This is a genomic window from Vogesella sp. EB (genome assembly GCF_001037925.1).
Taxonomy (GTDB): Bacteria; Pseudomonadota; Gammaproteobacteria; order Burkholderiales; family Chromobacteriaceae; genus Vogesella; species Vogesella indigofera.
Map to the genome: position 1 here is coordinate 111,530 of NZ_LFDT01000001.1, position 113,419 is coordinate 224,948.

Here is a 113,419-nt window from a genome sequence, read left to right on the forward strand (position 1 = left end):
TACCGGGTGCAGGAAGGTGCGCCGGCCGACCAGCCCGTACGGATCCGGCAGTTGGCTGCGCAGCAGGATGGCCGGGGTGCCGATGGCGCCGGCGCTGAGCACTACATGGCGGGCACGAACGGTGATCTGCCGGCCGGTGTGGCGAATGCCGGGGCCATCCAGCGCCGCGCCGGTGATGCCCAGCGCGCGCTTGCCGTCACGGCTGGCCAGTACCCGTGTCACCGCGACCCGTGTCAGCAGGCGTGCACCGCGCTGCAGGGCGGCCGGCAAGGTGCTGACCAGCATCGACTGCTTGGCATTGGTCGGGCAGCCGGTGCCGCAATAGCCCAGATTCCAGCAGCCGCTGACATTGCGGTGGATGCGGCCAACCTTGATGCCGAGCTTGTCGCAGCCTTGTGCCAGCACCGCGTTGTTGGCGTTGGGGGCGACTTCCCAGTCGCGGATGCCGAGACGCTGTTCCGCGCGCTCGAACCACGGACGCAGTGCCTCGTCCTGCAGTGGCTGCAGTCCGTACTGCTCGCGCCACCAGCGCAGGGTGTCGGGCGGGGTGCGGAAGGAACTGGTCCAGTTGACGGTGGTGCTGCCACCGACCGTGCGCCCCTGCAGGATGGTGATGCCCTTGTCGGCGGTCTGGCGGTTGGCCGCCTCCTGGTACAGTTGCGGGTAGGCGTCGCTTTCGCGCAGGCGGAAGTCGCGGCTGCTTTTCAGCGCGCCCTCTTCCACGATTACCACGTCCAGGCCGGCCTGGCTCAGCACCTCCGCGCTGATGCCGCCACCGGCGCCACTACCGACGATGACCACGTCGCATTCCAGCGCCAGGTCGCGCTCGAGCGTGCTGGCATCGAGCACCTGCCAGCCGCTGGCCAGCCCTTCCTGCCACGGATCGGGCAAGGTGTTATTCATCGCAGGAATCCTTGAATGGCGGGCGGAAGCCGGTAGCCGATGGCGTGCTGCTGGCTGGCGGCACCGTAATGGGCGGCATACACCAGGTTGTGCAGCGCCTGGTAGGCACTGCGCTGCAAGGCGAAACGGCTGTGCCGCCAGCGCTGCAGGAAGGCGCGGATCTGTTGCGGGCTGGCGTCCGGCCACGCTGCGGGTATGCCGGCCAGCCAGCGCCGTACCAGGGGCTGTTGCAACAGGTCGAACAGTTCGCGCACCTCTTGCTGCAGCGGTAGCGGCAGGCTGGCAATGGCCAGCAGCACGTTGGCCGCAACGGTGGCCGGCTTGCAGGCAACGCGCTCGCCCAGCAGCGCCGGGGCCAGCTGCTGCAGCCATTGCCGGTCCTGCTCGCTGGCAACAAAGCCTGGCGCTGCGGCGGGTCGCAGCCAGTAGCCGCCGGCGCTTAACAGCACGCTGCCGGCGATGCCGCAGCCGAGTAATTGGCGTCGACTGAGCTTCATCGGCCGATCATCCAGCGCAACAGCAGCTTGACGGTGTTGCCATACGGCGGCGCGGTCAGCCAGGTGCCGCTCAGGCGTGACTGGTACAGCACCGGCTTCAGTTTGGAGAAGGTCAGGAAGCCTTCGTGACCATGGTAGTGGCCCATGCCGGAGGCGCCGACGCCGCCAAAGGGCAGCGCCTCCTGGGCCACGTGCAGCAAGGTGTCGTTGACGGTGACGCCGCCGGCAATGGTGTCGCGCAACAGCCGCTCGATGCGCGCCTTGTCGTGGTCGAACAAATACATCGCCAGAGGCCGTGGCTGCTGCCGCAGCAGTTCGGCGGCCTGTTCCAGCGAGTCGTAGCCGATGACGGGCAGCAGCGGGCCGAAGATTTCCTCCTGTCGCACCCTGCAGTCCGGCGGCGCCTGCTCGATCAGCGTCAGCGGCAGCTTGCGGGCGGCGGCGAGTGCGGCCGGCGTTTCGTTGGCGGGATTGATGGTGGTGAGCACCGCCCCGGCGGCCTGCGCCTGTGCCGCGAGCGCTTGCAGGCGCTCGTAGTGCGGCACGCTGATGATGGCGCTGTAGTCGGCATTGCTGGCCAGGGTCGGGTAGGCACGTGTCGCCGCGTCGCGCAATGCCGCAACCAGCGCGGCCTGTTGCGGGCGCGGCACCAGCACATAGTCCGGCGCGACGCAGGTCTGCCCCGCATTCAGTAGCTTGCCGGCCACGATGCGGCGCGCAGCGTGCTGCAGGTCGGCGCCGGGTGCCACCAGCACCGGCGACTTGCCGCCCAGTTCCAGCGTCACCGGTACCAGGTTGGCCGCCGCGGCCTGCATGACCTCGCGGCCAACCCTGGTCGAGCCGGTGAACAGCAGGTGGTCGAACGGCAGGCTGGCAAAGGCGCGCGCCACGCCAGCGTCGCCAGTCACGACGCGGACCACGTCGTCGCCGAGATAACGGTTCAGCAGCGTGGCCAGCAGCGTGCCGGTGCGTGGCGTCAGCTCCGACATCTTCAGCAGTGCCCGGTTGCCGGCCGCCAGCGCCGCCACCAGCGGCCCCAGCGCCAGGAACAGCGGGTAATTCCACGGCACGATGATGCCGACCACGCCCAGCGGCTGCGGCAGCAGCCGGGCCCGCGCCGGCTGGAACCACAGCGATACCGGCCGCCGCTGCGGGCGCAACCATGTTGCCAGCTGTCGCCGCGCGTGGCGGATGCCGGCCAGCGTCGGGAATACCTCCGCCAGCCGGGTTTCCACCACGCTGCGATGGCCGAAATCCGCGCTGATGGCAGCGGCCAGCTCGTGCTGGTGCTGCTGCAACAGGCGGGCCAAACCATCCAGCCACTGCCGACGTTGTGCCAGCGACGGGTACGGCACAAGGTTGGCCGCATCGCGCAACTGGCTCAGGTGATTGGTGAGGGTGACGGCGGTGTGTGCGGCAAGCTGCATGTGATAAGCTCCATTCTGGTTGCCGTCAAACGATTGTTTAGAGTCCGTACTCTATGCGGTTGTGTTCCATTTGTCACGAGCGAATTGTCATGTTGCTTCCGTTCTTCAATGCCCTGCGTGCCGCCGGACTGCCGGTGTCGCTAAAAGAGCACCTCACCCTGCTGGAGGCGCTATCGCGACAGCTGGCGTTTGGCAGTGTCGACGAGTTTTACTATCTGGCGCGCACCATCCTGATCAAGGACGAAAAGTATTACGACCGCTTCGACCAGGTGTTCGGCCACTGCTTCAACGGCCTGGCGCTGGAGCTGGAAGACCTGCAGACCGCGATCCCGGAAGACTGGCTGCGCAAGCAGGTGGAGAAATTCCTCTCCGATGAGGAAAAGCGGCAGCTAGAGGCGCTGGGCTGGGACAAGCTGATGCAGACGCTGCGCGAGCGCCTTGCCGAGCAGAAGGAGCGTCACCAGGGCGGCAACAAGTGGATCGGCACAGGTGGCACCAGTCCGTTCGGTGCCTATGGCTATCACCCGGAGGGTGTCCGCATCGGGCAGCAGGCGTCGCGCCACCGGCGCGCGGTCAAGGTGTGGGATCAGCGCGAGTTCCGCAATTTTGACGACCAGGTCGAGCTGGGTACGCGCAACATCAAGGTGGCCTTGCGCCGCCTGCGCCAGTTCGCGCGCGAAGGCGCCGCCGAGGTGCTGGATCTGGATGCCACCATCGCCGCGACCGCGCGCAACGCCGGCTTCCTCGATCTGCAGATGGTGCCGGAGCTGCACAATACGGTGAAGCTGCTGGTGCTGTTCGATGTCGGCGGCTCGATGGACGACCACATCCGTGCCTGTGAGGAGCTGTTTTCGGCGGTGCGCAGCGAGTTCAAGCATCTGGAGTATTACTACTTCCACAACTGCGTCTATGAAGGGGTGTGGAAAGACAATGCACGTCGCCACGGCCAGAAACTGTCGACCTGGGACCTGATCCACACCTTTGGCAGCGACTACAAGCTGATCTTCGTCGGCGATGCCAGCATGAGCCCGTACGAGATCGTCTACCCCGGCGGCAGTGTCGAGCACATGAACGAGGAGTCCGGCGAGGTGTGGCTGCGCCGCCTGCTGGCGCAGTTCAGGCACGCGGTGTGGCTGAATCCGATGCCGCAGGAACACTGGGGCTATACCCAGTCCATCGGCCTGATCCGGCAGCTGCTGCAGGAGCGCATGTATCCGCTGACGGTGGAGGGCATCGACAGCGCGATGCGCCAGCTACGCCACAGCGTCAGCTAGCACCGTCGCTTGCGGCCAACGTTTTCTCGATGCGCCGCGCAAACACCGTCATTTCCTTCGCGGCCTGCTTGTCGCCGCGCTGCTCGGCCACCGCGATGCCGTCACGGTAGGCCTGCAGCGCCTGTTGCGGCTCGCCGCCGGCCTGCAAGGCCTTGCCCAGCAGTTTCCACGCCGCGGAATAATCGTGCTGGAAGGCCAGCGCCGCCCTCGCCTCGCGTATCGCCTGCGGCCACTGTTCCAGGCGGGCGTATTCATTGGCCAGGCCGAAGCGCAGCAGTGCGCCGTCGCGCGGGCCGTCGACCAGTTTTTGCAGGCGTTGCAGGGCTTCGTCGTTCATATCGGGGACTCCGGGTGCGGGTTGCGGGCGGCGCGGCTTCGCGACGACCATGGTTTCATGTTATAAGCTGGCGCCGCTATTGGCTGCCGGCATTTACAATGACAGCCTATTGCCAGTCGTCGGCGCCTGCCTCTAGACTGCGGAAACGTCATATTCCTGAAAGGAAAGCTACCCATGTTGCACAGTTTCCTTTCCTCATGCCAGTCGCGACGCTGGCCGGCCCTGCTGCTGGGCGTGCTGCTGGGCTTGCCGCCACTTGCCAATGCGGCGTGCACGCGGCTGGTGGCCTCCGGCAATCCCGAGTATCCGCCCTTTCTGTGGCAAGACCCGAAAAACGACAGCAAGCTGATCGGCGCCAATGCCGAGCTGATGCAACTGGTGGCCCGCGAGATCGGCATCCCGATCGAGGTGCGCTATGTCGGGCCGTGGGGCCGGGTGCAGGAGAGTGCGCGCAACGGCCGCATCGACCTGATCGCCGGCGCCTTCCTGACGCAGCCGCGGCTGACCTACCTGCGCTACCTGCAGCCGGTGATCCGCGATACGCAGACCCTGATCTGGACGCGGCAGCAGCACCCGCTGCAATACCAGCGCTGGGAAGACCTGCAGGGGCAGGAAGGCATCACCGTGGTCAACAACAGTTTTGGCCAGGCTTTCGACCAGTTTGCCGCGATCAACCTCAAGTTGCAGCAGGTCGGCAGCGTCAAGAACGCGCTGCAGATGCTGAGCCTGGGGCGTGCCGACTACCTGATTTACGAGGATGCACCGGGTCTTGCCTATGCCGCCAGCCTCAATATCAGGGGCTTGCGTGCATCCTCAGTGCCGGTCAGCCGCGAAAAGCTGTACCTGACCGTGGCGCTGGCTTCCGTCTGCAATAACGAGCAACTGGCGGAGCGCCTGTCGCGGGCTATGAAAAAACTCAGTGACGACCGGGTAATGGACGCGTTGGTGGAGAAGTACCTGCGCGTGTGGCAGGCGCAGAGCAGTGCCGCGCGCCGGCCCGGCTGAAGCGTGCCGGTGAGCGGTAACCGGCGCTAGCGCCGAGCCGGTGCTGTTGCGGCCAACCTTGGCCTGCTGTCGCAAGTCTCCGCTCACAAATCGCCGACCACAAAAAAAGCCCCGCAACCGCGGGGCTTTTTGCTGCAGGCAAAGCGGTACTGGCCGCTGTGACTTAGGCTTTTACAGTGTCAGCCACATCCTGGTAGTCCTGGATCTGGTTGAAGTTGAGGTACTGGTATACCTCGGCGCCGCTCTCGTTGATGATGCCGATGTTGGCCTTGTACTCCTCGACGGTCGGGATCTTGCCCAGCTTGGAGCAGATCGCGGCCAGTTCGGCCGAGCCGAGATACACGTTGGTGTTCTTGCCCAGACGGTTCGGGAAGTTACGGGTCGAGGTCGACATCACGGTCGCGCCTTCGCGCACCTGCGCCTGGTTACCCATGCACAGCGAGCAGCCCGGCATTTCGGTGCGGGCACCGGCCATGCCGAACACGCCGTAGTGACCTTCCTTGGTCAGCTGTTGCGCATCCATCTTGGTCGGCGGGGCAACCCACAGCTTGACCGGCAGGTCGCGCTTGCCTTCCAGCAGCTTGGACGCGGCACGGAAGTGACCGATGTTGGTCATGCAGGAGCCGATGAACACTTCGTCGATCTGGGTGCCGGCGACTTCGGACATGAACTTCACGTCGTCCGGGTCGTTCGGGCAGGCCACGATCGGCTCTTTCACGTCGGCCAGATCGATTTCGATCACGGCGGCGTATTCGGCGTCGGCATCGGCATTCAGCAGTTCACCGTTGGCGATCCACTCTTCCATCTTCTTGATGCGACGCTCCAGGGTGTGGGCGTCCTGATAGCCTTCGGCGATCATGTACTTCATCAGGGTGATGTTGGACTGCATGTACTCGACGATCGGCGCCTTGTTCAGGTGCACGGTGCAGCCGGCGGCGGAGCGCTCGGCGGAAGCGTCGGACAGCTCGAAAGCCTGTTCTACTTTCAGATCCGGCAGGCCTTCGATTTCCAGTACCTTGCCGGAGAAGATGTTCTTCTTGCCGGCCTTGGCCACGGTCAGCAGGCCCTGCTTGATCGCGTACAGCGGAATGGCGTTCACCAGGTCACGCAGGGTCACGCCCGGCTGCAGCTCGCCCTTGAAACGCACCAGCACCGATTCCGGCATGTCTAGCGGCATCACGCCGGTAGCAGCGGCAAAGGCCACCAGGCCGGAGCCGGCCGGGAAGGAAATGCCGATCGGGAAGCGGGTGTGCGAGTCGCCACCGGTGCCGACGGTATCCGGCAGCAGCAGACGGTTCAGCCAGCTGTGGATCACGCCATCGCCCGGACGCAGCGCCACGCCGCCACGGGTGGAGATGAAGGCTGGCAGCTCCTTGTGCATCTTCACGTCGACCGGCTTCGGATAGGCGGCGGTGTGGCAGAACGACTGCATGACCAGATCGGCGGAGAAGCCCAGGCAAGCCAGGTCTTTCAGTTCGTCGCGGGTCATCGGGCCGGTGGTGTCCTGCGAGCCGACGGTCGTCATCTTCGGTTCGCAGTAGGTGCCCGGACGCACGCCTTGGCCTTCCGGCAGGCCACAGGCGCGGCCAACCATTTTCTGTGCCAGCGAGAAGCCCTTGCCGGAATTGGCCGGGTCTTTCGGCAGGCGGAATTCGGTGGAGGCTGGCAGGCCCAGCGCTTCACGCGCCTTGGAAGTCAGGCCGCGACCGATGATCAGGTTGATACGGCCGCCGGCGCGCACTTCGTCGAGCAGTACGTCGGATTTCAGGCTGAATTTTTCGACCAGCTGGCCGTCTTTCTCGATCTTGCCTTCGTACGGGTAGATGTCGATCACGTCGCCCATTTCCAGCTTGGACACGTCCACTTCGATCGGCAGCGAGCCGGAGTCTTCCTGGGTGTTGAAGAAGATCGGTGCGATCTTGCCGCCGAGGGTCACTCCGCCGAAACGCTTGTTCGGTACGAATGGGATGTCCTGGCCGGTGGCCCACACCACCGAGTTGGTGGCGGATTTGCGCGAGGAACCGGTGCCGACCACGTCGCCGACGTAAGCGACCAGGTTGCCTTTTTTCTTCAGGTCTTCGATGAACTGCATCGGGCCGCGCTTGCCGTCTTCTTCCGGCGTGAACGCCGCATCCGGACGGGTGTTCTTCAGCATCGCCAGGTAGTGCATCGGGATGTCGGGGCGGGACCAGGCATCCGGCGCCGGAGACAGGTCGTCGGTGTTGGTTTCGCCCGGCACCTTGAACACGGTCACGGTGATCTTTTGTGCCACTTCCGGACGGCTGGTGAACCACTCGGCATCGGCCCAGCTTTGCAGCACGGCCTTGGCATTGGCGTTGCCGCCTTCGGCCAGCACTTGCACGTCGTGGAAGAAGTCGAATACCAGCAGGGTTTTCTTCAGGCCTTCGGCGGCGATGGCGCCAACCTGGGCGTCGCCCAGCAGGTCGATCATCGGCTTGACGTTGTAACCGCCCAGCATGGTGCCCAGCAGTTTGGTCGCGGTTTCGCGCGAAACCAGCGGCGACTTCACGCTGCCTTCGGCGACGGCGGCCAGGAACGAAGCTTTGACCTTGGCGGCGTCGTCGACACCAGGCGGCACGCGGTGAGTGATCAACTCGACCAGTGTCTCTTCTTCGCCGGCTGGCGGGTTCTTCAGCAGTTCAACCAGTTCTTCGACTTGTTTGGCGGTCAGCGGCAGTGGTGGAATGCCCAGTGCGGCGCGTTCTGCGACATGTTGGCGGTAAGCTTCTAGCATGGCTTGGGACCTTTTTGCTGGGGTTATGTGCAAGTTAGTCTGTCGACAGCGGGTGAATGTCTGCCGGCAACCACCCGGCCGCATCGGGACAATGACAGCCGGTCGGGATGGTGAAAGATTACGCCGTTCCTAGGGTGAGCACAAACGAGTAATCGCAACATTGCCTGTGAGATATAATCACACCATGAATGCCTACCCTCCCCTTAACGGATTGCGTATTTTCGAGACGGCAGCAAGGCTGGAAAGCTTTTCTGCTGCGGCCAACGAGCTACATGTTACTCATGGTGCTGTGAGCAAGCAGATCAAGCAGCTGGAGGACTGGCTGGGGGTGCAGCTGTTCGAACGCACTGGCGGCCGCGTCAAGCTGACCGACACCGGTTGGCGCTATCTGGTGCAGGTGCAGGACGGCCTGGACCTGATCGCCAACGCCACCTCGCAGCTGCTGCAGCCGGATCGCCAGCGCCGCCTGTCGATCAACTCGACACCGACCTTTGCCATGTACTGGCTGCTGCCGCGACTGGCTGATTTTCGTGCTCGCCATCCGGACATCGATCTGCACATCGTCACCTCCGATCGCGACATCAGTCGGCTGGACACGCCGTTCGACATCGCCATTCGTCGTGGTCCCGGCGACTGGCCCGGCCACCTCGCCAAGCCGTTCCTGGAGGAATGGGAGCTGCCACTGTGTCATCCCGCATTGCTGAAAAAGATACCGCTCACCAGTCCGGCTGACCTCGCGCAGCACACCCTGCTGTATGCCGATACGCGGCCAACGGCGTGGCAGCGCTGGCTGACCCTGGCGGCGGTGCCGGAGCTGAAGCCGGCCAGCCGGCTGCATTTCGACCGCTTTTCGCTGGCGCTGCAGGCGGCGCTGGACGGGCTGGGCGTGGTACTGGGGCCGCTGCCGATGGCGCAGCGCGAGATCGATGCCGGCCGGCTGGTGGCGCCGCTGTCGCTGCCGATTGTGCCGGTGCGGGATTACTGCTGGATTGCACCGCGCGCCGCGATCGACGATACCGCCATCAACGCCTTCTGCCAGTGGCTGGAGCAGCAGGCTGTCATGCATCAATAATGTGCGGATTACCAATTGACAGCCACCGGCGGCGGTCGTCTATGCTGGGGCACACTGTGTAACGGGTAATGACTATGCTTTTCGACATGTGTCACCTGACGGTCTGTCTGGTGGAGCCTTCGCGGGCGCAAGGACAGATCATCCAGCACCATCTGCAGGAACTGGGCATCGAGCGGGTCGATCGCGTCGAGAGCGGCGCCGAGGCGCTGGCGCGCATCCATCTGCCGCCGTTGCCGGACATTGTGATTAGCGCGATGTACTTGCCGGACATGACCGGCGCCGAGCTGGTGATGGCGATGCGCGGCGATGAGCGGGTGCGCGAGATGCCGTTCGTGCTGGTTTCCAGCGAAACGCGACCGCAGCAGCTGGATGCGATCCGCCAGGCCGGCGCGATGGCGATTTTGCCCAAGCCGTTTACCCCGGCGCAGCTGGACAAGGCGATCAGCAGTTCGCTCGATTACCTCAATGTCGAAGACACCCGCAGCGAGCTGGAATCGCTGGATCTGTACGCGAAGAAGATCCTGCTGGTCGACGACAGCACCGTATCGCGCAGCTTCATGCGCAGCGTGCTGGAACGCTTCGGTTTTTGCGAGATCACCGAGGCCGACAACGGCCGCAGCGCGGTCGGGCTGCTGGCGGCCGGCAATTATTTCGACCTGATCATCACCGACTACAACATGCCGGAGATGGATGGTTGTGAGCTGATCGAGCATATCCGCACCAGCAGCCAGCTGGTTTCGGTGCCGATCCTGATGGTGTCCGGCGAGCAGGACGAGCAAAGGTTGGCCGCAGTCGAAGAAGCCGGCGTGTCCGCCATCTGCGACAAGCCGTTTGACATCGGCACCCTGAAGAGCCTGATCAGCCAGTTCCTGTAGCGCTGATGGCCGCACCCTTCGCCGCCGGCATGCCGGCAGCGGGTGCCGGGCTTAGCGTGGCGGCACCCACACCAGGCGTTCTGCTGCACCGCTCGCCTGTCGCCGCCAGTAACCTTCCTTGCCGAATGCGGCGGGCGATGCCAGACCACCCTCCCACGACAGCCGGCGCACCGGCAGCTCGCCGCGGCGCAAGGCCTCGGCCTGCTCTGCCGGACTGCTGGCGGCGGCCAGCAGGCAGCGCGGCTGCGTCAGTAGCACCAGGTGGTTGAACAGGCTCAGCAGTGCCGCGCGCCATGGTTGCACCGCCGGGGTGTCCGGCAACTGCAGGCTGTCACCGCCACGCAAGGTCAGCGCCAGCACCTCGGCGTTCTGCTGCCACCAGCCGCTGTTTCCCTGCGCAAAACCGGCGGCCAGCATCAGCACCTGCCAGGCGCCCTCCTCGTCACTGTGCACGTAGGCACCGCTGCCATCGGGCAGTGCGATGAAGCACGCCGCCAGCGCTAGGGTTGGCGCCGCCGGCAGTGCCTTGGGCGGATGTGTCGCCGCCAGCGCGGCGCCCAGTGCCGCATCGCACCGCAGCAACTGGCGGCCGTGACGCACGAAGTGGCCATACGCCTGAGCCAGCAACCCCTCGGCCTCCTGTCGTGTCGCATCCAGCCCTACGCCGCCGGGAGCCGCCTGCAATGTGCGGCGCAGCAAGGCGTCGCAGTCGGCGACGGCGCTCTTGCCGCCATGTTCAAACAGGTGCGCCACCCGCTTGGCCCATGGCCGGCTGGCAGCATAACGAACAGGATGAAACGAAACAGTCACGGGATGGCTCCGGAAAAAAGGCGCGATTGTAGCGGAAAGCCTGTCACTACGACGCCGCATTGTGATGTCATCTGAAAGCGGGTAAGCTCGTCGTTGCGCTGAAAGTTGCTTGCAATGCTAGGCGCGGACGCCTGCGCACTGGTTGTGCAAGCATCCTTCCCTTGTTTTACAAAGTGCTTTGTGGCCGGCCTCGTGCCGGCTTTTTTTCGCGTGGCGGATGCCGGATTCAGGGAGCAAGCGATGACAACTCTGGGCTTTGTCGGATTGGGGTTGATGGGGGTGCCGATGTGCCGGCGCCTGCTGGCGGCCGGGCATCCACTGACAGTATGGAACCGCTCTACCGCCAAGGCCGACAGCCTGCGTGCCGCGGGTGCCGTGGTCGCGGCCAACCTTGGCGAACTGGTGCGCGGCAGCGACATCATCATGCTCTGCCTGGCCAATGACGAGGCGGTGCGGGCGGTGTGGCAGGCGGAGGGTGGCATCCGTGCGCAGCTGCGCCCCGGCCAATTGCTGGTCGACTTCTCCAGTACGTCGCCGGCGCTGACCCGGCAACTGGCGCAGCAGGCGGCCGAGCACGGTGCCGCCTGGGTCGATGCGCCGGTGTCCGGTGGTGTGCGCGGCGCGGAAAACGGCACGCTGGTGATCATGGCTGGCGGCCTGGCGCCGGACATCGCCCGCCTGCAGCCCTTTGCCGCCTGCCTGTCGCAACGGCTGAGCCACATCGGCGGCCATGGTGCCGGACAGGTTGCCAAGGTCTGCAACCAGCTGATCGTGGCCAGCAATGCGATGCTGATCGCCGAAACGGTGCAACTGGCGGAGGCGGCCGGTATCGACGCCAGCCTGTTGCCGGCGGCGCTGGCCGGCGGCTTTGCCGATTCGCTGCCGTTCCAGATACTGGCGCCGCGCATGGCGCAGCGCCAGTATCAGCCGCTGCAGTGGAAGGTGGCCACCCTGCTCAAGGATCTCGGTAATGCGCGCCAGCTGGCGTCCGAACACGACGCAACGCTGCCGCTGGCCAGCCTCGCGGCCGACTTGATGGCCCGCCATGCCGCGGCCGGCTACGCCGAGCAGGACCTGAGCACGGTGATAGCCTGTTATCTGCCCGATAGCGAGGTGCGCTGAGATGCCGCGTTTTGCCGCCAACCTGTCGCTGCTGTTTACCGAGCTGCCGTTGCCGGCGCGCTTCGCCGCTGCCGCGGCCGCCGGTTTTGACGCGGTCGAAATCCAGTTTCCCTACGACTATCCGGCGCCGCTGCTGCGTGATGCCGCGGCCGCGGCCGCGGTCGACATCATCCTGATCAACCTGCCTGCCGGCGACCTGATGGCCGGCGGTTATGGTCTGGCCAGCCACCCGGCGCGCACCACGCAATTCATGGCGGCGCTGGCCGAGGGCGAACACTACGCGCAGGTGCTGGGCGTGCAGATGGTCAATGTGCTGGCCGGCCGCTTCGATGCGCAGCAGGACGCGGCGCTGGCGCGGCAGACCCTTGCGGCCAACCTGGCGCTGGCGGGTGCGCGCCTCGCGGCACACGGTGTTCGCGTCACTTGCGAAGCGATCAACAATCTCGACATGCCCGGTTTTGTGGTGAGTACGCCGGCCGAGTTGGCCGCAGTGCTGGCCGAGGTGGCGCACCCCAATGTCAGCATGCAGCTGGACCTCTACCATCTGGCGCGGATGCAGCTGGATCTGGCCGGCACCTTGGCGCAGTACCTGCCGCAGACCGGCCACATCCAGTTTGCCGATTGCCCTGGCCGCCACGAGCCCGGCACCGGCGAGCTGCCGCTGGCGCAAATCTTTGCCTTGCTGGACGAGCTTGGCTATACCGGATGGTGCGCCGCCGAATACAAACCGGCCACCAGCACGGCGGATAGCCTGTCCTGGCTGGCTTCTTGGCACTGATTTTTTCGGTTGTTGCGGTGCAGCACAATTAAAAATCAGCTACTTGCCGCTGTTGTTCGCAGAAAACGCTTGCCAAGCGTAATTAATTTCCATAGAATGCGCCCTTTCCTGATTTGCTGAGCGGAAACACCCGCGCCGCCAGCTTCCACGATTTCATCGTATCTGACCGTTTTTGGCTTCGTTTCTCGCCTCGTCCTTTCCGTTCGGACTGCAGTTCGCCGCTTTGTCAGGTTGGTTCGATGACCTGTAACCCTTAGCGGGCTAACGCACCGGCCATAAGCCGGACTGAAAGGATCACCATGCATTTCTCCGATCTCGGACTCCCAGAACCTATCGTTCAAGCACTGACCAAATCCGGCTACGAAAGCCCGACCGACGTTCAGGCTGAAGCCATTCCTGCCGCCCTGCTGGGCAAGGACCTGCTGGTATCGGCACAGACCGGTAGCGGCAAGACCGCCGCCTTCCTGCTGCCAGCCCTGACCAAAATGGGCGAGCGCTCCAAAGGTTCCGGCAATGGCCCGCGTGTTCTGGTACTGACCCCGACCCGCGAACTGGCCTCCCAGGTAGAAAAGAACGCCCAGGTTTACGGCGAACACCTGCGCTGGTTGCGTACCGTGACACTGGTCGGCGGCGCTTCGTTCGGCTTCCAGACCCGCGCCCTGTCGCGTCCGGTCGACATCATCGTCGCCACTCCAGGTCGCCTGATGGATCACATGCGCTCCGGCCGTGTTGACTTCTCCCGCCTGGAAATGCTGATTCTGGACGAAGCCGACCGCATGCTGGACATGGGCTTCATCGAAGACATCGAAACCATCGTTGCCGCCACCCCGGCCGATCGCCAGACCCTGCTGTTCTCCGCCACGCTGGACGGTACCGTTGGCCGCATGGCAGAGAAGATGACCCGCTCGCCACAGCGTATCGAGATTGCCCGCAAGGAAGACGGCGGCAGCATCGAAGAACACCTGCTCTACGCCGACGACAATGCCCACAAGGCCCGTCTGCTGGACGCCATCCTGAAAGAGTCCGATTTTGAACAGGCGGTCGTGTTCAGCGCCACCAAGATCGGTTCCGAAGAAATCGCCGACAAATTGTCGGACATGGGCTACTCCGCCGCCTGCCTGCACGGCGACATGCCGCAGAACTGGCGTAACCGTACCCTGAACGACCTGCGTCGCGGTCGCATCAAGATCCTGGTTGCCACCGACGTGGCCGCTCGCGGTATCGATGTGCCGGCCATCGGCCTGGTAGTGAACTACGACCTGCCAAAACAGGCGGAAGACTACGTGCACCGTATCGGTCGTACCGGTCGTGCCGGCCGTAGCGGCGTGGCGATCACCATCGCCGAATCGCGCGAATTCCACCGCGTGCGCCGTATCGAGCAGTACATCAAGCGCTCGCTGACCGAAGCCGTGATCCCAGGCCTGGAGCCGACCCGTCGTCCGCCAAAAGGCCGTCCGGCCGGTGCCCGCAACAACGGCCCGCGTCGCGGTAATGGCGGTGGTTACGGTGATCGCAAGCCGGGTAGCGGTGGCGGTTACGCCGGTCGCAGCAGCAGCGGTCCACGCCGCAGCGGCAGTGGCGGCGGCAGCAGCTACAGCGGTAGCCGTGCCCCACGCGCTGAATAAGCCGACATGAAAAATCCCCGATGCCTGCATCGGGGATTTTTTTCGTTTGCGGCCAACCTTGGTTGCCCTGGACTGACGGTGTCGTCTTAGTGGCGCGCGGCGTGCGATTTGTCGGAGTACATCTTGCGGTCGGCGGCGCGTAGCAGTAGTTCCGGCTCGTCACCATCCTCCGGATACAGCGCCACGCCGATGCTGGCGGAGACACGATACAGCGCGCCCTCATCGCGCACCGGCCGGTCGATGGCCATCTCGACCTTGCGCGCCAGCGTCGCCAGGGTCAGCTCGTCGCTGACCTGCGGAATCAGCAGCACGAATTCGTCGCCACCGACCCGCGCCACGGTGTCGGAGCGGCGCAGCAGGGCCATCAGGCGGTCGGCCACGGTCTGCAGCACCTTGTCACCGGCGGCATGACCGTAGCGGTCATTGACCTGCTTGAAGCGATCCAGATCGACAAACATCACCGCAAACTGCTGGTGCAGGCGTTCCGCGCGGCGGATCTCCTGCCCCAGACGGTCGAACAGCAGGGTGCGGTTGATGCAGCCGGTCAGCGCATCGTGCGAGGCCTGATACTGGATCAGCTGTTGCGATTCCTTGGCGTCGGTGACATCCATTAGCACACCAAACAGCAGCGGCTCGCCCTCGCGCTCCACCACCTGCGCGCGTAGCGCCAGCCAGCCGTAGCCGCTGTCGCCGTGGCGTAGGCGTACTTCCACTGCTAGCGGCGTGCGCTGCTGCAGGCTGTGCTGCAGCGCATCGCGCCAGCGCTGGCGATCCTGCACCAGCATCCGGCGCTCCACTTCCACCAGCGGCAACAGCGGGCGCGGCTCGACGGCCAGCAGGCGGCAGGCCTCTTGCGACAGCGACACCTGCCCGTCCTGCGGCGCGTAACTCCAGTGCCCCAGGCGGGCCACCTGCCCTGCAAGCCGCAGCCAGCCCAGCTGCTCCTCCATTGCCTGTTGGGTCTGCATCGCCTCGTCGGCGGCCAGCTTGCGCTCCACCACGACCGCCGTCCAGCGCGCCAGGTGCTGCACAAACTCGGTGTCGGCACTGGAAAACGGTGCACGCGGTGCGCTGGCGCAGAACGCCAGCGTGCCAAATATGCGGCCCTGCACCAGCAGCGGTATGCCGATGTAGGCGCGGAAGCGGAATTCGCGGTAACAGGCGCTGTCGGCCAGCGCCGTTTCCAGCACATCGGGCAGGCACAGCAGCTGGCCGTTCTGCAGCGTGCGTTCGCAATAGGTGAGATCCAGCGGCAGGGACTTGCCGCGGCTCAGATCATTGCCGGCGTGGCAGGCAATGATTTCCAGTTGCGTGGCCTTGCGCTGGGCGACAAAGGCGATTTCCATGCCCAGTGCCGCCGCGCCGGCAGCCAGTGCACTGTCCAGTCGGTGCAGGCGGTCTTTCTCGCTGGAGGCAGCCAGATCGGAGAGGATTTGCAGATAGTGTTCGCGCTGGCGGCGCTTTTGCTCCTGCTCGTGCCAGTCCTGTAGTGGCACCAGCCGGTAGGCGGTCAGCGCGTTCGCCTGCAGGCCGGGCAGCAGGCCGAACAGGTGCGAGTCCAGCTGGCAGGGCAGCATGTCTGCCGGTAGTGGCGCGCCCTGCCACTCGCCGGCCCGGGCAAGCGGTAGCACCATGCCTATGCTGGCCGCTTCGCCCAGCAATTGCCTGGCTGCGGAATTGCAGGCGCGTAGCCGCTGTTGCGCATCGAGTAGCAGCCAGGGCGCGGCCGCAGTGTGCAGTAGCGTCAGCAGGCCATCATCAAGCACGTTCTGCATATCCGTAACCCGAGAAAAAGTTTTGGCATATTACGGATATGTCATAGTGATAACAAGATTTCTATAGTAGCGGCTGTACCAGTCGTAACAATAGTGTTGCAAACAGCGCGGCGACGGCGTCGTCCAGCATTACGCCGAAGCCGCCGTGCACGTGGCGGTCCAGCCAGCGGATCGGCCACGGCTTGACGATGTCGAACAGGCGGAAGGCGGCAAAAGCCAGCAGCCACCACAGCGGCGTGGCCGGCACCAGCGCCAGCACCAGCAGCATCGCCACGATCTCGTCCCACACGATATGGCCGGAATCGGCGACGCCCAGCGCGCGGCCGGTGACGTCACACAACCAGATGCCAAGCAGGAACAGCGGCAGCGTCAGTAGCGCCAGCGCCCCACCACTGACGCCCAGCCACAGCAATAGCGCGGCCAGCGGCAACGCCGCCAGTGTGCCCCAGGTGCCGGGCGCCGGCGTGATCAGGCCACTGCCAAAGCCCAGCGCCAAGAAGTGTGCCGGCCGTGCCAGCAAAAAGGCGCGATCCGGTTTACGCGAAGTGGTCATAGCCCAGTCTTTCCAGTGTCACGGCGGTACCGTGCTGGTCCAGTAGTCGCAATCCCGGCGCGGTCACGATGCGGCCAACCTTGGTCACCGTTACGCCGGCCTGGCGTGCCGCGGCCTCGACCTCGGCGGCCCGTGCCGGGCTGGCGGTGAAGCACAACTCGTAGTCGTCACCACCGGCGGCAATGCAGGACAGCAGCTGTGCGCGGGCGCCGTGCAGGGCCGGATGGGTCGGCAAGGCGTCCAGCCAGACCTCGGCACCGCAGGCGGAACGATCGAGAATATGGTGCAGGTCGGCGGCAAAGCCGTCGGAGACATCCAGCGCCGCATGGGCGATGCCGAGCAAGGCCCGGCCCAGCGCCACCCGTGGCTGCGGCCATTCCAGCTGCCGGCGGCATTCGGGTGGCAGATCCAGACTCAGGCGGCCGAGGCGCTGTTGCAGTGCGGCGGCAGCCAAACCCAGCTCACCGGATACCCAGATGTCGTCGCCAGCCTGTGCTGCGTCACGGCGCAGCGCTTGGCCGTGCGGCGTTTCACCGAAGATGGTCACCGACAGCGTCAGCGGGCCGCGGGTGGTATCGCCGCCGATGATGCTGACGCCGTGCTCTGCCGCCAGCCCGAAAAAGCCGCGCGCGAAGGCTTCCACCCAGGCGCCGTCCAGCTGCGGCAGTGCCAGCGCCAGCACCGCCCAGCGCGGTGTGGCGCCCATCGCCGCCATGTCGGACAGGTTGGCCGCCAGCGTCTTGTGGCCCAGCGCCTCGGGATCGACATCGGGGAAGAAGTGGCGCCCGGCCACAAGCATGTCCACCGACACGTGCAGGTCGTGGCCGGGGCTGGGGCGCACGATGGCGGCATCGTCGCCGACGCCGAGCACGGCATCCGGCGCGGCCTGGGTGAAGTGACGGCGGATCAGTTCGAATTCATTCATGGCGTGACAAATAAAAACACCCGCCGTGGCGGGTGTGACATGGAAGCAAGCAGCGCTCAGGCACCCTGACGACGGCTGCGGATGGTCTGCACTTCGTCGGCGCGCACGTCGGCGGCAAACTTGTCCAGCACGCCGTTGACGAACTTGTGGCCGTCGGTGCCGCCGAAGGTCTTGGCGATCTCGATGGCTTCGTTGATGATCACCGGGTACGGCGTTTGCGGGTGCGAGCACAGCTCGAAGGCGGCCATCAGCAGTATGGCACGCTCGACCGGGCTGACTTCCTGTTCGTCGCGGTCGTAGTACGGCTGCAGACGTTTGGACAGCTCGGTCACGTCGCGCAGTACGCCGAACAGGATTTCGCGGAACAGCGCTTCGTCGGCCTTGACGAAGTAATCATTCTCGCGCAGGTGTTTTTCGATCAGCGACGCGGGACGGTCAGCATTCAGCTGCCACTCGTAAATGCCCTGGACAGCGTATTCGCGGGCACGGCGGCGTGCGGTTTTCATGTACGGCTTCCTTTATTTAAAGAACAGGCGCGGCTCAGCCACGCAGGGTCTTGTGCAGATTGACCATTTCGACCGCCACTTGCGCGGCTTCACGCCCCTTCACCGACATGCGCACTTCGGCTTGCTCGTCGGTTTCGGTGGTCAGAATGGCATTGGCGATCGGGATGTCGAAATCGAGACCGACACGGGTGACGCCCGCGCCGGATTCGTTGGATACCAGCTCGAAGTGATAGGTCTCGCCGCGGATCACCGCGCCCAGTGCGATCAGCGCATCAAAGCGGCCGGACTTGGCCATGGTTTGCAGCACCAGCGGCGCCTCCAGTGCACCCGGCACCGTGGCCAGGGTGATGTCGGCCGGGTTCACGCCCAGTGCCACCAGTTCGGACAAGCACGCATCGCGCAGACCATGGCATACCACGTCGTTGAAACGGCCCATGACGACGCCGATTTTCAGGCCGTTGGCAGACAGGTCGGGGGCAATACGGTTTACTTGGTCCAGCATCCGGTTCTCCTTGCGGCGAAAGCCAATCACGAAAAGGGGCGTATTTTAATCCAAATCGACGTGCACGTGTTCAGGTTGGACAAAGCCGGTGACCTCCAGCCCGAAACCGGTCATCGACGGCAGGTTGATCGGCGAGGCCATCAGCTTCATCTTGCCCACGCCCAGCGCGCGCAGCATCTGTGCGCCGATACCGAAGGTCTTGCTGTCCCAGCGCTGGCGGACGGCGCTCTCCGCCTGTTCCGGCAGTGCACGCGCCAGAATGTCGGCGCCGGATTCCGGCCGGTGCAGCAGGATCACCACGCCGCAGCCCTTTTCCGCGATTTCTTCCAGTGCGTTGGGGATGGTCCAGCTGTGCTGGCCGCCCATCGGGTCGAGCAAGTCCATCACCGACAGCGGTTCGTGCACGCGCACCAGCGTTTCACGGTCGGCGTGCGGTTGGCCGCAAACCAGCGCCAGGTGCGTTGCCTTGGTCAGCACGTCCTGGAACACGTGCAGCTGGAAGGCGCCGAACGGTGTTTCCGCCAGCCGCTGGCCGACTTCCTCGACAAAGCACTCGGTACGGCTGCGGTAGTGGATCAGGTCGGCGATGGTGCCGACCTTGAGGCCGTGTTCCTTGGCGAACTCCAGCAGTTCGGGCAAGCGCGCCATGGTGCCGTCGTCGTTCATGATCTCGCAGATCACCGACGCCGGTTCCAGCCCGGCCAGTCGCGACAGGTCACAGCCGGCTTCGGTATGGCCGGCACGCACCAGCACGCCGCCCTTTTGCGCCTTCAGCGGGAATACGTGGCCGGGCTGCACGATGTCGGTCGGCCGCGCATCGCGCGCCACCGCTACCAGTGTGGTGTGGGCGCGGTCGGCGGCGGAAATGCCGGTGGTGACGCCCTCGGCGGCCTCGATCGACACGGTGAAGTTGGTGCCGAAGCTGGTGCCGTTGTTGGTTGCCATCATCGGCAGGTTCAGCTGCTTGCAACGCTCTTCGGTCAGCGTCAGGCAGATCAGGCCACGGCCGAACTTGGCCATGAAGTTTATCGCCTCCGGCGTCACGTGCTCCGCGGCCATCACCAGGTCGCCTTCGTTCTCGCGGTCTTCGGCGTCCATCAGGACCACCATCTTGCCGGCCTTGATGTCGGCGATAATTTCTTGAACCGGGGAAATGCTCATGCTGTGTTCTCCCGCACGCCGTGCGTGCCAGACTTGCTGCGTAACTGCATTCATGCGCGGGCGGTGTGCGTCCGCGCGCCTGTAATCTGTTTATTGCGGCCAACGTTGGCCGCAGCGCGTCATGCCCGCGCCGCCAGCACCCGTTCCACGGTGTCGACGATGGCCTGTGTCTGCGGGTCGATCTCGATGTTGACGATGTCACCGGCCTGGCGCACGCCCATCAGCGTGCGCTGCAGCGTTTCCGGGATCAGGTGCACGCAGAAGGTGTCACCCGACACGTCGCCGATGGTCAGGCTGCAGCCGTCAATACCGATATAGCCCTTTTTCAGTACGTATTTGCTCAGCGCAGCCGGCAGGCGGAACCACACGGTGCGGTTGTCCGGGCTGCTGATCACCTCGGTCACGGTGGCGGTGGCCATGATGTGGCCGGACATCGCGTGGCCGCCGATGTCGTCGCCAAAGCGCGCGGCGCGCTCGACGTTGACCAGGTCGCCGACCTGCAGCGTGCCGAGGTTGGTCAGGCGCAGGGTCTCCGCCATCAGGTCGAAGCTGACTTCCTCGCCGTCGATGCGGGTCACCGTCAGGCAGCAGCCGTTGTGCGCCACCGAGGCGCCGATCTGCAGGCCGGGCAGCAACGCGGCCGGCAGTGCCAGCCGATGGCTGCGGAATGCGGTTTTTTCTTCGATGGCGACGATGCGCGCCATGCCTTGCACAATGCCAGTGAACATGGTTTTGCCTTCATTTCAGGACAAACGATCATCGATTGTACCGCGTTGCAGCGCAAAATCCGACCTCGCTGCCAGCAAGGTTGGCCGCAGCGGCGTATGCCGGCGCGCAAAAGCCGGCCAAAATCCAGTACAATCGCCTGTTTTTTCGAATCTTTGCCCTACTGGAAGCCATGTCCGCCGAACTGATCCGCATTGCCGATGAAGTTGCCCGTCGCCGCACCTTCGCCATCATCTCCCACCCCGACGCCGGTAAAACCACGCTGACCGAAAAACTGCTGCTGTTCTCTGGCGCGATCCAGATGGCCGGTACGGTGAAGGGCAAGAAAGGCGGCAAGTTCGCCACCTCCGACTGGATGGAAATCGAGAAGCAGCGCGGCATCTCGGTGGCGTCGTCGGTAATGCAGTTCGACTATCGCGACCACACCGTCAACCTGCTGGACACCCCGGGTCACCAGGACTTCTCCGAGGACACCTACCGCGTACTGACCGCGGTGGACAGCGCACTGATGGTGATCGACGCCGCCAAGGGCGTGGAAGAGCAGACCATCAAGCTGCTCAATGTCTGCCGCCTGCGCAACACGCCTATCGTCACCTTCATGAACAAGTACGACCGTGAAGTGCGCGATTCGCTGGAGCTGCTGGACGAAGTCGAGAGCGTGCTGAAGATCCGCTGCGCGCCGATCACCTGGCCGATCGGCATGGGCAAGGCCTTCCGCGGCGTGTACAGCCTGCTGTCCGACGAGGTGATCCTGTTCGAGGCCGGCAGCGAAAAGCTGATCAGCGACATCGAGATCATCAAGGGTATCGACAACCCGCGTCTGGACGAGCTGTTCCCGCTGGAAATGGAACAGCTGCGCATGGAGATCGAACTGGTCAAGGGCGCCTCCAACGAGTGGAATCTGGACGAATTCCTCGCCGGTGAGCTGACGCCGGTATTCTTCGGCTCGGCGATCAACAACTTCGGCGTGCGCGAGATTCTGGACGCGCTGATCAACTGGGCGCCGGCACCGCAGCACCGCGACGCCACCGTGCGCGACGTGGCGCCGACCGAAGGCAAGTTCTCCGGCTTCGTGTTCAAGATCCAGGCCAATATGGACCCGAAACACCGCGACCGCATCGCCTTCCTGCGCGTGTGCTCCGGCCGTTTCGAGCGCGGCATGAAGATGAAGCACCTGCGCCTGAACCGTGACATTGCCGCCAGCTCGGTGGTGACCTTCATGTCGCACGACCGCGAGATCGTGGAAGAGGCATTTGCCGGCGACATCATCGGCATCCCCAACCACGGCAACATCCAGATTGGCGACAGCTTCTCCTCCGGCGAAGAACTGACCTTTACCGGCATCCCGTTCTTTGCCCCGGAAATGTTCCGCAGCGTGCGCATCAAGAACCCGCTGAAGCTGAAGCAGCTGCAAAAAGGCTTGCAACAGCTGGGTGAAGAAGGTGCGGTGCAGGTATTCAAGCCGCACAGCGGCGGCGACCTGATCCTCGGCGCGGTCGGCGTGCTGCAGTTTGAAGTGGTGGCTTCCCGCCTGGCCGCAGAGTACGGCGTCGATGCCGTGTTTGAGTCGTCCAACATCTGGTCGGCACGCTGGTTCAGCTGCGACAACCGCAAGAAGCTGGACGAATTCAGCGACGCGCTGGTGATGAACATCGCCACCGACGCCGGCGGCAACCTCGCCTATCTGGCGCCGAACCGCGTCAACCTGGCGCTGACGCAGGAACGCTGGCCGGACATCGTGTTCCACGAAACGCGTGAACACGCGGTGAAACTGAACGATTGATGACAGGGGATGCACTGATGCCCGCCTGGCTCGTCTCGCTGTTCCACAGCTACGGTTCGGACTTCTTCCGCTCCGCGGTGCTGGTCGTGGTGCTGCTGCTGGTTTACGGCAGCATCGTGCGCACCATTGCGGCCAACCCGCGGGTGCCGGTGGATACCCGCCGCCGCTGGATGATCAACATCCGCAACGCGCTGATCATCATCGGGCTGGCCGGCTTCGTCACCATCTGGGCGCGCGAGCTGCAGACCATCGCACTGTCGATGGTGGCGTTCACCGCGGCGCTGGTAGTGGCCACCAAGGAGTTGTTGATGTGCCTCGGCGGCGGGCTGGTGCGTTCGATGTCGGGCAGCTACGAGCTGGGCGACATCATCGAGATCGGCACCATCCGCGGCCGGGTGATGGATATCACCATGCTCAGCACCACCATCATCGAGATCGGCCCGCGCCATGATGCACACCAGGCGACCGGCCGCTCGCTGAACTTCCCCAACAGCCTGCTGCTGACGCAGGCGGTGGCGCGCGAGAACTTCACCGGCGACTACGTGATGCACATCATCACCATCCCGCTGCCGTACAGCGTGCGTCCGGCCAGGGCGGAACGCCTGCTGCAGGAGATCGCCAACGAGGCCTGCGCGCCGCATCTGGAAGGAGCCCGCCGCCACATGGCAATGCTGGAAAGCAAGCTGCTGATGGATACGCCGTCGGTGGAACCCCGCATTTCGCTGCAGCCGGCCAGCGAGAAGGAATATCGCCTGATCGCCCGCATCGCGCTGCCGCCGCGTGAACGACAGCGCATCGAGCAGGCGATCCTGCACCGCTTCATGTTCGAGTGCTTCCCGGAAACAGAACCGCACCCGGCGGCGCCCGCCGCGGACTGATCATGCAAAAGACCCGCATCAAGACCTACGACCGCATCGTGCAGCAGAGCCTGACCCTGTTCAACGAGCACGGCGAGCGCAGCATCACCACCAACCACATCGCCGCCCATCTCGGCATCAGTCCCGGCAACCTGTACTACCACTTCCGCAACAAGGAAGAGATCGTCTACCAGATCTTCCTGCTCTATCGCGGTTTCATCACCGAGCGGCTGGCGGTGCCGCAGGACCGGGCGATGGACGTTACCGACCTGGTCAACTACCTGGACACCGCGTTCGAGGCGATGTGGCGCTTCCGCTTCATGTTCTACGACCTGCCCGGGCTGATGGCGCGCAATCCGCAGCTGCAGCGCGACTATCACCAGTTCGTCAACACCGAGCTGAAGGCGATCCTGGAGGGCCACTTCCGCGAATTCATCCGCCTTGGCCTGCTGCAGATGGCGCTGGAAGACATCGAGGCGGTGTCGGTCAATATCTGGCTGGTGGTGAAGTTCTGGTTCGCCTTCGAGCAGACCGCGCGCCCCAACGAGCCGATCAACGAGGCCTCCGGCCATCGCGGAGTGCGCCAGGTGCTGGCGCTGCTGAAGCCCTACGTCAGCCCGGAGTTCCTGCCCGCCTTCCAGCAACTGCTGGCACGCCACCTGCGCGACTGAACGGCAAACCGGCTCCGGCAAAACAATGCGGCCAACCTTGCACAAGGTTGGCCGCATTGTTTTTTGATGTGACGAAGCGTGTTACTGCGTCAGGCTACTGCCGCGCACCACCAGTTTGCCCTGCAGCACCACGATGCGCTGGCTGCGTTCCGGCTCGTCCAACCGCTCCAGCAGCATCGCCATCGCGGTGCGGCCGATTTCATTCACCGGCTGCTCCACCACGGTCAGGCCGTCGCCGAGCAGGTCGGTCCACACCTCGTTGTCGAAACCGACCAGCGCCACGTCCTGCGGCCAGTGCAGGCCGGCGGACTTGATTGCACGCACCGCGCCCAGCAGCAGCACGCCGTTGCTGACCAGTAGCGCCTGCGGTCGCGCCGGCTCGGCCAGCCACTGCAGCACCGCCTGCTCCGCCGCCTCCACGCTCGGCGCCACGAAACGCGCCGGCGCAGCCAGGCCGGCCTGCTGCAACGCCTCGCTGAAACCGGCGTGACGCTCCATGCCGGTGTTGCTGGTATTGCCGAACAGGCCGCCGATGTCGCGATAGCCCTGCTGCAACAGGTGGCCGACCAGCTGCGCCGCGGCACGCCGGTTGTCCAGCACCACTGCATCGGTGGCGGCATCGGCGCTGACGCGGTCGATCATCACCACCGGGAAGCCGAGCGCCTGCGGGTCGATGCTGGCCACCATCTGGCGCGTCGGCGCAAAGATCACGCCGGTGACGCGCTCTTCCTGCATCAGGCGCAGGTACATCGCTTCCTTGTCCGGGTTTTCGTCGGTGTTGCACAGGATCACGCGCATGCCGTTGCGGTAGGCCTCGTCCTCCACCGCGCGGCTGACCGCGGTAAAGAACGGGTTGCGGATATCCGACACGATCAATCCTATAGTGTCGGTGTGCTGGGAGCGCAGCCGCCGCGCCGCCAGATTGGGGCGGTAGTCCAGTCTGGCCATCGCCGCCTCGACACGCTTGCGCACCTTGTCGCTGACCGGGCCGTTGCACAACACCCTGGAGACGGTTGACGGGGAAACGCCCGCCGCTGCTGCCACATCCTTGATCTTTGCCACTCGCCTGCTCCGGAATCGATTTCATCAGACCGTGGTTGGCCTGCCTGACAATTTTGTCGAAATGTTAACACCAATCGTGCAACAAATATTGACACAAAAAGTGGTATCGATTTCAATTGTAGTCAGCGATACAGAAAAACACACCGGAGACAGGATGCCATGACCACCCAGATTATCCGCAACGAGCTGATCCAGCTTGGCGCCACCGTTAGCGAAAAAACCATTGCAATCAAGGCGGCAGGCGAATTGCTGGCCAAGGCCGGCCGTATCGCCCCCGCCTACATCGACAGCCTGCTGCGCCGCGAAACCGTTGCCAATACTTTTCTGGGTCATGGCGTCGCCATTCCTCACGGCATGATCGAAGACCGCCACCTGATCAACGAAACCGGCATCGCCATCCTGCAGGTGCCGGAGGGCGTGGAGTGGAATCCGGGCCAGCGCGTGCACCTGGTGATCGCCATCGCCGCACAATCCGACGAGCACATCGCGCTGCTGCGCCGCCTGACCCGTCTGCTGCAGGACGAGGCGCGTCTTGCCGAGCTGTTCACCACCGCCGACCCCTACGCGCTGATCAGCGCGCTGGACGACAGCGCGGTGGCACCGGCCGCACCGCAAACCGCCGCCAGCGACCTGAGCCTCAGCCTCAGCTGGCAGATGAACTACCCCAACGGCCTGCACGCGCGGCCGGCACGGCTGTGGACCGAACAGGCGCGCCGCTTTGCCGCCACGTTGCAGATCCGTAACGGCAACGAAGTGGCCGACGCCAAGAACCTGATCGGCCTGCTGCAGATCGGCGCCGAATTCGGTCACCAGCTGCACTTCTCCGCCGACGGCCCCGACGCCGCCGCGGCACTGGACGCACTGCTGGCGGTCGCCAACCAGCTCACCGCGCAGGAAGTGGCCGACGCCGACGCCGCGCGCAAGGCCGCCGCCAATGCCAAGCGCCAGCACTGGCAGGCGCCGGGCAAGATCCTGGCGCTGCGCGGCATCAGCGCCAGCCCCGGGCTGGTGATCGGCCAGGCGCGGGTGATGAAGTCGCAGGCGATCCAGGTGCCGGACATCCCGGCCACGCTGGGCTACGACGGCGACCTGCTGGAAAACGCGCTGCAGGCCACCCGCGAACAGCTGCAAACGTTGGCCGCAGACACCACCCGCCGCCTCGGCAAGACCGAGGGCAGCATTTTCCTGGCGCAGGCCGAGCTGCTGTCCGACACCGACCTGATCACCCTCACCTGCCAGCTGATGGTGGAAGGCCACGGCGTGGCGTGGGCGTGGCACGAGGCGGTGCAACGCCTCGCCGACCGTCTGGCGGCGCTGGGCAACCCGCTGCTGGCCGCGCGTGCCACCGATTTGCGTGACGTTGGCCGCCGCGTGCTGGCCCGGCTGGCACCGGACCTCCAGCTGCAGGATGGCGCCAAGACCCAGGGCCACAACGAAATCCTGATCGCCAACGATCTGGCCCCGTCCGACACCGCTACGCTGAATCCGCAGCAGACGCTGGCGCTGGTCACCGCCCAGGGCGGCCCGACTTCGCACACCGCCATCCTGGCGCGCACGCTGGATCTGCCGGCGGTGGTCGCCGCCGGTGCCGCGGTGCTCGACATCCAGGACGGCGCCACGCTGATCGTCGATGGCGACAGCGGCACCATCTATCTCAACGCCAGCGACGAGGACCTCGCCAGCGCGCAGCAGTGGCAACAGGCACAGCGCGACAAGCAGCAGCAGGCCGCCAGCGCCGCGCAGCAGCCGGCCGTCACCGCCGACGGCGCGCGCCAGATCGAGGTGGCGGCCAACGTCAACCGTCCGGAACAGGTCGCCGCCGCACTGCAGGCCGGTGCCGAGGGCGTTGGCCTGATGCGTACCGAGTTCCTGTTCCTGGAACGCGACGACGCGCCGGACGAGGAAGAGCAGTACCAGACCTACCGCGGCATGCTCACCGCGCTGGATGGCAAGCCGCTGGTGATCCGCACGCTGGACATCGGCGGCGACAAGCAGGTGCCCTACCTCAACCTGCCGCACGAGGAAAACCCGTTCCTCGGCGTGCGCGGTGTGCGCCTGCTGTTGCGTCGCCCCGATCTGCTGCTGCCGCAACTGCGCGCACTGTACCGCGCCGCCAGCCACGGCCCGCTGTCCATCATGTTCCCGATGGTCAGCACCCTGGCCGAGGTCAAGGCGCTGCGTGCACAGTGTGAACAGGTGCGCGTGGCCCTGAATGCACCGGTGGTGCCGCTGGGCATCATGGTGGAAGTACCGGCCGCCGCCACCATGGCCGACCGCCTCGCCGAGCACGTCGATTTCTTCTCGGTCGGCACCAACGACCTGACGCAGTACGTATTGGCCATCGACCGCCAGCATCCGGAACTGGCGGCGGAAGCCGACAGCCTGCATCCGGCGGTGTTGCGCCTGATCGCGCAGACCGTGGCCGGCGCCGATGCCCACGGCCGCTGGGTCGGCGTCTGCGGCGGCATGGCTGGCGATCCGCTGGGCGCGGCGATCCTCACCGGCCTCGGCGTGGCCGAGCTGTCGATGAGCCCGCGCGACATTCCCGGCGCCAAGGCCAGCATCCGTGCGGCCAACCTTGCCGAGCTGCAGCAGCTGGCGCAGCGTGCCCTCAATTGCGACAGCGCCGCCGAAGTGCGCGCGCTGACCGGAGCCACAGCATGAGCGCAACGGTCATCACCGTGACACTGAACCCGGCCATCGACCAGACCGTGACGCTGGACGCGCTGCATCCCGGCGCGGTCAATCTCGCCACCGCGGTGCACGTCAACGCCGGCGGCAAGGGCGTCAATGTCGCCAGCTGTCTCGCCGACTGGGGCGTGCCGGTGATCGCCAGCGGCCTGCTCGGCCGCGACAATGCCGCGCCGTTCGAGAACCTGTTTGCCGACAAGGGCATCCGCGACGCCTTCATCCGCGTCGCTGGCAGCACCCGCACCAATATCAAGCTGGTCGACCGCAGCACGCTGGACACCACCGACATCAACCTGCCGGGCATGAGCGCCAATGAAGAAGCGCTCGACCGCCTGCAGCTGTTGCTGGACGAGCAGGCCGACGCCGACCGTTATGTGGTGCTGGCCGGCAGCCTGCCCGCCGGCATCGGCGACGACAGCTGGGCACAATTCTGCCGCCAGCTACGCAGCCTCGGCGCCCGCGTGCTGCTCGACAGCAGCGGCACCGCCTTGCAACAGGCGCTGGCACTGCCGGCCGCCGAGCTGCCGTGGTTGATCAAGCCCAACCAGCACGAACTGGAACAGTACCTTGGCCGCACGCTGGCCAGCCGCGACGAGCTGCTCACCGCCGCCCGCGAGCTGCAGCAGCGCGGCATCGCCGTGGTGGTGGTGTCGCTGGGCAGCGACGGCGCCCTGCTCTGCTGTAACGACGGCTGCTGGTTTGCCGAGCCGCTGACGCTCAGCGACATCCACAGCAGCGTTGGCGCCGGCGACGCGCTGGTCGCCGGGCTGGTGGCGGCGCTGAGCTCGCAGCTGGCGTGGCCGGAGGTGCTGCGCCTGGGCATGGCCTTTGCCGCCGCCAAGCTGGGGCAGTTCGGCCCCAATCTGCCGCCACGGCAAGAAGTCTGCCAGCTGGCGGAACGTATCCAGATCGAGCGCATTACCGAGTAAGCACCGCGTACCACACATAAGCCGATCCGGCACACACAAAGAGGAGATTCACCATGTCCACCATTCTGGCCATCATCGCCTGCCCGCAGCGGGTAGCGCAGGGCCAACTCGCCGCCGAAGCGCTACGCAAGGCCGCCACCCAGGCCGGTCACCAGATCAGCATCGAAATCCGCAATGCGCAGGGGGTGCAGGGTCTGCTGGACTCCGGCCGCATCGCCAGCGCCGACGCGGTGGTCGTGATCGCCGAAGGCGACGCCGACCTGGCCCGGCTGGGCGGCAAGCCGGCCCATCACGCCACGCTGGAAGCGGTGCTGGCCGACGCCGGCGCGGTAATCGGCAAAGCGCTGGGTGCGCACGAGCCGGTCACCACGCTGCGCATCGTTGCCATTACCTCGTGCCCGACCGGCATCGCGCACACCTTCATGGCCGCCGAAGGCCTGACCCAGGGCGCGCAGCAACTGGGTCACCAGATCAAGGTCGAGACCCAGGGCTCGGTCGGTTCGCAAAACGCGCTCACCGCCAGCGACATCGCCGATGCCGACCTGGTGATCATCGCCGCCGACACCCAGGTCGATCTGTCGCGTTTCGACGGCAAGCGCGTGTTCAGCAGCGGCACCAAGGCCGCCATCAATGACGGCCAGGCGCTGATCAAGCGCGCCCAGATTGAGGCCCGCGCACACGCCACCAACGGCAAGGCTGCCGCCAGTGCTGCGGCCAACGTTGCCGCCACACCGGAGCGCAGCAGTGCCTACAAGCACCTGATGACCGGCGTGTCGTTCATGCTGCCATTCGTGGTGACTGGCGGCCTGCTGATCGCGCTCGGCTTTGCGCTGGGCGGCATCTACGTTTACGAAGACGCGTTCAAGGGCACCCTCGGCTGGACACTGTTCAATATCGGCGCCAAGGCCTCCTTCGCGCTGATGGTGCCGATCCTGGCCGGCTACATCGCCTACTCCATCGCCGACCGTCCCGGCATCGCACCGGGCATGGCCGGCGGCATGATCGCCAGCTCGATCGGCTCCGGCTTCCTCGGCGGCATCGTCGCCGGTTTCATCGCCGGTTACGCGGTGAAATACCTGAACGAGAAGATCCAGCTCGGCCGCAACTTCGACGGCCTGAAGCCGGTGCTGATCCTGCCGCTGCTGGGTACCACCATCGTCGGCCTGCTGATGTACTACGTGTTGGGGCAGCCGGTAGCCGTAGCGCTAGGCGTGGTCACCGAATGGCTGAAGGGCCTGCAGGGCTCCAGCGCGCTGGCACTGGGCATGATCCTGGGCGGCATGATGGCGTTCGACATGGGCGGCCCGATCAACAAGGCGGCCTACACCTTCTCCACCGGCCTGCTCGCCAGCCAGGTGTACGCGCCGATGGCGGCGGTGATGGCCGCCGGCATGACGCCGCCGCTGGGCATTGCGCTGGCCGCACTGCTGTTCAAGAACCGCTTCTCCGCCGACGAGCGTGAAGGCGCCAAGGCGGCCGGCGTGCTGGGCATCTCCTTCATCACCGAAGGCGCGATCCCGTTTGCCGCCAAGGACCCGTTGCGCGTGATCCCGGCGCTGGTGGCCGGTTCGGCACTGGCCGGCGCCATCTCGATGGCTGCCGGTTGCGAATTGCGCGTGCCGCACGGTGGCGTGTTCGTGCTGCCGATCCCGAATGCGGTGACCAACCTCGGCATGTATCTGGTGGCACTGGCGGCCGGTACCGCGCTGACCGCCGTGCTGCTGGGCGTACTGAAGAAGGCGCGCGCCGACTGAGCACCTAGCTAACGATTACTCTCCCTTGCTTGCGTTTTGCAGCCGGGCTGACCGCCAAACGCGGTCAGCCCGTTATTTTATTGGCTATGCTCCAGTCAGAGACGACGGCAACGGCACGGCCGATGCGACAGAAAACTATGACCCGCCTGTTTAAGAACGCATAATTGGCACCATATGGCATGGATTACCATCCCAGATCCGGCTGCAGGCCGCCATGTCCCAGCTTGCAGCGGCCACCCACCACTGGTGCGCACTATCCCGCGTGCCGCAGCCACGCCACAGGAGATCCTGCGTGAGTAACGACAGCCAAAAAAATGATGCCGTAACCCAGTACAAAGCGCCGGCATCGACCCGCATCCGCGAACGCATCCGCCAGTCGCGGCAGCGTTTTCACGCCAATGACAATATCGCCGCCTTCATCGAACCGGGCGAGATGGAAGAACTGCTGGACGAAGTGCAGGAAAAGATGAAAGCGGTGCTGGAAAGCCTGGTCATCGACACCGACAGCGATCACAACACCCAGGACACCGCGCGCCGCGTCGCCAAGATGTACCTCAACGAAGTGTTCAAGGGCCGCTACATCACCGAGCCGCCGGTCACCGAGTTTCCCAATGCCGAGCATCTCAACGAGCTGATGATCGTCGGCCCGATCACCGTGCGCAGCGCCTGCTCGCACCACTTCTGCCCGATTCTCGGCAAGCTGTGGATCGGCGTGATGCCCAACGAACACTCCAACCTGATCGGCCTGTCCAAGTATGCGCGGCTGGCGGAATGGATCATGAGCCGCCCGCAGATCCAGGAGGAAGCCGTTATCCAGCTGGCCGATCTGCTACAAAACAAAATGAATCCGGATGGTCTCGCCATCGTGATGGAAGCCGACCACTTCTGCATGAACTGGCGCGGCGTGAAGGACATGGAATCGAAGATGATCAACAGCGTGATGCGCGGCTCGTTCCTGAAGAACCCGGACCTGCGCCGCGAATTCCTGGCGCTGCTGCCCAACAAGAAAGCCTGAGGAAACTGTCATGCTCGTTCGTCTGCTCTACGCCAGCCGCGCCGCCCAGCCCTACAGCGCGGAAGTGCTCGACAACATCCTGGCCCAGTCCCACAAGCACAATCCGGAGCGCGGCCTGACCGGCATCCTGTGCTATAGCGGTGACATTTTCATCCAGGTGCTGGAAGGCGGTCGCGCCGAGGTGTCCTCGCTGTACAACAGCATCGTACGCGATCCGCGCCACCAGAATGTCGAGCTGCTGCACTTCGAGGAAATCCGCGAGCGCCGCTTCGCCAACTGGACCATGGGCCAGGTCAACCTGGCCAAGGTCAACCCGTCGCTGCTGCTGCGCTTTTCCGAGAAGCCGCTGCTGGATCCGTTCAGCGTGCGCGGCTCGGCGTCGATGGCGCTGCTGGAGGAGCTGATCGCCACCGCCGCCATTGTCGGACGCTGCCACTGAACGAGCAGGCCTGCCCATAGCGGCAGGCCTTTTTTATGCACACTGGCAACAGTGCAGTGCAGCACCAATTGCCAAAATTCTGTCAAACGTGTAATACAGTAGCAATGTGCAGCCGTTTAAATCGGTGGCACCGTCCAGTAGACAATTCGGAGAAATGCCATGGCACGCTTTCATCCCAGATCCGATTTCGTACAGGTCCGCGCCGAAATGCGCAGCAATGAACTGACTGGCAAGCCGATGCCGCGTACCAGCCCCAGCGACATCCGCAATGCCAATGCCCGGCGCGAGATCGAACGGCGCCGCCTGGAACGCGAGTCGCGCGAACAATAGCCGGCAAAAAGGCGCCTGAATCGATCAGGCGCCTTGTTTTTTTGGATGTCGCCGAGGCGAAGCCGATCGTGAGCGGTTCTTAGCGGGTCTGGCGCCAGCCGTTGTACAGCGCCAGCAGCAAGGTCAGCAGCAGGAAGGCGCCGACCCAGAACGGCATCGACTGGCCGAGGAAAGTCCAGTCGATCTGCGCGCACTCGCCACTACCCTTGAATACCTTTTCCAGCACCTGGGTCATCGGCAGCGTTTCCAGCATGAAATCCAGCCCCGGCCCGCACGCCGGCACCTGCTCCGGCGGCAGATGCTGCAGGTACACCTGCCACGCCGACACGCTACCCCCCGCCACCGCCGCCACGGCGATCAGCAGCGACCACAGCTTTGCGGCCAACCTTTGCGGATTGAAGATGGCGGCCAGCAGTGCCAGGCTGCCAACGGCGATCACGCCGATGCGCTGAAAAATGCACAACGGGCACGGTTCCAGCTCCAGCACATACTGCGCATACAGGGCATAGCCCATCGCGGCGGCACACATGACCGCAATCACGCCATACAGCTGGCGTCGCGTCAGAAAACTCATTGATGACCCCTTGGTAGTAACCATGCCGCCACGGCGGCGGCACGGGAGTGAATCGGACTAGCGTCCGGACAAAAAATTCATGATCTCGTTTTTTTTGGCAAACGCATCCTTGTAGCCCAGCTCGACCAGCTCCTTGCCGTACGCCGGGTGGAACAGCAAATAGCTGGCCAGCGCCGAGCCGCGCTGGCGCATGGCACCGGCACCGCGCAACAGGAAGCGCATCGTCGCCGGGAAGCCGTCGAAATGACGGTGGGCAATGCTATCCAGCGACACGCTTGGCGAAATATTGAACACCTCGACCCGTTTCAGCGCGGTGTTGTGATTGCGGGTGTACTCGTCCAGCAGCGACACGGTGTGGTTGACGCGCGCCAGCCGTTCCATGTCCGCCGAGAGGCTGTCCATGAAGATGCTATCCAGCAGATGGCCGAAGATCTGCGCCAGGCTGGGCGCGGCCGCTTGCTGCTCATGCCGCCGTTCGGCGTGCCGCTCCTGGTGATTGACCAGATTGATCACGAACAGTCGTTCCGCACCGAGGTGCAGCGCCGGCGACAGCGGCGCCATCTGGCGGATGGCACCATCGCAATAGTGGCGGCCGTCCACACGCGCGGAGGGGAAGAGCAGCGGAATCGCCGAGGTCGCCATCAGGTGCTCGATGCTGAGGCGCTCACGTTGGCCGCAACGCTGGTGGCGATGCCACGGTTCGAACTGCTCGCTGCCCTCGAAAAAGCTCACCGACTGGCCGGTGGTGTAGCAGGACGCGGTCAGCGATAGTGCGCGCAGCGCGCCACTCTGGATGGCGGTTTCGACGCCTTCCAGCTGCACCGTGCGCGTCAGGTAGTGGTACAGCGGACGGTTGTCGAGAAAGCTGGGCGGCGTGTGCACCAGCTTGCCGCCGGTCAGCAGCGAGCCGCCCCACTGCAGGAAGGCCTTGATGAAGTATGGCGCATCAACGCGATAGACATCCTCCACCCGCACCGATTGCCACATCTTCACCAGATGCGCGGTGGTGCGACGGAAATGCTGTGCGCCGGCGGCGAGGCCGACGGCATTGATGGCACCGGCAGAGGTGCCGCTGATCACCTGGAACGGACTGGCAGCATGGCGCGGCAGCATGCGTGCCACCGCCATCAGCACCCCGACCTGATAGGCTGCCCGCGCGCCACCGCCGGCCAGCACCAGACCCACGACAGGTTTTGTCATGTCCTGCCCCCTTGTCGAAACACGCCCGCAACCGGGCGCCGGAACGGGTGCCGCGCCGGGCGCGGCACCATTGGATTGCGCTTGTTAGCTCGCGCTTAGGCCTCACCGGCCACCATCATCGAAGACAGCAACACCGAACCCATATGACGGCTGCCGCGGCGATCAATGTCGTCACCGATGGCGTCGATCTGCTTCAGCATGTCGCGCAGGTTGCCGGCGATGGTCAGCTCCTCCACCGGGTAGGCGATGACGCCGTTTTCGACCCAGAAGCCGCTGGCGCCGCGCGAATAGTCGCCGGTCACCATATTGATGCCCTGCCCCATCAGCTCGGTAACCAGCAGGCCGCTACCCATGCGCTGCAGCACTGCGTCCAGGCCGCCGGCCAGCGTCGGCTGCACCGTCAGGTTGTGCGGGCCGCCGGCATGGCCGGTGCTTTGCATGCCCAGCTTGCGCGCCGAGTAGCTGCCGAGGAAGTAGCCCTGCAGCACGCCGTTGTCCACCAGCCGGCGCTGGCGGGTGGCGACGCCCTCGTCGTCGCAGCAGCCACTGGCCAGGCCACGCAGCACGAACGGGTCTTCGTCGATGGTGATGATGTCGGCGCAGACTTTGGTGCCGAGCGAATCCAGCAAAAAGCTGGACTTGCGGTACAGGCTGCCGCCACTGACCGCCTGCACCAGGTGGCCGAGCAGCGAGCCGGCAATCGGCGCCTCGAATACCACCGGGTATTGCCCGGTCTTGATGCGGCGGCCGTCGAGACGGCGCACGGTGCGCTCGCCGGCGATGCGGCCAACGTTGGCCGCAGACAGCAGGTCGTCGGCGCAGCGCGCGGCGCTGTACCAGTAGTCGCGCTGCATCGCGTTGGCGCTCTCGGCGATCACCGCCGCCGACAGGCTGTGACGCGAGGTGGTCTGACTGCCGATGAAGCCGTGACTGTTGGCGTAGCAGTGGCGGGTGGCGTGGGTGGATACGGTGCCGCCTTCGGAATTGCGGATGCGGGCGTCCACCGCGCGCGCGGCAGCCTCGCATTCGCGCGCCAGCTCGATCGCGGTTTCCACCGGCAGGTCCCACGGGTGGTACAGGTCGAGATCGCGATCCTGCTCCGCCTTCAGCAGCAGCGCCGGATCGGCCAGCCCGGCGCAATCGTCGGCGGCGGTATAGCGGGCAATGTTCAGCGCGGCATTGACGGTATCCTGCAAGGCGACGTCGGAAAAGTCGGAGGTGCTGGCGTGGCCTTTCTTCTGGCCCAGATACAGCGTGATCGAGACGCCCTTGTCGCGGTTGTACTCGATGGTCTCCACTTCCGCCAGCCGCACCGACACGCTGTGGCCGCAGCCTTCGGAAATGTCGGCTTCCGCGGCGGTGGCACCGCCGGCGCGCGCCAGCTCCAGTATCCGGCTGGCGATGGACTCCAGCTCGGGCGAGCTGTAGGAAAAAATCTGTTCTGACATAGCAGCCTTCTTCATCTGTCAACGATAGCGCCACGGAAAGGCACGGTGATCGGCCGTGGCTTGTGCTTTTCCGGTATCATACCAGCTTGAAACCGTAACCAAGCCTTACCATGCCTGAATACCATAATGATGGCGCTGATGCGCTACCTGCCAGCAAATCGCAACGCAAACGCGACATGGATGCGCTGCAGGACATCGGCCGCGCACTGACCGAACTGCCGGCCGCCAAACTGAAGAAAATGAATCTGGACGACGGCCTGCTGGTCGCGCTGCTCGATTTCCAGAAAATTACCGCCAACGGTGCCAAGCGGCGCCAGCTGCAGTACATCGGCAAGCTGATGCGCGATATCGATCCGGAGCCGATCGAACAGCAACTGGCTGCGCTGCGTGGCGACTCCAGCGCCCACACCCGCTGGCTGCACCTGCTGGAGCGCTGGCGCGAACGGCTGGTGGAAGACGACAGCCACGTGCAGCAGCTGATCAACGACTTCCCGCAGCTGGACGTGCAGCAGCTGCGCACCATGGTGCGCAATGCCCGCAAGGAGCGCGAGGAAAGCAAGCCGCCGAAGGCCAACCGCCAGTTGTTCCAGCTGCTGAAAGAGCTGATTCCGGAACAGGGCAAGCCGGCCAATAGCGGCGACGAGCAAGACGACACGCAGGACGAGTGAACATGAGCATCAAGATCGGTCTGGTTTCCATCTCTGATCGTGCCAGCCAGGGCATTTATGAAGACAAGGGCATTCCGGCGCTGCTGGACTGGCTGAGTCTGGCCATCGCCACGCCGTTCAGCACCGAAACCCGGCTGATCGCCGACGAGCAGGCGCTGATCGAAGCCACGCTGCGCGAGCTGGTCGACGACGTGGGCTGCCACCTGGTGCTCACCACCGGCGGCACCGGCCCGGCACCGCGCGATGTCACCCCGGAAGCCACGCTGGCAGTCGCCGATCGGGTGATGCCTGGCTTTGGCGAGCAGATGCGCCAGATCAGCCTCAAGTTCGTGCCGACCGCGATTCTGTCGCGACAGGTGGGCGTGATCCGCAAGCAGAGCCTGATCCTGAACCTGCCCGGCCAGCCGAAGGCAATCCGCGAGACGCTGGAAGGCCTGCGCGACGGCGAACAGGTGGTGGTGCTCGGCATCTTTGCCGCGGTGCCCTATTGCCTGGACCTGATCGGTGCGCCATGGCTGGAAACCCGCGACGCGGTGGTCAAGGCCTTTCGTCCGAAATCCGCCGTCAAACCCGGCGCATGAGTTATTGCCCGCCACGCTGGCTGCTCGGCAGTCACCTGCAAACCATCTGGCCGGCCCTGTTTCTCAAATCGCAACCCCCTGCCTATCGCCGCGAGGTATGGCCGACCCCGGATGGTGGCGAGATCGCTGTCGACTATGTCGATGGTGATGCCGGCGCCCCGCTGGTGGTGCTGTTCCATGGCCTGGAAGGCAGCAGTTACAGCCACTACGCCAGCGCGCTGATGCACGCGGTCAAGGCACGCGGCTGGCGTGGCGTGGTGCCGCACTTCCGCGGCTGCGGCGGCCAGCCCAATCTGTTGCGCCGCGCCTACCATGCCGGCGATGCCGCCGAGATCGACTGGATCCTGCAGCGGCTGGCGGCCGGCAATCCGGTGCTGTTTGTCGCCGGCGTGTCGCTGGGTGGCAACATGCTGCTGCGTTACCTTGGAGAGTACGGCGCCCGCGCGCTGCCACAGGCGGCGGCGGCGATCTCGGCGCCGGTGGATCTGGCGGCAGCCAGCACCTGCCTCGATCGCGGCTTCGGGCGACATGTCTACACCCGCATGTTCCTCAATACGCTGAAGCCGAAATCGCTGGCCCAGCTGGCGCAGCACCCGGACCTGTTCGATGGCGTGGCGGTGCGCAACAGCAAGACCTTTGTCGAGTTCGACAATCTGGTCACCGCCCCGCTGCACGGTTATCGCGACGTACAGGACTACTGGCGCCGCGCCAGCAGCAAGCCGCTGCTGAAGGACATCGTGCGGCCAACCCTGGTACTGAATGCGCGCAACGATCCGTTTCTGCCGGTGTCGGCGCTGCCCGGCAACGGTGAGGTCAGCCCAGCGGTGACGCTGGAGCAGCCGGAGCATGGCGGCCACGTCGGCTTTGTCAGTGGTCGCTTCCCTGGCCACCTGCAATGGCTGCCGCAACGGTTACTGACTTTTTTCGATCTTCACCTGCCGGGCAGTACCGGCACCGACTGAAAGACAATCCGCATGTCCGACATTCTCAACAAAATCTGCACCACCAAATTCGAGGAAGTGGCCGCCCGCTCGGCGCAACAGTCGTTGGCCAGCGTGCGCACCGCCGCCGAGGCCAAGCGCGGCGATCACCGCGATTTCGTGGCCGCCATCCGCAGCAAGCATCAGCAGCAGCTGGCAGCGGTGATTGCTGAAGTGAAAAAAGCCAGTCCCAGCAAGGGCGTCATTCGTGCCGATTTCGATCCGGCCGCGATCGCCCGCAGCTACGAGGCCGCCGGTGCCGCCTGCCTGTCGGTGCTGACCGACGCGCCCTACTTCCAGGGGCACGAGGACTACCTGATCGCCGCCCGCGCCGCCTGCAGCCTGCCGGTGCTGCGCAAGGATTTCATGGTTGATCCGTACCAGATCTACGAAGCGCGCGCCATCGGCGCCGACTGCATCCTGCTGATCGCGGCGGCGCTGAGCCTGTCGCAGATGCAGGATTTCGAGGCGCTAGCCCACGAGCTGGGTATGGCGGTGCTGGTGGAAGTGCACGACGCGACCGAGCTGGAAGCCGCGCTGCAACTGCACACACCGCTGGTCGGCGTCAATAACCGCAACCTGCGCACCTTCGAGGTCAATCTCGACACCACGCTGCAATTGCTGCCGATGATCGGTAATGACCGCATCGCCGTCACCGAAAGTGGCATCGTCACCCGTGACGACGTGCAGCGCATGCGCGACCACGACGTGCACACCTTCCTGGTCGGCGAAGCTTTCATGCGAGAAAGCGACCCCGGTGTCGCACTGCAGCAGCTGTTCGCCTGAAAGCACGGCACGACACCAAAAACCGGCTCCACGAGAGTCGGTTTTTTTATGGTGCGCTGTTCGGGGTCGGTGGTGGTGTCGATGGATGCCGTTCCCGAGACATGGTGATAATTGCCAGCCACACCAGCCCTGGCGAGAATCGGGCGCGCTGCCTGTCGGTTTTTTCGGGCGCTACCGACATCACTTTCAACGCATACCGTGACTTGCGGCCAACATTGGCCGCAGGCTCATGTGCGGCCTGGCGGCGCAGCGGCTTCGTCTGCGTCGGCCGTCGCCTCGCTGTCGGCCGCCATATCCGGCGCCGGCTCATTGTTCACGGTGGCCACTGGCGCCGCACTGGCTTGCTGCAATAGCTGCCACACCTCCTCGCGGCTGCTGATGGCCTGCTCCAGGCGTTCATTCAGCACCGCCAGCAAACGTTCTTGCTCCACGATCCTTGCCTGCAACCCTGCCATGGTCTGTGCCTGCCGTGCCTGTTCTTGCTCCTGCTGCCGCAAGGCGCGACTGGCGGCCAGCAACTCGGCGCCGGTGCGGGCGCCGTCCTGATAGAGCCGCGTCAGCTCGTCCTGCTTGACGATCAGCGTCTGGCCAAGGGTGCGCAGCTCGGCTTGCAATTGTTGCACCTGCTGTTCGTGACGGCGCTGCTCCTGATCGCGCTGCTCCTTCACCGACTGTCGATAGTGCTCCAGTGCCTCGCGTGCATGCTGATGCTTTTCCTCCAGCGACGCGCGGTGTGCCTGGTTTTCTGCCAGCCGTTCCTGCAGGCCGATGATTTGCTGTTGCTGCTGGCCGTCTCGCAGTTGCGCCGCCTGCAGTGCCTGGCGGGCGGCGGCGTGCGCCTGCTGTTCGGCCGCCAATGCCTGATTCACCTGCTGCAGCTGTTGCTGGCCGCCCTGCGCTTCGGCGGCGATCTGCGCCAGCTGCTCGCGACACTGCGCCAGCTGCGTGGCCGATTCCGCCGCCATTGCGGCAATGCGCTCGTCGGCCTCTTCGTGCAGGCGGGCCGCCAGCCGGCCGACCAGCTCCTGGATCGCCTCGCTGACGGCGATCTTGGCGCCGCTGCCGGCGCCCTCTTCCTCTTCCAGTTCTTTCAGATAGCGGTGAATGGTGGTCTTGGAGCCGGTGTTGCCGAGCTCGGCGCGGATGGCGTCAATCGACGGATTGCGTCCCTGCGCCAGCAGATTGTCCCGTGCACGCAGGACTTCCGATTTGTAGATGCCGCTTCTGGCCATGCTGTGCTCCGCTGAAATTTGATACGTATTACGTGCCATGATAATACATACCATTATGTAAATTTAAAATTTTTATATCGCAAAAATAAAAAGCGTGATAATCACTAATTATCAGGCCTTGATATGCTCTGTCCTCAGAAATCAGCCAAAACACGTACGTTTCACCGCATGGCTGCTTGCCACCATCAAAATGGCCTCGAAAAATGCGTGACGCCCACGGCGACCATCCGTTCTGCCCGGTTACCACCGTGGCGGCCAACCTTGGCGTGCAACCGTCGCCGGCAACGGCGGGCCACGCTGCTATAATTCGCCGCCGGCCCTGCCGGCTGCGGCAGCAAGGCCGCAACACAGACCTCCGTCCGTCATCTCCCTAAGCCGTCGCCACCATGGAAAAAATCGCCCACTATCTCGCCGCCGCCACCCGCGACAACACGCGGCGCAGCTATGCGGCCGCCATTCGTCATTTCGAGGTGGAATGGGGTGGTTTTCTGCCAGCCACCGCCGACAGCATGGCGCGCTATCTGGCGGACCATGCCGAGGCACTATCGGTGAACACGCTGAAGCAAAGGTTGGCCGCACTGGCGCAGTGGCACCAGCAGCAGGGCTTTCCCGACCCGACCAAGGCGCCGGTGGTACGCCAGGTGCTGAAGGGCATCCGCGCGCTGCATCCGGCGCAGCAAAAACAGGCACTACCGTTGCAAATCCGGCAGCTGGAACAGCTGATTGCCTGGCTGGATGCCGGTATCGAACAGGCGGCACAGCAGCAGGATCACGCCACCCGCATGCGCTACCGCCGCGACAAGGCTCTGCTGCTGCTCGGTTTCTGGCGTGGGTTTCGTGGAGACGAATTGCTGCGGCTGCAGATTGAAAACATCGAACTTGTCGCCGGCGAAGGGATGAACTGCTTCCTCGCGCAATCGAAGAGCGACCGCCAGCTACAGGGGCGCGTGTTCCGGGTGCCGCAGTTGTCGCGGCTATGCCCGGTCAGCGCCTACGGTGAGTGGCTGGCCGACAGCGGGCTACGCGAGGGCGCGGTGTTCCGCGGCATCAGCCGCTGGGGCGTGGTGGGCGAGCACGCCCTGCACATCAACAGCCTGATCCCGCTGCTGCGCCGGCTGTTTAGCGCCGCCGGGCTGCCGGAGGCGGCGCGCTTCAGCGGCCACTCCTTCCGCCGCGGCTTTGCCAACTGGGCCAGTGCCAACGGCTGGGATCTCAAGACACTGATGGCCTACGTCGGCTGGAAGGACATCCAGTCGGCGATGCGCTATATCGATGCCGCCGATCCGTTTGCGCGGCAGCGCATCGAAAACAGCCTGCCGCCGGCGCCGGCCTTGCCGCCAGTGGCGGACTGAGCCGGCGCGCAGGCAAGAAAAAAGCGGACACCTTGGGCGTCCGCTTTTTGCTGTCGTGGCGCGTTGCTCAGCGCGATTTCACGAACGGCACGCCGATTGCCTTCGGCGCCACCGCCTTGCCCATGAAGCCGGCCAGCAGTACCACCGTCAACACGTACGGAATCGCCTGGATGAAGGCGTCCGGGATGCTGCCGATCAGCGGCAGCGCCGAGCCTTGCAGCCGGATCTGGATCGCGTCGGTAAAGGCGAACAGCAGGCAGCCGGAGACCGCCGCCCATGGCCGCCACTTGCCGAAGATCAGCGCCGCCAGCGCGAGATAGCCCTTGCCGGCGGTCATGTCCTGGATGAAGGCACCGGTCTGCGCCAGCACCAGATAGGCACCGGCCACGCCGCACAGGGCGCCGCTGATGCTCTGCGCCAGATAGCGCACCAGCTTGACGTTGATGCCGGCGGCGTCGGCGGCGTGCGGGTTTTCACCCACCGCGCGCAGGCGCAGGCCGAAGCGGCTCTTGTACACCACCCAGCTCACCACCACGATCACCAGCAAGGCCAGATAGACCAGGATGTTGTGACCGAACAGCGCCTTCAATGGCGCCGAGGCGGCAATGGCGTCGGCAAACGGCAGCTCGATGCTGCGAAAGCGTGCTGCATCGTCCAGCGTCGGGGTGCGGCCGCCCTGCTGGAACCAGGCCAGCGCCAGCACCGGCGTCAGTCCGGACACCATCATGTTGAGCGCGACACCGGAAATCAGCTGGTTGCCGTTGTAGCCGATCGACACGATGCCGTGCAGCAAGGCCACCATCACACCGGCGGCCATGCCGGCGGCGAGGCCGGCCCACGGCGACTGCATCATGTAGGCGACGCAGGCGGCGGCAAACGCGGCGGCCAGCATCTTGCCTTCCAGCGCCAGATCGACGATGCCGGAGCGCTCGGAAAACAGGCCGGCCAGCGCCGCCAGCACCAGCGGGGTGGCGACGCGGATGGTGGCGTCCAGCACACTGAAAAAGCTATCCATGTCAGTGTCTCCTTATCGTTTCGTCATCTGTTTGAACGCCAGCGCCAGCGGGGTCTGGAACAGGTTTTCCAGCGCGCCGCAGAACAGGATGATCAGACCCTGAGTCAGGATGATCATCTCGTGGGTGATCGCCGGCTTCTCGAAGGACAGGTCCAGACCACCCTGGGTCAGCGCGCCGAACAGCAGCGCCGACAGCAGGATACCGAACGGGTGGTTGCGTCCCATCAGCGCCACCGCGATGCCGACAAAACCGATGCCGTTGGTGAACGCCAGGTTCATGCGGTGGGTGGAGCCGAGCAGCTCGTTGACCGCGGCGAGGCCGGCCAGCGCGCCGGAGAAGCACATCGCCACGATGATCACCTTGGACACCGGCATGCCGGCATAGCGCGCCGCCTTCTCGTTGAGGCCGACGGTGCGCAGCGCATAGCCCCAGCGGCTGCGCCACACCATCAGGTAGAACACCACCAGCGAAATCAGCGCCAGGAAGAAGGTCGCGTTCAGCGGCGTCTGCGGCAGCTCGATGCCAAGGTTGGCCGCAAGCTCGTGCAGCATCGGGATCCACGCCGATTCGGCGAACAGCCGCGTCGCCGGTGTCTGCGAGCCGGGCATGATCAGCTTGTCGACCAACAGCCAGGTCATCAGCGCACTGGCGATGAAGTTGAACATGATGGTGGTGACCACGATGTGGCTGCCACGCTTAGCCTGCAGGTAGCCGGGGATGAACGCCCACGCCGCGCCAAACACCATCGACGCCAGCAGCGCCAGCGGGATCACCACCCAGCCGGGCAGGAAATCCAGCCCCAGGCAGACCAGCGTCACGCCGAGGCCGGCGAGATACATCTGCCCCTCGCCGCCGATGTTGAACAGGCCGGCGTGGAACGCCGCCGCCACCGCCAGACCGGTAAAGATGAAGCTGGTGGTGTAGAACAGCGTGTAGCCGATGCCTTCCGGATAGCCGAAGGCGCCGTTGATCATCAGTTGCAGGCACTCGACCGGATCTTCGCCGATCAGCGTGATCACCAGCCCGGACACCAACAGTGCCGCGAACAGGTTGAGTACCGGCATCAGCCACAAGGTGGCCCAGCGCGGCAGGTTACTTGGCTGGCTCATTTATGCCCCCCCATCAACAGGCCCAGTTCGGTGGCCGTGGCTTGCGCCGCCGGCAGCTCGCCACTGACGCGACCGGCGTTCATCACGATGATGCGGTCGCTGAGCGCCAGGATCTCGTCGAGTTCCACCGAAACCAGCAGCAGCGCCTTGCCGGCATTGCGCAGGGCCATGAGTCGTTTGTGTATGAATTCGATGGCGCCGATGTCGACGCCCCGTGTCGGCTGGCCGATCAGCATCAGCTGCGGATCGCTGTCGATCTCGCGTGCCAGGATCACCTTCTGCTGGTTGCCACCGGAGAACAGGCCACTGCGGCGGAAGGCGTTGGCCGGGCGCACGTCGAACTCGCTGATGAAACGGCGGCAGCGCTCGATGATGGCCTTGCGGTTGAACAGCAGGCCGCGCTGGATCGCCGGCTGGTCGTGATAGCCGAGAATCGCGTTCTCAAAGGTGGAAAAATCCTTGACCAGCCCTTCGCGCGAACGGTCTTCCGGCACATGGGCGATGCCGAGGCGACGATAGGCGGCCGCCTTCGGCTCGCGCGTTGGCAGCGTGGTCAGCTCGGTGCCGTTGTAGCGTACCGAGCCGGCGCTGGCCTCGCGCATGCCGGACAGGATTTCCAGCAGCTCGGACTGGCCGTTGCCGGAGACGCCGGCAATACCGACAATCTCGCCCTCGCGCAGCTCGAAGCTGACATCGTCCAGCAGCTTCACGCCGCGCGCGTCGGTCAGCGACAGGTTGCTCACCTGCAGCACCGTCTTGCCCGGCGTGGCCGGCGTCTTGTCCAGCTGCAGGTTCACCTTGCGGCCAACCATCAGGTCGGCGAGGTCTTCCTTGCCCACTTCGGCGGTGATGACATTGCCGACGATCTCGCCGGCGCGCATAACGGTGACGGCGTCGGTGATGTCCAGCACTTCGCGCAGCTTGTGGGTGATCAGTAGCACCGTCTTGCCCTGTGCCTTGAGCAGGCGCAGGATGCGGAACAGGTCGTCCGCCTCCTGCGGCGTCAGCACCGCGGTCGGTTCGTCGAGGATCAGCACGTCGGCGCCACGGTACAGCGCCTTGAGGATTTCCACGCGCTGCTGCTCGCCCACGCCCAGCTCGCCGACGATGGCGTCCGGATCGACCTGCAGACCGTAGTCGCGGTTCAGCGTGGCCAGGTGCGCGCGGGCGGCCAGCAGGCTTTGCTTCAGCGCCAGCCCCTGCTCGGCGCCGAGCACGATGTTTTCCAGCACAGTAAAGGTGTCCACCAGCATGAAGTGCTGATGCACCATGCCGATGCCGCGGGCGATGGCGTCGTGGCTGTTACGGATACGCACTTCCTGTCCGTTCAGGCGGATGCTGCCAGAGTCGGCCTGGTAGTAGCCGTACAGGATGCTCATCAGCGTCGACTTGCCGGCCCCGTTTTCGCCGATGATGCCGTGGATGCTGCCCTTGGCGACGGCGAAGGAGATGTTCTTGTTGGCGTGGACTTCGCCAAAATACTTGTTGACGCCAGTCAGCTCGATAGCGAGTTCGGCCATATTGATTCAGCTCTCGATCAACACTCATCCCGGCATGGCCTGCAAAACGGCAGCACACGAAAGAGCGCGGCAAGCAGGAAACCTGCTTGCCGCGCGGGTCGTCCGGGATTCAGACGATTAATAACGAATGGTTATTGTACCGGGCAGCTGTTGCCAGCACGGTAGTCGACCACCTTGATCTTGCCGGCCACGATGTCTTTCTTGGCCTGGGTGATCTTGGCTTCCATGTCCTTGGAGATCAGCTTGCGGTTGTTGGCATCCACCGCCCAATCCACGCCGCCTTCCTTCAGGCCCATGGTCACCAGACCCGGTTTCCAGCTGTTGTTCTTGCCGGACATCATGATGTCGTAAACGGCATTGTCAACGCGCTTCAGCATCGAGGTCAGCACGAAGCCCGGGAACAGGTGGTTCTGGTTGGAATCCACACCGATACCCAGCTTGTTCTTGTCCTTGGCCGCCTGCAGCACGCCCATGCCGGTGCCGCCGGCTGCGTGGAAGACCACGTCGACGCCACGGTCAAACTGGCTGCGTGCCAGCTCGCCGCCGCGGGCCGGATCGTTGAACGCCTGTGGCGTGGTGCCGGTCATGTTGGAGACCACTTCCACCTTCTTGTTGGCCGCCTTGGCGCCCTGGGTGTAGCCGCAACCGAAGGCACGGATCAGCGGTACGTCCATGCCGCCGATGAAGCCGACCTTCTTCGACTTGGAGGCCATGCTGGCTGCCATGCCGACAAGGTAGGAGCCTTCCTGTTCCTTGAACACGATCGACTGCACGTTGGCGCCCTTGGCCACGTCGTCCACGATGGTGAACTTCACTTTCGGGAACTCGGCAGCAACGGTCTGCACCGCCTGGGTAAAGGAGAAACCCACGGCCACGATCAGGTCGACATTGCGACGCGCCAGGTTGCGCAGCACCTGTTCTTTTTGCGCTTCGTTGGCGATCTGGGCTTCGCGATAGGCGATGCCGGTGGCCTTCTTGAAGCGTTCGGCGCCGGTGTAGGCCGCTTCGTTGAAGCTCTTGTCAAACTTGCCGGCCTGGTCGTAAACCACGGCCGGTACAAATGCCCAGCTTGCGGATGCCGTCATCAGCATGACAGCAGCGGCAATACCCCGTTTTTTGGAAATTTGCATGAGATGTTTCCCTCAATGTGCGTGTAGTTACAACGAACGGGTCATGGTAACCATAATTGGTTCGGCATGTGCGCGCCATTCGTTGTGCATGTCGGCGAGCGGAGGCGCCGGTGTCAGCCGGCCGCTGCCCGATTTGCGACAGGGGCGTGATTATAAGCACAGTCACAAAAAGTTATTAGCAAAAAAACGGCCACCACGGACAGATTACGCGCAATGCGTAAAACGGCGCGGCCGGCACGCCACATTCACAACGCCAATTGCGCACAAAGTGTAGACAGCGCGCTGCACACCGACTGCTGCCGGATGGCGGCGCGATCGCCGGCAAAGTGTTGCGTGTATGTCAGTGGCTGCGGCAGCGCCAGCCCGGCCAGCGCAAAGCAGACGGTGCCGACCGGCTTGTCGGCGCTGCCGCCGTTGGGGCCGGCAATGCCGCTGACCGCCAGCGCCCAGTGGCAATCGGCCAGCCGTAGTGCACCGCTGGCCATCGCCGCCGCTACCGGCTCGCTGACCGCGCCGTGCTGCAGCAGCAGCTGCGGCGGCACTCCCAGCAGGCGCTGCTTGGCGTCATTGCTGTAGCTGACGATGGCCATGTCGAACCAGCCGGAACTGCCGGCGATGGCGGTAATCGCCTGCGCGATGCCGCCGCCGGTGCAGGACTCGGCGGTGGTCACCTTTTCGTCGCGCGCCAGCAACAGCTCGCCAAGACGGGCCGCCAGCTGTAATTCATCCATGAAAGCGCTCCTGGAAATGTCGCATCAGGCCGCTGGTGGAGGCGTCGTGGGGAGCGGAGGCCTTGCCGTCCATCTCCGCCAGCAGCTGTGCGGCCAACTGTTTGCCGTATTCCACGCCCCACTGGTCGAAGGAGTTGACCCCCCAAATCACGCCCTGCACGAACACCTTGTGCTCGTACAGCGCCAGCAGCATGCCTAGTGTATAGGGGGTGAGCTGGTCCAGCGCCAGGGTGTTGGACGGCTGGTTGCCGGGAAACAGCTTCTGCGGCAGCAGCATGTCCAGCTCGTCGCCCGGCAGGTGGGCCAGCTCGCGCAGCACCTCGGCCTCGCTCTTGCCGCGCATCAGCGCCTCGGTCTGCGCCAGACAGTTGGCGACCAGCACCCGATGCTGGTCGCCCTGCGGGTAGTGCGAATTTAGCGGCAGAATAAAATCGCAGGGCACCAGGCGCGTGCCCTGGTGCAACAGCTGGAAGAAGGCATGCTGGCTGTTGACGCCCTCCTCGCCCCAGATTACCGGGCCGGTATCGAAATCCAGCCGCTCGCCGCAACGACCGACGCGCTTGCCGTTGGATTCCATGTCCAGCTGCTGCAGATGCGCCGGCAGGCGGCGCAGGCCGTGGTCGTAGGGCATGATGGCGTGGGTATGCGCACCATAGAAGGTGTTGTACCAGATGCCGAGCAGCGCCAGCAGCACCGGCATGTTGTGCGCGAAAGGCGCGCTGAAGAAGTGTTCGTCCATCGCCGCGCCGCCGGCCAGAAACTGGCGGAACTGCTCCGGCCCGATCGCCAGCATCACCGGTAGCCCGATCGCCGACCACACCGAGTAGCGACCGCCGACCCAGTCCCAGAAGCCGAACATGTTGGCCGCATCAATGCCGAAGGCCTGCACCGCCGGACGGTTGGTCGAGATCGCCACGAAATGCCGCGCCACCGCCGCGTCGCCGGCGGCGGCCACCAGCCAGCGGCGGGCGGCGTGGGCATTGAGCAGCGTTTCCGGGGTGGTGAACGATTTGGAGGCGACGATGAACAGCGTGGTCGCCGGCTGGCACTGTTCCAGCGTTTGCGCCAGGTGCTGGCCGTCGACATTGGAGACGAAGTGGACGTTCAGCCCCGGCTGGCAGTACGGGCGCAGCGCCTCGTGCACCATCAGCGGGCCAAGGTCGGAGCCGCCGATACCGATGTTTACCACGTCGCGGATAGCCTGGCCGTCGTAGCCGCGCCAGACGCCTCCGCGCACCTGCTCGGCAAAGCGGCTGCACGCCGCCAGCACCTGCTGCACCTCATCCACCACGTTGACGCCGTCCAGCACCACGCTGCTGCCGGCAGGCTGGCGCAGCGCGGTGTGCAGCACCGCACGACCCTCGCTGACATTGATGCGCTCGCCGTCGCGCATCCACTGCAGCCACTGCCCAAGGTTGGCCGCATCGGCCAGCTCCAGCAGCAATTCCAGGGTGCGGTCGGTGATGCGGTTCTTGGAATAGTCCAGCAGCAGGCCGTCCAGCTCCAGCGAATAGCGGTGAAAACGCTGCGCGTCCTGCTCGAACAGCTCGCGCATGTGCACGTGGCGGGTGGCGCGCTGGTGCTGGTGCAGACGCGCCCACACCGGCGTGCTGTTGATCGCGGCATGGCGCTGGCGCGCCATCTGTTCGAAGAAACTGCTCATTCCGGGCATCGCCTTACACTTTGAGGAAGTGTTCGCGGTAATAGCGCAGTTCCTCGATCGATTCGAGGATGTCCGCCAGCGCTTCGTGCTTGCCCTTCTTCACCACGCCCTTGGCGATGTCCGGGCGCCAGCGCTTGCACAGCTCTTTCAGCGTCGACACGTCGAGGTTGCGATAGTGGAAGTAGCGCTCCAGCTCCGGCATCCAGCGTGCCATGAAGCGGCGATCCTGGCCGATGGAGTTGCCGCACATCGGCGAGACACCCTTGGCGATGTGTTCCTGCAGGAAGGCCAGCAGCTGCTGCTCGGCTTCGGCCTCGCTCAGCGTCGACGCCTTGACTCGGGCGGTGAGCCCGGTCTTGCCGTGGGTATTGGTGTTCCACTCGTCCATTGCGGCCAACGTTTCGTCGCTCTGGTGCACGACCAGCACCGGCGATTCGGCGACCACGTTCAGCTGGCTGTCGGTAACCACCATCGCGATTTCGATGATGCGGTCGGTGTCTGGTTCCAGCCCGGTCATTTCCATGTCCAGCCAGATGAGATGCTTGGGATCTTGCGGCATAATGCTCGTCTCTAACGAAATGCAGGCATTTTCCTTTAATAACCGCCCTTGGGCAAACTCGGTTCACCATGAATTTATTCACCTGGTCTTTCCTGTTCGCCGTCTTGCTGTCGCTGGCGCTGCGGCTCTACCTGTCGCAACGGCAGATCCGCCATGTGCAGCAGCATGCAGCCAAGGTGCCGACCGCCTTCCGTGACCGCATCACGCTGCAGCAGCACCAGCTGGCCGCCGACTATTGCGTGGCACGGCAGCGCCCTGGGCAGTGGCAGGCAGTCGCCGACAGCGCGCTGCTGCTGGCACTGACGCTGGGCGGCGGCCTGCAATGGTTGTGGCAGCTGCTGGCCGAGCGCGGTCTGGGTGGCTTGTGGCAGGGCGTGGCACTGATCGGCGTGCTGGCGCTGCTCAGCAGCGTGCTCAGCCTGCCGTTCAGCCTGTATCGCACCTTTGTTACCGAGAAGCGCTTCGGCTTCAACCGTACCAGCTGGCCACTCTATTTTGCCGACATGGCCAAGGGCGGTGCGCTGGCCGCCATCGTCGGTGCGCCGCTGGTTATGCTGATCCTGTGGCTGCTGCACGCCGCCGGCGACTGGGCGTGGCTGTGGGTGTGGTGCAGCTGGACGCTGTTCAGCCTGGCGATGCTGTGGGCGTACCCGACACTGATCGCGCCGCGTTTCAACCGTTTTACGCCGCTGGCCGATCCGGCGCTGCGCCAGCGCATCGACGACCTGCTGGCGCGCACCGGCTTTCACAGTGACGGCGTGTTCGTGATGGACGGCTCGCGCCGCTCCAGCCACGGCAATGCCTACTTCACCGGCTTTGGCAAAACCAAGCGCATCGTGTTCTTCGACACCCTGCTCACCCAGCTGGACGAGGGTGAGGTGGAGGCGGTGCTGGCGCACGAGCTGGGCCACTTCAAGCACGGCCACATCCGCCAGCGCATCGCCACCACCTTCTTGCTGTCCTTCCTCAGCCTCTACCTGCTCGGCTGGCTGCTGACGCTGCCGGCGTTCTACAACGGCCTGGGGGTTGTCGATACCGCGCCGGCGCTGGGGATGGTGCTGTTCATGCTGGCGGCGCCGGCGTACACCTTCCCGCTGACGCCGCTGTTCAGCCAGCTGTCGCGGCGTCACGAATACCAGGCCGACGACTTCGCCGCCCGCCACAGTAGCGCCAGCGAACTGATCAGCGCGCTGGTCAAGCTGTACCGTGACAATGCCAGCACACTGACGCCAGACCCGCTACACTCGCGCTTTTACGATTCCCATCCACCGGCGAGCCTGCGCATCGCCCACCTGGAAAGGCAAGCACAATGAATCTGCAACACATGCACTGCGAGGCCCAGCACGGCCTGCACTCCCTCAGCGAACAGACCCGCGCCGAGCTGCTGGCCCACCTCGACGGTTGGGCGGTAGAGGGTATCGAACTGGTCAAGACCTTCCGTTTCGACGACTACTACCGCACCATGGCCTTCGTCAACGCGCTGGCCTTCATCGCCCACCAGCAGGATCACCACCCCGACCTGTCGGTACACTACAACCGCACCGTGGTCCGCTTCAGCACCCACGACGCCGGCGGCCTAACCCTCAACGATTTCATCTGCGCCGCCAAGACCGAAGCACTGGCGGCCGGCAAATGAAGCAGCAAGGTCAGATCATCCGCAGTTACGGCCGCCGCTTCATCGTCGAGTGCGACGGCCAGCAATACGATTGCACCACCCGTGGCAAGCGCGTCGATTACGCCTGTGGCGATCACGTCGAACTGTCGATCATCAACGGCGAACAGGCGGTGATCGAAAAAGCCTGCGAACGCAAGAGCCTGCTCTACCGCCAGGACGACTGGCGCACCAAGCTGATTGCGGCCAACGTCACGCGCATCGTGTTCGTCACCGCCGCGGTGCCCTCGCCCAACGAAGAGCTGCTCAACCGCTGCCTGCTGGCCGCCGAGGCCGCCGACATCGAGCCGATCATTCTCGTCAACAAGGGCGACCTGCCGGAAACCGCCGACTGGCTGGCCAAGCTGCAGCCGTACCGCGAACTGGGCTACACCCTGGTCACCGTCAGCGCCCTGAACGACATCAACGAGCTGCTGCCGCTGGTCAAGGGCCAGACCTCGGTTTTTGTCGGACAGTCCGGCATGGGCAAGTCGACGCTGACCAATGCACTGCTGCCTGCCGCCGAGGCACGCGTCGGCGATATTTCCATCGCGCTGGATGCCGGCCGCCACACCACCACCCATGCCGCGCTCTACCATCTGGACGAAGACAGCCACCTCATCGATTCGCCCGGCCTGCAGGAATTCGGCCTCAGCCACCTAGCAGCCACCGAGCTTGCCGGCCTGTTTCCGGAAATGCGCCCCTATATCGGCCACTGCCGTTTCCACAACTGCACCCACCGCGCCGAGCCTAACTGCGCGATCAAGGGCGCCTGTGATGAAGGCCGCATACGCCCGGCCCGACTGGCTTTGCTGCAGAAACTGACGAATCAGCTAGTTAATGCCTAACGAATAAAATTTTCGCGTAACAAGCCGTTTACATTTTCTGATGATGACCCTAATCTGTCATGAAATGACAACAAGGGGGCGCTAGCATCCCCCTCATTCCGACAAAAAGACAAGGAGTCAGCATCATGAGCAAGCGAATCGCGTTGGTTACCGGGGGCATGGGCGGTATTGGCACCGCCATCTGCAAGGCACTGGCCGACAGCGGCCACATCGTGGCCACCACCTACAGCAAGCCGGGCAAGGATCAGGCCTGGCTGGCGGACATGAAGGGCCAGGGTTACGACTTCCACGCCTTCCAGTGTGATGTCAGCGATTTTGATTCGTGCCAGCAGGCGGTTGCCGCCATCACCGAGCAGCTTGGCCCGGTGGACGTGCTGGTCAACAACGCTGGCATCACCCGCGATGCCAGCTTCCGCAAGCTGGGCAAGGCCGATTGGGACGCGGTGATCAGCACCAACCTCGACTCCGTGTTCAACGTGTGCAAGCCGGTAGTGGAATCGATGCTGGAGCGCGGTTTCGGTCGCGTGATCAACATCTCGTCGATCAACGGCCAGAAAGGCCAGTTCGGCCAGACCAACTACTCTGCCGCCAAGGCCGGCATGCACGGCTTCACCATGGCGCTGGCACAGGAAGTGGCACGCAAGGGCGTGACCGTCAACACCATCAGCCCGGGCTACATCGGCACCGACATGGTGATGGCGGTACCGGAAGACGTGCGCAACAAGATCATCGCGCAGATCCCGGTCGGTCGTCTGGGCCAGCCGGAAGAAATCGCCGGTCTGGTCAACTACCTGGCCTCCGATCTGGCCGGTTTCATGACCGGTGCCGACTTCGCCATCAACGGCGGTCAGCACATGATGTAAGCGCGTCCGCCGCAAGGTTGGCCGCACGCAAAAAGCCGGGATGCATTCCCGGCTTTTTTGCTATGCTGCGTTCCCCTTTTTACACTGATGGAGTCCTGCCATGGCAGAACAGCTGCTGATCGCCGAAGGCTCGCGCGAGGCGCAATACCAGGCCCTGTTACCGCAGGTGCTGGCACTGATCGAATCCGAGAGCGACATCGTCGCCGCCATGGCCAACTGCAGCGCCGCGATCCAGCAGACCTTCAACTGGCTGTGGACCGGCTTTTATCTGGTCAAGGGCGAACAGCTGGTGCTGGGGCCGTTCCAGGGTCCGATCGCCTGCACCCGCATTCCGAAGGGCCGTGGCGTGTGCGGCAGCGCCTGGGCACAGGCACGGACGCTGATCGTGCCGGACGTGGACGCCTTCCCCGGCCACATCGCCTGCTCGTCGGCGGCGCGCTCCGAGATCGTGCTGCCGGTGTGCGATGCCGCCGGTACGGTGGTGGCGGTGCTGGACATCGACGCCAGCGAGCTGGCGCAGTTCAGCGAACTTGACCAGCGCTACCTGGCGCCGGTATGCGCGGCGCTGGGCAAACTGTTCAGCCAGCCAGCAAACGCCTGACCTGCTCCGCCAGCTGCGCCGCCGGCATCGCGGCCAGCTGCGCCTGCTCGGCCTGCAGCCACAGCAGCAGGTGCGGCAGGCGGTGCTGTTGCAGTAGCGCCTGCTCCTGCTGTAGTTGCTGCAGGGCGCTGCTGCGCTGCTGCTCGGTGGCGGCCAGCTCGGCGTGACGTTGCTGCCACTGCTGCCGCAGCGTGTCGCTGTCTGCCAGCTGCCCCTGCAGCGCCTCCAGTTCTGCGGCCAACCTGCCATTCTCCTGTGCCCGTTGCGCCAGCTGCTGCTGGCTGCTGTCGCGTAGTGCCGCCAGTTGCTGGGCCAGTTGTTGCCGTTCTGCCTGCCACTGCTGCTCGCGCTGGCGCAGCAGCGTGCGCTCGTCCTCTACCTGCTGGTACAGCTGGATGCGCATGCCTTCCAGCCGCTCATAGGCCAGCGCCTCGCGCCGCTCGCCATCCTGCTGCAATTGCTGCAATTGCACCGCATGGCGCGCTTCCAGCGCCTCGACGCGCTGGTCGGCGGCCTGCTGCGTGGCGATGATCTGGCTGCGCGCCTGCTGCAATGCCGCCTCGCTGCCGAGGGCGCGCGCCTCCTGCGCCGCCAGCGCCTGCTGCAACTGTGTGAGGTTGGCCGCCAGCTGCTGCTGCGCCTGCTCGGCGCTGTCGCAGCGCTGGCTCAGCGCCAGTTGCTGCGCGCTGGCGGCGGCCAGTTCGCGCTGCGCCTGCGCCAGCTCGGCGACCAATCGTGCCACTTCCTGTTGCGCTTCTTCGCGCAAGCCGGCCAGGTTCTGCTCCGCCTCGCCGCAGGCCTGCTGCCAGACCTGGGCAAAGGCCTGCGCCAGCGCCGGCGACCACTCCGGGTGGCGGGCACTGGTCGCCATCTTGCCGAGGAATTCCTGCCGCCACTGGCGCAGGGTGTTGTTGATGGTGGTGTTGGAGCCGGTGCCCAGCCGTGCGCGCACCTCCTGCACCGTCGGCCACACGCCGGCGATGACCAGTTCCAGCGCCACGTCGCGCACTCGTGTATGAATATCCATGCTTGTTTACCTGCTGGCTGTCTGCCTTGTTCTGCGTCGGCACAACACGCCGATTTCTGCAGCGGTGCTTATAACACTGCCAGCCCCACCGCGGCCAGTGCCGGTTCGCACGGCAGCCACACGCTGAACACCGCGCCGCCCTGCGGCTGGTTGGCGGCCTCGATCATGCCGCCACTGCGCTCCGCCAGCCCCTGGCACACCCACAGCCCGAGACCGGTGCCGTCGTGCTTGCTGGTGAAAAACGGATCGAACAGCCGCGCCATGTCGGCCTCGGCGATGCCGCTGCCGTTGTCGGCCACGCTCAGGCGCAGTCCGGGGCGGCCGTCGCTGCCGGGCGCGTCGTGTGCCGACAGCGTCAGCACCCCGCCCTGCGGCATCGCCTGGATCGCGTTCAGGATCAGGTTGATCAGGATCTGCTGCAGCTCGAAACGGTTGGCCAGCAGCGTGGCACGGCTGTGCCACTGTTTCACCACCGCGATATTGCCGCGGTTCATCTGGTAGCCGACCAGCAACAGGCTGTCCTGGAACACCTCCTGCGGCTGCACCTGCTGCAAGTCGCCGGCGTATTCGCTCGGCCGCGCGTACTGCAGCAGCTTGGCCACGATCAGCTGGATGCGCTGCACCTGCTCGCGCATCAGGCGGATCTCCGGCAACACCGGTGCCGCCGCCTCGCCGAGCAGCTCTTGCATCAGCTCCAGATTGCCCTGGATCACCGCAACCGGATTGTTGATCTCATGCGCGGTGCCGGCCGCCAGCTGGCCGATGGCGGCCAGTTTTTCCGACTTGAACAGCTGCTGCTGCGCGCTGAGCAGGGTATGGTTGGCCGCCGCCAGTTCGCGTGTGCGCTCCGCCACCTTGTCGTCCAGCTCGCCGGCCCAGCGCAGCATGGCCTGGTTCTGCGCCTCCAGCCGCGCCAGCAGCGCGTCGAAATGCGCGGCCAGCAGGGCCAGCTCGTCCTGCTGCGGCAAGGCGCCGACGCGGGCATCCAGCCGGCCGGCGGCCACCGCGCTCATGGTCTGGCGCAGGCGCTCCACCGGGTCTATCACCGAGCGCGCAAAGCGCCAGCTCACCCACGTTGCCGCCGCCATGGTGATGGCGAACAGCACGAACAGCACCGCCAGCGCCATCCACTTGGCCAGCACGAACGGCTGCTCCAAGAAGCCGACGTACAGCATGCCGATACGTTGGCCACGGCTGTCCAGCAGCGGCTGGTAACCGGACACATACCAGTCGCCGATCACCCGCGCCCGGTTCAGCCACGCCTGACCGCGGCCCAGCACCTGTTCCGACACCTCCTGCGACACGCGGCTACCGATGGCTCGCCCGCCGCGGGGGTAGGTCACCGTGGTGGCGATTCGGGTGTCGTCGAGAAACAATGTGGCCGAGCCGCGGCTGCGGATCGGCAACGAACCCTGCGGATACACCAGATGGCGGATACGGTCGATGAACTCGATGTTACGGTTCAGCAGCACGCCGCCGACCAGCACCAGCGGCTGCCCCGGCACCTTGGCCGCGGCGTGCAGCAGCAGGCCGTTGTCACTGACGTTGCGCTGGCTCGGCCGCGCGCCGGTCGTCGCCAGCAATTCGATGTGCGAGCGCGCCTGCAGCAGCGGCGACAGCGCGGCCAGCTGCGCCGGGCTGAACACGTCCAGCGTGGCGCGCTGCGTGCCGCTGCTGGCGGCCAGCACCACCGCCGGCTGCGGGTAGCGCAGGCCGTGGCTGGCCGGCAGCGAAGCGGCCACCACCTGCTGGCGCGTGTCCAGCAACAGCAGATAGTCCAGCCCCAGGCTGCGCGCGCGTTCGCGCAACAGCGCGTCGGGCGAAGTTGCGCGCGGCTGGCGGCGGGTATCGGCCAAGGCCTCGGAACTGGCCAGCGCCTCGATGCTGCGGCCAACGTCGCTCTGCACCCGCTCGAAATAGGTGGCCGCCACCGCCAGATCGCTGCGCACCTTGAAAACCAGCAGCTCCTCGAACGCCGCCCCACCCCAGCCGGCCAGCAACAGCAGCAGCACCGGGAAACCGACCACCAGCGGCAGCAGCGCGAGGGTGACGAAGCGGGTGCGTACCGAACGGTTCAGCGGTTGCAGCAGGCGTCGCCACAGCCCGGCTACTCGCCCCAGGACAGGCATTTGCGCTCCAGGGTCTTGCGGGAAATGCCGAGCCGGCGCGCCGCTTCCGACTTGTTGCCGGCGCAGGCGGCCAGCACCGCGCGGATATGGCGGGTTTCGACCTGGCTCAGGCTTTCTTCCGCCGGCGCCGCCCCGGTCGCCAGCTCACCGACGGCCGGCGGCAGTCGCGTCGCCGGCAGATCTTGCGGCAGGTAGCCGAGAATCAGCGAGCGTTCGATCAGGTTTTTCAGCTCGCGCACATTGCCCGGCCAGTCGTAGGCGGCCATCGCCACCAGCAGCGCCGGCTCCACCTCCACCGGCGCCACCCCCAGCGCCGGGCTGAGCAGGTCCATGAAGTGCGCCGCCAGCTCCGGCAGGTCCTCGGTGCGCTCGCGCAGCGGCGGCAGCGCCAGCTCCAGCACCTGCAAGCGGTAGTACAGGTCGGCACGGAAACGGCCGGCGGCGACCTCGTCCGCCAGCGGCTTGTTGCTGGCGGCGATCACCCGTACGTCGACCTTGATTTCCTGCTCCGAGCCGACCGGGCGGATGCTGCGTTCCTCCAGCACCCGCAGCAGCTTGGCCTGGATCGCCAGCGGCAGCTCGGCCACCTCGTCCAGGAACAGCGTGCCGCCGCGCGCGTAGTAGAACAGCCCGTCGCGGCTGGCGGCGGCGCCGGTATAGGCGCCCTTGAGGTGGCCGAACAGTTCGCTCTCAATCAGCTCCTGCGTGATCGCCGCGCAGTTGACCGGCACGAAGCTGGCGTTGGCGCGCGGGCTGAGCTGGTGCAGCGCGCGCGCCACCACTTCCTTGCCGGTGCCGGATTCGCCCTGGATCAGCACCGTCGACGGCATCGGCGCAAAGCGCTGCAACAGGCCGCGCAGCTCGGTGATCGCCGCCGAGTGCCCGATCAGGCCGTCGCGGCTGACCTTGCTGCGGCTGGCGTGCGACGCCACCTCGCGGCGCAGCACCCAGTTTTCCGCCTCCAGCCGCGCACGCTCGAAGGCACGCCTGGCGGCGTTGATCAGCTGCGCCAGCGAGAACGGCTTAAGCAGGAAATCCGACGCGCCGGCACGCAGCGCATCGATGGCGGTTTCCACGTCGGCAAACGCGGTCATCAGGATCACTTCGCTGTTGACGCCGCGCTCGCGCAGCTGCTTCAGCCAGTTGACGCCAGACATACCCGGCAGCGAGATGTCGAGCACGATCAGGTCGAAGCGCTGCTGCGCCACCAGCGGCTCGGCCGCTTCCACGCTGCCGGCGGTGTGCACGCTGCCACAGCGCGATTCCAGCGCCCGCTTGATGAAATTGACCATGCCCGGCTCGTCATCGACCACCAGCACGCTGTAGCTGTCCCATTGCCTGGCTGCCGCGTTTCCGCTTGCGGCCAACGTTTCGTCTTGCTGCAAAAGCTTGTTCCCCTTATGGACAAATTGACCCAGCCCGCGCAGTGGCATTGCGACTATTTGTCCGTTCAAGCCGGGCCTGATTGCCGGCATTCATGATGCAAGTGCTTGTTTGTGCTGGGTATTGGCAAAAACCCTACCACGGGCACGGCAAATGCTATGCCAAGGCTATTGCGCGGGCTCGCCCGCGTCAAACGCGACAACCCAAAAACAAGAGGAGAGCCATGATGGAAGTGAACCGGCGGCAGTTCTTCAAACTGAGCGCGGCGCAGATCGGCACCGCCAGCCTGGTGGGCATGGGCTTCAGCCCGAGCCAGGCGCTGGCCGAGGTGCGCCAGTACAAGCTGATGGGCGCCAGGGAGACACGCAACACCTGTACCTATTGCTCGGTCGGCTGCGGCGTGATCCTGTACAGCCTCGGCGATGGCGCGAGGAACGCCAAGTCGGAGATCTTCCACATCGAGGGCGATCCGGATCACCCGGTCAGCCGTGGCTCGCTGTGCCCGAAAGGCGCCGGCCTGCTCGACTTCATCCACAGCCCGAAGCGGCTGCAATACCCGGAAGTGCGCGAGGCCGGCAGCAGCGAGTGGAAACGCATCGACTGGCATGACGCCATCCACCGTATCGCCAAGCACATGAAGGCCGACCGCGACGCCAATATCGTCGAGAACAACGCCGACGGCGTGCCGGTCAACCGCTGGCTGACGACCGCGATGCTGACCGCCTCCGCCGGCTCCAACGAGACCGGCATCATCACCCAGAAATTCCTGCGCAGCCTGGGCATCATCGCCACCGACGCGCAGGCACGCGTCTGTCACGGGCCGACGGTATCGGCGCTGGCCTCCACCTTTGGCCGCGGCGCGATGACCAATAGCTGGGTCGACATCAAGAACGCCGACTTCATCCTGGTGATGGGCGGCAACGCCGCCGAGGCGCACCCGGTCGGCTTCAAGTGGGCGATCGAGGCCAAGAAGACGCGCGGCACCAAGCTGATCGTGGTCGATCCGCGCTACAACCGCACCGCCGCGGTGTCCGATCTGTACCTGCCGATCCGCGCCGGCGCCGACATCCCCTTCCTGGGCGGCGTGATCAACTGGCTGATCGCCAACGACAAGATCCACTGGGACTACGTGAAGGCCTACACCAACGCCAGCTTCATCGTCGGCGACGGCTTTGCCTTCGAGGACGGCCTGTTCAGCGGCTACGACGAGGCCAAGGGCAAGTACGACCGCAGCAGCTGGAGCTACGCGCTGGACGAGGCCGGCAACGCCAAAACCGACCCCACGCTGCAACACCCGAGCTGCGTGTGGCAGCTGATGAAGGCGCACTTCGCCCGCTACACGCCGGAAGTGGTCACCAACCTGTGTGGCACGCCGGTGGATGGTTTCCTCGAGGTGTGCAAGCAGCTGGGCGAGACCGCGCGACCGGACAAGGTCGGCACCATCCTGTACGCGCTGGGCTGGACGCAGCACACCGTCGGCGCGCAGAACATCCGCACCATGGCGATGATCCAGCTGTTGCTGGGCAATATGGGCATGCCCGGCGGTGGCGTGAACGCGCTGCGCGGCCACTCCAACATCCAGGGGCTGTCCGACCTCGGCCTGCTGTCGACCAGCCTGCCCGGCTACCTGACGCTGCCCAACGAAAAAGACCATCCCGACTTTGCCAGCTATCTGGCCAAGACCACGCCCAAGCCGCTGCAGCCGGGGCAGATGAACTACTGGGGCAACACGCCAAAGTTCTTCGTCAGCCTGATGAAGTGGCTGTGGGGCGACAACGCGCGCCAGGACAACGACTGGGGTTACCACTGGCTGCCGAAGTGGGACAAGCTGTACGACGTGCTGCACATCGTCGAGCTGATGCACCAGGGCAAGATGAACGGCTTCATCGTGCAGGGCTTCAACCCGCTGGCGTCGTTCCCCGACGCCAACAAGGTCACCGAATCGTTCTCCAAGCTGAAATACATGGTGATCATCGACCCGATCGCCACCGAGACCTCCACCTTCTGGCAGAACCACGGCGACAGTCACGACGTCGATCCGGCCAAGATCCAGACCGAGGTGTTCCGCCTGCCGTCCACCTGCTTTGCCGAGGAAGACGGCGCCATCGTCAACTCCAGCCGCTGGCTGCAGTGGCACTGGAAAGGCGCCGACGCACCGGGCGAGGCCAAGGGCGACAACGAGATCATCGGCGAGCTGTTCACCGCACTGCGCGAGCTGTACCGCAAGGACGGCGGCAAGGTGGCGGAACCGATCCTCAACGTGGCGTGGCACTACCGCGACCCGGCGGCACCGTCGCCGGAGGAGCTGGCAAAGGAAATGAACGGCAAGGCACTGGCCGACCTGATGGACCCAGCCGACCCAAGCAAGGTGCTGGTGAAAAAAGGCGAGCAGATCCCGGGCTTTGCCGTCCTGCAGGACGACGGCAGCACCAGCAGCGCCTGCTGGATCTTTGCCGGCTGCTGGACGCAGGCCGGCAACCAGATGGCGCGCCGCGACAACAGCGACAGCGGCCTGGGCAACACCCCCGGCTGGGCATGGGCGTGGCCGGCCAACCGCCGCATCCTGTACAACCGCGCCAGCTGCGACCCGGCCGGCCAGCCGTGGGACGCCAAACGCAAGCTGATCGGCTGGAACGGCGAAAAATGGAGCGGCGCCGACATCCCCGACTTCAAGGCCGATGCCGGCCCGGATTCCGGCATGAATCCGTTCATCATGAACCCGGAGGGCGTGGCGCGGCTGTTCTGCACCGACAAGCTGGCCGACGGCCCTTTCCCCGAGCACTACGAGCCGATGGAAAGCCCGATCGGCACCAACCCGCTGCACCCGAAAGTGGTCAGCAGCCCGGCGGTACGCATTTTCAAAACCGACCGCGAGCGCCTGGGTACCCATCACGACTACCCGTACGTCGGCACCACCTATCGCCTGACCGAGCACTTCCAGTTCTGGACCAAGTCGGTGCTGCTCAATGCCATCGCGCAGCCGGAGCAGTTTGTCGAGATCGGCACGGCGCTGGCGCAGGAAAAAGGCATCGCCCAGGGCGATCTGGTCAAGGTCAGCTCCAAGCGCGGCTTCATCAAGGCCAAGGCGGTGGTCACCAAGCGGCTGATGGCGCTGCAGGTCAACGGCCAGACCGTGCACCAGATCGGCATCCCGCTGCACTGGGGCTGGGAGGGCGTGGCGCAGAAGGGTTATCTCACCAATGCGCTGCCGCCGGCGGTGGGCGACTGCAACACGCAGACCCCGGAATACAAGTCTTTCCTCGTCAACCTGGAAAAAGCATAAGGAGCGCCGGACATGGCATTGCAATCCCTGGACATTACCCGCCGCTCCGCCAGCCCCACGGCCAGCCCGCAAGCGCGCAAGACCATCGAGATCGCCAAGCTGATCGACGTGTCCACCTGTATCGGCTGCAAGGCCTGTCAGGTGGCGTGCTCGGAGTGGAACGACATCCGCGAGGAAGTCGGCCACAACATCGGCGTCTACGACAACCCGACCGACCTCTCCGCCGACGCGTGGACGGTGATGCGCTTCGCCGAGGAGGAGAGCAACGGCAAGCTGGAATGGCTGATCCGCAAGGACGGCTGCATGCACTGCGCCGACCCCGGCTGCCTGAAGGCCTGTCCGTCGCCGGGCGCCATCATCCAGTACAGCAACGGCATCGTCGATTTTCATCAGGAAAACTGCATCGGCTGCGGCTACTGCGTGTCCGGCTGCCCGTTCAACGTGCCGCGCATCAGCCAGAAGGACAACAAGGCCTACAAGTGCACGCTGTGCTCGGACCGTGTTGCCGTCGGACAGGAGCCGGCCTGCGTCAAGACCTGTCCTACCGGCGCCATTCAGTTCGGTTCCAAGGAGGACATGAAGCAGGTCGCCGCCACGCGGGTCACCGATCTCAAGCAGCGCGGCTATGACAACGCCGGCCTGTACGACCCGCAGGGCGTCGGCGGCACCCACGTGATGTACGTGCTGCACCACGCCGACAAGCCGGAACAGTACTCCGGACTGCCGAAAGACCCGCAGATCAGCACCACGGTGCAGCTGTGGAAAGGCTGGCTCAAGCCGCTGGCCACCATCGGCATCGCCGCCGCCGGCCTGTTCGGTTTCTTCCACTACATCACCGTCGGCCCCAACCGCGCCGACGACGAGGACGACAGCGCGGCCAACGTTGGCCGCAACGAGGAGGACAAGGCATGAAACCGCAACTGATCCAGCGCTACTCGGCGCCGGAACGCATCAACCACTGGATAGTCGCCGTCTGCTTCATCCTGCTGGCGCTGTCCGGACTGGCGTTTTTCTACCCGGCGTTTTTCTGGCTCACCGGCGTGTTCGGCACGCCGCAGCTGGCGCGCATCATCCACCCCTTTGTCGGCGTGCTGATGTTCGTCGCCTTTGCGCGGCAGTTCTTCCGCTACTGGCACCACAACCTGCTGACGCGTGACGACATCCAGTGGATGAAGTCGGTGAAAACGGTGATGCAGGGCCAAGAGGTCGGCGACACCGGCAAGTACAACGGCGGCCAGAAAGGCATGTTCTGGATGATGTGCGCCTGCATGCTGGTGCTGCTGGTTTCCGGCATCATCGCCTGGCGCCCCTACTTCGCCATCCACCTGCCGATTCCGCTGATCCGCGTCGCGCTGCTGGCGCACGCCTGCGCCGCCATCGCGCTGATCGCCAGCATCATCGTGCACGTGTACGCCGCGTTCTGGGTGAAGGGCACCATCCGCGCGATGGTGGAAGGCGTGGTTACCCACGGCTGGGCGAAGAAGCACCACCCGCGCTGGTATCGCGAAGTAACGGGCAAGCAGAAATGAGCGGCCACTGCCCGTTGCCGCTGGCGGTCGACGCGCTGCCGGCCAGCCGCCGCCTGCCGGTGCTGCGGCTGGCCGGCGCGGCGGCCAGGCTTGCCGAGGACCAGCTGATCGAGGAAGTGCCGGTGGCGATGGTGTACAACGGCGTATCGCACGCGGTGCTGCTGGCCACGCCCTGTGATCTGGCCGACTTCGCGCTCGGCTTTTCGCTGAGCGAGCACATCCTGCACACCCCCGGCGAGCTGTACGACTGCGAGATTGTCGCCGGCGAGCACGGCGTCGAGCTGCGGCTGGAGATCGCCAGCGCCCGCTTTGCCGCGCTGAAGCAGCGCCGGCGCAGCATGACCGGTCGCACCGGCTGCGGCCTGTGCGGCGTCGACAGCCTGGATGCGGTAGCGCAGACCATCGCGCCGCTGCCGTTGCGGCCAACCTTGCATGCCGCCGCGGTCGCCCGCGCGGTGGCGGAGCTGCCGCACTGGCAACCGTGGCACCACGCCACCGGCGCCGCCCACGGTGCCGCCTTCTGCAATGCCGACGGCGACATCCTGCTGGCGCGCGAGGACGTTGGCCGCCACAACGCGCTGGACAAGCTGATCGGCGCGCTGCGCCGCCAGCGGATCGATACCGGCGACGGCTTTGTACTGGTTTCCAGCCGCGCCAGCTACGAGATGGTGCAAAAGACCGCCAGCGCCGGCATCGCCGCGCTGGTGGCGGTATCGGCGCCGACCGCCTACGCCGTGACGCTGGCCGAATCCTGCGGCCTGCTGCTGGCCGGTTTTGCCCGCCCCGGGCGGCTGGTGGCCTACAGCCAGCTGCCGCGCCTGATCTGCCCCGAATTGACGAGACCTCACCATGACCCAGTTTGTTGATGCCGCGGCCCCCGCCGCCACTCCCGCGCTGCGCCTGGCCGGCATGACCGTGTTCAGCCGCCGTGCCGAGCGCCTGCTCGCCCTCGCCGATGGCCACCCGATGCGCGATTTCCTGCTGTTCTGTGCTGCGCTGGCACGTGCCCAGCACGCCTGCCTGGCCACCCGGGTGGAACACGCGGTGGCCGACAGTGCCAGCCTGCGCCAGCTGCTGACGCTGCTGCAGCGCCATCTGGATGTCGAGCTGCCGCCCGACAGCCACAGCGCGCTGCTGTGCCTGCAGGCGCTGGACGATGCCGCGCTGCAGGCGCTGGCCGACGCATTGCGCCACGGCCAGTACGACGCGCGCAGCCCGCTGGCCGCCGCCTGGCCTTTGCTCGGCGCCGCCTTGCAGGTACAGGCCACCATCGTTGTGCGGCAGCAGGACATTGCCGCGCTGACGGCCGGCGAGACGGCGTGCTGCCCGGCTTGCGGCGGCCTGCCGGTGGCGTCCGTGCTGCGCCGTGGCGACAGCGGCCACGCCGTGCGCCACGTCTGCTGTTCGCTGTGTGCCAGCGAATGGCACGTCAGCCGCGTCAAGTGCGTCGCCTGTGGCAATACCCGCCAGCTGCAGTACCGCAGCCTCGCCGACCGTGACGCCGCCGCGCCGCAGCCGGACCGCAAGCAGCCGCACGCCCATCGCGGCACGCAGGAGCTGGAGTGCTGCGACAGCTGCCACGGCGCGCTGAAGGTGGTGTCGCGCCTGCAGGATGCCCAGGCCGATGCCTTTGCCGACGATGTCGCATCGCTGGCGCTGGACCTGCTCGCCGGTGACGCCGGCTATGGCCGCATCGGTTTCAATCCCTACTTCCTGCCGGCCCAGGACTGAGCGGCGCCACCGCCGGCAAACACGCCGGTTCGCCACGCGCTGTAAGCTGCGGCGCCCTGCCACGACCAAGTGTCAGGGCGCCGCCCTAGTTCTTACGATCTAGCCGCGATAATGCTTTGTGTGACTGGCAGGCTGTTTGCTAGTGAGTAGAATGAGTCATACCCCCCACTTAACGGAAGGACGCCGCATGTTGTCAGACCGTTTCGGCCGCACCATCGACTACCTGCGTATTTCAGTCACCGATCGCTGCGACCTGCGCTGTACCTATTGCATCCCCAAAGGCTTCAAGGGCTTTGAGGAACCGAGCAACTGGCTGACCTTCGACGAGATCACCCGCGTGGTCGCCGCGTTCAGTCGCCTGGGCACCCGCCGCTTCCGCCTCACCGGCGGCGAGCCGCTGCTGCGCCGCAATCTGCCCGCGCTGGCTGCCAGCCTGTCGGCGCTGGAAGGCGTCGATGACCTGTCGCTGACCACCAACGCCACCCAGCTCAGCCTGCAGGCGCAGGCGCTGCGCGACGCCGGCGTCAACCGCATCAATGTCAGCCTCGATTCGCTGCGCGACGACTGCGTCAGCCGCATCACCGGCAGCGACTGCCTGGACAAGGTGCTCGGCGGACTCGCCAGCGCCAGCCAGGCCGGTTTCGACAGCATCAAGATCAACATGGTACCGATGCAGGGCGTCAACGACGGCGACATCGAAGCCATGGTGGCGTTCTGCATCGAGCACGGCTTCATTCTGCGCCTGATCGAGGCGATGCCGATGGGCAGCACCGGCCAGCACACCGCCGGCCTCGACCTGCAAAAGCTGCTGGCACAACTGCAGCCGCGCTTTGGCCTGCTGCCATCGGACCAGCCGCTGGGCGGCGGCCCGGCCCGCTACTGGCGTACACCGGACGGCCGCTTCACCCTCGGCCTGATCACCCCGATCTCGCAGCACTTCTGTGCCAGCTGCAACCGCGTGCGACTGTCGGTGGATGGCACGCTGTACATGTGTCTGGGGCAGGAAGAACGCTTCGAACTGCGCCCGCTGCTGCGTGCCGGCTGTAGCGATGCCGAGCTGGAGGCCGCCATTCGCGATGCCATCGAGCTGAAGCCGGAAAAGCACGAATTCCTCGAGCAACCGACGCGCATCGTGCGTTTCATGTCAATGACCGGAGGCTGACATGCCACTGGCCGACCCGCTGCTGGAAGGTTTTCGCCGTTTCCAGCAGCAGTATTTCTCCCCCGACAACGACCTGTTTGCCGCGCTGCGCCACGGCCAACACCCGGTCACGCTGGTGATCGCCTGTTGCGATTCGCGCGTGCATCCGCCGGCGCTGATGGGCAGCCAGCCAGGCGAGATGTTCGTGATCCGCAACGTCGCCAATCTGGTGCCGCCCTGTTCGCCGGACAACCAGCACGCCAGCGTCGCCGCGGCGCTGGAATTCGCGGTGCTCAACCTGCAGGTGGCACGCATCATCGTGATGGGCCATGCCGGTTGCGGGGGCATTCGTGCACTAATGCAGCGCAGCACGCCCCAGGACAGTGCATTGACGCGCTGGCTGGACATCGCCGCCCCGGCGCGCGAACTGGTCTACCGCCACCACGCGGCAGAGGACGAAGCCACCCGCCTGCGTCGTTGCGAGCAGGCCGGCATTCTGGTGTCGCTCAACAACCTGCTGACTTATCCGTGGCTGGCCGACAAGGTGAAAGCCGGTGAAGTCGCCCTCGACGGCTGGTATTTCGATCTCAACGACGGCACGCTGTGGGGGCTGGACACACCGTCCAACCAGTTCGTGCCGCTGGTCTGCCCGCTCGGCCAGCAATAAACCTCGTCCGCTGCATGCAATATGGCGCCCTGGTGGCGCCATATTTGCGTCTGCCGCAAGCCAGTCCGGCTTGAAAAAGGACACCCCGCTCGCCTCAGTCCCTGCCTCGATTGTCGCGCAATGACGGTCGGCTCGGCCCCCGAGGCGCATCTGGCGCAACCGCGGCAGTGCGTCACCGCCAGCAGCCGACGTCGGGACAAACGGCAAGCCGACGCCTGTAAAACATTGCGGCCAACCTTCTACAAGGTTGGCCGCAATGCGTGCCGGAACGGCTCGCGGGAGCCGCGTCAGGCTACTGGCCGAGCTGGGCCAGCGATTGTGGGTCGTTGAGATTGCTGAAGGCGCGGGTGTCGTCGAAATTGACGATGCGGCAATCCAGCAGCGCAAGAAAACCGCGCAGGCTGCGTCCGCCGCTGGCCAGATAGTCCGGCAGTCGTGCCAGCGCGCTGCGGCGCAGCAGTGCACACACCGGCTGCGGCCCGTTGATGGTGTAGGGACAGCAGGCGTCGGCGCGACGTTCTGCCTGCAGGATGGCCAGCTGTCGCGCCACCAGGTCGGCCGGCAGCAAGGGCGCGTCGCACGGCACCAGCTGCACGTAGTCGATGCCCTCCGGCAGCTTGTCCGCCAGGGTGGCGACCCCGGCCAGCGGCCCCATGCCCTGCCATGCCGCCTCGTCGGCAAACACGGCGTGGCCACTGGCGGCGTAGTCGTCCAGATGACGGTTGGCGCTGATCGCCAGCCAGCCGGCCTGTGGCGCCAGCCGTGCCAGCACGTGGCGATATAAAGGTTGGCCGCACCACGGCAGTAAACCCTTGTCCTGACCGCCCATGCGCCGGCCTTCACCGCCGGCCAGCAGCAGCACTGCCACCTGTTCAGTCATGCCAGCGCCCGCATGCCGCGTCGTCGCTGGCCTTGGCTTCGACCCAGCGGCTGCTGCCATCGACAAAATCCTCGCGCTTCCAGAACGGTGCCTGTGTCTTCAGGTAGTCCATCAGGTATTCGGCGGCGGCAAAGGCACCGGCGCGGTGGCCGGCGGCGATGAGCACCAGCACGATGGGCTCGCCCGGCGCCAGCGCGCCGACGCGATGGATAACGCGACAGGCGCTCACTGGCCAGCGCGCGGCGGCCTGCTCGGCGATACGGCGGATTTCGGCCTCGGTCACGCCGGGATAGTGTTCGAGAAACAGCGCCGCCAGCGGCGTGGCTTCGTCGTGGGCGCGCACCATGCCCTGGAAGGCCACCAGCGCCCCGGCGTCGCCGGCGTGCGCGCGCAGCGCCAGCTCTTCGGCACCAAGGTCGAAGGCGGCGGTTTGTACGGTGATGTCGCAATACATGTCAGCCCCCGGTCACGGGCGGCAGGATGCCGACTTCGGCACCGTCCGGGATCGCCGCGTCGCCGCGCACGATCTGCCGGTTGACCACCAGGCGGAACACCTTGCCCGGCGCCAGCGCCAGCGCCCAGTCCTCGCCGCGGCCGCGCAGCAAGTCCAGCAAGGTGGCGGTGGTGCCGCCGTCCCAGGCCAGCGTTTCCGTGCTGCAGCCCAGCGTGTCCTTGAGGACACCAAAATACAGTAGCGTGATGCTCATGCAGAATCCTTCAGCCAGTTGGCAATAAAATCGGCAATCGCGGCGTGGTCGTCCAGCGGCAATTGCGGCAAATCGGTTGCGGCGGCGCAGTCGCTGGCCAGCGCGATCACGAACGGGTCGTCCGGGTACAGCCACGGCTTGGCGCAGGCGCTGCGGTGTACTTCGATGCGCGGCACCGGCAGCGTTTTCTGGCCTTCCAGCAGCACCAGGTCGACTGCGGCCAACCTTGACAGCTGCTGCTCCAGCGTCAGCGCTTGCGGCGTCTCGACAAACAGGCCGAAGCGGTAGGGCGACACCACCATCACCTCGTGCGCGCCACTGGCGCGGTGGCGCTGGCTGTCCTTGCCGGCCACGTCCAGTTCGATGTCGTGATGGCTGTGCTTGATCACCGACACCGTCAGTCCGCGCGCGGCCAGTAGCGGCAACAGCGCGCCGATCAGCGTGGTTTTGCCACTGCCGGACCAGCCGGCAATGCCCAGCACTTTTTGCATACCCTCTCCCTTTGGTGGATTGTGGTCTACGCCATACGGCGCTATCGTTCAACCAGACTCCACACTCGATGATCCAGATGAATCCGCTTACCCATTTCAATGCCGCCGGCCAGGCCCATATGGTCGATGTCGGCGACAAGCCGGAAACCCGCCGCGTGGCGGTGGCCACCGGCCATCTCACCATGCTGCCGGCCACCTTTGCGCTGCTGCAGGGTGGCAGCGCCAAGAAGGGCGACGTCATCGGCATCGCCCGCCTGGCCGCCATCCAGGGCACCAAGCAAACCGCGAACCTGATCCCGCTGTGCCACCCGCTGGCGCTGACCCGCGTCAACGTCGATTTTAGCGTGGATGAGGCGCTGTCGCGGGTACACATTTTCGTCACCAGCGAGACCGTGGGCCGTACCGGCGTGGAAATGGAAGCGCTCAGCGGCGTGATGGCCGGCCTGCTCACCGTCTACGACATGCTGAAGGCGGTGGACCGCGGCATGCAGATCGACGGCGTGCGCCTGCTGGAAAAACAGGGCGGCAAGAGCGGCCACTGGCAAGCCGACAGCAACGATTCTGCGCTGCGCGACCAGTGCTGACCATACGCCGGACGACCTAAGCCATGCCCCTGCCCCGCCCCCCCCTCCGTGCGCAGCCTGTCCAGCAAGCTGCTGATCCTGACCATTGTCTGGCTGGTGCTGGCGATGACCTCCATCGGCTACACCCTGGTGCTGTCGTGGAAACTGGAAGGCGGCGCCGCCGCCATCAACGACGCCGGCAGCCTGCGCATGCGCAGCTACCGCGTCGCGCTGCTGGTCAGCGAAGGCGCCGATCCGGCCCAGGTCCAGCAGGAAGCCGCCCAGTTCAGCGACACCATGGCGCGACTGCGCAAGGGCGACCCGGCGCGGCCGCTGTTCCTGCCCGACAATGTCGAAGTGCGCTCGCAGGCGGCAGAAATCGCCCGCTACTGGCAGCACGAGATGTTGCCGAAGCTGGAACAGGTACAGCTCGACCCGCGCCGCAATACCACCCGCGTCGACCTGGGCGCCTTCGTCAACCGCATCGACAAGCTGGTACGGCTGGTGGAAGAAGACAACGCGCGCAATACCACGCTGCTGCGCTTCTTCCAGATGACGCTGATGGCGATGGCCATCATCGGCGCCATCACCATGATGTACCTGATGTTCCTGCTGATCATCCGCCCGCTGAACGAGCTGGGCGACGCCATCGTGCAGGTGCGCGACGGCGAGCTGGCGACCCGGGTACCGGTGGTCGGCAACGACGAGTTCGCCATCCTGTCCGCCGGCTTCAACCAGATGGCCGGCCGCCTGCAGGAGCTGTACGCGACGCTGGAAGACAAGGTGCGTGACAAGACGCGCTCGCTGGACGAGAAAAACCGTCAGCTGACCACGCTGTACGGCGTCACCGCCTACCTGCACGAATCGCACGACCTCAACACCATGTGCAAGGGCTTCATCGAACGTCTGATCCAGCTGACCAATGCCGACGCCGCCAGCGTGCGCATCGTCGACAGCAAACGCGGCAAGCTGGAGCCGGTGGCGCAGATCGGCCTGCCGGACGGCATGATCCACACCCACGACTGCGCCCACATCGACAGCTGCTACTGCGGCGCCGCCGTCGAGCAGCCCAGCTCGGTGATCCGCCTGTTCCGCGAGCTGCCGCAAAAGGAACAGAAACATTGCGAGCGCGCCGGCTTTCGCAGCGTGTCGATCTTCCACATTCGCGTCAACCAGCAGAACGTCGGCATCTTCACCCTCTACTTCCGCGACGACACCCGCCTCAGCGCGCAGGAACAGTTCCTGATCGAGACGCTGGGCAGCCACCTCGGCGTCGCCATCGAGAACCTGCGTCTGGCCGCCCGCGACCGCCAGTTTGCCGTTTCGGAAGAGCGCAACCTGATGGCACAAGGCCTGCACGACAGCATCGCGCAGTCGCTGTCCTTCCTCAATCTGCAGGTGCAGATGCTGGAAAGCGCGCTTGGCGACACCCAGGACGAGCAGGCGCGCGAAAACCTGGCCTTCATCAAGACCGGGGTTCAGGAGTGCTACGAGGATGTGCGCGAGCTGCTGCTCAACTTCCGCACCCGCATCAGCAAGGAAGACTTCCCCGACGCGGTCAACACCCTGCTCAAGCGCTTCGAGCAGCAGGCGGGGGTGCTGACCCAGTACCAGCTGCGCGGCAACGGCCTGCCACTGAACCCGGAACAGCAACTGCAGGTGATCTTCATCCTGCAGGAGGCACTGTCCAACGTGCGCAAGCACGCGCAGGCACACCGCGTCGACATCGACATCGACAACCACGACGACTTCGTGATGCGCATCAGCGACGACGGCTGCGGCTTTGACGCCGCGGTGCTGGCCGCGCGCCAGGCACGCCACGTCGGCATGTCCATCATGCAAGAGCGGGCATCGCGCATCAACGCCCGCATCCAGATCGAAAACCGGGACGGCGGCGGCACCACCGTCACCCTCACCCTGCCGCACACAGAAAGACAAGCCGCATGAGCACTGCCATCCGTATCTTACTGGTCGACGACCACACCCTGTTCCGCAGCGGCCTCAAGGCGCTGCTGCAACGCCAGCCGGACTTCGAGGTCATCGGCGAGGCCGCCGACGGGCTGGAAGGCGTCAAGCAGGCCGAACTGCTCAAGCCCGACGTGGTGCTGCTGGACCTGGACATGCCGGTGATGCACGGCCGCGACGCGCTGTCGCAGATCCTGGTCACCCAGCCGCAGTTGGCGGTGCTGATGCTGACCGTGTCCGAGGACGGCGAAGACCTCGCCGAGTGCATGAAGAACGGCGCGCGCGGCTACCTGCTGAAGAACATCAATGCCGACTTCCTGCTCAGCAGCATCCGCCGCGCGGTGGACGGTGACAGCGTGCTGTCGCCGGAGATGACCGCCAAGTTGGTGGCGCGCCTGCGCGCCCCGGTCGCCGAGCCGCGCAACCAGGAGCTGGACAGCCTGACGCCGCGCGAACGCGAAACGCTCAGCTACCTCGCCTCCGGCGCCAGCAACAAGGAAATCGCCCGCGCGCTGGATCTGGCGGAAAGTACCATCAAGGTGCACGTGCAGAACATCCTGCGCAAGCTGAGCCTGAGCAGCCGGGTGCAGGCGGCGGTGTATGCGGTGGAGCACGGCCTGGACAAAGCCTGAGACGGCGCGTCATGACATGGGGCTTGCACGGCCCCTTGTTTCGCGCTAACGTTATCCCGTTTTTGAATAGCGAAAGAATAGCGATGAGCGAATTGCTGCATCCGTTCGCCGGCAAGGGCACCGGCCAGCGCATCGCGCTGTTGCGCGCCATCCGCGAGCACGGCTCGATCAGCGCCGCCGCGCGGCAGTGCCAGCTCAGCTACAAGGCGGCGTGGCAGCACATCGACAACATCAACAACCTCAGCCCGCAACCGCTGGTGGCGCGACTGACCGGCGGCAAGGGCGGCGGGGGCACGCGGCTGACGGCGCTGGGCGAACAGCTGCTGGACGCGTGGGAGAAAACCGGTGTCGCGCTGCAGGCCGGATCCATGCAGGAACGGCAGACGCTGGCGCTGCTGGGCCGGCTGGCGGTGCGCACCTCGGCGCGCAACCAGCTGGCCGGCGAAATCAGCCACATCCAGCGCGGCGCGGTCAACGACACCATCACCCTGCGCCTGCCCGGCGGCAGCCAGCTGCAGGCCCAGATCACCCGCGAAAGCTGCGACGAGCTGGCGCTGCACGAAGGCGGCCACGCCATCGCGCTGATCAAGGCATCGTGGATCACCCTGGCGCTGCCGCAGGCGGCGGCGCAGATCGCCATCGCCAACCGCCTGCCGGGCAAGGTTGGCCGCATCACCGCCGGCCTGGTCAACAGTGAGGTGATCGTCACCCTGCCTGGCGGCTACAGCCTGTGCGCGATGGTCGACAACGACAGCCTGACCAGTCTCGCCATCGCGGTGGACGACGCGGTGTGCGCGCTGTTTTCGTCCCAGAGCGTGATCCTGGGCATTCTCGACTGAACGGAAACCTGATGAAACCTACCCTGCTGTGCAGTCTGCTGGCGCTGTGCGTCGCCTCTTTCGCCAACGCCGCACCGGTACAGGTGGCGGTTGCGGCCAACGTGCAGTATGCGTTTGCCGACATCGCCGCCAGCTTCAGCCGCGATACCGGCATCGCGGTGCAGCCGTCGTTCGCCTCCTCCGGCAAGTTCGCTACCCAGGTGATGAACGGCGCGCCGTTCGAGCTATTCCTGTCCGCCGACAACGAGTTTCCGCAAAAGCTGGCGCAGGCCGGCTTTACGCTGCAGGCGCCGAAAAGCTACGCGCTGGGCGCGCTGGTGCTGTGGTCGAAAAACCCGCAATTCAAGCCACAACAGTGGCAGCAGTGGCTGGCGGCCAGCCGCGGCAAGATCGCCATCGCCAATCCGCGCACCGCCCCCTACGGCAGCGAGGCACTGCGGGTGCTGGACTACTACCGGCTGAGCGACAGCGTCACGCCGCGACTGGTCAGCGGCGACAACATCGCGCAGGCGGCGCAGTTCGTCGACAGCGGCGCGGCCCAGGCCGGCTTTGTCGCCAAGGCATTGGTGCTGGCGCCGCAGATGAAGGACGTCGGCCGCTGGGTCGACATCCCCGCCGCCAGCCACCAGCCCATCGTGCAGGACATGGTGTTGCTGAAGCCGGCAGCGGCCAATCCGGACGCGCGCAAGCTGTTCGACTACCTGTCCGGCCCAGCCGCGCGGCAGATCCTGCAGCGCTACGGCTACCGTCTGCCATGAACCGCCTGCCGGCCACCATCCGCGCGCGGCACAGCGCCGACGGCCTGCACCTGCTGGAGCTGACGCTGTGCGGCCAACCTTGCACCGCGTTTGCCAGCGCCGCGCTACCGCCGTGGCAGGCCGGGCAAACGGTGGAGGTGCTGTTCCGCGAGCTGGACGTGGCGCTGTCCACCGCGCCCTGCCCGACGCTGAGCATCCGCAACAGCCTGCCGTGCCGCATCGTGGCCATCCGCCACGGCGAGCTGTTCAGCGATGTCACGCTGCACAGTGCCGGTGCCACGCTGCACGCGGTGATTACCCGCCGCTCCTGCGACTCGCTGGCGCTGCATGAGGGCATGCCGGTCTACGCGCTGATCAAGTCCAATGCGCTGCAACTGCTGGAGCCGGCACCATGAGTGGACTCGACCTCGCCCCGCTGTGGCTGACCTTCCGCCTGGCGGCGACCACCACGCTGCTCCTGCTGCTGCTCGGCCTGCCGCTGGCGGCGTGGCTGGCGCACAGCCGCTCGCGGCTGCGGCCGCTGGTGGACACGTTGGTGGCGATGCCGCTGGTGCTGCCGCCGTCGGTGCTCGGCTTCTACCTGTTGCTGGCGCTGTCACCGGCCAATGCGCCCGGCGCCTGGCTGCGCGAGCTGTTCGGCGTCAACCTGGTGTTTTCCTTTGCCGGGCTGGTGATCGGCTCGGTGCTGTTCAGCCTGCCGTTCATGGTGCAGCCGGTGGCGGCGGCACTGAGCGGCTTGCCACCCAGCCTGCGCGAGGCGGCCTGGACCATGGGCAAATCGCGGCTCTCCACCCTGCTGCGCGTCGAGCTGCCGTGCGTGCGGCCGGCGCTGGTGGCCGGCGTGGTGATGAGCTTTGCCCACACCGTCGGCGAATTCGGCCTGGTGCTGATGATAGGCGGCAACATCCCCGGCGTGACGCGGGTGGCGTCGATCGCGGTCTACAACGAGGTGGAGGCGCTGAACTACCCGGCCGCCCACGCCTACGCCGCCATCCTGTGCGCGTTCGCCTTTGCCGTGGTGTTGCTGGTCAACCTGTTGCGCCGCCGCGCGGAGCGTATCGCATGATCGAATTTTCGCTGCAGAAAACCCGCCACGGCGCCAACGGCCAGCTGCATCTGGATGTCGCCGCCACGCTGGCCGCCGGCAGTTTCACCGTGCTCAGCGGCGCGTCCGGCGCCGGCAAGACCACGCTGCTGCGGCTGCTGGCCGGGCTGGAGGCCCCCGACGGCGGCTGGCTGCGGGTGAACGGTGCCGACTGGCTGCGCGGCGGCCACAGCCTGCCGGTGCAGCAGCGCCGCATCGGCATGGTGTTCCAGGATTACGCGCTGTTCCCGCATCTCAGCGTGGCCGACAACATCGCCTTTGGCGCCGCGCGCGGCGAGCGCGCCCTGGTGCAGGAGCTGCTGGAACTGTGCGGGCTGGCGGCGCTGGCGCGGCAGTACCCGGCGCAGCTGTCCGGCGGCCAGAAGCAGCGCGTGGCACTGGCGCGGGCGCTGGCGATGCGGCCAACCTTGCTGTTGCTGGACGAGCCGCTATCGGCACTGGATCACGGCCTGCGCCGCGAGCTGCAGCGGATGTTGCGTGACATGCACCAGCGCTTTGCGCTGACCACGGTGATGGTCAGCCATGATCTGGGCGAGATCTTCGCGGTGGCCGACCAGGTGCTGCAGCTGGAGCACGGCCGCATCAGCGCGCAGGGCACGCCGGCGCAGGTGTTTCTGCAGACGCCGCGTGACAGCAGCCGCATCGCGCTGCACGGCGAGGTGCTGGCCTGCCAGCCGGCCGACGTGATGTGGCGGGTGACGGTGCTGGTCGCCGGCGAGCTGGTGGAAGTGCTGCTCAGCGCGCAGGACGCCGCCACGCTGAGCGCAGGGCAACGCATCCGGCTGTCGGCCGGCGCGCTGCAACCGGGCTAGCACGGGGCCGTTAATATCGCCAAACGCGATTAGCAATACAGTTTTTCTTGGTTTGTTTGCATAAGGGCGCCCGCTACAGTGGTGCCATCACTGCACGCACACAAGGAAACCATCATGTCGTTCTCGTCCCGCCAGATCATCGCCGCCCTGCTGCTGGGCAGCACCAGCTTCGCCTACGCCGACGTCAGCCTGCTGAATGTGTCCTACGACCCGACGCGCGAGCTGTACCAGGATTTCAACACCGCCTTTGCCAAGCACTGGAAGGCCAAGACCGGCGAAACCGTCACCATCAAGCAGTCGCACGGCGGCTCCGGCAAGCAGGCGCGCGGCGTGATCGACGGTCTGGAAGCCGACGTGGTGACACTGGCGCTGGCCTACGACGTCGACGCGCTGCACACCGAGGCCAAGCTGATCCCGGCCAACTGGCAGAAACGCCTGCCGAACAACGCCGCGCCGTACACCTCCACCATCGTGTTCCTGGTGCGCAAGGGCAATCCGAAAGCGATCAAGGACTGGAACGACCTGACCCGCCCTGGCGTGGAAGTGGTGACGCCGAACCCGAAAACCTCCGGCGGCGCGCGCTGGAACTACCTGGCGGCCTGGGGCTACGCGCTGAAACAGCCGGGCGGCAACAACGCCAAGGCGCAGGACTTCGTGAAGAAGGTGTTCCAGAACGTGAAGGTGCTGGATTCCGGCGCCCGCGGCTCGCTGGTCAGCTTCACCCAGCGCGGCATCGGTGACGTGCTGCTGTCGTGGGAAAACGAAGCCTACCTCGCCACCAAGGAGCTGGGCCCGGACAAGTTCGACATCGTGACCCCGTCGCTGTCCATCCTGGCCGAACCGCCGGTCAGCGTGGTGGACAAGGTGGTCGACAAGCGTGGCACGCGCAAGGTGGCCGAAGCCTACCTGCAATACCTGTACAGCCCGCAAGGCCAGGAACTGGCTGCGGCCAACTACTACCGTCCGCGTGACGCCAAGGTGGCCGCCAAGTACGCCGACAAGTTCAGCAAGGTGAAGCTGTTCACCATCGACCAGGTGTTCGGTGGCTGGACCCGCGCGCAGAAGACCCACTTCGCCGATGGAGCGATCTTTGACCAGATCATTACCCGTTGAGCCTGCTGTCACGCTGAGCACGCTGCTGGTGCTGGCCGATGCCCATGAGGCGGATGGCCACACCCTGCTGCGGCTCGGGCACCAGCAGAACGCGCTGTTGCTGGCGCGCGCAGCCGAGCTGGACGAGTGGCTGCACAGTCACGGCAAAAGCGTGCTGCTGCTGGCCGCCGGCGAGCTGTGCCTGCCGGCACTGGCGGTGCTGGCGCGCCATCCGCAGCGCGCCCTCGCCGCGCTGCTGCTGTCCCCCAGCGGCGATCTGGCCGCCGCCGCGCCGCTGCCCTTCCCCAGCCTTACCGTCTGCCACCCGCCGCAGGCGCACTGGCCGCGGCTGACCAGCACCGTCGCCTTTGCCAGCCGCTGGGGCAGCCGGCTGCACACCCTGCGTGGCGAAGGCGATGCCGCGCTCGGCGAATTGCGTCTGCTGCTGCAACAGCTGCGCCAGCAGGTGGAAGGTTGGCCGCAAGGCAACCTGTAGTCCGCGCGCGGCCTGGCACCCGGCCGCTGGCGCGACCGTTTCGACTCTCCCCGATCTGCTTTCCCTGACGGCACGCGTACTGCGACCGTTGTCCGGCTGGCCGCGGCCGCCGCTCGCCGGCTGAAGATTTGCCCGCTCGCGCCCACCCCGTTCCCGCTGCCGGCTTTTTCGCTTATTGAATAAGCAACGAAGAATTCCTTATTTTCGGAATAAGGTCGCCGGCAATATCCTGTTTGCAGTTATATAAAAACAGGATGCCGCGATGCCTACTACCCATGACGGAGGTGCTCCATGACCAAAGCGCCGACCCTGCCCCGCGTGTTACCCGGCTTCGGCCTGTCGCTGGGCTTCACCCTGACCTATCTGTCGCTGATCGTGCTGATTCCGCTGGCGGCGGTGTTCATCCGCGCCAGCAGCCTGAGTCTGGAAGCGTTATGGGACGCGGTGACCGCGCCGCGTGTGCTGGCCTCCTACCAGCTCAGTTTCGGCATGGCGCTGCTGGCCGCCGCCATCAATACCGTGTTTGGCCTGCTGCTGGCGTGGTCGCTGGTGCGCTACCGCTTTCCCGGCAAGAAGCTGGTCGACGCGCTGGTGGACCTGCCGTTCGCGCTGCCCACTGCGGTGGCCGGTATCGCGCTGACCGCCCTGTACGCCGGCAACGGCTGGCTGGGGCAGTACCTGGAGCCGCTGGGCATCAAGGTGGCGTTCGGCCCGCTGGGGGTGCTGGTGGCACTGGTGTTCATCGGCCTGCCCTTCGTGGTACGCACGGTGCAGCCGGTGCTGGAAGACCTGGAAACCGAGCTGGAGGAAGCCGCCACCAGCCTTGGCGCGCACCGCTGGCAGACCTTCCGCCACGTGATCCTGCCGGTGCTGCAGCCGGCGCTGATGACCGGCTTCGCGCTGGCGTTTGCCCGCGCCGTCGGCGAGTACGGCTCGGTGATCTTCATCGCCGGCAATATCCCGATGGTGTCGGAAATCACCCCGCTGATGATCATCAGCAAGCTGGAGCAGTACGACTACGCCGGCGCCACCGCCATCGCCAGCGTGATGCTGGTGGCGTCGTTCCTGCTGCTACTGGCCATCAACGGTTTGCAGGCGTGGCAGGCACGCCGCAACGGGAGAAGCGAATAATGGCCGCCATTACTGCCAATCTGTATGCCCAGCACGACCGCGCCGCGCTGCTGGAAAGCCGTCAGGCCACGCGCGAGGCGCGCTGGGTGAAGTACACCATCCTCGGCGTGGCGCTGACTTTCTTCGCCATCTTCCTGCTGCTACCGCTGGCGGTGGTGTTTGCCGAGGCGCTGGCCAAGGGCTGGCACACCTATCTCGACGCGCTGGTGGAGCCGGACGCATTGTCGGCAGTGAAACTGACGCTGCTGGCGGCCGTGATCTCGGTACCGCTGAACCTGGTATTCGGCGTGGCGGCGGCGTGGGCGATCACCCGCTTTGACTTCCGCGGCAAGCAGCTGTTGATCACGCTGATCGACCTGCCGTTTTCGGTGTCGCCGGTGGTGGCCGGCCTGATCTACGTGCTGGTCTTCAGCAGCCACGGCTGGATCGGCCCCTGGCTGCTGGAACACGACATCAAGGTGATCTTCGCGGTGCCGGGCATTGTGCTGGCCACCGTGTTCGTCACCGTGCCCTTCGTGGCGCGCGAGCTGATTCCGCTGCTGCAGGCGCAGGGCCGCGAGGAAGAAGAAGCCGCGGTGGTGCTGGGCGCACGCGGCTGGCAGGTGTTCTGGCATGTGACGCTGCCGAATGTGCGCTGGGCACTGCTGTACGGCGTGATCCTCAGCAATGCGCGGGCGATGGGTGAATTCGGCGCGGTGTCGGTGGTGTCCGGCCATATCCGCGGCGAAACCAACACCCTGCCGCTGCACGTGGAGATTCTCTACAACGAATACCAGTTCGCCGCCGCCTTCGCCGTGGCCTCCCTGCTGGCGCTGCTGGCGCTGGTGACGCTGGCGGTGAAGAGCTGGATCGAATGGCGCGCCGCGCAGGCGCATGACTGATCGCGACCGCTGGCCGTTGCGGCCAACCTTGCCCCAATTTGAACGGGCTGCGCATGACGCGGCCACGGAGAAAAAGATGAGCATCCAGGTACAGAACATCCACAAGGCTTTCGGCGACTTTATCGCCCTCGACAACCTGACACTAGACTTCCCCAGCGGCGAGCTGGTGGCGATGCTCGGCCCGTCCGGCTGCGGCAAGACCACACTGCTGCGCGTGATCGCCGGGCTGGAGCAGGCCGACAGCGGCCGCGTGCTGCTGGACGGTGACGACTCCTCCGACACCCACGTGCGCGAGCGCCAGGTCGGCTTCGTGTTCCAGCACTACGCGCTGTTCCGCCACATGACGGTGTTCGACAACGTCGCCTTCGGCCTGCGCATGAAGCCGCGCAACATCCGCCCGTCCGAGGCCGAGATCAAGCGCAAGGTGCACGAGCTGCTGCAACTGGTGCAGCTGGACTGGCTGGCCGACCGCTTCCCGGCGCAGCTGTCCGGCGGCCAGCGCCAGCGTATCGCGCTGGCGCGGGCGCTGGCGGTGGAGCCGCGCGTGCTGCTGCTGGACGAGCCGTTCGGCGCGCTGGACGCCAAGGTGCGCAAGGAGCTGCGCCGCTGGCTACGCCGCCTGCACGACGAGCTGCACATCACCTCCATCTTCGTCACCCACGACCAGGAAGAAGCGCTGGAAGTGGCCGACCGCGTGGTGCTGATGAATCATGGCCGCGTCGAGCAGATCGGCAGCCCGTCCGAGGTCTACCAGCAGCCTGCGACGCCGTTCGTGTACGGCTTCCTCGGCGCCGCCAACCGCTTCGAAGGCCACAGCAGCGCCGGCGGCATCGCCATCGGCAACGCCACCCTCACCGCCGAGCAGAACGGCCAGCATGGCGAGGTGATCGCCTTTGTGCGGCCGCACGAGCTGGACATCGTGCGCCACGAGTTCGGCCACGGCATTCCGGCGCGCATCAGCCGCGTGCTGACGCTGGGCGCGCTGACCCGGGTGGAGCTGGAGGGCCGCGACGACGTGGCTGGCCAGCATTTCGATGTCGAACTGCCAGCCAGCCACCCGCTGGCCGGCAGCCTGATCGCCGGCGAGCCGGTACGCCTGCAACCGCGCAGCGTGCGCGTGTTTGCCAACCCCGAAACGGCAGGTGCCGCATGAACTTCCAGCAACTACGCATCATCCGCGAAACCGTGCGGCAGAACTTCAACCTGACCGAGGTCGCCAACGCGCTGTTCACCTCGCAGTCCGGCGTCTCCAAGCACATCAAGGACCTGGAGGACGAGCTGGGCGTGGAGCTGTTCGTGCGCAAGGGCAAGCGCTTTCTGGGCCTGACCGACCCGGGCAAGGAGCTGCTGACCATCGTCGAGCGCATGCTGCTGGACGCCGGCAACATCAAGCGGCTGGCCGAGCAGTTCAGCCAGCGCGACGAAGGCCAGCTCACCATCGCCACCACCCATACCCAAGCGCGCTACGCGCTGCCCAAGGTGGTGACCGCGTTCAAGAAATCCTTCCCCAAAGTGCACCTGGTGCTGCACCAGGCCAGCCCGGACGAGCTGGTACGGCTGCTGCTGGCCGGCGAAGCCGACATCGGCATCGCCACCGAGGCGGTGGCCGAGGTGCCGGAACTGGTGTCCTTCCCCTACTACAGCTGGCACCACGCGGTGATCGCGCCGCTGGCGCACCCGCTGCACCAGCAGCCGCTGACGCTGGAAACACTGGCCGATTACCCGATCGTTACCTACCACCACGGTTTTACCGGCCGCGCGCAGATCGACCGCGCCTTTGCCGATGCCGCGCTAGCGCCGGACATCGTGATGGCGGCACTGGACGCCGACGTGATCAAGACCTACGTCGAGCTGGAGCTGGGCGTCGGCATCATCGCCTCGATGGCGGTGGACCCGCAGCGCGATACGCAGGTGCGGGTGGTGGAAGGCGCACCGCTGTTCGGCCACCAGACCACCCGCGTCGCCATCCGCCGCGGCCACTACCTGCGCAGCTACGCCTACCGCTTCATCGAGCTGTGCTCGGCGGCGCTGGACGAGGACACCGTGCGCCGGGCACTGTCACCGGTGGCACAGGACTAGGAACCTGTTCAACGTCTGCTGCGACGGATATCAACGGGGCGATACGGCGTTGAAAACGCCTTCGGCATGCTGGCTTGTATCAAGATAAACGCCGCTTCCTCAGTCGTTTTCGCCTTGTCTCGCGTGAGCGCGCGAGACTTTGAACAGGTTCCAAGGGCCGCCGGTTACCCGCGCCCAAAACAATGCGGCCAACCTTTTTCAAGGTTGGCCGCATTGTCATTGCCTGGCGAAAAGTGCGACTCAGGCTTGCGAGGTGTGCTTGAAGCGGTCGACCTGCGCCACCAGTTCGGTCGCGGTCTGGTTCAGCTGCGCGGACAGCGCCGCCGCCTCGTCGACGATCAGCGCATTGTCTTCCGCCAGCGAGGCGATGCGGCTGATGTTGACAGCGACTTCGTTGCTGGCCGCAGCCTGCTGCTGCATCGCGGCGGCGGTGTCCTGGCTCTTGGCCGCGGTCTGGTTGGCCTCGTCGTGAATGCCGTTGAGATCCTGCAGGGTGGCCTGCACCAGGTCGAGGCCGCTCTCCATGCGCGTGCGCGCGGTGCGCATCTGGCCGGCGGCGTTGGCGGTCTCGTTGGTGATCACCTCGATCAGCTGGGTGATTTCCACGGTTTCCTTACCGGTACGTTCCGCCAGCTTGCGTACTTCATCGGCGACCACGGCAAAGCCGCGGCCCATTTCCCCGGCGCGGGCGGCCTCGATCGCCGCGTTCAGCGCCAGCAGGTTGGTCTGGTCGGCGATGTCGCGGATCGCGGTGATGATCTGGCGGATGCTCTGCGACTTGTCGGCCAGGCTGACAATCACCTCGCCGGCACTGTCCAGCGAGCCGGCGGTGTGCTGCATCGCCTGGGTGGTTTCCTGCATCCGCTCGCGGCCGGCGTTGACGCCCTGCTGCATCTGTTGCGCCACGGTCAGGTTGTCGTGGGTGTTGTCGCGTACCGAGGCGATGCCGACGGTCATTTCCTCGACTGCCGCCGCGATCTGGGTCGACGATTCACTTTGCGCTTCCGCGGCGGAGGCAGCGCGGGCCGACACCGTCTGCAGCGCTTCGGCAGCGCTCATCAGGCTGTGGGCATTGCTCTTCACCACCTTCAGGGTGCCGGCAAAGGCATCGACCAGCTCGTCGAAGGCACGGCCCATGCGCGCGATCTCGTCGTCGCCTTCCAGCTTCGCGCGTGGCGCCAGATCCAGGTTGTGGCTCATGCTGGTCATCAGCTGCTCCAGACGCATCACCGGCTTGCGGATGCTGCGGTATACCGCCAGGCCGCCGATCAGCAGCAGCAGCGACAGCAGCAGGGTGCCGCCGAGGGTAATCATCAGGCTGCGCCACGCTTCGTCGATATTCTGCGCCACCACGTCATCCAGCTGCTGCAGCAGTTTTTCCTGCGCGGTTTTCAGCTGGCCGATCTGCGCCGAGGTGGCGGCAAACCATTGCTCCGGCGTCACGCTCGGCGGTGTGCCCGGTTCGGCGCCGTAGATATTGCTGCGCAACTGTTTCAGGGTGGCGGCGGCATCGGACTGCAGGAAGGGCTGCAGTGATTGCGCCAGCTCCGGCGGTGCCAGCAGCAGCAGCTGTCCGGCGCAGGCATCCTGGCGTGCCTGCAGGCCGATGGCCTGGCCGAGGCTGGCCTGGGTCAGGCCGCCACCGGCCAGCGCGCCGTTGACGAAGCCACGTTCGCGGCCGGCGTATTCCTTGGTGCACAGCAGGTTGGACAAGGCGGTGCTGAAGCGGATGACATCGCCCTCGTCGGAAGCGGTGCCGAGGCTGGCGACCAGCGCGATCTGCGCTTCGATCTGCTGGCTGTAGGCGGCAAAGGCGGCCGGTGCCGCCAGGCTGCGGCCGTCAATGGCGCCACGCTGGCCCAGCAGGCCGCGCACGCCACCGGCCACGGTATTGACGCGCTGTTTGACTTCGCCCTCCGGCAGTGCCGTTGCGGTGCTTTCCAGCGCCTTCAGTGCGGCGTCGGCCTTGCTGCGTGCCTCGCTCAGGTTAGGCGGCAATGCGCCCTGCCCGTTCAGATAGCCGTTGCTCAGGCCGCGCTCGGCCTGCAGCGTGTCCACCAGCGTCGAGGCCAGTGTCGAAACCGATACCAGATGCCGGGCTTGCTGCATGTCGCCGAGGAAGCTGTAGCGCTGCAGTGACAGCGTGGAGGCAAGGAAGAAGGTCATCAGACCAAACGGCAGGACAAGCAGGATCAGCTTGTGACCAATACTGAGGCGGGAAAGCATGGCATTGACTCCGGTGGGTAGAGAAATCTTGTCAGGCACGTTCTAAAACCGTTGCGGCCCGGTCATGTTTTATTTTGTATAGGCATCAAGCATAGTGTATTGCCGGCTGATTGTGCGGCCAACATATTGCACTGCAATCACGGGATCGGCTTGATTCGCCGTCAGTATTGCAGTGCGCTGCAACATCCGCGTTGATTAAGCACAAAAAAGGCCTGATTGCGAAATCAGGCCTTTTTTCAACAACCATGCTTGTTAATGGCGCGGCCGTACCAGCTGCCAGGTGCGACCAAGGTAGGTCACGGCACCAAAACCGCTCCACACGTGCACCAAACGGGTGAACGGGAAGATCACGAACAGGGTCATGCCCATGAACAGGTGCGCCTTGAACATCGGCGACACGCCGGCGACAAAGGTGGCGGCATCGCCACGGAAGGTGATGATGTGCTGTGCCCAGCTCATCAGCAACACCATTTCGTGACCATCCAGATGACCGGCCGATACCGCGATGGTGGACAGGCCGAGCAGCAGGGTGGCCAGGATCCACAGCAGCACCAGCTTGTCACGCCAGGTGGTGTTGGCCGTCAGGCGGTCGTTGGAGAAGCGGCGATGCAACAGCAGCAGTACGCCGATCAGGCACAGGGTCCCCATGATGCCGCCGGCGGTCATCGCGAATACCTGCTTGAAGCTGTGCGTCACGCCCAGCGCATCCCACACCGCCACCGGCGTCAGCAGGCCGACGGCATGGCCGAAGAACAGGCCGATGATGCCGAGGTGGAACAGGATGTTGCCCAGGCGCAGGCTGCCGCGATGCAAGAGCTGGCTGGATTCGCTCTTCCAGCTGTATTGCTCGCGCTCGAAGCGCATCAGGCTGCCGAGCAGGAAAATGGCCAGCGCGATGTAGGGATAAATCCCGAAAACGAATTGATGCAAGTAGTCCATGTCTTTCTCCTTGCGGCCAACGGGTGCGCGCCAGCGCCCACCCGGACCGTCAGCGGATTAATGGCAGGCGGCCGGGCCGCTACCCTTGGGATAGAAATTGACCGGGGCGATCTGCGGCAGCGTCGGCTTCAGCAGCGGCTCGACACCATCGGCACCGGGGCCGAAGGTTTCCAGCGCCTCGTCCATGTCGCGGATCGGCGGCACCGACAGCGGCTCTGGCGCCACCGGCGACAGCGAGACCAGCGCCTGCAGCACGCCGGCGTAGTCGCTGCCGCTCTCCACCAGCCGGCCGGCGACGTGGGCCAGTACGTGCACCGCATCACCCAGCAGGCGATTGGCTTCGTCGGCCTCGCACAGCGACAGGAATTCCAGGAACAGCGGCACGTAGTCGGGCAGCTCTTCGCTGACCGGCTCGAAGCCGTGCGCCTTGTACTCCTCGATCAGGTCCACCATCGCCTGACCGCGGGCGCGGTCCTCGCCGTGGATATGCTCGAACAGGTGCAGCGAGTGCGACGGGTTGCGATCGAAGATCTGCACGTAGTCCTGCTGTACCTCGATCAGCTCGCCTGCGGCCAACCTTTGCAGCAGCGGCTCGACCGCGGCCACCAGGGTGGCGTCGTCGGCCAGCACCGCGCGGATTTCCGGCAGCGCGGCGATCAGGTCGGGCTGCGGGTAACCCAGCAGCGCCGCCAGCGCACGATAAATCATCGGGTTGTGCATGCTCATTCTCCGGCGTTGGCCTTGCGGTCGCGACGCATGTCGTGGAACACGATGGGGGATGCCTTCTTCTTGCCGAACAGGCTAGGCTCGGACGTGCCGCTGGAGCAGCCGTTACCAAAGGTGAAGCCGCAGCTGGCCTTGTCGTCGAAGGTGTTTTCCACCATTTCCTTGTGGCTGGATGGAATCACGAAGCGGTCTTCGTAGTTGGCAATCGCCATGACCTGGTACATCTCTTCCACTTGCGCGGCCTTGAGATGGGTGCCCTTCAGCGTGCTTTCGTCGATGACCTTCTCCACGCTCTTCTTGCGCATGTAGCGGCGCATGGCGACCATGGTTTCCAGCGCTTTCACCACCGGTTCTTCCTTGCCGGCAGTCAGCAGGTTGGCCAGGTACTGGATCGGGATGCGCAGGTCTTTCACGTCCGGGATGATGCCGTTCTCGCCGATCAGGCCGTTTTCCAGTGCGGACTGGATCGGCGACAGTGGCGGGATGTACCACACCATCGGCAGCGTGCGGTATTCCGGATGCAGCGGGAACGCCACCTTCCATTCCATCGCCATCTTGTAGACCGGCGAGTTCTGCGCGGCCAGCAGCCAGCTGTCGGCGATGCCCTGCTTCTTGGCTTCGGCGATCACTTCCGGTGCGTTCGGGTCGAGGAACACGCCCAGTTGCGCTTCGTACAGGCTCTTCGGATCTTCTACGCTGGCGGCGGCTTCGATCTTGTCGGCGTCGTACAGCAGCACGCCCAGATAGCGGATGCGGCCAACGCAGGTCTCGGAGCACACCGTCGGCTGACCGGCTTCGATACGCGGGTAGCAGAAGATGCACTTCTCAGCCTTGCCGGTGGTCCAGTTGTAGTAAATCTTCTTGTACGGGCAGCCCGACACGCACATGCGCCAGCCGCGGCACTTGTCCTGGTCGATCAGCACGATGCCGTCGTCTTCACGCTTGTAGATGGAGCCGGACGGGCAGCTGGCGACACAGGCCGGGTTCAGGCAGTGTTCGCACAGGCGCGGCAGGTACATCATGAAGGTGTTCTCGAAGGCCGAGTACATCTCCTTCTGGATACCTTCGAACAGCGCGTCCTTGGAACGCTTGCTGAATTCGCCGCCGAGGTCGTCTTCCCAGTTCGGGCCCCACTCGATCTTGTCCATCTTCTTGCCGGTCAGTACCGAGACCGGGCGTGCGGTCGGCGGCGTGATCATTTCCGGCGCGTTCTGCAGATGTTCGTAGTCGTAGGTGAACGGCTCGTAGTACTCGTCGATCGCCGGCAGGTTCGGGTTGGCGAACACGTTGGCGAGGATCTTCAGACGGCCACCCTGGCGCGGCTCCAGCTTGCCGTTGGGCTTGCGCACCCAGCCGCCCTGCCATTTTTCCTGGTTCTCCCAGTCCTTGGGATAGCCGATGCCGGGCTTGGTCTCGACGTTGTTGAACCACGCGTATTCGACACCGTCGCGACTGGTCCACACGTTCTTGCAGGTTACCGAACAGGTATGGCAACCGATGCACTTGTCGAGGTTGAGCACCATACCGATTTGGGCACGGATTTTCATTGTGATACTCCTGTTTTTTGCGACAAACCCCGCGCACGACACCTTACAGCGTCACTGCATGCCGGCGCGGGCTTCGCGGCCAAAAGGGTTTAGGCGTTATCAGCCAGCGGCTTGTCCAGCCAGTCCACGTTCTTCATCTTGCGTACGATCACGAATTCGTCGCGGTTGGAGCCGACGGTGCCGTAGTAGTTGAAGCCCCACGACAGCTGGGCATAGCCGCCGATCATGTGCGTCGGTTTGGTGACCGCCCGCGTTACCGAGTTGTGGATACCGCCGCGCTTGCCGCTGGTTTCCGCGCCCGGCACGTTCACGATCTTCTCCTGGGCGTGGTACATCAGGGTCATGCCTTCCGGCACCCGCTGCGACACCACCGCACGGGCAGTCAGCGTACCGTTGACGTTGAACACCTCGATCCAGTCGTTGTCGACGATGCCGGCCTTCTTGGCGTCGATCTCGGACACCCAGACGTGCGGGCCGCCACGCGACAGCGTCAGCATGCGCAGGTTGTCGGAGTAGGTACTGTGGATACCCCACTTCTGGTGCGGCGTAATGAAGTTGAGGACGATCTCGGCGTTGCCGTTCGACTTCTTGCCCAGTACCGCCGCGGTGGTCTTCAGATCGACCGCCGGTTTGTACACGCACAGCCCTTCGCCAAACGAACGCATCCACAGGTGATCCTGGTAGAACTGCTGGCGGCCGGTGATGGTGCGCCATGGAATCAGCTCGTGCACGTTGGTGTAGCCGGCGTTGTAGCTGACTTCTTCGCTTTCCAGGCCCGACCAGGTCGGCGAGGAAATGATCTTGCGCGGCTGCGCCTGCACATCGCGGAAGCGGATCGAGTCATGCTCGCGCGGCAGGGCCAGATGGGTGTGGTCGCGACCGGTGATCTTGGACAGCGCGCCCCAGGCCTTCACTGCCACGTGGCCGTTGGTTTCCGGCGCCAGCGTCAGGATCATCTCGGCGGCGTCGATGGCGGTATTCAGCTTCGGCTGGCCGGCGGCAACCCCTTCTGCCACGGTCTGGTTCAGGCCGCGCAGCACGTCCACTTCGTGGCCGGTCTTCCAGGCGATGCCCTTTCCGCCGTTGCCCACTTTTTCCAGCAACGGGCCGATGGAGGTGAACTTGTCGTAGATCTTGGTGTAATCGCGCTCCACCACCGTCATCTTCGGCATGGTCTTGCCCGGAATCGGCTCGCACTCGCCTTTTTTCCAGTCGCGCGGGTCGAACGGCTGGCCCAGCTCTTCCGGGGTGTCGTGCATCAGCGGGGTCAGGACCAGATCCTTCTGCACGCCGAGGTAGTCGCCGCCCACTTCCGAGATCGCCTTGGCGAAGCCCTTGTAGATTTCCCAGTCACTCTTCGCCTGCCACAGCGGCTGTACCGCTTCCGACAACGGGTGGATGAACGGGTGCATGTCGGAGGTGTTGAGATCGTCCTTCTCGTACCAGGTCGCGGTCGGCAGCACGATGTCGCCGTACAGGCAGGTGGTGGACATGCGGAAGTCCAGCACCACCAGCAGGTCCAGCTTGCCCTCCACCGCCGGACGCACGGTGATTTCGCTCGGCTTGATGCAGCCTTCTTCGCTGTTCATCACCGCGTTCTGGGTACCGAGCAGGTACTTCAGGAAGTACTCGTGGCCCTTGCCGGAGGAACCCAGGATGTTGGAACGCCACACGAACATGTTGCGCGGGAAGTTCTTCGGGTTGTCCGGGTCGTTGCAGGCCATGTCCAGCTTGCCGGACTTCAGACCTTCCACCGTGTAGGCGATCGGGTCCTTGCCTTCGGCCGCGGCAAGACGGGTAATGTCCAGCGGGTTGGTGGTCAGCTGCGGTGCCGACGGCAACCAGCCCATCCGTTCGGCCTTGGCGTTGTAGTCGATCAGCGCCATGTTGGCCATGCTGCCGTTGGCAGTCGGGCACAGGATCTCGTTGACGCCCAGTTTCTCGTGGCGCCACTGGCTGGTGTGCGCGTAGAAGAAGCTGGTGCCGTTCATCTGGCGGGCCGGACGGTTCCAGTCGGCGGCGAAGGCCAGTGGTGCCCAACCGGTTTGCGGACGCAGTTTTTCCTGGCCGACGTAGTGGCACCAGCCACCGCCGCTCTGGCCGATACAACCGCACATCATCAGCATGTTGATGATGCCGCGGTAGGTCATGTCCATGTGGTACCAGTGGTTCAGCGCCGCGCCGACGATCACCATCGACTTGCCGCGGGTCTGGTCGGCGTTCTGCGCGAATTCGCGCGCCACCTGGATCACCATCTCCGGCTTCACGCCGGTGTGTTTCTGCTGCCAGGCCGGGGTGTACGGTACGTCGTCGAAGTAGTCCTTCGCCACGTTGCCGCCGCCGAGACCACGGTCGATACCGTAGTTGGCCGCCATCAGGTCGAACACGGTGGCCACCAGCGCCTGCTTGCCGTCGGCGAGGGTGATGCGCTTGACCGGCACGTTGCGGGTCAGCAGTTCGTCGTGTTCGGCCGCGAAGTACGGGAAGGCCACGCCAACCACGTCGTCACGCTGTTCGATCAGCGACAGGCGACCCTTGACTTCGTTGCCGTTGCCGCCGTCCTTCTCTTCCAGGTTCCACTTGCCGGCTTCGCCTTCCGGCTGTGTCCAGCGGAAACCGATGGAGCCGTTCGGTGCCACGATCTTGCCGCTGAGCTCGTCGATGATCAGCGTTTTCCATTCAGGATTGGTGTTCTCGCCCAGATTGGCTTCCAGGTGCGAGGCACGCAGGAAGTAGTCCGGCACGTAACGGCCGCCATCCTGGCGCAGCGTCACCAGCATCGGCATGTCGGTGTACTGACGGATGTAATCGGTGAAGTAGGCCGACGGATTGTCGAGGTGGAATTCCTTGAAGATGACATGGCCCATGGCCATCGCCAGCGCGGCGTCGGTGCCCTGCTTCGGCGCCAGCCAGATGTCGCCGAACTTGGCCATTTCGCCGAAGTCGGACGATACCGCCACCGTCTTGGTGCCCTTGTAGCGCACTTCGGTATAGAAGTGCGCGTCCGGGGTACGCGTCATCGGTACGTTGGAGCCCCACACCATCAGGTAGGTGGAGTTGTACCAGTCGGCCGATTCGGCCACGTCGGTCTGCTCGCCCCATACCTGCGGCGAGGCCGGCGGCAAGTCGCAGTACCAGTCGTAGAACGACAGCGGTACGCCACCGATCAGCGACAGGTAGCGGCTACCGGCGGCGTAGGACACCATCGACATCGCCGGAATCGGCGAGAAGCCGACTACGCGGTCGGGGCCGTAGTTCTTGATGGTGTAGGCATTGGATGCCGCGATGATTTCGTTCACTTCATCCCAGCTGGCGCGCACGAAGCCGCCCTGGCCACGCTTGGATTTGTACTGTTTGGCTGTTTCCGGGTTCTGGCTGATCTGTTCCCAGGCGTCAATGGCGCCCATGGTCTTGCGGGCTTCGCGCCACAGCTTCATCAGGCGGCCGCGCACCATCGGGTATTTCACGCGCTGGGCGGAATACACGTACCAGCTGTACGACGCACCACGCGGGCAGCCGCGCGGTTCGTGGTTAGGCAGGTCGGGACGGGTACGCGGGTAGTCGGTCTGCTGGGTTTCCCAGGTGATCAGGCCGTTTTTGACATACACCTTCCAGCTACAGGAGCCGGTGCAGTTCACGCCGTGGGTGGAACGCACGATCTTGTCGTGCTGCCAGCGTTGACGGTAGCCGTCTTCCCACTTGCGGTCTTCTTTTACCACCGCACCGTGGCCATCGGCGAAGGTGGATTTCACCTTGCCCAGAAAATTCAGTCTGTCGAGAAAGTGGCTCATTTTGCCTCCGTATTTTTGCCGCCATCGCGGCCCGCAAAGGTTGGCCGCAAGCGAATGCGGATACCTGTGGTCACGGTTGACAGAATAGGAAAACGGGGCAATGGCGCCCATTCGCCACAGGTGGCAGCGATGTGGCGCAGAGGGAGGAAGGCAACTAGTTCGAAAGTGGTAGGCGCCCCCGGCGTTGGGAGGTATCCGCCCCGTGATGCGGTGGCGCGACGAGCATGAAAAAGCCGCTCCCCGGGGAGCGGCTTCAGCGCGGCCAAACCACCATCAGCGCGGTTTGTGACCGGCGATGCCGTAGTAGAAGATGAACAGGTAGCACAGCAGCGGCACCACGAAGGACAGCAGCAGACCGAGGCTGTCCGCCAGCGATGCCTGCAGCAGCGGCATCAGCGCCCCGCCGACAATCGCCATGCACAGCACGCCGGAGCCGGCACTGGTGAAGCGCCCCAGCCCGTTCAGCGCCAGCGAGAAGATGGTCGGGAACATGATCGAGTTGCACAGTCCGACCGCCAGCAGGCTCCACATCGCCAGCTTGCCGCCACACAGCACCGCCACGGCGATCAGCAGCACGCTGAGCAGCGCGTTGCAGGCCAGCACCTTGCTGGCGGCGACGTGGCGCATCACCACGCTGCCCAGGAAGCGGCCAACCATGGCGCAGCCCCAGTACACCGCCAGCAGACGGCCGGCTGCGGCCTGGTTCAGACCGCCGATGTCCGGCTGCTCCATCAGGCTGACCAGGAAGCTGCCGATGCTGACCTCGGCACCGACGTAGACGAAGATCGCCACCGCACCCAGCAGCAGATGGCGGTACTGCCACACGCTGTGGCGCACCACCTCGCCGGCGGCGGCCGCCTGCTGCGGATGCTCGTCCTTGATTGCCGGCAGGCGCAGCAGTGCGAACACCACCGCGATGGCGAACAGCAGGCCGGCCAGCACCAGATACGGCAGTTGCACCGCGCTGGCCTCGGCCACCGCGCCGTCACTGCTGTCGACCAGGATCAGCATCGCACCCAGCAGCGGTGCCACGGTGGTGCCCAGCGCATTGAAGGCCTGGGTCAGGTTGAGGCGGCTGGACGCCGTCTTCGCCGCCCCCAGTCGCGTTACGTAAGGGTTGGCCGCAACCTGCAGCACGGTAATGCCCGCCGCCAGCACAAACAGCGCGCCGAGAAAGGCCGGATACGACAGGCTGGCCGCCGCCGGATAGAACAGCAGGCAGCCGATGCCGGCGGTGCACAGCCCGGCGACAATGCCGCGCTGGTAGCCACAGGCCTGCACCAGCCGCCCAGCCGGCAGCGACACGACGAAATAGGCGGTAAAGAAGCTGAACTGCACCAGTGCCGCCTGCACATAGCTCAGCGCGAACACGCCCTTGAGATGCGGCACCAGGATGTCGTTGAGCGAGGTGATCAGACCCCACATGAAAAACAGGGAAGTCAGCACCGCCAGCGGCTTCCCGTATTGTGGTGTGTGGACATGCTGTGGCATGTGACGAGGGCTCCGTGTGTTGTTATGCATGGGAGCGGTAGTCTAATGACAATGCGGCTTGTACTCGATTACTTTCACCATTCTTACAACAATTAAGCGGCAGCCATTGCGATGGCGGTAATTTTTCCTGTTGATTTTCATGGTCTTGAAAAAATACGGCGTTGCCGACACCACGGCAACGCCCATACACGCCACTCATTAAATGTAAGTTTCATGTAAGAAAATTACCATCATGCCCACGGCGGCGACCACCCTGCCCGCTGCCGGCTCTCGCCCGCAGCGGCCCGGCTCAAGTGGTGTAACAGGCCACGTCGCGACGCATGTTCTGCGCCAGCTCGTGCAGGCGCAGCGCATTGAGCGCGGTGCTTTGCGCCGCGGCGCTGCTCTCCTCGGCGATCTGGGCGATGCCTTCCACCTTCTGCGAGATGCGGCCGCTGGCTTCGCTCTGCTCGTGGATGGCGGCCGCGATATCCGCCACCTGCTGCCCGACCTGCCCGGCCAGGGTGCGCAGCTCGCCGATGGCGACACCGGCCTCGCGCACCCGCGCCACGCCCTGCTCGACGCGGCCAACCACGTCGCCGATCAGGTGCACGGTGGCGGTCGAACCTTCGCGGATGCTGGACACGGTGGCGTGGATCTGCCCGGTGGACGCGGTGGTGCGCTCGGCCAGCTTGCGTACCTCGTCGGCAACCACGGCAAAGCCGCGGCCGGATTCGCCGGCACGGGCGGCCTCGATCGCCGCATTCAGCGCCAGCAGGTTGATCTGGTCGGCAATCTCGCCGATCACGTTGACCACCGAGCCGATCGACTCGCTGCGGCTTTGCAGCTCCTGCACATAGCGCGCGGTGTCGTTCACCGCACTGGCGATGCTCTCGATCTCGGTCACCGTGTCACGGATCATCCGTTCGCTGTGCACCACCTGCTGCCCGGAGGCCGTCGCCAGCCGGTCGGCATCGCGGGTGCGCTCGGCAATGTGGCCGATGCTGATGGTAACCGCCTCCACCGCCGCCGCCATCTCCGTGGCCGACACGCTGGCGTGGTGGGCGCCGCTCTTCACCTGGTCGGACGCCACGCTGAGGTCTTCCGCCGCCACCGTCACCGCGTGCGAGTGATGGCCGATCTGGTGGATGGAGTCGCGCATCTTGCCCAGCAAGTGGTTGAACGCCTTCAGCAGGCCGCCGATCTCGTCATTCTTGTGCACCACCACGCGCTGCGACAGGTCCTGGCGGTCGGAAATGCCGCGCACCGCCAGCACGGCCGACTGCACCGGGCGGTTGATGCTGCGCAGGATCAGCCAGCCACAGCCGAACAGCAACACCATGGACAGCAGCAGCGACACCGCAAACGCCAGCTTGGCGGAGGCCATCTCCGCCTCGGCCTGCGCCCGGTTGTGACGCCCCTCGTCCAGCACGTCGTTGACGATGGCCGTCACCGAGCTGCCCAGCTCGGTGCCCACCTGGCGCCACGGCTCCATCGCCGCCGACAGTTGCGGCGGCGTCATTCCCGGCGTCACCCGCACCGCGTGCACCCGGTCCAGCAGCAGCAGGTATTGCTCGAACAGTGTGTCGAAACGTTGCAGGTTGGCCAGGTCCTCGGGATGACGCAGTTGCGATTTCAGCTGCCGCAGCAGCTGGCGCAGCTTGTGCGAGGTTTCGCGGGTACGCAGCCGCGCCTGCAGCTGGAAGCTGCTGTCCTGCTCGTACACCTGCAGGATGTCGTCGATACGCAGATCCTTGAACGTGCTGCGGATATTCGCCACCAGCCCCAGCCGCGGGATGATGGTTTCATTGACCACGTCCAGCTTGGCATCGGCCGCCCGCAAGGCGTTCAGGCCCACCATGCTGGGCACCAGCGCCGCCAGCAGGGCCAGAACGGTAAAACACAACAACTTCAGTTTGATGGTCATCGTCACACTCCAGAAGAGGGGTCAAGCCGGTTAACGTCGTGGGCATTACGCTTGCTGGATTTCCTGTCATTGCGTGCGGCTGGCCGCCTGTGGGCGGCTCGTATGGTGGTGCGGCAAGGTGTGCGCTATCCCGCCACCATTGCTGATGCGCATGACGTATAGCCGGCGGCACCCTGTGTCAGCCTTGATCCACATCTAGCAATTCGCGATGGCACGCGGTTCGGCGGGATCATCACCGCCGCCGCGGCACAAAAAAAAGCGCCCCGAGGGGCGCCGAAGAAGATTGCAGAAAAAGTCCGCAAACTTGGAGAAGTCGTCAGCAAGGCACTTCCGCGTTCTTGCGGGCGTAGTACCAGCCGTTGATCAGCAGGCAGCTGACGTAGAAGGCGATGAAGGCGTACAGCGCGGCATCGACACCGCCGGTCAGCGCGATTGAGGTACCGTAGCTTTTCGGGATGAAGAAGCCACCGTAAGCACCGATGGCACCGGAGAAGCCCAGTACCGCCGCGGCTTCCTTGGTGGCGTCGGCGACCGCTTTTTTCTGCGCCGCGTCGCCCTTGCCAGCCATGCGCTGGTGCAGGGTCAGGAAGATGGCCGGCACCTGCATGAAGGTGGAGCCGTTACCGATACCGGTCAGCGCGAACAGGCACAGGAACATGGCGAAGAAGCCCTGGAAGTTGCCACCCTCGCCGCCGTGCGGCAGGAAGTTGAGCACGCCGAACACTGCGGCGATCATCAGTGCGAACACCACCTGGGTCACCTTGGCACCGCCCATCTTGTCCGACAGCCAGCCACCAACCGGACGCGCCAGCGCGCCGACCAGCGGGCCGAAGAACACGTACTTGCTCGGGTCCACATCCGGGAACTGGCCTTTCATCAGCAGCGGGAAGCCGGCAGCAAAACCGATGAAGGAACCGAAGGTGCCGATGTACAGCCAGCACATCAGCCAGTTGTGCTTGCGCTTGAAGATCACGGCCTGGTCGGCAAACGAGGCCTTGGCCGAGGCGATGTCGTTCATGCCGAACCATGCGGCCAACGTCGACAGCACGATGAACGGAACCCACACGAAGCCGGCGTTCTGCAGCCACATCTGCTTGGTGGCCTCACCCTTGACCCAGGTCTGTGGCTCGCCGCCGAAGCTGCCGAACAGGCCCATGGTGATCACGATCGGCACCACGAACTGCACCACCGACACGCCGAGGTTGCCCAGGCCGGCGTTCAGCCCCAGCGCGGTCCCCTTCTCTGCCTTCGGGTAGAAGAAGCTGATGTTGGACATCGAGGAGCTGAAGTTGCCGCCGCCGAAGCCGCACAGTAGCGCCAGGATCAGCATGGTCACGTAACTGGTGTTCGGGTCCTGCACCGCGAAGCCGATGCCGATCGCCGGGATCAGCAGGCTGGCGGTGGAGATTGCCGTCCAGCGACGACCACCGAAGATCGGCACCATGAAGGAGTAGAAAATGCGCAGCGTGGCGCCGGACAGCGCCGGCAAGGCCGCCAGCCAGAACAGCTGGTTCTGCGTGTAGCTGAAGCCGATATTCGGCATGTTCAGCACTGCCACGCTCCACACCTGCCAGATGATGAAGGCCAGCGTCAGCGCCGGGATGGACAGCCACAGATTGCGGCGGGCGACGGCTTTGCCGTCTTGCTGCCAGAAGCTGGGGCTTTCCGGCTCCCAGCGGGTCAGAACATGAGACGAACTTTGTGACATTTTGTCATCCTCCCTGAAGGGTGGCCCCTGCCACCCCTTAAAATTCATTACGACACATCACACCCGGTGTCAGCCGGACATCAGCGCTCCGCCATGGTCAGCTTTGCGCTCTTGGCAAACGATGCCTCGGCCGCTTCCTCTTTCTGGCGCACGGCGCGGAAGGAGAAGTGCATCCAGATCAGCGAGACGCAGACGGTGCCGTACAGCAGCATGAAGGAGCTGGAGCGCACCCCGGTCAGATCGACCAGTGCGCCGAACATGATCGGCAACAGGAAGCCACCCAGGCCGCCGGCAAGGCCGACCACGCCGGATACTGCGCCGATGTTGTCGGGGAACTCGTCGGCAATGAACTTGAACACCGAGGCCTTGCCGATTGCCATCGCCACGCCGACGGCGAACAGGATCACCGTGAACATGGTGGTACCGAGGCCGAGGTGGAAGCTTTGCGGACCGTTGATGGTCTGGATCACGAACGCGGTCTGCGGGTAGGACAGGATGAAGAAGGCTACCCAGCACACCCACATCACACCCCAGGTCACCTTGTAGGCGCCGTACTTGTCCGACAGCCAGCCACCGACTGCGCGCAGCACACCGCCGGGCAACGAGAAACAGGCGGCCAGGAAGGCGGCGTGCTTGATATCGAAGCCGTATTCGCCGACGTAGTACTTGGTCATCCACAGCGCCAGCGCGACATAGCCGCCGAACACCACCGAGTAGTACTGGCAGTAGCGCAGCACCGCCGGGTCTTTCATCAACGCCCACTGCTGTGCCAGCGAGGTCTTGCTGGTCACCAGGTGCTTGGGATCGTGGAAGGAGAAGAACCAGAACAGGATGGCGGTAATCAGCATGATCACCGCGTAGACGGTCGGTACCATCTGCCAGCCGGCGGCGGCGATGATGCCGGGCGCGATCAGCTTGGTCAGCGAGGAACCGGCATTACCGGCGCCGAACACGCCCATCGCCATGCCCTGCTGCTCCTTGCGAAACCAGCGCGCCACGTAGGGGGTGCCCACCGAGAACGAGCCGCCGGCGAGACCGACACAGAGGCCGATGGCGAGGAAGTGCCAGTACTTGGTGGCAAACTGCATCGCGTAGATCGGGATCACGCAGGTCAGCATCAGCAGGAACAGGACGATGCGGCCGCCGAAGCGGTCGGTCCAGATGCCCAGCGGCACCCGCACCAGCGAACCGGTCAGCACCGGCGTCGCAGCCAGGATGCCAAACTGGGTTTCCGACAGGCCGAGCTGTTCCTTGATCGGAATGCCCAATACCGCAAACATCATCCAGATCATGAAGCACACGGTAAACGCCACCGTGCTGGAGGCCAGCACAGCGTATTGCTTGTAAGTATTCGAAGCCATGGTGAGCTACCCGCGCGATTAGTACAGCTCACACCTTACGCCACCGCACATGCGGCCAACATTCGCCACAGGGTTAAACCCTACAACGATTAAGGGTTAGCCGTACAAGGCCGTTTGGCGGGGGAAACTAGTTCGAAAGGAGGAGTTGGCCACCTGCGGACAAACGGCGGCCGGCTGTCCGCCATCGCGCGAATCGGCTATGATGCAGACATCGTGATGCCGCCTGCCGCCGCATCACGTTTTGCATTGTGCGGGAGCCTCCCGCCAGACCCATTGAAGGAGCGACCATGAGCAGCCTGCCGGCGATCACCCTGTCCAGCCTGGACCACTTGCGTCTGACCAACCTGATCGAACGGGTTTCGGTCAAGGATTTCCCGGGGGTGACCGCACTGGAAGCAGAGCTCGACCGCGCCGAGGTGGTCGAACCTCGGGACATGCCAGCCGATGTGATCAGCATGAACAGCCGCGCCCGCATCCGCCTGCACAACAGCGGCGAGGCGCGCGAGATCACGCTGTGCTATCCGGCCGACGCCGATGCCGACAACGGCCGCATTTCCATCCTGGCGCCGATCGGCAGCGCACTGCTGGGGCTGGCCGTCGGCCAGCAGATCGACTGGCCGCTGCCGGACGGCAGCCACACCCGCATCGAGGTGCTGGCGGTCAGCTACCAGCCGGAAGCCGACGGCGACTACCTGCGCTGACATCGACGCAGGCGAAAAACAAAAACGTTGGCCGCAATCGCGAGATTGCGGCCAACGTTTTGTCTTGCGGCACAGCGCCAGCGCTTACCAGCAGCGCTTGATCAGCCCCGCCAGCTGCACCAGCCGGCCGTGGAAGAAGTGACCGGCCTCCGGCAGCACGATCACCGGCAGATGTTGCGGCCGCGCCCATACCATCACGTTTTCCAGCGGTACCACCTCGTCCGCCTCGCCGTGGATCACCAGCGTATCGGCCGGCACCTCCGGCGTCGGAATCTCGTACTTGCCCACCGCCGGCCCCATCAGCAGCAGCTTGTCGGCGTCGATACGGGCACGGGTGCGTGCCGCGACGAAGCCGCCGAAGGAGAAGCCGGCCAGTGCCAGCGGCAGCGTGCCGTGCTGCTGCCGTGCGTAATCGACCACCGCGATCACGTCGTCGACCTCGCCGATGCCGTGATCGTGGTTGCCGCCACTGCTGCCGACGCCGCGCAGGTTGGGCAGGTAGCAGGTATAGCCCAGCTGCGACAGCGCCTTGGCCGCGGTCTGGATCACCTTGTTGGTATTGGTGCCGCCCTGCGTCGGATTGGGGTGGCACACCACGGCGATACCGGTCTGCTCGCCCGCCGCGGGGATGACGATGGTTTCGAGCGCGCCGACCGGGCCGGCGATGTCGATCTTCTGCATCGCTTTCAGCATCAGATTTTCAGCCTTTCCACGATACGGCCATGGACCATGTGCTCTTCGACGATCTCGTCGATGTCGGCCTTGTCGATGAAGGTGTACCAGGTCTCCTGCGGGTACACCACCAGCACCGGGCCTTCGTCGCAGCGGCCGAGACAGCCGGCCTTGTTGACGCGGATCTGGCCGCTGCCGTTGAGGCCGCGCGCCTTGATCTGGTCTTTCATATAGCCCAGCAGCTCGCTGGAGCCGAAGTTGTTGCAGCACATTTCGCCTTCGGCGCGCTGGTTACAGCAGACAAAAACATGTTTGTCGAAAAAGCTCATCGGGATTCCCTGTCTAGACCTGCGGCCAACCCTGCAAGGTTGGCCGCAACAAATTGCTTAACCGTCGGCGTCGGCCCAGCCGGTGACGCCGTGTATCGCCGCGTTGTCGAATTTGGCGTGCATGCCCAGCCACGCCAGCCGCACCTTGCCGGTGGGGCCGTTACGGTGCTTGCCGATAATGGCTTCCGCCAGACCCTTGTCCGGCGAATCGGGGTTGTAGTACTCGTCGCGGTACATGAAGATGATGATGTCGGCGTCCTGCTCGATGGCGCCGGATTCGCGCAAGTCGGACATCATTGGCCGCTTGTCGGTACGCTGTTCCACGCTACGCGACAGCTGCGACAGCGCGATCACCGGCACCTGCAGCTCCTTGGCCAGGCCCTTCAGGCCACGCGAGATCTCGCCCAGCTCGGAGGCGCGGTTGTCGCTGCGGCCGGAGCCCGACATCAGCTGCATGTAGTCGATCACGATCAGGCCGAGCTTGCCGCCGTGCTGGCGCGCCAGTCGCCGTGCCCGGGCGCGCAGCTCCAGCGCGGTCAGCGCCGGGGTTTCGTCGATGTACATCGGCGCATCGGACAGCTTGCCGATGGCGTAGGTCAGCTTCTGCCAGTCCTCGTCACCGAGCTTGCCGGTACGCAGGATGTGCTGGTCCAGCCGACCGACCGAACCCAGCATCCGCATCACCAGCTGGGTGCCACCCATTTCCATCGAGAACACCGCCACCGGCAGGCCGGCCTCGATCGCCACGTGCTCGGCAATGTTCATCGAGAATGCGGTCTTGCCCATCGACGGACGGCCGGCGACGATCACGAGGTCCCCCGGCTGCAGGCCGGAGGTCTTGGCGTCGAGATCGGTAAAGCCGGTCGGCACGCCGGTGACCTCGTCCGGATTGTCGCGGCTGTAGAGCATGTCGATGCGCTCGACCACTTCTTTCAGCAGCGCCGGCATTTCCAGGAAGCCCTGCTTGGACTTGGCGGTGGATTCGGCGATCTGGAACACCTTGCCCTCGGCCTCATCCAGCAGCTGCGCCGCGTCGCGGCCCAGCGGGTTGTAGGCCGATTCGGCGATCTCGGTGCCGACCAGCGCCAGCGAGCGCATCACCGAGCGCTCGCGCACGATCTCGGCGTAGCGGCGGATGTTGGCCGCCGACGGCGTGTTCTGCGCCAGCATCGCGAGGTAAGCCAGGCCGCCGACGCTGCCCAGCTCGGCATTCTTGTCCAGGCTTTCGGAGACGGTCACCACGTCCGCCGGACGCGCGATGTCGACCAGTCTGGCGATGTGCTTGAAGATCACGCGGTGATCGTGGCGGTAGAAATCGGCCTCGGTCAGCAGGTCGGCAATCTTTTCCCAGGCGCTGTTGTCCAGCAGCAGGCCGCCGAGTACCGATTGCTCGGCCTCGATCGAGTGTGGCGGCGTGCGGATGGCCGCCACCGAGGAGTCGTTGAAATCGTAATCGCTCATAAAGCTTGGGGTATCCGGTGATGCCATTTAGCCGTGGCACGGCCGACCACGGGTGCGCGCGGGCGCACACCACAAGGTTGGCCGCAGCCAGGCAGGAGAGAGCGTGATTCTAACAGTTTTTGCCGGCGACAAAGCCGGAAGACCACGCCCACTGGAAGTTATAACCGCCCAGCCAGCCAGTGATGTCGACCACCTCGCCGATGAAGAACAGCCCCGGCACCTCATTCGCCATCATCGTCTTCGACGATAGCGCCTTGGTGGACACCCCGCCGCGGGTGACCTCGGCCTTCTTGTAGCCCTGGGTACCGTTGGGCAGCACGCGCCAGTTGTGCAGCGTTTCCGCCAGCTGGCGGCGCTTTTTCGGCGCCAGATCCTTGCCGCGCACATTGGCGCCCTGCCCGTCCAGCCACGCCTCGGCAAAACGCTTCGGCCAGCCCAGCTCGCCCATGGCGTTGGCCAGCAGCTGCTCGCTGCCGGCGCGTTCTTCCAGCCACGCCTCGGCATCCAGATCCGGCAGCAAGTCGATGACGATCTCCTGCCCCGGCTGCCAGTAGCTGGAAATCTGCAGGATGGCCGGCCCGGACAGGCCCTTGTGGGTGAACAGCACGTTTTCGCGGAAGCGCACCTTGCCGATGCGCACCTCGGTATCCAGCGATACCCCGGCCAGCGGCGCAAAGCGGGCCGCATCCTCGACGTGGAAGGTCAGCGGCACCAGCGCCGGATCGAGCTTTGTTACCGGCAGGCCGAACTGCTCGGCGATCTGGTAGCCGAAGGCGGTGGCCCCGATCTGCGGGATCGACAGCCCGCCGGTGGCGATCACCAGCGATTCGCAACTGAAGCTGCCGGCGCAGGTTGCAAGCTGGAACGCCTCGTTGCAGCCAACCTGGTGCACGGTCACGCCCATGCGGCGATCCACGCCCACCGCACGGCACTCGGCATCGAGCATGTCAATCAGTTGCTGGCTACTGTCGTCGCAGAACAGCTGTCCCAGCTTTTTCTCGTGATAGGCGATACCGTGGCGCTCCATCAGCGCGATGAAGTGCTGCGGCGTGTACTGCGCCAGTGCCGAGCGGCAGAAATTCGGATTCTCCGACACATAGCAGTCATGACGGGCGTGCACATTGGTGAAGTTGCTGCGCCCGCCACCGGAAATGCGGATCTTCTCCGCCAGCTTGGCGGCGTGATCCAGCAGCAGCACGCGGCGGCCGCGCTGGCCGGCGGTGGCAGCACACATCATGCCGGCGGCGCCGGCGCCGATCACAATTACGTCGAAATGCACAAAGCGAACCTTTAGTGTAGTGATTTAGTCAAGAATTGGCGCATTCGCACAATTACAGTAAACTTCATTGGTCGAACAGCGCATGCTGTTTTACTTTTTAACTCTGGAGAGCACGATGGAACACAAACTGCCCGAACTGCCGTACGCGCTGGACGCCCTGGCACCGATCATTTCCAAGGAAACCCTGGAATTCCACTACGGCAAGCATCACCAGACCTACATCACCAACCTGAACAACCTGATCAAGGGTACCGAGTTCGAGAACGCCTCGCTGGAAGAAATCGTCAAGAAATCCTCCAGTGGCATCTTCAACAACGCTGCTCAGGTGTGGAACCACACTTTCTACTGGTTCGGTCTGGCACCGAACGCCGGTGGCGAACCGACCGGCGCGCTGGCTGACGCCATCAACGCCAAGTGGGGTTCGTTCGACGAATTCAAGAAAGCCTTTGCTGCCTGTGCCGTTGGCACCTTCGGCTCCGGCTGGGCCTGGCTGGTGAAAAACACCGACGGCAGCCTGGATCTGGTGTCCACCAGCAACGCCGCTACCCCGCTGACCACCGACAAGCAGCCACTGTTGACTTGCGACGTGTGGGAGCACGCTTACTACATCGACTACCGCAACAGCCGTCCGAACTACCTGGAAGGCTTCTGGAAGCTGGTGAACTGGGACTTCGTGGCGAAAAACTTCGCTGCCTGATCCCTGCCCTGAGGGAAAAACCAGAAAAGGCCCCTTGCGGGGCCTTTTTGCTTGCTGCCGGTTTACTGATCCGCCGGCTGCTGGCTGATCATCACCTTGTCGCGATTGCGCAGCTCGTCCAGGTAGGAGATCAGCACCGTATTGGCCGACATCTCGCCCAGCACGCCCTTCAGCTGCGCCAGTTCCGGCGCCGAAGCGGTCGGTGCCTTGTCGACGCTGTCGATGCGATAGATCACGTAGTCACCGTTGTCGCGGCGGGCACCGGCAAACGCAGGCAGCTTGCCAACGTTGGCCGCAAACACCGCGCGCAGCTCCGGTACGGCCATGCCGTTGGCGGCACGACGCGACACCTTGCGCAACGCGCCCCAGCTCTGGCCATCCAGCCCCTTGCCGGCCTTGAAGTCGGCCACCAGTTGCAGGCCGCGCTTCTCGGCACGGTTGGCCGCCTCACGCGCGGTCAGCTCGGCGCGCACTTGCGCCTGCACCTCGGCCAGCGGCTTCTGGCGCTGTGGCTGATACTGCTTCACGCGCAGTACCACCGCATTGCTGGCCGACAGTTCCACCGGTTCGCTGTTGTGCTTCTTCTTCAGCACATCGTCACCGTAGACCGCTTCCAGCACCTTGGCATTGCCCAGCACCGCGTCACCGGCGATACCGCTGCGGCTCATCGCCGGCCCGGTTTTCACTGTCAGCTTCAGTTGCTCGGCCAGCCCCTGCAGCGAGTCCGGCTGCTGGTAGGCAAGATCACCCATCTTCTCCAGCTGCGCACGATAGCTGGCGCCGGCCTTGTCGCGCTTCAGCTTCTCGATCACCGCCGCCTTCTGGCCGGCGAAATCGACCGCCTTCACTTCATCCAGTTTCAGGATGTGGAAGCCGAACTCGGTTTCCACCACGGCACTGATCTGGCCCGGCTGCAGCGCAAAGGCTGCTTCCTCGAATGGCTTGACCATCGCGCCACGGCCGAAGAAGCCGAGGTCACCGCCCTGCTCGGCCGAGCCCGGATCCTGCGAACGGGCCTTGGCCAGCGCGGCAAAGCCGGCCGGATTGGTCTTGAGCTGCTGCAGCAGCGCTTCCGCCTGCGCCTTCACCGCCGCCTTGGCTTCCGGCTTCGCCGCCGCATCCACGGTCAACAGGATATGCGACACGCGGCGCTCTTCGCTGCCGAATTCCGTCTTGTGCTTGTCGAAGTATGCCTGCGCCTCGGCATCGCTGACCATCTGCGTCGCCGCCACCTCATCCAGCGACAGCGACACGTACTCGATCACCGCCGATTCCGGCTCCAGGTAGCGCGTCTTATTGCTGTCGTAGTAGGCCTTGACGGCAGCGTCGTCAATCTTGACGTCGGCGGCAAAACCGGCCGGTGTGATCAGCACTTCGCGCACTTCGCGCGATTCGCCGAACAGCGCACCCATGCGGGCGAGCACGCTGGACGACACGAAATGGGTATTCAGGTACGGCGTGATCTGCGTCTGCAGCATCAGGTCACGGCGGACGTCAGCTTCGAAATCCTCTGCCGAGCGGTAGCGGCTCTTGATGAATTCGGCGTAACGGGCCTGACTGAACTTGCCGTTTTCCTGGAACGTCGGAATGGTGGCAATCGCCTGGCGCAGCTGCTCCACGCTCGGCGTGATGCCGTTGCGCTCAGCCGCAGCAATCAGCAGTTGCTGGCGAATCAGGTTCTCCAGCACCGCCTGGCGGGTCGCGGCGTTGGCCGGCTGGCCTTCCAGCTGGCGCTCGACATCGCGGGCAAAAATCTTGTTGTCGCCGACTTTGGCCAGGAAAGGCTCGTCAACGGCAGCGGTATAGCTACCAACGCCAAAGCCGACAAAGGTCAGCGCTACCGCGCCAAGGATGACTTTGATCGCCGTTTGATTGTTCTGGACAAAATTGAACATGGATTCGGTTTGTTACCAAAAAAACAAGGTGAACGGTTTTGCCGTTCACCTTGTTGTTTGTCTGGCGGAGTCTGCGGCCGGGGCCGCAACACTTGCTGCCTCAAGCCTTCAAGTGCACTCCCCTCACAATACGACAGGACGGGAACCAACCTGTCTCCCGGTTACCCGGGAATGTGCACTCTTACAGCGCGTCTTTCAGTGCCTTGCCGGCACGGAATTTCGGAGACTTGGCAGCAGCGATAGTGATGGTTTCGCCCGTTTTCGGGTTGCGGCCACTACGCTCTGCGCGTTCACCAACATAGAAAGTACCAAAGCCTACAACAGTAACGGTATCGCCAGCCTTCAGCGCGTCAGTTACGGCATCGATCATGCCATCCAGCGCTTTGCCAGCAGCTGCTTTAGAAATGTCTGCTTTGGCGGCAATCGCGTCAATCAGTTCAGACTTGTTCACGTTAAGTCCCCTTTCGTCGTTCTCGGTGTACGTAGTACTGAAATAAACCGCTAGCTTTATAACAAGGCCAAAAACCTTGTGTCAAGCGGCTTCCAGCTGGGGTCAAGCCTGAATCAACCCCTTCTGGAAGCCGATGCTAGCGCGCTTTTCCAGCTAAATCAAAACAAAGCGTCATCAGTGCGTTACAACAGGGGCATTTTGCACATCATCCGCCGCCGGATTTGCAACAGTCGGTGCGGCATCGGCCAGTGGCTCCGGCGCATGCTCCAGCGCCAGCGCCAGCACCTCGTCAAACCACTTCACCGGATGGATTTCCAGCTTGCTCTTGATGTTGGCCGGGATCTCGGCCAGATCCTTGACGTTGTTCTTCGGAATCAGCACGTGCTTGATGCCGCCACGCTGCGCCGCCAGCAGCTTTTCCTTGAGACCGCCGATGGGCAGCACCTCGCCACGCAGGGTGATCTCGCCGGTCATCGCCACGTCGGCACGCACCGGGATACCGGTCAGCACCGAAACCAGCGCGGTGGCCATGGCAGCGCCCGCAGAAGGGCCGTCCTTTGGGGTCGCCCCTTCCGGTACGTGAATGTGCATGTCGTGCTTCTCGTAGAAGTCAGGACGGATGCCCAGTTGCGCGGCACGGCTGCGCACCACGGTCAGCGCCGCGGTAATCGACTCCTGCATCACCTCGCCCAGCTGACCGGTACGGATGATGTTGCCCTTGCCCGGCAACGCCGCCGCCTCGATGGTCAGCAATTCGCCGCCAACCTCGGTCCACGCCAGACCGGTAACCTGGCCGATGCGGTTCTGTTCTTCGGCGACGCCGTATTCGAAGCGCTGCACCCCCAGATACTTGTCAAGGTTCTTCGGCGTGACCGTTACCTTGCTGGTCTTGCCGTCTTTCTTCAGCGACTGCTGGGTCACTACCTTGCGGCAGATCTTGGCAATCTCGCGGTCGAGACTGCGCACCCCGGCCTCGCGGGTGTAGTAACGCACGATGTCACGGATCGCGGCCTCCTGGATCACCAGCTCGCCTTCGGCAACGCCGTTGGCCTTCACCTGCTTGTCGACCAGGTACTTGACGGCGATGCTGACCTTCTCGTCCTCGGTGTAGCCGGAGAGACGGATGATCTCCATGCGATCCAGCAGCGCCGGCGGAATGTTCAGTGAGTTGGCGGTCGCCACGAACATCACGTCGGACAGGTCGAAATCGACCTCGGCGTAATGGTCGACGAAAGCGTGATTCTGTTCCGGATCCAGCACCTCCAGCAGTGCCGACGACGGATCGCCACGGAAATCGGCGCCCATCTTGTCCACTTCATCCAGCAGGAACAGCGGGTTCTTCACGCCGGCCTTGCTCATGTTCTGCAGCACCTTGCCCGGCATCGAGCCGATATAGGTACGACGGTGACCACGAATCTCGGACTCGTCACGCACGCCGCCCAGCGCCATGCGCACGAACTTGCGGTTGGTGGCGCGGGCAATCGACTGCCCCAGCGAGGTCTTGCCTACACCGGGCGGCCCGACCAGGCACAGGATCGGCGCCTTGAGCTTGTCGACACGCTTCTGCACCGCGAGGTATTCCAGGATGCGCTCCTTGACCTTTTCCAGGCCAAAGTGGTCTTCGTCGAGGATGGCTTCGGCGGCATCGATTTCCTTGCTGACCTTGGTTTTCTTTTTCCACGGCAGATCAAGCAGGGTTTCGATGTAGTTGCGCACCACGGTGGCTTCGGCGGACATCGGCGACATCATCTTGAGCTTTTTCAGCTCGGCCATCACCTTGTCCTTGGCCTCTTTCGTCATGCCGGCCAGCTTGATTTTCTTCTCAAGCTCGTCGATCTCGCTGGCTTCGTCGTCTTCGCCCAGCTCTTTCTGGATTGCCTTGACCTGCTCGTTCAGGTAGTACTCGCGCTGGCTCTTTTCCATCTGGCGCTTGACGCGGCCTCGGATGCGCTTCTCCACCTGCAGGATGTCGATCTCGCTTTCCATCAGCCCCAGCAGGTGCTCGATGCGGACCTGGATGTCGAACATCTCCAGGATTTCCTGCTTCTGCTCCAGCTTCAACGGCAGGTGCGCGACGATGGTGTCGGCCAGGCGGCCGGCACGGTCGATGCCATTCAGCGAGGACAGGATCTCGCTCGGGATCTTCTTGTTCAGTTTGACGAACTGCTCGAACTGGGCCAGCAGCGCACGGCGCAGCGCTTCCACTTCGGCGGTGTCGGCGCCGTCCAGAGCAACCGGAGTGATGTCGGCGGTGAAATACTCGTCGGCATCGCCATGCACCAGATCGACCTTGGCACGCTGCCGGCCCTCGACCAGCACCTTGACCGTGCCGTCGGGCAGCTTGAGCATTTGCAGAATGGTCGCCACGGTGCCGATGGCATGCAGATCCTCGGCAGACGGCTCATCCTTGGAGGCCGAGCGCTGGGCTACCAGCAGGATTTGCTTGCCATCATCCATCGCCTTTTCCAGCGCACGGATGGACTTGGCACGCCCGACAAACAGGGGAATGACCATGTGGGGGAAGACAACGACATCGCGCAGCGGCAGCAGTGGCAGCGTGGCTTTATCAGTGAGTTCGGTGGTTTGGGGCATATCACCTAACCTTAACAGGGAGGAATTCAGTTGCAATTACAGATAAGGGCATGTTGACACTTATCAAGCATGCTAATGCAGATCGCTGCACTTTTAAAATAAAAAACCGCCGGTAACGGCGGTTTTCGGGGAGCGCTGAGCAATCAGGCGGACTGTGCCGTCTGGTCGTCAGTGTCCTGATAGATGAACAGCGGCTTGTCGCCCTTCTCGATCACCTTTTCGTCAACCACCACGCGGGTCACGCCATCCAGCGACGGCAGCTCGTACATGGTGTCCAGCAGCGCACGCTCCAGAATCGAACGCAGACCACGGGCGCCGGTCTTGCGGATCAGCGCCTGCTTGGCGATCAGCCGCAGTGCGGAAGGACGCACCTCAAGGTCAACCTTCTCCATCGAGAACAGGCGCTGGTACTGCTTGATCAGCGCATTCTTCGGCTGGGTCAGGATATTGACCAGCGCCTCTTCGTCCAGCTCTTCCAGCGTCGCTACCACCGGCAGACGGCCGATCAGCTCCGGAATCAGGCCGAAACGGATCAGGTCTTCCGGCTCGACATCCTGGAACAGCGCCGACAGCGATTTGCCGCCATCCTTGGAGGTCACTTCGGCACCGAAACCGATACCCCCCTTTTCTGAGCGACGGCGGATGATCTTTTCCAGACCATCGAACGCGCCACCGCAAATGAACAGGATATTGGTGGTATCGACCTGGATGAACTCCTGGTTCGGATGCTTGCGGCCACCCTGCGGCGGCACCGAGGCAACCGTGCCTTCGATCAGTTTCAGCAAGGCCTGCTGCACACCCTCGCCCGATACGTCACGGGTGATGGACGGATTTTCGGACTTGCGCGAAATCTTGTCGATTTCATCCAGATACACGATGCCGCGCTGCGCCTTTTCCGGGTCGTAGTCACACTTCTGCAGCAACTTCTGGATGATGTGCTCGACATCCTCGCCGACATAACCCGCTTCGGTCAGGGTGGTGGCATCGGCAATCACGAACGGTACGTCCAGCAGCCGCGCCAGTGTTTGCGCCAGCAGCGTCTTACCGGAGCCGGTCGGGCCGATCAGCAGGATGTTGCTCTTCGCCAGTTCGACGTCGTCCTTGCTGCTCGCCGTGTACAAACGTTTGTAGTGGTTGTACACCGCAACCGACAGGGTTTTCTTCGCCTGCTCCTGGCCGATGATGTGCTGGTCCAGGCTGGCGCGGATTTCCTGTGGCGTTGGCAACTTGGCCGCCACCTCTTCCGGTGTGGCCGCATCGCCCAGCTTGGCCTCCAGCTCTTCGTGAATGATGTCGGTACACAGGTCGACACATTCATTACAAATGTAGACCTGTGGCCCGGCAATCAGACGCTGCACTTCATGCTGGCTCTTGCCGCAGAAAGAGCAGTAAAGCAGTTTTTCGCTGTTTTTGTCAGCCATTCACACCATTCCCGAATTAGGCAGCCACTTCGGCACGCGAAGTCAGCACTTTGTCGATCAGACCGTAAGCCAGTGCCTGCTCCGCGGACATGAAATTGTCACGCTCGGTGTCGGCCTGGATCTGTTCCAGCGCCTGACCAGTATGCTTGGCCAGCAATTCATTCATCAGCAACTTGGTTTTCACCAGTTCGCGCGCATGAATCTCGATATCGGTCACCTGACCGCTCAGACCGCCGCCGTACAGCAACGGCTGGTGAATCATCACCCGGCTATGCGGCAGCGTGAAACGCTTGCCCTTGGCACCGGCGGACAGCAGGAATGCACCCATGCTGGCGGCCTGGCCAATGCAGAGGGTCGAAATGTCCGGCTTGATGAAGTTCATCGTGTCGTAAATCGACATGCCGGCGGTAATCGACCCACCCGGGGAATTGATGTACAGATAGATGTCCTTGTCCGGGTTCTCCGACTCCAGGAACAGCATCTGTGCCACGACCAGATTGGCCGACTCATCGGTGACAGGCCCGACCAGGAAAATGATACGTTCCTTGAGCAGGCGGGAGAAGATGTCATAGGCACGTTCGCCACGACCGCTCTGCTCCACCACCATGGGCACCAGCCCCAAACCTTGCGGTTCAATCATCGATTTCATCGACCTCTCCGGATTACAGTTGATTATTGGCCGTTGTTGCCCATCAAGGCATCAAACGACAGTTCCTTCTCGACAACATTGGCACGGGACAGCACAAATTCAACCACGTTGTCTTCCAGAACCATCGAAGTCGGGCCTTCCAGGCGGTCCGGGCTGGCGTAGTACCAGCTCAGCACGTCTTCCGGCTGCTCGTAGCTATCGGCGAACTCTTCGATCATGGCCTTGACTTGCTCAGGCTTGGCTTCCAGCTTGTTGGCTTCCACCACTTCCGCCAGGATCAGGCCCAGAGCCACGCGGCGCTCGGCTTGCTGAGTGAACAGATCGGCCGGCAGCGGCATATCTTTCATTGCCATGCCTCGCTGTTCCAGGTCCTTACGGGCCTGTTCCATCAGGCGGCCAACTTCCAGCTCAACCAGCGACTTCGGCAACTCGATGGTGGTCGCATCCAGCAGCACCTGCATTACTGCTTCCTTGTTGCGGGCAGTCAGGCGACGCTTGACTTCACGCTCCACGTTCTTGCGGATTTCGGCGCGCATTTTGCTGATGTCGCCATCGGCAATACCCAGCTGCTTGGCCAGCTCTTCGTTGACTTCCGGCAGTTGTGCTTCGGCAACGCTCTTCAGGGTGATGTCGAAGACTGCAGTCTTACCGGCAACATCCTTGCCATGGTAATCCTCAGGGAAGTTCACGGTCACGCTGACGGTTTCGCCTTCCTTCAGGCCTTTTACGCCGTTTTCGAAGTCAGCCAGCATCTGGCCCTGACCGATCATGAACGGGAAGTTTTCAGCGGAGCCGCCTTCGAAGGCCACGCCGTCGATGCTGCCCTTGAAGTCGATGATTACGCGATCGCCTTCGGCAGCCGCACGTTCAACGTGGTTGAAGCGGGTGCGTTGCTTGCGCAGGATGTCGATGGTCTTGTCGATTTCGGCGTCGGTTACTGGGGTGTTCGCCTTTTCAACGTCCTTGCCGGCCAGTTCGCCCACCACAACTTCCGGATAAACCTCGAAGGTAGCGGCAAACTTGAAGCTTTCGGCGTCGCCAGCGGCATCAACCGACTCAAAACGCGGGTAGCCGGCTACGCGCAGCTTTTGCTCTACAGCAGCCTTGTAGAAACCTTGTTGCACTTGCTCGCCCAGCACTTCTTCACGAACCTGCGCGCCATAGTTCATTTCAACGATCTTGGCCGGGGCTTTGCCTGGACGGAAACCCTGAATTTTGGCCGTGCGTGCCACGCGCTTCAGGCGCTCGGCAACTTGTGCGTCGATTGCCGCCATTGGCAAGGCAATGCTCATGCGACGCTCAAGGCCGCTCAACGTTTCCAATTGTACTTGCATGTCCAATCCTTAGATTTAAAGGTGTGGGAGATTAAAGCCAGAGACAAAAAGCAAGATGGCGGAACATTTTACAAGAACCGGCTGAATCTGCTTTTTGCACCAATTCAGAGGTATTGCCGAAGGCGGATCAGTCAGGGCGCAGCCCCGCTCGCCCGCATTCTGGCGACAAAAGCAAGGGATGAGTATAGCACGCAGCCACCAAATGAACAGTGCATCGCGCTTGCGGCCAAGTGCGCACCAATCCAGGTGCGTAAAAACAAAAAACCGCCGAAACCTTTGCTGTGCTTGGGTTTGAGCGGTTTAGTGTTTTCCATGAAGCAATGTAGTGGTGCGAAAGGAGGGACTCGCGAACCCGCTTGACACAAGGCAACCGGCTGATTTTGGGACACTTATGGGACACTGGCTCACAGCCAGCCACTCCTCGGGCACCCCATCATCACTGCTCAAACTCAGGCATCAAGACAAGACCCGGCAGCCTTGTAAATATTCCTTTATATACATCCCGGGACGGGACAAATAACCTGGGACGAATTGTACCGCCTATCACCCCACGATCCAAGGCTTCGCTTCGGCATGATGCAGGCAAGACAGGTGACTCTCACCCGGGCGCCCTGTCGATGTGAAGCACTCCCTCCTCTGCTTCCAGCATTTTCTGGAACAGCCATTCCTTCAAGGCATTAAGCGAGGTTCGCTCCCTGGTCCGCGCTGTCGACATCAAGAAGAACCCATAACCCGTTTTGACCTGCAGTGGATAAGGAATCACCAGGCGGCCAGCATCCAGATCCGGCTGAACGAAGGTAGGGTCGCTATACGTGACACCGACACCTTGCAAAGTAGCAGCGATGGCCATGTAGTCGGTATCGAACACCTGCTCTCTGGCCGCAGGTTGTGGCGAATAGCCAGCCGCCTTCCACCATAGCGACCAGCCCATGCGGTCACCGGTTGGGTGGATGGGCGTGACTTGCGCCAAGGCTTCCAGCGCCAACCCTCCATTCAGGCACAGCTCGGGGGCACATAATGGCACCACGACTTCCTCATGCAAAAGTTCTACACCTTCGCCAGCCAGCACTAGTGGCCCGTACTGGATCACATAGTCGTACTCATCCCAATGGACTGAGGGAGAAGCCTCCCACACCGTGGTCAAACTCACCTCGATATCCGGGTGCTCCTGATAAAACTCCCGGAGCAGCGGCATCAACCACAGGTAAGCAATCGAAGGGCGTGACTTGAGCCGAACCTGGTTGCCATGCCCATCGCGAAGCCGCGAGACCGAGCTACCAATCAACTGCAACGCCATCTGGGTCGTCTTGAACAGGTCTTGCCCTGCCTCTGTCGGCACCGGCATCCGGTTACGTTTTTCCAGCAACGGGAAGCCGAAGTAGCTTTCCAGGTTCTTGATCTGGTGGCTAATTGCACTCTGAGTCAGGCACAGCTCATTAGCCGCAGCCGTGAAGCTGCTGAGGCGCGCAACCGACTCGAATACACGCAATGCATGCAATGGGGGGAGTTGACTCATCGCTTACTGACTCCAGTCGCAAGGATGCCGATTACATCGGCAGGCACCACGACTGTCAACCAGCGATCTGCCTCGCCATGCCTTGCGCACGCAGTTTTGAATCAGATGAATAGGGGCATCGATATGTTTCACCGCCCCCTTGTAACGCCTATGCAATACTTTTTTCACCTGCTTCAGACAGAAAAACTTCGGGTAATCCACGGGTTATCGGGGCTTTATTCATACCAGCAGCCAATCGCAGATCGCATTCAATCTCAAGATGCACATAGAGGAGTCAACATGAAAAAAAGCGTGACCGGAATCACCCTCGCCTTCTGTGCCCTGGCAAGCATGGGTAGCCATGCCAGCGAGACACAGCTCATTCGCTTCGGTGTCGAGCCCAACTACCCACCGTTCGAAAGCAAACTACCGGATGGCTCGCTCGTCGGTTTTGACATCGATCTGGGCAATGCCATGTGTGCCGAACTCAAGGCCAAATGCGTCTGGGTAGAACAGGGGTTCGACGGCATGATTCCTGGCCTGATGGCCAAAAAATTCGATGCCATTCTCTCTGGCATGTTGATCACGGAAAAACGCAAGCAAGTGATCAACTTCACCAACCGTATGTACCTGTCCACCGCCAGCCTGATGGTACGCAAAGGCTCCGGTCTGCAGCCTACTGCCGAATCGTTGCGCGGCAAGCGCATCGGCGTGCAAAAAGGCACCTCCCAGGAAACCTTCATTCGTACCTACTGGGCACCCAAGGGCGTGCAGGTGGTTGGCTACCAGTCTCAAGACCAGGTATACGCAGACGTGCGAGCCGAACGTCTGGATGGCGCGGTGCAATCTACCGTACAAGCCAAGCTGCTATTCCTGGGAAGGCCGGAAGGAAAAAATTTCGAACTAGCCGGCGAGCCGCTGCGTGACGACAAAATCTTTGGCCCCGGCGTGGGCATCGGCATTCGAAAAGACAGCCCTGCGCTTGAAAAAGACTTGAACATGGCTCTGGCCAAAATCAAGGCAAACGGCACTTACCACAAGCTGATGAAGAAATACTTCGACTTCGATATTTCTGGCGGCTGATCACCACCTTTGCTGACAGGCAGGCCGGTTTCCCATCACACCGGCCTGCACCCACCACTCATAGCTGAAAATCGCCCGCCAATGACCACTCCACTTATCTACGACATCGTGCTGCGCAACGGCACCGTGATCGATGGCACCGGTGCACCGCGTTACATGGCCGACGTCGCCATCAATGGCGATCGCATCGCCGCCATCCGCAGCCCAGGCACCTTGAAAGGCAGGCAAACCATCAATATTGAAGGACTGGTAGTTAGCCCCGGCTTTATCGATGTCCACACACACGACGACCGCCTGGTGCTGATCGACCCGTCAATGCAACCCAAAGTGAGCCAAGGCATAGCCACGGTAGTCGTTGGCAACTGCGGCATCAGCTTGTCACCACTCAAGCTCACCACGTCCGACCCGGTGCCACCACTCAACCTGCTGGGCAGCAAGCAAGACTTTGTCTTCGACTCAATGCGCGACTACATCAAGGCCGTCAACCAGGCCGTGCCGGCAGTGAACGTTGTGGCGCTAGTCGGGCATTCCACCCTGCGCGTAGCCGTCATGGACGAGCTGGATCGCCCAGCAAGCGCAGAAGAAACACAGCAAATGCGCTCGATACTGCGCAAGGCGCTGGCAGAAGGCGCCGCGGGCCTGTCCTCTGGCTTGTACTACCAGCCTGCCAACGCGGCCGAAATGGACGAACTCGTCGAACTGGCAAAGGAAGCCAGCCACGCCGGCGGAATTTACACCACCCACATGCGTGACGAAGACGACTTCGTCATGGAATCGTTGCAGGAAACCTTCGAAACCGGGCGCCGTGCCGAAGTGCCGGTCGTCATCTCGCACCACAAGTGCGCGGGGCGAAAGAACTGGGGTCGGAGCGTAGACACGCTGCGCGTGATCGAACAGGCGGCGGCCAACCAAGAAATTCACGTTGACGCCTACCCTTACTCCGCGTGCTCGACAGTGCTGCGCGCCGATGCCATCGACGAAAGCATCCGCATCATTATCACCTGGTCCACCCCATGCCCGGAGGTGGCCGGCCGAGACCTGGCTGACATCGCTGCAGAATGGCAGATCAGCCAGCACGAGGTATGCGAGCGCCTGTCGCCAGCCGGTGCCGTGTACTTCGACATGAGCGAAGACGACGTGCAGCGTATCCTGGCACACCCACTGGTAATGATCGGGTCGGACGGCATCCCGCACGATAGCCACCCTCATCCGCGACTATGGGGCACCTTCCCGCGCGTGCTGGGACACTACTCGCGAGACATCGGGCTGTTTAGCCTGGAAGAAGCCGTGCGCAAAATGACCTCCCTGCCGGCACAGCGCTTTGGGCTGACCAACCGCGGCACGATAGCTGCCGACCATTTTGCCGATCTCGTTGTATTTGACCCGGCAACCATCAGCGACGCAGCCACCTTCGAACAGCCAATCGCACCGGCTGTCGGCGTAACGCTATTACTGGTCAACGGGCAAGTGGCCTACTCCACGCGGCCCGACTTGGCCAGCCAGCGGAACGGCCGCTTCCTGACTCGCTCCGGCATGGCCGTACCACTCCCAGCCTGATCGACACAGCGCTCCTGGCGTATCCAGTTACGGTGCGAACCACTACGCCATAAAAAAGGCGCCACCCACCGGTGGCGCCATTTCTTTCTACCCCCGCCGCGCCAGCCTGGCCATGG

At 64.3% G+C, this 113,419-nt stretch carries 104 protein-coding genes (2 of these 104 cut by a window edge); 51 read left to right on the forward strand and 53 right to left on the reverse strand.

Annotated elements, in window-relative coordinates; all coding sequences use genetic code 11:
- The 3 genes in view from ACG97_RS00550 to ACG97_RS00560 are tightly spaced (each overlapping or abutting the next) and all read right to left on the reverse strand, a layout consistent with a single transcriptional unit that may run on beyond the window.
- Positions 1-903, reverse strand: partial view of a GMC family oxidoreductase gene (locus ACG97_RS00550; RefSeq protein ID WP_047965360.1) — the 5' portion only. 702 nt of this gene lie to the left of the window's left edge; only the first 903 of its 1,605 coding nucleotides appear in the window; the start codon lies at positions 901-903; its stop codon lies beyond the left edge, outside the window.
- Positions 900-1,400: a hypothetical protein gene (locus ACG97_RS00555; protein WP_047965361.1), complete on the reverse strand. Its 501-nt coding sequence runs from the start codon at positions 1,398-1,400 to the stop codon at positions 900-902. The genes ACG97_RS00550 and ACG97_RS00555 overlap by 4 nt, the downstream gene beginning before the upstream one ends.
- Entirely contained in the window at positions 1,397-2,827 is a 1,431-nt protein-coding gene (locus tag ACG97_RS00560; protein ID WP_053068008.1) for a coniferyl aldehyde dehydrogenase, read from the reverse strand. Before ACG97_RS00560 ends, ACG97_RS00555 begins: the two co-directional genes overlap by 4 nt.
- Before the next feature lie 89 nt (positions 2,828-2,916).
- On the opposite strand from ACG97_RS00560, the gene ACG97_RS00565 reads away from it, so the two are divergent.
- Positions 2,917-4,101, forward strand: a complete 1,185-nt coding sequence (locus tag ACG97_RS00565; RefSeq protein ID WP_047965362.1) for a VWA domain-containing protein — start codon at positions 2,917-2,919, stop codon at positions 4,099-4,101.
- On the opposite strand, the gene ACG97_RS00570 is transcribed toward ACG97_RS00565, so the two are convergent.
- A complete protein-coding gene (locus ACG97_RS00570) occupies positions 4,094-4,438 on the reverse strand; it encodes a hypothetical protein (RefSeq protein ID WP_047965363.1) in 345 nt (114 codons plus the stop codon). The two genes, ACG97_RS00565 and ACG97_RS00570, sit on opposite strands and share 8 nt — an antisense overlap.
- 174 nt (positions 4,439-4,612) lie before the next feature.
- Here ACG97_RS00570 and ACG97_RS00575 point away from each other — a divergent pair, with 174 nt between their 5' ends.
- Positions 4,613-5,443 (forward strand): ABC transporter substrate-binding protein, encoded by an 831-nt coding sequence (locus tag ACG97_RS00575; protein ID WP_047965364.1) that lies wholly within the window; start codon positions 4,613-4,615, stop codon positions 5,441-5,443.
- A gap of 163 nt (positions 5,444-5,606) precedes the next feature.
- On the opposite strand, the gene acnB is transcribed toward ACG97_RS00575, so the two are convergent.
- Positions 5,607-8,198: a bifunctional aconitate hydratase 2/2-methylisocitrate dehydratase gene (gene acnB, locus ACG97_RS00580; protein WP_047965365.1), complete on the reverse strand. Its 2,592-nt coding sequence runs from the start codon at positions 8,196-8,198 to the stop codon at positions 5,607-5,609.
- A gap of 184 nt (positions 8,199-8,382) precedes the next feature.
- Between acnB and gcvA the strand changes: the two genes are divergently transcribed.
- Positions 8,383-9,270, forward strand: coding sequence for a transcriptional regulator GcvA (gene gcvA, locus ACG97_RS00585; RefSeq protein ID WP_047965366.1), 888 nt, complete (start codon positions 8,383-8,385; stop codon positions 9,268-9,270).
- A 68-nt stretch (positions 9,271-9,338) separates the two neighbouring features.
- Positions 9,339-10,145, forward strand: a complete 807-nt coding sequence (locus ACG97_RS00590) for a response regulator (RefSeq protein WP_238377223.1) — start codon at positions 9,339-9,341, stop codon at positions 10,143-10,145.
- 51 nt (positions 10,146-10,196) lie between these two features.
- Here ACG97_RS00590 and ACG97_RS00595 read toward each other — a convergent pair whose 3' ends face one another.
- Entirely contained in the window at positions 10,197-10,955 is a 759-nt protein-coding gene (locus ACG97_RS00595; RefSeq protein WP_156167830.1) for a hypothetical protein, read from the reverse strand.
- A gap of 240 nt (positions 10,956-11,195) precedes the next feature.
- On the opposite strand from ACG97_RS00595, the gene ACG97_RS00600 reads away from it, so the two are divergent.
- From ACG97_RS00600 to ACG97_RS00610, 3 genes are all read left to right on the forward strand, one after another.
- Positions 11,196-12,077, forward strand: coding sequence for an NAD(P)-dependent oxidoreductase (locus ACG97_RS00600; RefSeq protein WP_047965369.1), 882 nt, complete (start codon positions 11,196-11,198; stop codon positions 12,075-12,077).
- A 1-nt stretch (position 12,078) separates the two neighbouring features.
- Entirely contained in the window at positions 12,079-12,855 is a 777-nt protein-coding gene (locus ACG97_RS00605) for a hydroxypyruvate isomerase family protein (protein WP_047965370.1), read from the forward strand.
- Positions 12,856-13,154: 299 nt separating this feature from the next.
- Entirely contained in the window at positions 13,155-14,480 is a 1,326-nt protein-coding gene (locus ACG97_RS00610) for a DEAD/DEAH box helicase (RefSeq protein ID WP_047965371.1), read from the forward strand.
- A gap of 86 nt (positions 14,481-14,566) precedes the next feature.
- On the opposite strand, the gene ACG97_RS16790 is transcribed toward ACG97_RS00610, so the two are convergent.
- The 7 genes from ACG97_RS16790 to ACG97_RS00645 all read right to left on the reverse strand — a co-directional run bounded on the left by ACG97_RS16790 (position 14,567) and on the right by ACG97_RS00645 (position 20,630).
- The gene (locus ACG97_RS16790; protein WP_053068009.1) at positions 14,567-16,255 is read right to left on the reverse strand and encodes a diguanylate cyclase domain-containing protein; all 1,689 of its coding nucleotides are present in this window, start codon (positions 16,253-16,255) and stop codon (positions 14,567-14,569) included.
- 61 nt (positions 16,256-16,316) lie between these two features.
- On the reverse strand, positions 16,317-16,808 hold the full coding sequence (locus tag ACG97_RS00620; RefSeq protein ID WP_047965372.1) for a phosphatidylglycerophosphatase A: 492 nt from the start codon (positions 16,806-16,808) through the stop codon (positions 16,317-16,319).
- Positions 16,792-17,733 carry a thiamine-phosphate kinase gene (gene thiL / locus ACG97_RS00625; RefSeq protein ID WP_047965373.1) on the reverse strand — a complete coding sequence of 314 codons (942 nt, stop codon included), beginning with the start codon at positions 17,731-17,733 and terminating at the stop codon, positions 16,792-16,794. The genes ACG97_RS00620 and thiL overlap by 17 nt, the downstream gene beginning before the upstream one ends.
- Before the next feature lie 56 nt (positions 17,734-17,789).
- Positions 17,790-18,239, reverse strand: coding sequence for a transcription antitermination factor NusB (gene nusB / locus ACG97_RS00630; protein ID WP_047965374.1), 450 nt, complete (start codon positions 18,237-18,239; stop codon positions 17,790-17,792).
- A gap of 34 nt (positions 18,240-18,273) precedes the next feature.
- A complete protein-coding gene (ribH, locus tag ACG97_RS00635; protein ID WP_047965375.1) occupies positions 18,274-18,741 on the reverse strand; it encodes a 6,7-dimethyl-8-ribityllumazine synthase in 468 nt (155 codons plus the stop codon).
- Between the two features lie 45 nt (positions 18,742-18,786).
- Positions 18,787-19,956, reverse strand: a complete 1,170-nt coding sequence (gene ribBA, locus ACG97_RS00640; RefSeq protein ID WP_238377224.1) for a bifunctional 3,4-dihydroxy-2-butanone-4-phosphate synthase/GTP cyclohydrolase II — start codon at positions 19,954-19,956, stop codon at positions 18,787-18,789.
- 65 nt (positions 19,957-20,021) lie between these two features.
- Positions 20,022-20,630, reverse strand: a complete 609-nt coding sequence (locus tag ACG97_RS00645; RefSeq protein WP_047965377.1) for a riboflavin synthase — start codon at positions 20,628-20,630, stop codon at positions 20,022-20,024.
- A 170-nt stretch (positions 20,631-20,800) separates the two neighbouring features.
- Here ACG97_RS00645 and ACG97_RS00650 point away from each other — a divergent pair, with 170 nt between their 5' ends.
- From ACG97_RS00650 to ACG97_RS00660, 3 genes are read left to right on the forward strand one after another with little or no spacing between them, the layout of a single operon-like run.
- The gene (locus ACG97_RS00650) at positions 20,801-22,411 is read left to right on the forward strand and encodes a peptide chain release factor 3 (protein WP_047965528.1); all 1,611 of its coding nucleotides are present in this window, start codon (positions 20,801-20,803) and stop codon (positions 22,409-22,411) included.
- A gap of 17 nt (positions 22,412-22,428) precedes the next feature.
- Positions 22,429-23,289, forward strand: coding sequence for a mechanosensitive ion channel family protein (locus tag ACG97_RS00655; protein WP_170152107.1), 861 nt, complete (start codon positions 22,429-22,431; stop codon positions 23,287-23,289).
- Positions 23,290-23,291: 2 nt separating this feature from the next.
- Positions 23,292-23,939 carry a TetR/AcrR family transcriptional regulator gene (locus tag ACG97_RS00660; RefSeq protein ID WP_047965379.1) on the forward strand — a complete coding sequence of 216 codons (648 nt, stop codon included), beginning with the start codon at positions 23,292-23,294 and terminating at the stop codon, positions 23,937-23,939.
- 81 nt (positions 23,940-24,020) lie between these two features.
- Here ACG97_RS00660 and ACG97_RS00665 read toward each other — a convergent pair whose 3' ends face one another.
- Positions 24,021-25,001, reverse strand: a complete 981-nt coding sequence (locus ACG97_RS00665; RefSeq protein WP_047965380.1) for a LacI family DNA-binding transcriptional regulator — start codon at positions 24,999-25,001, stop codon at positions 24,021-24,023.
- 159 nt (positions 25,002-25,160) lie between these two features.
- On the opposite strand from ACG97_RS00665, the gene ptsP reads away from it, so the two are divergent.
- The 6 genes from ptsP to ACG97_RS17820 all read left to right on the forward strand — a co-directional run bounded on the left by ptsP (position 25,161) and on the right by ACG97_RS17820 (position 32,159).
- Positions 25,161-27,665 (forward strand): phosphoenolpyruvate--protein phosphotransferase, encoded by a 2,505-nt coding sequence (gene ptsP, locus ACG97_RS00670; RefSeq protein WP_047965381.1) that lies wholly within the window; start codon positions 25,161-25,163, stop codon positions 27,663-27,665.
- The gene (pfkB, locus tag ACG97_RS00675) at positions 27,662-28,621 is read left to right on the forward strand and encodes a 1-phosphofructokinase (protein ID WP_047965382.1); all 960 of its coding nucleotides are present in this window, start codon (positions 27,662-27,664) and stop codon (positions 28,619-28,621) included. The genes ptsP and pfkB overlap by 4 nt, the downstream gene beginning before the upstream one ends.
- A 53-nt stretch (positions 28,622-28,674) precedes the next feature.
- Positions 28,675-30,375, forward strand: coding sequence for a fructose-specific PTS transporter subunit EIIC (locus tag ACG97_RS00680; RefSeq protein ID WP_047965383.1), 1,701 nt, complete (start codon positions 28,675-28,677; stop codon positions 30,373-30,375).
- Between the two features lie 292 nt (positions 30,376-30,667).
- Positions 30,668-31,390, forward strand: coding sequence for a GTP cyclohydrolase I (gene folE, locus ACG97_RS00685; RefSeq protein ID WP_047965384.1), 723 nt, complete (start codon positions 30,668-30,670; stop codon positions 31,388-31,390).
- 10 nt (positions 31,391-31,400) lie between these two features.
- Positions 31,401-31,829, forward strand: a complete 429-nt coding sequence (locus tag ACG97_RS00690; protein WP_047965385.1) for a BLUF domain-containing protein — start codon at positions 31,401-31,403, stop codon at positions 31,827-31,829.
- Between the two features lie 159 nt (positions 31,830-31,988).
- Positions 31,989-32,159 carry a hypothetical protein gene (locus ACG97_RS17820; RefSeq protein WP_170152108.1) on the forward strand — a complete coding sequence of 57 codons (171 nt, stop codon included), beginning with the start codon at positions 31,989-31,991 and terminating at the stop codon, positions 32,157-32,159.
- 79 nt (positions 32,160-32,238) lie between these two features.
- Here ACG97_RS17820 and ACG97_RS00695 read toward each other — a convergent pair whose 3' ends face one another.
- The 3 genes from ACG97_RS00695 to pmbA form a co-directional block, all read right to left on the reverse strand.
- Entirely contained in the window at positions 32,239-32,733 is a 495-nt protein-coding gene (locus ACG97_RS00695; protein ID WP_047965386.1) for a disulfide bond formation protein B, read from the reverse strand.
- A gap of 57 nt (positions 32,734-32,790) precedes the next feature.
- A complete protein-coding gene (locus ACG97_RS00700; RefSeq protein WP_047965387.1) occupies positions 32,791-33,933 on the reverse strand; it encodes a patatin-like phospholipase family protein in 1,143 nt (380 codons plus the stop codon).
- 95 nt (positions 33,934-34,028) lie between these two features.
- Positions 34,029-35,381: a metalloprotease PmbA gene (gene pmbA / locus ACG97_RS00705; RefSeq protein ID WP_047965529.1), complete on the reverse strand. Its 1,353-nt coding sequence runs from the start codon at positions 35,379-35,381 to the stop codon at positions 34,029-34,031.
- 110 nt (positions 35,382-35,491) lie between these two features.
- Between pmbA and yjgA the strand changes: the two genes are divergently transcribed.
- Genes yjgA through trpC form a run of 4 tightly spaced genes read left to right on the forward strand, consistent with a single transcriptional unit; the run spans position 35,492 to position 38,396 of the window.
- The gene (yjgA, locus tag ACG97_RS00710) at positions 35,492-36,049 is read left to right on the forward strand and encodes a ribosome biogenesis factor YjgA (protein ID WP_047965388.1); all 558 of its coding nucleotides are present in this window, start codon (positions 35,492-35,494) and stop codon (positions 36,047-36,049) included.
- Between the two features lie 2 nt (positions 36,050-36,051).
- Positions 36,052-36,630 (forward strand): molybdopterin adenylyltransferase, encoded by a 579-nt coding sequence (gene mog / locus ACG97_RS00715; RefSeq protein WP_047965389.1) that lies wholly within the window; start codon positions 36,052-36,054, stop codon positions 36,628-36,630.
- Entirely contained in the window at positions 36,627-37,592 is a 966-nt protein-coding gene (locus tag ACG97_RS00720) for a YheT family hydrolase (protein ID WP_047965390.1), read from the forward strand. Before mog ends, ACG97_RS00720 begins: the two co-directional genes overlap by 4 nt.
- Positions 37,593-37,604: 12 nt before the next feature.
- Positions 37,605-38,396, forward strand: coding sequence for an indole-3-glycerol phosphate synthase TrpC (trpC, locus tag ACG97_RS00725; RefSeq protein WP_047965391.1), 792 nt, complete (start codon positions 37,605-37,607; stop codon positions 38,394-38,396).
- A gap of 227 nt (positions 38,397-38,623) precedes the next feature.
- Here the strand turns inward: trpC and ACG97_RS00730 are convergent, their stop codons facing one another.
- Positions 38,624-39,628, reverse strand: coding sequence for a DNA-binding protein (locus ACG97_RS00730; RefSeq protein ID WP_053068010.1), 1,005 nt, complete (start codon positions 39,626-39,628; stop codon positions 38,624-38,626).
- A gap of 386 nt (positions 39,629-40,014) precedes the next feature.
- Here ACG97_RS00730 and ACG97_RS00735 point away from each other — a divergent pair, with 386 nt between their 5' ends.
- Positions 40,015-40,980 carry a site-specific integrase gene (locus ACG97_RS00735; protein ID WP_047965392.1) on the forward strand — a complete coding sequence of 322 codons (966 nt, stop codon included), beginning with the start codon at positions 40,015-40,017 and terminating at the stop codon, positions 40,978-40,980.
- A 67-nt stretch (positions 40,981-41,047) separates the two neighbouring features.
- On the opposite strand, the gene ACG97_RS00740 is transcribed toward ACG97_RS00735, so the two are convergent.
- The 7 genes from ACG97_RS00740 to orn all read right to left on the reverse strand — a co-directional run bounded on the left by ACG97_RS00740 (position 41,048) and on the right by orn (position 48,708).
- Complete coding sequence (locus ACG97_RS00740; protein ID WP_047965393.1) at positions 41,048-41,995, reverse strand: ABC transporter permease; 948 nt, start codon at positions 41,993-41,995, stop codon at positions 41,048-41,050.
- A gap of 12 nt (positions 41,996-42,007) precedes the next feature.
- Positions 42,008-43,105: an ABC transporter permease gene (locus ACG97_RS00745; protein WP_047965394.1), complete on the reverse strand. Its 1,098-nt coding sequence runs from the start codon at positions 43,103-43,105 to the stop codon at positions 42,008-42,010.
- Positions 43,102-44,625, reverse strand: coding sequence for an ABC transporter ATP-binding protein (locus ACG97_RS00750; protein WP_047965395.1), 1,524 nt, complete (start codon positions 44,623-44,625; stop codon positions 43,102-43,104). Before ACG97_RS00750 ends, ACG97_RS00745 begins: the two co-directional genes overlap by 4 nt.
- Before the next feature lie 131 nt (positions 44,626-44,756).
- Positions 44,757-45,755: a BMP family protein gene (locus ACG97_RS00755; RefSeq protein WP_047965396.1), complete on the reverse strand. Its 999-nt coding sequence runs from the start codon at positions 45,753-45,755 to the stop codon at positions 44,757-44,759.
- A gap of 245 nt (positions 45,756-46,000) precedes the next feature.
- A complete protein-coding gene (locus ACG97_RS00760) occupies positions 46,001-46,486 on the reverse strand; it encodes a CinA family protein (protein ID WP_047965397.1) in 486 nt (161 codons plus the stop codon).
- Positions 46,479-48,128 (reverse strand): glucose-6-phosphate isomerase, encoded by a 1,650-nt coding sequence (gene pgi, locus ACG97_RS00765; RefSeq protein WP_047965531.1) that lies wholly within the window; start codon positions 48,126-48,128, stop codon positions 46,479-46,481. Before pgi ends, ACG97_RS00760 begins: the two co-directional genes overlap by 8 nt.
- A gap of 34 nt (positions 48,129-48,162) precedes the next feature.
- Entirely contained in the window at positions 48,163-48,708 is a 546-nt protein-coding gene (gene orn / locus ACG97_RS00770; protein WP_047965398.1) for an oligoribonuclease, read from the reverse strand.
- 68 nt (positions 48,709-48,776) lie between these two features.
- On the opposite strand from orn, the gene ACG97_RS00775 reads away from it, so the two are divergent.
- The 5 genes from ACG97_RS00775 to ACG97_RS00795 all read left to right on the forward strand — a co-directional run bounded on the left by ACG97_RS00775 (position 48,777) and on the right by ACG97_RS00795 (position 52,671).
- A complete protein-coding gene (locus ACG97_RS00775; protein WP_047965399.1) occupies positions 48,777-50,021 on the forward strand; it encodes a M48 family metallopeptidase in 1,245 nt (414 codons plus the stop codon).
- A complete protein-coding gene (locus ACG97_RS00780; protein ID WP_047965400.1) occupies positions 50,018-50,344 on the forward strand; it encodes a 4a-hydroxytetrahydrobiopterin dehydratase in 327 nt (108 codons plus the stop codon). The genes ACG97_RS00775 and ACG97_RS00780 overlap by 4 nt, the downstream gene beginning before the upstream one ends.
- Positions 50,341-51,207, forward strand: a complete 867-nt coding sequence (gene rsgA / locus ACG97_RS00785) for a ribosome small subunit-dependent GTPase A (RefSeq protein WP_047965401.1) — start codon at positions 50,341-50,343, stop codon at positions 51,205-51,207. The genes ACG97_RS00780 and rsgA overlap by 4 nt, the downstream gene beginning before the upstream one ends.
- 125 nt (positions 51,208-51,332) lie before the next feature.
- Positions 51,333-52,070 (forward strand): beta-ketoacyl-ACP reductase, encoded by a 738-nt coding sequence (locus ACG97_RS00790; protein ID WP_047965402.1) that lies wholly within the window; start codon positions 51,333-51,335, stop codon positions 52,068-52,070.
- Positions 52,071-52,170: 100 nt separating this feature from the next.
- Positions 52,171-52,671: a GAF domain-containing protein gene (locus ACG97_RS00795; RefSeq protein WP_047965403.1), complete on the forward strand. Its 501-nt coding sequence runs from the start codon at positions 52,171-52,173 to the stop codon at positions 52,669-52,671.
- On the opposite strand, the gene ACG97_RS00800 is transcribed toward ACG97_RS00795, so the two are convergent.
- From ACG97_RS00800 to ACG97_RS00810, 3 genes are all read right to left on the reverse strand, one after another.
- Positions 52,649-53,698, reverse strand: a complete 1,050-nt coding sequence (locus ACG97_RS00800) for a DNA-binding protein (RefSeq protein WP_082133592.1) — start codon at positions 53,696-53,698, stop codon at positions 52,649-52,651. The two genes, ACG97_RS00795 and ACG97_RS00800, sit on opposite strands and share 23 nt — an antisense overlap.
- Before the next feature lie 68 nt (positions 53,699-53,766).
- Positions 53,767-55,827 carry a cache domain-containing protein gene (locus ACG97_RS00805; RefSeq protein WP_047965404.1) on the reverse strand — a complete coding sequence of 687 codons (2,061 nt, stop codon included), beginning with the start codon at positions 55,825-55,827 and terminating at the stop codon, positions 53,767-53,769.
- Entirely contained in the window at positions 55,806-57,212 is a 1,407-nt protein-coding gene (locus ACG97_RS00810) for a sigma-54 dependent transcriptional regulator (protein ID WP_047965405.1), read from the reverse strand. Before ACG97_RS00810 ends, ACG97_RS00805 begins: the two co-directional genes overlap by 22 nt.
- Before the next feature lie 224 nt (positions 57,213-57,436).
- On the opposite strand from ACG97_RS00810, the gene fdnG reads away from it, so the two are divergent.
- The 7 genes from fdnG to ACG97_RS00845 all read left to right on the forward strand — a co-directional run bounded on the left by fdnG (position 57,437) and on the right by ACG97_RS00845 (position 65,561).
- The gene (fdnG, locus tag ACG97_RS00815; RefSeq protein ID WP_082133609.1) at positions 57,437-60,493 is read left to right on the forward strand and encodes a formate dehydrogenase-N subunit alpha; all 3,057 of its coding nucleotides are present in this window, start codon (positions 57,437-57,439) and stop codon (positions 60,491-60,493) included.
- A gap of 12 nt (positions 60,494-60,505) precedes the next feature.
- Positions 60,506-61,405, forward strand: a complete 900-nt coding sequence (fdxH, locus tag ACG97_RS00820) for a formate dehydrogenase subunit beta (RefSeq protein ID WP_047965406.1) — start codon at positions 60,506-60,508, stop codon at positions 61,403-61,405.
- Positions 61,402-62,022 (forward strand): formate dehydrogenase subunit gamma, encoded by a 621-nt coding sequence (locus tag ACG97_RS00825; RefSeq protein WP_047965407.1) that lies wholly within the window; start codon positions 61,402-61,404, stop codon positions 62,020-62,022. Before fdxH ends, ACG97_RS00825 begins: the two co-directional genes overlap by 4 nt.
- Positions 62,019-62,888, forward strand: coding sequence for a formate dehydrogenase accessory sulfurtransferase FdhD (fdhD, locus tag ACG97_RS00830; RefSeq protein WP_047965408.1), 870 nt, complete (start codon positions 62,019-62,021; stop codon positions 62,886-62,888). Before ACG97_RS00825 ends, fdhD begins: the two co-directional genes overlap by 4 nt.
- Complete coding sequence (gene fdhE / locus ACG97_RS00835; protein WP_047965409.1) at positions 62,872-63,753, forward strand: formate dehydrogenase accessory protein FdhE; 882 nt, start codon at positions 62,872-62,874, stop codon at positions 63,751-63,753. Before fdhD ends, fdhE begins: the two co-directional genes overlap by 17 nt.
- A gap of 187 nt (positions 63,754-63,940) precedes the next feature.
- A complete protein-coding gene (gene moaA / locus ACG97_RS00840) occupies positions 63,941-64,915 on the forward strand; it encodes a GTP 3',8-cyclase MoaA (RefSeq protein ID WP_047965410.1) in 975 nt (324 codons plus the stop codon).
- A 1-nt stretch (position 64,916) separates the two neighbouring features.
- Positions 64,917-65,561, forward strand: coding sequence for a carbonic anhydrase (locus ACG97_RS00845; RefSeq protein ID WP_047965411.1), 645 nt, complete (start codon positions 64,917-64,919; stop codon positions 65,559-65,561).
- A 292-nt stretch (positions 65,562-65,853) separates the two neighbouring features.
- Here ACG97_RS00845 and mobA read toward each other — a convergent pair whose 3' ends face one another.
- Genes mobA through mobB form a run of 4 tightly spaced genes read right to left on the reverse strand, consistent with a single transcriptional unit; the run spans position 65,854 to position 67,639 of the window.
- Positions 65,854-66,441: a molybdenum cofactor guanylyltransferase MobA gene (gene mobA, locus ACG97_RS00850; protein WP_047965412.1), complete on the reverse strand. Its 588-nt coding sequence runs from the start codon at positions 66,439-66,441 to the stop codon at positions 65,854-65,856.
- Positions 66,434-66,895, reverse strand: a complete 462-nt coding sequence (locus tag ACG97_RS00855) for a molybdenum cofactor biosynthesis protein MoaE (protein ID WP_047965413.1) — start codon at positions 66,893-66,895, stop codon at positions 66,434-66,436. The genes mobA and ACG97_RS00855 overlap by 8 nt, the downstream gene beginning before the upstream one ends.
- A 1-nt stretch (position 66,896) precedes the next feature.
- Positions 66,897-67,148 (reverse strand): MoaD/ThiS family protein, encoded by a 252-nt coding sequence (locus tag ACG97_RS00860; protein WP_047965414.1) that lies wholly within the window; start codon positions 67,146-67,148, stop codon positions 66,897-66,899.
- Complete coding sequence (gene mobB / locus ACG97_RS00865) at positions 67,145-67,639, reverse strand: molybdopterin-guanine dinucleotide biosynthesis protein B (protein ID WP_047965415.1); 495 nt, start codon at positions 67,637-67,639, stop codon at positions 67,145-67,147. Before mobB ends, ACG97_RS00860 begins: the two co-directional genes overlap by 4 nt.
- Positions 67,640-67,716: 77 nt before the next feature.
- On the opposite strand from mobB, the gene moaC reads away from it, so the two are divergent.
- From moaC to ACG97_RS00935, 14 genes are all read left to right on the forward strand, one after another.
- The gene (moaC, locus tag ACG97_RS00870; protein WP_047965534.1) at positions 67,717-68,223 is read left to right on the forward strand and encodes a cyclic pyranopterin monophosphate synthase MoaC; all 507 of its coding nucleotides are present in this window, start codon (positions 67,717-67,719) and stop codon (positions 68,221-68,223) included.
- Between the two features lie 48 nt (positions 68,224-68,271).
- Positions 68,272-70,149 carry a type IV pili methyl-accepting chemotaxis transducer N-terminal domain-containing protein gene (locus ACG97_RS00875; RefSeq protein WP_047965416.1) on the forward strand — a complete coding sequence of 626 codons (1,878 nt, stop codon included), beginning with the start codon at positions 68,272-68,274 and terminating at the stop codon, positions 70,147-70,149.
- Positions 70,146-70,799: a response regulator transcription factor gene (locus tag ACG97_RS00880; RefSeq protein WP_047965417.1), complete on the forward strand. Its 654-nt coding sequence runs from the start codon at positions 70,146-70,148 to the stop codon at positions 70,797-70,799. Before ACG97_RS00875 ends, ACG97_RS00880 begins: the two co-directional genes overlap by 4 nt.
- Positions 70,800-70,882: 83 nt before the next feature.
- Positions 70,883-71,638 carry a TOBE domain-containing protein gene (locus ACG97_RS00885; protein WP_047965418.1) on the forward strand — a complete coding sequence of 252 codons (756 nt, stop codon included), beginning with the start codon at positions 70,883-70,885 and terminating at the stop codon, positions 71,636-71,638.
- Positions 71,639-71,649: 11 nt separating this feature from the next.
- A complete protein-coding gene (gene modA, locus ACG97_RS00890; protein ID WP_047965419.1) occupies positions 71,650-72,396 on the forward strand; it encodes a molybdate ABC transporter substrate-binding protein in 747 nt (248 codons plus the stop codon).
- On the forward strand, positions 72,393-72,791 hold the full coding sequence (locus tag ACG97_RS16795) for a TOBE domain-containing protein (RefSeq protein ID WP_053068012.1): 399 nt from the start codon (positions 72,393-72,395) through the stop codon (positions 72,789-72,791). The genes modA and ACG97_RS16795 overlap by 4 nt, the downstream gene beginning before the upstream one ends.
- The gene (gene modB / locus ACG97_RS00900) at positions 72,788-73,462 is read left to right on the forward strand and encodes a molybdate ABC transporter permease subunit (RefSeq protein ID WP_047965420.1); all 675 of its coding nucleotides are present in this window, start codon (positions 72,788-72,790) and stop codon (positions 73,460-73,462) included. Before ACG97_RS16795 ends, modB begins: the two co-directional genes overlap by 4 nt.
- On the forward strand, positions 73,459-74,313 hold the full coding sequence (locus ACG97_RS00905) for an ABC transporter ATP-binding protein (protein ID WP_047965421.1): 855 nt from the start codon (positions 73,459-73,461) through the stop codon (positions 74,311-74,313). The genes modB and ACG97_RS00905 overlap by 4 nt, the downstream gene beginning before the upstream one ends.
- Before the next feature lie 114 nt (positions 74,314-74,427).
- Entirely contained in the window at positions 74,428-75,426 is a 999-nt protein-coding gene (locus tag ACG97_RS00910; RefSeq protein WP_047965536.1) for a sulfate ABC transporter substrate-binding protein, read from the forward strand.
- Complete coding sequence (locus tag ACG97_RS00915) at positions 75,404-75,901, forward strand: hypothetical protein (protein ID WP_156167831.1); 498 nt, start codon at positions 75,404-75,406, stop codon at positions 75,899-75,901. The genes ACG97_RS00910 and ACG97_RS00915 overlap by 23 nt, the downstream gene beginning before the upstream one ends.
- 291 nt (positions 75,902-76,192) lie before the next feature.
- Positions 76,193-77,032 (forward strand): sulfate ABC transporter permease subunit CysT, encoded by an 840-nt coding sequence (cysT, locus tag ACG97_RS00920; protein ID WP_047965423.1) that lies wholly within the window; start codon positions 76,193-76,195, stop codon positions 77,030-77,032.
- Positions 77,032-77,913 (forward strand): sulfate ABC transporter permease subunit CysW, encoded by an 882-nt coding sequence (gene cysW / locus ACG97_RS00925; RefSeq protein ID WP_047965424.1) that lies wholly within the window; start codon positions 77,032-77,034, stop codon positions 77,911-77,913. The genes cysT and cysW overlap by 1 nt, the downstream gene beginning before the upstream one ends.
- A gap of 76 nt (positions 77,914-77,989) precedes the next feature.
- The gene (locus tag ACG97_RS00930; protein ID WP_047965425.1) at positions 77,990-79,066 is read left to right on the forward strand and encodes a sulfate/molybdate ABC transporter ATP-binding protein; all 1,077 of its coding nucleotides are present in this window, start codon (positions 77,990-77,992) and stop codon (positions 79,064-79,066) included.
- Positions 79,063-79,992: a CysB family HTH-type transcriptional regulator gene (locus ACG97_RS00935; RefSeq protein ID WP_047965426.1), complete on the forward strand. Its 930-nt coding sequence runs from the start codon at positions 79,063-79,065 to the stop codon at positions 79,990-79,992. The genes ACG97_RS00930 and ACG97_RS00935 overlap by 4 nt, the downstream gene beginning before the upstream one ends.
- Before the next feature lie 240 nt (positions 79,993-80,232).
- On the opposite strand, the gene ACG97_RS00940 is transcribed toward ACG97_RS00935, so the two are convergent.
- From ACG97_RS00940 to ACG97_RS00980, 9 genes are all read right to left on the reverse strand, one after another.
- The gene (locus tag ACG97_RS00940; protein ID WP_047965427.1) at positions 80,233-82,218 is read right to left on the reverse strand and encodes a methyl-accepting chemotaxis protein; all 1,986 of its coding nucleotides are present in this window, start codon (positions 82,216-82,218) and stop codon (positions 80,233-80,235) included.
- A 252-nt stretch (positions 82,219-82,470) separates the two neighbouring features.
- Positions 82,471-83,157, reverse strand: coding sequence for a respiratory nitrate reductase subunit gamma (gene narI / locus ACG97_RS00945; protein ID WP_047965428.1), 687 nt, complete (start codon positions 83,155-83,157; stop codon positions 82,471-82,473).
- Positions 83,158-83,214: 57 nt separating this feature from the next.
- Positions 83,215-83,877, reverse strand: a complete 663-nt coding sequence (narJ, locus tag ACG97_RS00950) for a nitrate reductase molybdenum cofactor assembly chaperone (protein WP_369793019.1) — start codon at positions 83,875-83,877, stop codon at positions 83,215-83,217.
- A gap of 2 nt (positions 83,878-83,879) precedes the next feature.
- Complete coding sequence (gene narH, locus ACG97_RS00955; protein WP_047965429.1) at positions 83,880-85,430, reverse strand: nitrate reductase subunit beta; 1,551 nt, start codon at positions 85,428-85,430, stop codon at positions 83,880-83,882.
- Between the two features lie 89 nt (positions 85,431-85,519).
- Positions 85,520-89,221, reverse strand: a complete 3,702-nt coding sequence (locus ACG97_RS00960) for a nitrate reductase subunit alpha (protein ID WP_047965430.1) — start codon at positions 89,219-89,221, stop codon at positions 85,520-85,522.
- A gap of 273 nt (positions 89,222-89,494) precedes the next feature.
- Positions 89,495-90,712: a sugar MFS transporter gene (locus ACG97_RS00965; RefSeq protein WP_047965431.1), complete on the reverse strand. Its 1,218-nt coding sequence runs from the start codon at positions 90,710-90,712 to the stop codon at positions 89,495-89,497.
- A gap of 289 nt (positions 90,713-91,001) precedes the next feature.
- A complete protein-coding gene (locus ACG97_RS00970) occupies positions 91,002-92,618 on the reverse strand; it encodes a methyl-accepting chemotaxis protein (RefSeq protein WP_053068013.1) in 1,617 nt (538 codons plus the stop codon).
- Positions 92,619-92,934: 316 nt separating this feature from the next.
- Positions 92,935-94,326 (reverse strand): NarK family nitrate/nitrite MFS transporter, encoded by a 1,392-nt coding sequence (locus ACG97_RS00975; protein WP_047965432.1) that lies wholly within the window; start codon positions 94,324-94,326, stop codon positions 92,935-92,937.
- An 80-nt stretch (positions 94,327-94,406) separates the two neighbouring features.
- Complete coding sequence (locus ACG97_RS00980; protein ID WP_047965433.1) at positions 94,407-95,687, reverse strand: nitrate/nitrite transporter; 1,281 nt, start codon at positions 95,685-95,687, stop codon at positions 94,407-94,409.
- A 287-nt stretch (positions 95,688-95,974) separates the two neighbouring features.
- Between ACG97_RS00980 and rnk the strand changes: the two genes are divergently transcribed.
- The gene (gene rnk / locus ACG97_RS00985) at positions 95,975-96,388 is read left to right on the forward strand and encodes a nucleoside diphosphate kinase regulator (protein WP_047965434.1); all 414 of its coding nucleotides are present in this window, start codon (positions 95,975-95,977) and stop codon (positions 96,386-96,388) included.
- 84 nt (positions 96,389-96,472) lie between these two features.
- Here the strand turns inward: rnk and ACG97_RS00990 are convergent, their stop codons facing one another.
- The 4 genes from ACG97_RS00990 to ACG97_RS01005 form a co-directional block, all read right to left on the reverse strand.
- Complete coding sequence (locus ACG97_RS00990) at positions 96,473-97,081, reverse strand: alpha/beta hydrolase (protein ID WP_047965435.1); 609 nt, start codon at positions 97,079-97,081, stop codon at positions 96,473-96,475.
- Positions 97,081-97,389 (reverse strand): ferredoxin, encoded by a 309-nt coding sequence (locus ACG97_RS00995; protein WP_047965436.1) that lies wholly within the window; start codon positions 97,387-97,389, stop codon positions 97,081-97,083. The genes ACG97_RS00990 and ACG97_RS00995 overlap by 1 nt, the downstream gene beginning before the upstream one ends.
- Positions 97,390-97,446: 57 nt before the next feature.
- Complete coding sequence (dnaB, locus tag ACG97_RS01000) at positions 97,447-98,850, reverse strand: replicative DNA helicase (protein ID WP_047965437.1); 1,404 nt, start codon at positions 98,848-98,850, stop codon at positions 97,447-97,449.
- A 109-nt stretch (positions 98,851-98,959) separates the two neighbouring features.
- A complete protein-coding gene (locus tag ACG97_RS01005) occupies positions 98,960-100,129 on the reverse strand; it encodes an NAD(P)/FAD-dependent oxidoreductase (RefSeq protein WP_082133595.1) in 1,170 nt (389 codons plus the stop codon).
- Positions 100,130-100,244: 115 nt separating this feature from the next.
- Here ACG97_RS01005 and ACG97_RS01010 point away from each other — a divergent pair, with 115 nt between their 5' ends.
- Positions 100,245-100,826: a superoxide dismutase gene (locus ACG97_RS01010; RefSeq protein ID WP_047965438.1), complete on the forward strand. Its 582-nt coding sequence runs from the start codon at positions 100,245-100,247 to the stop codon at positions 100,824-100,826.
- A 62-nt stretch (positions 100,827-100,888) separates the two neighbouring features.
- Here the strand turns inward: ACG97_RS01010 and ACG97_RS01015 are convergent, their stop codons facing one another.
- From ACG97_RS01015 to ACG97_RS01045, 7 genes are all read right to left on the reverse strand, one after another.
- The gene (locus ACG97_RS01015; RefSeq protein ID WP_047965439.1) at positions 100,889-102,721 is read right to left on the reverse strand and encodes a SurA N-terminal domain-containing protein; all 1,833 of its coding nucleotides are present in this window, start codon (positions 102,719-102,721) and stop codon (positions 100,889-100,891) included.
- A gap of 181 nt (positions 102,722-102,902) precedes the next feature.
- Positions 102,903-103,172 carry an HU family DNA-binding protein gene (locus tag ACG97_RS01020; protein ID WP_017509554.1) on the reverse strand — a complete coding sequence of 90 codons (270 nt, stop codon included), beginning with the start codon at positions 103,170-103,172 and terminating at the stop codon, positions 102,903-102,905.
- Between the two features lie 174 nt (positions 103,173-103,346).
- Positions 103,347-105,764, reverse strand: coding sequence for an endopeptidase La (lon, locus tag ACG97_RS01025; RefSeq protein ID WP_047965440.1), 2,418 nt, complete (start codon positions 105,762-105,764; stop codon positions 103,347-103,349).
- A 143-nt stretch (positions 105,765-105,907) separates the two neighbouring features.
- Complete coding sequence (gene clpX, locus ACG97_RS01030; RefSeq protein ID WP_047965441.1) at positions 105,908-107,185, reverse strand: ATP-dependent Clp protease ATP-binding subunit ClpX; 1,278 nt, start codon at positions 107,183-107,185, stop codon at positions 105,908-105,910.
- A gap of 16 nt (positions 107,186-107,201) precedes the next feature.
- On the reverse strand, positions 107,202-107,834 hold the full coding sequence (clpP, locus tag ACG97_RS01035) for an ATP-dependent Clp endopeptidase proteolytic subunit ClpP (RefSeq protein WP_047965442.1): 633 nt from the start codon (positions 107,832-107,834) through the stop codon (positions 107,202-107,204).
- 23 nt (positions 107,835-107,857) lie between these two features.
- The gene (gene tig / locus ACG97_RS01040) at positions 107,858-109,168 is read right to left on the reverse strand and encodes a trigger factor (RefSeq protein WP_047965443.1); all 1,311 of its coding nucleotides are present in this window, start codon (positions 109,166-109,168) and stop codon (positions 107,858-107,860) included.
- Positions 109,169-109,766: 598 nt separating this feature from the next.
- Positions 109,767-110,684 (reverse strand): LysR substrate-binding domain-containing protein, encoded by a 918-nt coding sequence (locus tag ACG97_RS01045; protein WP_053068014.1) that lies wholly within the window; start codon positions 110,682-110,684, stop codon positions 109,767-109,769.
- A 279-nt stretch (positions 110,685-110,963) separates the two neighbouring features.
- Between ACG97_RS01045 and ACG97_RS01050 the strand changes: the two genes are divergently transcribed.
- Both ACG97_RS01050 and ACG97_RS01055 read left to right on the forward strand, forming a co-directional pair.
- Complete coding sequence (locus ACG97_RS01050) at positions 110,964-111,746, forward strand: ABC transporter substrate-binding protein (protein ID WP_047965444.1); 783 nt, start codon at positions 110,964-110,966, stop codon at positions 111,744-111,746.
- A gap of 81 nt (positions 111,747-111,827) precedes the next feature.
- On the forward strand, positions 111,828-113,303 hold the full coding sequence (locus tag ACG97_RS01055) for an amidohydrolase family protein (RefSeq protein ID WP_047965445.1): 1,476 nt from the start codon (positions 111,828-111,830) through the stop codon (positions 113,301-113,303).
- Between the two features lie 87 nt (positions 113,304-113,390).
- On the opposite strand, the gene ACG97_RS18220 is transcribed toward ACG97_RS01055, so the two are convergent.
- Positions 113,391-113,419, reverse strand: the final stretch of a protein-coding gene (locus ACG97_RS18220; RefSeq protein ID WP_369793020.1) for an ORF6N domain-containing protein. 571 nt of this gene lie beyond the right edge of the window; the window shows 29 of its 600 coding nt (coding positions 572-600); the start codon falls outside the window, past its right edge; it ends in the stop codon at positions 113,391-113,393.

Excerpts from the sequence above, each read along its gene's own strand:
- ACG97_RS00555 (WP_047965361.1), bottom strand. The coding sequence starts at position 1,400 with ATGAAGCTCAGTCGACGCCAATTACTCGGCTGCGGCATCGCCGGCAGC.
- ACG97_RS00560 (WP_053068008.1), bottom strand. The coding sequence starts at position 2,827 with ATGCAGCTTGCCGCACACACCGCCGTCACCCTCACCAATCACCTGAGC.
- ACG97_RS00565 (WP_047965362.1), top strand. The coding sequence starts at position 2,917 with ATGTTGCTTCCGTTCTTCAATGCCCTGCGTGCCGCCGGACTGCCGGTG.
- ACG97_RS00570 (WP_047965363.1), bottom strand. The coding sequence starts at position 4,438 with ATGAACGACGAAGCCCTGCAACGCCTGCAAAAACTGGTCGACGGCCCG.
- ACG97_RS00575 (WP_047965364.1), top strand. The coding sequence starts at position 4,613 with ATGTTGCACAGTTTCCTTTCCTCATGCCAGTCGCGACGCTGGCCGGCC.
- acnB (WP_047965365.1), bottom strand. The coding sequence starts at position 8,198 with ATGCTAGAAGCTTACCGCCAACATGTCGCAGAACGCGCCGCACTGGGC.
- gcvA (WP_047965366.1), top strand. The coding sequence starts at position 8,383 with ATGAATGCCTACCCTCCCCTTAACGGATTGCGTATTTTCGAGACGGCA.
- ACG97_RS00590 (WP_238377223.1), top strand. The coding sequence starts at position 9,339 with ATGACTATGCTTTTCGACATGTGTCACCTGACGGTCTGTCTGGTGGAG.
- ACG97_RS00600 (WP_047965369.1), top strand. The coding sequence starts at position 11,196 with ATGACAACTCTGGGCTTTGTCGGATTGGGGTTGATGGGGGTGCCGATG.
- ACG97_RS00605 (WP_047965370.1), top strand. The coding sequence starts at position 12,079 with ATGCCGCGTTTTGCCGCCAACCTGTCGCTGCTGTTTACCGAGCTGCCG.
- ACG97_RS00610 (WP_047965371.1), top strand. The coding sequence starts at position 13,155 with ATGCATTTCTCCGATCTCGGACTCCCAGAACCTATCGTTCAAGCACTG.
- ACG97_RS16790 (WP_053068009.1), bottom strand. The coding sequence starts at position 16,255 with ATGCAGAACGTGCTTGATGATGGCCTGCTGACGCTACTGCACACTGCG.
- ACG97_RS00620 (WP_047965372.1), bottom strand. The coding sequence starts at position 16,808 with ATGACCACTTCGCGTAAACCGGATCGCGCCTTTTTGCTGGCACGGCCG.
- thiL (WP_047965373.1), bottom strand. The coding sequence starts at position 17,733 with ATGAATGAATTCGAACTGATCCGCCGTCACTTCACCCAGGCCGCGCCG.
- nusB (WP_047965374.1), bottom strand. The coding sequence starts at position 18,239 with ATGAAAACCGCACGCCGCCGTGCCCGCGAATACGCTGTCCAGGGCATT.
- ribH (WP_047965375.1), bottom strand. The coding sequence starts at position 18,741 with ATGCTGGACCAAGTAAACCGTATTGCCCCCGACCTGTCTGCCAACGGC.
- ribBA (WP_238377224.1), bottom strand. The coding sequence starts at position 19,956 with ATGAATGCAGTTACGCAGCAAGTCTGGCACGCACGGCGTGCGGGAGAA.
- ACG97_RS00645 (WP_047965377.1), bottom strand. The coding sequence starts at position 20,630 with ATGTTCACTGGCATTGTGCAAGGCATGGCGCGCATCGTCGCCATCGAA.
- ACG97_RS00650 (WP_047965528.1), top strand. The coding sequence starts at position 20,801 with ATGTCCGCCGAACTGATCCGCATTGCCGATGAAGTTGCCCGTCGCCGC.
- ACG97_RS00655 (WP_170152107.1), top strand. The coding sequence starts at position 22,429 with ATGCCCGCCTGGCTCGTCTCGCTGTTCCACAGCTACGGTTCGGACTTC.
- ACG97_RS00660 (WP_047965379.1), top strand. The coding sequence starts at position 23,292 with ATGCAAAAGACCCGCATCAAGACCTACGACCGCATCGTGCAGCAGAGC.
- ptsP (WP_047965381.1), top strand. The coding sequence starts at position 25,161 with ATGACCACCCAGATTATCCGCAACGAGCTGATCCAGCTTGGCGCCACC.
- pfkB (WP_047965382.1), top strand. The coding sequence starts at position 27,662 with ATGAGCGCAACGGTCATCACCGTGACACTGAACCCGGCCATCGACCAG.
- ACG97_RS00680 (WP_047965383.1), top strand. The coding sequence starts at position 28,675 with ATGTCCACCATTCTGGCCATCATCGCCTGCCCGCAGCGGGTAGCGCAG.
- ACG97_RS00690 (WP_047965385.1), top strand. The coding sequence starts at position 31,401 with ATGCTCGTTCGTCTGCTCTACGCCAGCCGCGCCGCCCAGCCCTACAGC.
- ACG97_RS17820 (WP_170152108.1), top strand. The coding sequence starts at position 31,989 with ATGGCACGCTTTCATCCCAGATCCGATTTCGTACAGGTCCGCGCCGAA.
- ACG97_RS00695 (WP_047965386.1), bottom strand. The coding sequence starts at position 32,733 with ATGAGTTTTCTGACGCGACGCCAGCTGTATGGCGTGATTGCGGTCATG.
- ACG97_RS00700 (WP_047965387.1), bottom strand. The coding sequence starts at position 33,933 with ATGACAAAACCTGTCGTGGGTCTGGTGCTGGCCGGCGGTGGCGCGCGG.
- pmbA (WP_047965529.1), bottom strand. The coding sequence starts at position 35,381 with ATGTCAGAACAGATTTTTTCCTACAGCTCGCCCGAGCTGGAGTCCATC.
- yjgA (WP_047965388.1), top strand. The coding sequence starts at position 35,492 with ATGCCTGAATACCATAATGATGGCGCTGATGCGCTACCTGCCAGCAAA.
- mog (WP_047965389.1), top strand. The coding sequence starts at position 36,052 with ATGAGCATCAAGATCGGTCTGGTTTCCATCTCTGATCGTGCCAGCCAG.
- ACG97_RS00720 (WP_047965390.1), top strand. The coding sequence starts at position 36,627 with ATGAGTTATTGCCCGCCACGCTGGCTGCTCGGCAGTCACCTGCAAACC.
- trpC (WP_047965391.1), top strand. The coding sequence starts at position 37,605 with ATGTCCGACATTCTCAACAAAATCTGCACCACCAAATTCGAGGAAGTG.
- ACG97_RS00730 (WP_053068010.1), bottom strand. The coding sequence starts at position 39,628 with ATGGCCAGAAGCGGCATCTACAAATCGGAAGTCCTGCGTGCACGGGAC.
- ACG97_RS00735 (WP_047965392.1), top strand. The coding sequence starts at position 40,015 with ATGGAAAAAATCGCCCACTATCTCGCCGCCGCCACCCGCGACAACACG.
- ACG97_RS00740 (WP_047965393.1), bottom strand. The coding sequence starts at position 41,995 with ATGGATAGCTTTTTCAGTGTGCTGGACGCCACCATCCGCGTCGCCACC.
- ACG97_RS00745 (WP_047965394.1), bottom strand. The coding sequence starts at position 43,105 with ATGAGCCAGCCAAGTAACCTGCCGCGCTGGGCCACCTTGTGGCTGATG.
- ACG97_RS00750 (WP_047965395.1), bottom strand. The coding sequence starts at position 44,625 with ATGGCCGAACTCGCTATCGAGCTGACTGGCGTCAACAAGTATTTTGGC.
- ACG97_RS00755 (WP_047965396.1), bottom strand. The coding sequence starts at position 45,755 with ATGCAAATTTCCAAAAAACGGGGTATTGCCGCTGCTGTCATGCTGATG.
- ACG97_RS00760 (WP_047965397.1), bottom strand. The coding sequence starts at position 46,486 with ATGGATGAATTACAGCTGGCGGCCCGTCTTGGCGAGCTGTTGCTGGCG.
- pgi (WP_047965531.1), bottom strand. The coding sequence starts at position 48,128 with ATGGCGCGCCAGCGCCATGCCGCGATCAACAGCACGCCGGTGTGGGCG.
- orn (WP_047965398.1), bottom strand. The coding sequence starts at position 48,708 with ATGCCGCAAGATCCCAAGCATCTCATCTGGCTGGACATGGAAATGACC.
- ACG97_RS00775 (WP_047965399.1), top strand. The coding sequence starts at position 48,777 with ATGAATTTATTCACCTGGTCTTTCCTGTTCGCCGTCTTGCTGTCGCTG.
- ACG97_RS00780 (WP_047965400.1), top strand. The coding sequence starts at position 50,018 with ATGAATCTGCAACACATGCACTGCGAGGCCCAGCACGGCCTGCACTCC.
- rsgA (WP_047965401.1), top strand. The coding sequence starts at position 50,341 with ATGAAGCAGCAAGGTCAGATCATCCGCAGTTACGGCCGCCGCTTCATC.
- ACG97_RS00790 (WP_047965402.1), top strand. The coding sequence starts at position 51,333 with ATGAGCAAGCGAATCGCGTTGGTTACCGGGGGCATGGGCGGTATTGGC.
- ACG97_RS00795 (WP_047965403.1), top strand. The coding sequence starts at position 52,171 with ATGGCAGAACAGCTGCTGATCGCCGAAGGCTCGCGCGAGGCGCAATAC.
- ACG97_RS00800 (WP_082133592.1), bottom strand. The coding sequence starts at position 53,698 with ATGGATATTCATACACGAGTGCGCGACGTGGCGCTGGAACTGGTCATC.
- ACG97_RS00805 (WP_047965404.1), bottom strand. The coding sequence starts at position 55,827 with ATGCCTGTCCTGGGGCGAGTAGCCGGGCTGTGGCGACGCCTGCTGCAA.
- fdnG (WP_082133609.1), top strand. The coding sequence starts at position 57,437 with ATGGAAGTGAACCGGCGGCAGTTCTTCAAACTGAGCGCGGCGCAGATC.
- fdxH (WP_047965406.1), top strand. The coding sequence starts at position 60,506 with ATGGCATTGCAATCCCTGGACATTACCCGCCGCTCCGCCAGCCCCACG.
- ACG97_RS00825 (WP_047965407.1), top strand. The coding sequence starts at position 61,402 with ATGAAACCGCAACTGATCCAGCGCTACTCGGCGCCGGAACGCATCAAC.
- fdhD (WP_047965408.1), top strand. The coding sequence starts at position 62,019 with ATGAGCGGCCACTGCCCGTTGCCGCTGGCGGTCGACGCGCTGCCGGCC.
- fdhE (WP_047965409.1), top strand. The coding sequence starts at position 62,872 with ATGACCCAGTTTGTTGATGCCGCGGCCCCCGCCGCCACTCCCGCGCTG.
- moaA (WP_047965410.1), top strand. The coding sequence starts at position 63,941 with ATGTTGTCAGACCGTTTCGGCCGCACCATCGACTACCTGCGTATTTCA.
- ACG97_RS00845 (WP_047965411.1), top strand. The coding sequence starts at position 64,917 with ATGCCACTGGCCGACCCGCTGCTGGAAGGTTTTCGCCGTTTCCAGCAG.
- mobA (WP_047965412.1), bottom strand. The coding sequence starts at position 66,441 with ATGACTGAACAGGTGGCAGTGCTGCTGCTGGCCGGCGGTGAAGGCCGG.
- ACG97_RS00855 (WP_047965413.1), bottom strand. The coding sequence starts at position 66,895 with ATGTATTGCGACATCACCGTACAAACCGCCGCCTTCGACCTTGGTGCC.
- ACG97_RS00860 (WP_047965414.1), bottom strand. The coding sequence starts at position 67,148 with ATGAGCATCACGCTACTGTATTTTGGTGTCCTCAAGGACACGCTGGGC.
- mobB (WP_047965415.1), bottom strand. The coding sequence starts at position 67,639 with ATGCAAAAAGTGCTGGGCATTGCCGGCTGGTCCGGCAGTGGCAAAACC.
- moaC (WP_047965534.1), top strand. The coding sequence starts at position 67,717 with ATGAATCCGCTTACCCATTTCAATGCCGCCGGCCAGGCCCATATGGTC.
- ACG97_RS00880 (WP_047965417.1), top strand. The coding sequence starts at position 70,146 with ATGAGCACTGCCATCCGTATCTTACTGGTCGACGACCACACCCTGTTC.
- ACG97_RS00885 (WP_047965418.1), top strand. The coding sequence starts at position 70,883 with ATGAGCGAATTGCTGCATCCGTTCGCCGGCAAGGGCACCGGCCAGCGC.
- modA (WP_047965419.1), top strand. The coding sequence starts at position 71,650 with ATGAAACCTACCCTGCTGTGCAGTCTGCTGGCGCTGTGCGTCGCCTCT.
- ACG97_RS16795 (WP_053068012.1), top strand. The coding sequence starts at position 72,393 with ATGAACCGCCTGCCGGCCACCATCCGCGCGCGGCACAGCGCCGACGGC.
- modB (WP_047965420.1), top strand. The coding sequence starts at position 72,788 with ATGAGTGGACTCGACCTCGCCCCGCTGTGGCTGACCTTCCGCCTGGCG.
- ACG97_RS00905 (WP_047965421.1), top strand. The coding sequence starts at position 73,459 with ATGATCGAATTTTCGCTGCAGAAAACCCGCCACGGCGCCAACGGCCAG.
- ACG97_RS00910 (WP_047965536.1), top strand. The coding sequence starts at position 74,428 with ATGTCGTTCTCGTCCCGCCAGATCATCGCCGCCCTGCTGCTGGGCAGC.
- cysT (WP_047965423.1), top strand. The coding sequence starts at position 76,193 with ATGACCAAAGCGCCGACCCTGCCCCGCGTGTTACCCGGCTTCGGCCTG.
- cysW (WP_047965424.1), top strand. The coding sequence starts at position 77,032 with ATGGCCGCCATTACTGCCAATCTGTATGCCCAGCACGACCGCGCCGCG.
- ACG97_RS00930 (WP_047965425.1), top strand. The coding sequence starts at position 77,990 with ATGAGCATCCAGGTACAGAACATCCACAAGGCTTTCGGCGACTTTATC.
- ACG97_RS00935 (WP_047965426.1), top strand. The coding sequence starts at position 79,063 with ATGAACTTCCAGCAACTACGCATCATCCGCGAAACCGTGCGGCAGAAC.
- ACG97_RS00940 (WP_047965427.1), bottom strand. The coding sequence starts at position 82,218 with ATGCTTTCCCGCCTCAGTATTGGTCACAAGCTGATCCTGCTTGTCCTG.
- narI (WP_047965428.1), bottom strand. The coding sequence starts at position 83,157 with ATGGACTACTTGCATCAATTCGTTTTCGGGATTTATCCCTACATCGCG.
- narJ (WP_369793019.1), bottom strand. The coding sequence starts at position 83,877 with ATGCACAACCCGATGATTTATCGTGCGCTGGCGGCGCTGCTGGGTTAC.
- narH (WP_047965429.1), bottom strand. The coding sequence starts at position 85,430 with ATGAAAATCCGTGCCCAAATCGGTATGGTGCTCAACCTCGACAAGTGC.
- ACG97_RS00960 (WP_047965430.1), bottom strand. The coding sequence starts at position 89,221 with ATGAGCCACTTTCTCGACAGACTGAATTTTCTGGGCAAGGTGAAATCC.
- ACG97_RS00965 (WP_047965431.1), bottom strand. The coding sequence starts at position 90,712 with ATGCCACAGCATGTCCACACACCACAATACGGGAAGCCGCTGGCGGTG.
- ACG97_RS00970 (WP_053068013.1), bottom strand. The coding sequence starts at position 92,618 with ATGACCATCAAACTGAAGTTGTTGTGTTTTACCGTTCTGGCCCTGCTG.
- ACG97_RS00975 (WP_047965432.1), bottom strand. The coding sequence starts at position 94,326 with ATGTCACAAAGTTCGTCTCATGTTCTGACCCGCTGGGAGCCGGAAAGC.
- ACG97_RS00980 (WP_047965433.1), bottom strand. The coding sequence starts at position 95,687 with ATGGCTTCGAATACTTACAAGCAATACGCTGTGCTGGCCTCCAGCACG.
- rnk (WP_047965434.1), top strand. The coding sequence starts at position 95,975 with ATGAGCAGCCTGCCGGCGATCACCCTGTCCAGCCTGGACCACTTGCGT.
- ACG97_RS00990 (WP_047965435.1), bottom strand. The coding sequence starts at position 97,081 with ATGCTGAAAGCGATGCAGAAGATCGACATCGCCGGCCCGGTCGGCGCG.
- ACG97_RS00995 (WP_047965436.1), bottom strand. The coding sequence starts at position 97,389 with ATGAGCTTTTTCGACAAACATGTTTTTGTCTGCTGTAACCAGCGCGCC.
- dnaB (WP_047965437.1), bottom strand. The coding sequence starts at position 98,850 with ATGAGCGATTACGATTTCAACGACTCCTCGGTGGCGGCCATCCGCACG.
- ACG97_RS01010 (WP_047965438.1), top strand. The coding sequence starts at position 100,245 with ATGGAACACAAACTGCCCGAACTGCCGTACGCGCTGGACGCCCTGGCA.
- ACG97_RS01015 (WP_047965439.1), bottom strand. The coding sequence starts at position 102,721 with ATGTTCAATTTTGTCCAGAACAATCAAACGGCGATCAAAGTCATCCTT.
- lon (WP_047965440.1), bottom strand. The coding sequence starts at position 105,764 with ATGCCCCAAACCACCGAACTCACTGATAAAGCCACGCTGCCACTGCTG.
- clpX (WP_047965441.1), bottom strand. The coding sequence starts at position 107,185 with ATGGCTGACAAAAACAGCGAAAAACTGCTTTACTGCTCTTTCTGCGGC.
- clpP (WP_047965442.1), bottom strand. The coding sequence starts at position 107,834 with ATGAAATCGATGATTGAACCGCAAGGTTTGGGGCTGGTGCCCATGGTG.
- tig (WP_047965443.1), bottom strand. The coding sequence starts at position 109,168 with ATGCAAGTACAATTGGAAACGTTGAGCGGCCTTGAGCGTCGCATGAGC.
- ACG97_RS01045 (WP_053068014.1), bottom strand. The coding sequence starts at position 110,684 with ATGAGTCAACTCCCCCCATTGCATGCATTGCGTGTATTCGAGTCGGTT.
- ACG97_RS01050 (WP_047965444.1), top strand. The coding sequence starts at position 110,964 with ATGAAAAAAAGCGTGACCGGAATCACCCTCGCCTTCTGTGCCCTGGCA.
- ACG97_RS01055 (WP_047965445.1), top strand. The coding sequence starts at position 111,828 with ATGACCACTCCACTTATCTACGACATCGTGCTGCGCAACGGCACCGTG.